We start from the raw sequence: 111,541 nt of genomic DNA on the forward strand, positions 1-111,541 counted from the left end.
GCATGTCGATCAGGGCTTCGCCGCAGCACAAAATCATAAGAGTCCTCCCGCTCGCTCCAGCAACTTTCAATCGATTAAGCGAGCTTTTGTCAAAAGGCCAGAGCAAAAAATCAAGGCGCCAGTTCGCTCACGCCGCCATTGCGGCCCGACCAGGCGAGCGGCGCGTCGAGAAACGCCTCGACTTCAGATAGCGTCTTGTCGTCAAACAGCTTGCCTTCGCGCGCGACCGCCAGGACATTACGCCACGTGGCGATGTGATGGAGCTGGACCTTGCCGTCTGCAAAACGCTGTCCGGCTTCCGGAAAGATATCATAGAAGAAAAGCGCGATGCCATGATCCACCACGCCGCCGGCGGCACGGATGGCATCAATGAACGTGAACATGCTGCCGCCTGCAGTCATCAGGTCCTCGATGACAAGCACGCGCGCGCCTTCCGGCATGTGTCCCTCGATCTGCGCGTTACGGCCGTGACCCTTGGGTTTCTTGCGGACATAGATCATCGGCAGGCCGAGACGTTCGGAGAGGAAAGCCGCGAAGGGAATGCCAGCAGTCTCGCCGCCCGCGACGCAATCGAACTTCTCGAAGCCGGCGTCGCGCATGACGGTCGCGGCAGCGAAATCCATGATCGACGAGCGGATGCGGGGATAGGAGATCAGCTTGCGGCAGTCGATATAGACGGGGCTCATCATGCCGGACGAAAGCTTGTAGGGCTTGTCGGCGCTGAAATGAACCGCCCCGATCTCCCAGAGCATCTTCGCCATCAGTTCGGCCATTACGCCCCGGTCTGGAAATGTGGTCTGGATCATGCGCCCGCTCCTGTTTGATCACCACGCGCCGCAATAGCAGCATGCGGCGGCAGGCGCCAGACGATGCCGGGAAATGATGTCAGAAATAACGTGCGATCAGGCGCTGCTGCGCGTGTCGCCCACGTCCACCGATCGCAGGTAGCCGGCAACCTCGACACGGTTGCGACCTGCGCGCTTGGCCTCATAGAGCGCGTTATCAGCCAGACCGAGCACGGTTTCGAATGGCTGACCGCCTGTCGCCCCCACGGCAACACCCGCGCTGACGGTGCAGCGGAGCACCGTTTCGCCCATCGGGATTTCGCGGGCAGCAAAGCGACGGGAAATCTCGTTGGCAATCCGTTCGGCCCGACCGGGCAGGACGTTGTGAAGGATCATCGCGAATTCCTCGCCGCCAAGACGGGCTACGGTATTCGGCGCCGGCGTACCGTTTGCCAGTTCCTCTGCAAAAATCTTCAGCATCATGTCACCCGCTGCGTGGCCATGCTGGTCGTTGATCGACTTGAAGCGGTCGATGTCGAAAACGATCACGGCGGTCGACGAATTCAGGATGCGGCTGCCGTGCTGCTCGAAAAGCGCCCGGCGGTTGAGAAGCCCGGTCAATGCGTCGGTCATTGCCTCCCGACGGTGATGGGCGGCCATGCGCCACTGGTGAAGAGCAAGCGACAGCGAACCGATGCCGGTCATACCGGCAATACAGACACCGATATTGAGATTCTCCGCCCAGTTGTCGGGTGCGCGTCCGAGCACCCATTGGCCCCCGTCGATCAAGACGACGGCACATAGGGCGAAGGATAAACCGCTCAGATTATAGAGAATCGCCATTCCGCACAGCGGTCCGGGAGCTTCCTGACGCGCCAGCCAGTATTGCCAGGCGGTGCCTATCAGCAGCATCGCCGCGCCAATATTCATCGCAATCAGCCCGAGCCCGTCAACCCCGACGGCAAAGAGCGGCAGCCCCAGTATGGCGCTTACGACAGAGAGCGTTACAGCAAGCCTCCAAGGCTTGTTGCCGATCCGGAACTGCACGGATGCGGCATAGGTGGTGCTGAAGCCTGCCATGAGGAACGTGTAGGCGACCGATACCCGCAGCAGGCCTGTTTCCATAGTGTAGGAACTATAGGAAAATATCCCCGATACGATCAGGCAGAGCGCAACGACCAGCGTGAGCAGAAAGGAATCCGTACGACGGGAAAACCATGTTCCGAACAGCGTTACCATAAGGCACGCCGCCGAGACACCCAGCGCCAGCAGAAGAGAATGGTAGTCGAGCATCATGCCAAGCTTTCTCTTCGGGGCACCCCCAGCGGGAAATCTTGGCGCCTACGCTAATTCCGGATTCTATCCAAAAGGTTACCGCATTGCACCAAATGCTACCCATCCGCGTGCATTAGGCATCACTTTTCAACCACTTGCCAGTGGAGCGGGAACATCGGATCGAAAACCGTGATCGGTCCGGCACCTGTTTCCCGCTTTGGGGGGAAATTGGCCGGTTCATCCCGCTTCTCAAGCGTGATCGTCTCCTCGTTCGGCTTCAGGCCATACCAGGCAGGGCCGTTGAGTGACGTGAAGGCCTCCAGCTTGTCGAGCGCATTCTCTTCTTCGAACACATGCGCCAGACAGCTCATCGTGTTGACCGAAGTATAAATGCCGGCACAACCGCAGGCGCATTCCTTCAACGGATCGACATGCGGGGCGGAATCCGTACCCAGGAAGAAGCGCGCATCGCCGGAGGTCGCGGCAGCGCGGAGCGCCAGCCGGTGGTTCTCACGCTTGGCGACCGGCAGGCAATAATAGTGCGGGCGGATACCGCCGACGAGGATGGCATTGCGGTTGATGATCAGGTGATGGGTGGTGATCGAGCCGGCGAGATTGCCCTTCGACGACTTGATGTAGTCGATACCATCCGCCGTCGTCACATGTTCCATGGTGATCTTCAGTTCCGGCAAGCGCTTGCGCAGCGGATCGAGTACCGTCTCGATGAAAACCGCCTCGCGATCGAAGATGTCCACCTCCGGCGTCGTCACCTCCCCATGCACGCAGAGCGGCAGGCCGATCTTCGCCATGCGCTCCAGAACTGGCATCGCGTTGTCGAGATGGCGCACGCCGCCATGGGAATTGGTCGTCGCGCCCGCAGGATAAAGCTTCACCGCGGTGATGAGGCCACTCTTCTTGCCCTCCTCCACATCGTCCGGGTCCGTATGCTCAGTCAGGTAAAGGGTCATCAGCGGCTCGAAGCGATCGCCGTTCGGAAGCGCGGCGATGATACGGTCCCGATAAGCCCTGGCATCCGTGGTCGTCACAACCGGCGGCACCAGATTGGGCATGATGATGGCGCGAGCGAAATGCCGGCTCGTATCGCCGATCACCCCTTGCAGGATCGCGCCGTCGCGCAGATGCAGGTGCCAGTCATCGGGGCGGCGAAGCGTGAGCGTTTTCATGAAAAGCTTCCGAATTGATCTATCTCAACCGCATACCACCAACGGCTCATCCAAAACAATCCGATGGGATGAGTGAAACCGTCCAGGACATCTCATCTGCCAAATATCAGGCTTCACGGAAATGTGCAGGATAAGAGGACCGATCGTGGAACGAAAGCTCAGGACAAGCGGAACCTGCGCCCGCCAACAGCGTTCGTTAACCAATCTGAGGAATCTCTGAGTCGGAGTACATACGATGAAATCCCAGGCATCCAAAGTCAACAGGGGATTTGCAATTGCCACAGGTACCGCCATCGCACTTTGCGCATTGGCGGTTTCCCCGGGTGCCGAGGAACAAGCCAGCCTGCAGCTCGCGGCGGCCGTGCAGACGGAATGCGACCGGCTCGCCGGCAGCCCTTACGACCAGCAGCGCAACAGCGAATTCGCGCCGGTCGGCATCGATGATATCGAAGGTTCTGCCGTCAATGCCTGTCGGATGGCCTATGACGCAACCGGTAATCCACGTTTTGCCTATCAGCTCGGCCGTGCGTTCAACAAAATCCAGCAGCCTGACCATGCGATGAGCGCGTATAATGCCGCCGTCCAAGCGGGCTATCCGGCCGCCAAGGTGAATTTCGGCATGCTGATGGGGCGGCTCGGCGACGAACAGGCAGAATTTCAGCTTTACCAGGAAGCCGCTCTCAGCGGCAACGTGCTTGGCGCCTACAATCTCGGCGTCGCTTATCGCGACGGTCTCGGCACCAAGCCGGATGTGAGCAAAGCGCTGCAATGGTTCGAGAAGGCTGCGGCCGAAGGCGATGATACGGCCGCCTTCAACATCGGTACTATCTACGACGAAGGCCAGCTTGTGCCGCAGGACGACCAGATGGCGATCGCCTGGTATGACCTTGCCGCCCAGCGCGGCAATACCGATGCGATGGTCAATCTCGGCCTGATGTATGAGGCCGGCGAAGGCATCGCGGCCGATGCCAAGAAGGCTGCCGAAATGTATCGCCAGGCCGGAGAAGCCGGCGACCTCTTCGGCGCCTACAAGTTCCTGCAGATGCAGGAACTTGGCATCGTTCCGGCACCGAGCGATCCGTCCATGCCGGAAGGCGTGAACTCGCTTGTCCTGAAGCCGGGCGATGTGGAAACGCCCACGACCGTGGCCAAGGAAATCTAAAGTTCAGATTTCCGACCTTAGATTTCTCCGGCCGACGGTCCCCAAACGTCGGTCATGGCAAAGCCTTCCGCGAGTGGATCGAACGGATCAAGCGCCACCTGATGCAGGCCAAACGTAAAACCACGACCGGCGATCGTCGGAATGATCGCCGGTTTTCCCGCAACCGTCGTTTCCGCCGCCAGTCCCACCTCGAATTCCGAGCCGATGATGGAGCGCGACTTGAAGACGTCGCCGACCCTCACCTTGCCACGGGCATGCAAGGCGGCCAAGTTGGCGGAATTGCCCGTTCCGCAGGGCGAGCGATCCGCCCGGCCCGGCCACATCGTGGTGCAGGTGCGTACCGTGCCATCGGCTTCAGTATCGCGGAACATCACATAAGCAACGCCGGAGATCGCCGGGATTTCCGGGTGAACGACGGGTATCTGCCTGTTGATCAGGTCCTTGAGCACCATGCCCGCCTTGACGAGCGCCGCGGCGTTGCCCTTCTCGATCGTCAAATTGATCTGACCGACATCCACCAGCGCATAAAAAATGCCGCCATAACAGAGATCGAGCCTGATCCCGCCCCATTCCGGCGTATCGAGCCGAACCTCGAGCTCGTGCACGAAGGAGGGCACCATCGTAAGCTTGACCTTTTCGCAGCGTCCGTCCCGGCAAGAGGCTGTCGCCTTGACCAAGCCGGCCGCCGTTTCCAACGTCACGACGGTTTCCGGCTCCTTCATCTCGACAATACCGGATTCCAGAAGCGCCGTCGTGACGCAGATGGAGTTCGAGCCGGAGCTCGCATGCGCCTGGTCGGGCTGCAGGATGATAAAGGCGGCGTCCGCATCCGGATGTTTTGCCGGCAGCAGCAGGTTGACGGAGCCAATCGGCGCGCCGCGCGGTTCGAGGCAGAGGAAACGGCGAAGCTCCTGCCCCTTGGGATCGGTGTTCAGCCAGTGAAGCTGGGCGGCGATCGTCTCGCCGGGTATCTTCGGCACGCCGCCGATCGCGACCTTGCCGATCTCGCCTTCGCAATGAACGTCCAGAAGCTGGATCGTGCGCTTCCATCTCATTCCGGGATGCTCCAATCAAACGTGGCGGGTAATGCCGCCATCGACGCGAATGTTCTGGCCGGTGATGTAGCCGGCGCCGTCCGACAGGAGGAAGGCAGCCGTCTTGGCGATCTCCTCCACATGGCCGATACGCTTCATCGGGACCTTATCGGCGGTCTCGGGTTTGTGGTTCAGGCTGTCGATATAGCCGGGTAGAATGCAGTTCATGCGGATGTTGTCCGCCGCATAGCGGTCTGCATAGAGTTTGGTGAAAGCTCCGGCTGCCGCACGGTAGGTACAGGAAACCGGGAAAACCAGCGAAGGCTCATAGGCAGCAAACGTGGTGATGTTGACGAAGGCGCCCTTGCCCTGCTTCAGCATCACCGGTGTCACGAGGCGGGCCATGCGCACCAGCGACAGGATCATCATGTCGGAGCCGAGCGTCCAGGCTTCATCGGTGATGTCGAGCAGATCACCCTTCGGCGGATGGCCGGTATGGTTCACGACGGCGTCGATGCGGCCGTAGGTCTTCATCGCAAGGTCGAAAATTGCCTGAATGTCTTCGGCCTTTTCCGCCACACCGCGGGATGCCACGCCTCCGAGCTCGGCTGCCAGGATCTCGCAGCTTTCCGATGGTGACATCAGAGCCAGCCTGTAACCTTGAGCATTGAGTTCCCGCGCTATCGCTTCGCCCATGCCGCGTCCGCCGCCGGTGATCAGCGCCACCTTTTCCGTCTCAGCCATCGGAACCTCCCTGAAGATTTTGCCGGCGATCAGCCAGCCTCCGCGAACAGGTATATCAGCGCGTCGGTTTTGCCTACTGTCTTCAGCGAAGCCAGAGATAACCGAGGCTCAGCTTCGTGTTGCCGTCACTATAATAATAGGGAAGCGAAAGGGATTGGGGGGGCGACGGTGTCAGCCCCAGGACGTTCACGGATGAAAGGTCGATCGGCGGCGTGCCTGTGGTCTTCCCGCCATCAATCCATATGGCCAAGACCGGTGCCCTCATAGCATCCGGTGGCGGAAAGCCCTCGATCGGCTGCTCGGAATTGATGACGGGCACGTCGGGAAACTGCAGCCGCATATTGCCGGCAAGATGCATACCGCCAGCGACGATCAATGCGGGTCGTTGTTCAGCATTCAGCACTTCCGCGACGGATGCGAAGGGATAGTTTATCCGTGAATAAGAGCCCGTCAGCCCGCTGGTCAGTGTCTTGCCCGCCAGCGGAACCAGGGTGACGGCCATGATGACAACGAAGACAGGCACGAAGCGCCCGAGGTTCGCTCCGGTATCCACACCCGACCGCTCCAGCTTCAGAAGCAGATAAAGCGGCAGGGCAAGCAAATAAGGATCGAGCCAGCGCTCGGTGATCTTGGTCGTTCCCGTGACCAGGATCACGAAGACAACGCCCAGGAGTGCGACCAGCATCATCCGTCCGAGCAGACACGTCCACCGATCCCCAGCCCTCAAGGCACGGCGAAAATCCTTCTTGAAGGCGACCGCGAAGATGACAACCGTCAGAGCTCCGAAGGCAATACAGGCGAGGACGAGGGAACTGAACGCCCTGGCAACACGGGCGGCTCCATGGGGAGCGTTGGCTTCCACCATCTTGCCGATCGTACCGTTCGTTGCGAGATCGATATTGCCGACAAGCCAGAGCGCATGCGGGAGAATGATGGCCAGGCCAACAACGGCGGTCAGAAGCACGCGCGGATCGAACAGGCGACCGCGCCACTCGCGATCACAGAATACCGCAACGACCGTCGCCGCCGGCAGCAGAACGAAATTGTATTTCGAGATCATACCGATGCCGATTGCAATTCCGAGGATCACGTAGCCAATCCAGTCCGGGTGCCTGAGCGTGCGGAAAAGACCATAGAGGAACAGCGAGGTCGCCATCAGCACCGCGACCGTATGGGTGAGATCCTGCTGCGGCATGTAGGAGACCTGCGGCAGAGTAACCAGGCTCAGCATCGCCATCGCCACGACGGCGGGACGCCGATCGAGCTCGCGCGCCGCCAGGCCGAAGAACACGTAGCATAGGAACAGCATGAGGAATTTCGGGAGCATCAGGGAAAACAGCGAAATCCCCATGACGCGAACGAAGGCATTCTGAACCCAGTTGTAGAAAGGCGGCTGCGGTCCGTAACCGGCAAGCCAGTATTGCGAAAACAGCGACTGTTCGGCCTCGTCGAGGGTCAGCGAATTCGGCAGTATCAACCGGACGGCAATGCTCAGGGCAAAATAGATGCCGAGAAACAGCGCGCTCGCCCACAGGCCCCGCGAGAGAAATCGCGTCAGGCGGCCGGGCTCTTCCAAATCTTCGCGCGCGAATATCGCGCCGCTCTCACGATCCATTTCCGTTCCTCGTGGAAGACGACATCCTTCAGCACGTGACACGGCGCACGGCACGGATCAATAACAAACTGGCGACGGCCGGACCTTGGATATAGATCACCGACTGTCGAAAAAAATGGCGCAACGGAGCTCAAGAAGGATAATTCCTGTTTCGCACTTCCCCAGACTGATGTTCGCCTATGTGCAAAATCACGTGGGGCTCGATGCTGTTCGAATACCGGCTCTTCGATCGTCCTGCGTCTTCAGCACCACCCCGATGCGGCAGAAGGCCGCGATCCCATCAGAACAGGCTTGGCATCTTGCCTCTCGACACATTGTTTGATCTACCGCAGTGAGCGGACGATGAGACGCTCCTAGAAATGGAAGCGGTTCGCGGCATGGGTATACGATGGAATCTCGCCTGACCTTCATCGAGCGATTGCTGGTGCGCATTGTCTGCGTGCTTGCACTTGTTATGGTCGGTTTCGGGCACAAGGCCCCAAGCCTGGATTCCACATGGGCCGCCGCAGAGGTTGCCCAATACACCTTGCCGGATGGCAACTTGCCCACCCTTTGCGTGACTGTCACCGATGATGAGGGCGGTGGCAGCGGCAAACACGAATCATTCAAACCCACGGGCTGCGAAGCCTGCCGCCTCTCGGCATCGGTGCTTTTGCCGACTCCGACCGACATGGTCGGGACCATCACGCGCTTCATTCCGGCGGCACGACAGCCCCAGCGCGACGAGACGTCCCCTCCCCGCCTCTTTCCACCCAATACAGGCCCGCGGGCCCCTCCTTCCATGATGAGCATCGCCTAACAGCTCCGAGCTTTTTGCTCAAAGCTGTCGGCGTGGTTCGCGTCCTGCGCTCCATCACAAGGGCCTCTGCCCGGGCGTGCCGGACTTCATCACCGTCATCTGGAAGAAACCAATGTTCAATCTCGTTCGCCGTGCCATGCGCATGGCCAAGCCCGCTGCCCTGTCCGGCATCCTTTGCCTCGGAGCCATCTCGGCAGCGCATGCAGACATCCAAATCACAGACGTGCTCGGACGGCGCGTCATGCTCGAAAAGCCCGCGCAGCATGTGATGCTCGGCTTCTATTTCGAGGACTATATCGCCATCACCGGTCCGACCGCGATCGACCGACTCAAGGCAATCTCACTCAACTACTGGAAAGGCTATCGCCCTCTGCAATACGAAGCTTATCTGAAGACTACGCCGAAAATCGCTGAGCTGATTGATGTCGGAGACGCGGACGCCGGAACCATGTCGGCAGAAAAGATCATCGCCTCGCGGCCGGACGTCGTGATCCTGTCGGCTGGACAGTACAAGTATCTCGGTGCAGCCGCTCGGACGATCGAGCAGGTGGGCATCCCGCTTGTCGTGGTCGACTACAATGCCCAGACGGTCGAGAAACATGTCGCCAGCACGCTTATCATCGGGAAGGTGATGGGGGCCGAGGAGCGCGCCGAAGAACTGGCCGAACAGTACAAGGCAAAAGTCGCCGACACCCTTGCCCGGGTGGAACGAGCATCCAAAAACGCGAAGCCGAAGGTCTATGTTGAATTGGGCCAGAAGGGCGCGGCCGAGTTCGGCAATTCCTATGGCCAAGGCATGTGGGCGGGTGTCGTGGATGCCGCCGGCGGGCGCAACATCGCTGCCGGACAGATTGCAAGCTGGGGTCCGCTGAACCCGGAATACGTTCTTTCGTCGAAGCCGGATGCAATCTTCATCACGGGTTCTGAATGGACCAGCCTTTCGAACGCGGTTTTGATGGGCTTCAACATCCCGCCGGACGTCACCCGCACGCGCGCCGAGCCATATATCGGACGCGCCGGATGGCTGGACCTTCCGGCAGTGAAGAATGGCGAGGTCTATGCCATCTATCACGGCGGCACCCGCACGCTCTATGACTATGCATTTCTGCGCTACATGGCCAAAGCGCTTTATCCGGAAGCTTTTCGGGACGTCGATCCTGCGGCAGAACTCTCTGCCTATTACCGGGCTTATCTGCCGGTGAAGCCCGACGGGACCTTCATGCTGAAGCTCGGGCAAAACAAATGACTATCGCACTGCAAAGGCAGAACCTGCGCGCTCTTTATCGAAAGAGCGTGCAGAGGCGGCTCTGCCTCCTCACCGGCTGCGTCGTCACCCTGGCCTGTCTGATAGCGGTCGATCTGGTGACGGGACCGTCTCCCCTCTCTGCCAAAGAGGCATTCGCCGCGCTGTTTGCCGGCCCCGCCGGTGACGACCGCACAGCGGCGGCCATCGTCTGGTCGATCCGACTTCCCATGACCATCATGGGAGCGCTGGTTGGAATGGGCCTTGGTATCGCAGGCCTTCAGATGCAGACGATCCTCGACAACCCGCTTGCCAGCCCCTTCACTCTCGGATTTTCGGCGGCTGCGGGATTTGGGGCCGCGCTCGCCATCATGTTCGGCGCGGCAGTGCCGATCGTCTCCTGGATCATCGCGCCGCTATCCGCCTTCGCCATGACGCTCGTTGCATGTGCGCTTGTTTACTTCATCGCGCGGCTGCGCGGAGCCAATGCCGAAATACTCGTGCTGGCCGGCATTGCCGTGATGTTCATGTTCCAGGCATGCCAGTCGCTGCTGCAATATCTCGCCGAGCCGGAAGTGCTGCAGCAGATCGTATTCTGGCTGTTCGGCAGCCTGCTCAAATCCACTTGGACAAGCGTCGCCGTCATCGTCGTCATTCTTCTCGGCAGTATTCCGTTTCTGGCGCGCGACGCCTGGCGGTTGACGGCAATGAGGCTTGGCGATGCCCATGCGACCAGCCTGGGCACCGACATCCATGCGCTACGCCGCCGGACATTCCTGGTGATCGCCATGCTGACGGCGGCCTCCGTAGCCTTCGTGGGAACGATCGGCTTTATCGGCCTCGTCGCCCCGCATGCCGCACGCGCCATGGTCGGTGAAGATCAGCGCGTGCTGCTGCCGGCCTCCGGGCTGATGGGGGCAATGCTGCTGGCCGGCGCGTCGATCGTCTCCAAAATCCTCGCGCAGGGCGCAGTAATCCCCGTCGGCATCGTCACGGCCGCGGTCGGCGTTCCAGTGCTCTTCGCATTGATCATGCGGCGCAATGCAGGAGGCTTGCGATGAGCCATGCTCTGGTTCTCGAAAATGTCCGCGTATCGCGAGGCGGTGCTGAGATCATCAAGGGTGTCTCTGCAGAGTTTCCGGCAGCGGGCATTACCGCTATCTGCGGGCCTAACGGTGCCGGCAAGTCCACCTTGATGGCTGCGGCCGCCAACCTGCTTCCGCATGATGGCAAGACTACGTTCAATGGCCGCCGACCGAATGCGACCGAACTTTCCTTCATGCCGCAGGCCCTTGGCCTTCGCGCCCAGCTTTCGGTTCTCGAAGTCGTGCTGCTGGGACGGCTCGACAAGCTGGGTTGGTCGCTTCGTCCCGCAGACATAGACGCCGCGGATGCGGCAATGGCTGCGGTCGGCATAACAGAGTTTGCGGCACGAAGGGTAGACACCCTGTCAGGCGGACAGCAGCAGCTCGTCCTCCTCGCGCAGCGGCTCATTCGACGGCCGGAAATTCTTCTTCTGGATGAACCGACCAGCGCACTCGATCTGCGCCGACAACTGCTTGTTCTGGATATTTTGAAGACCTACGCGGAGGAAAATGGAGCTGTCGTCGCGGTGGTATTGCACGATCTCTCCTTGGCCGCACGCTACAGCAGCAATCTTCTGATTCTTCATGAGGGCCGGAGCGCCTGCCTTGGCCACCCGTCGCATGTGCTGGATGAACCCCTCATCCGCTCGGTCTACGGAGTCGATGCGGAAATCCTGTTCACATCCGGCGGAACGCCGGTCATCGCCCCGCTCAGCCCGTCCGAGACCCCGAGGACGAAGAGTCTCGATAAGTTCCCATATCGACAAGAGACGAACGGGTTGCGCTCAACTTAAGATTTAAAGCGGCAACCTTGGGGATGGCCCGGCCAGTGGGCCATCTCATGTGTCATCATGTTATGGGTCATCTTCCCCGGGCCGAAGCCCTAGAAAAGCGTGACACCAGCGGTGAGCGACGCCACAATGCCGATCAGGACAAATTCCATGTCCTGTCTTCCTTTCACAATCGACCTTCGCTATCGTGAACCGATATCATGTACCGATCGCTCCGCGAATCAGGAAGGCAGATGGCATGACAGAGAGCCAGTCGAAAAACGCCTTGCCCGAGAAACGGCATTCGCTGAAAATGGAGCACCACGATCTCCTCTCCGGCCTTGTGCGCCTGCATGTGCTCCATCATGCAGCCGAGCATGAGATTTACGGCCAGTGGATGATCGATGAACTGGCGAGCCACGGCTACCGCCTGTCTGCCGGCACGCTCTATCCGCTGCTGCACAAGATGACACGCGACGGCTACCTCACCGCACGCGAAGAGCGCGCCGGACGCACCGTGCGCAAGCTCTATTCCATTACCGACAAAGGGCGCGATGGCCTTGCTGTGGCCAAGCAGCGCATCCGTGAATTTACGGGGGAGGCGATGAAAAGATGACGGATACGACGACGAGCCAAGATGAAAACCAGAGCACCCGAGGCTCGGCCGGCGAGGTTTTCGCAGCTTTCCTCAAGCTCGGCCTCACCTCCTTTGGCGGGCCAATCGCGCATCTCGGGTACTTTCGCGACGAACTGGTTCTGCGGCGCAAGTGGATCGATGACAAGGGCTATGCCGACCTCGTGGCGCTCAGCCAGTTCCTGCCCGGTCCGGCATCGAGCCAGGTCGGTTTCGCCCTGGGGCTTCTGCGCGGCGGGCCGCTCGGCGCGCTTGCCGCCTGGACGGCCTTTACCTTGCCGTCGGCCATTCTGCTCGTCCTCTTCGCCTACGGCGCAGCGGCATTCGGCGGACCGATCGGCGGTGGCATCATCACCGGCCTCAAGATCGTCGCTGTCGCCATTGTCGCCCAGGCCGTCTGGGGCATGGCGAGGAACCTCTGCCCGGACCGCGAGCGGGCCACCATCGCCCTCGGTGCGGTGCTGATCATCGTTCTCGTGGCAGGTGCGCTCGGACAGGTGGCGGCGATCGCTGCCGGTGCCGTGGCGGGCCTTGTCTTCTGCCGCAACCATCAGGCGGAGATCACCCGGCACATCGAATTCCCAGTTTCGCGATTGTTCGGGGCGATTTCGCTCTCGCTTTTCATCGCTCTGCTCGTCGGACTGCCCATCGTCACCTCCGCTACGTCTTCGCAAGGTTTCTCCGTCTTCGACTCGTTCTACCGCGCGGGCTCGCTGGTCTTCGGCGGCGGACATGTCGTATTGCCGCTTCTCGAAACGGAGGTCGTTCAACGCGGCTGGGTCAGCCACGACCAGTTTCTTGCCGGCTACGGAGCGGCGCAGGCCGTGCCTGGGCCGCTCTTTACCTTTGCTGCCTATCTGGGAACTGTTTTGGAGCAGGCCCCCAACGGTCTCGCCGGAGCGGGCATTGCGCTGATTGCCATCTTCCTGCCGGGCTTTCTGATCCTGCTTGGCGTTATTCCGTTCTGGGACAGCTTCCGCAAACGCGAAAGCGCGCAAGCCCTCATGCGCGGCGCCAATGCCGCCGTTGTAGGCATTCTCGGCGCGGCACTTTACGATCCCGTTTTCACCAGTGCGATTGTCGGTCCGCGCCAATTTGCGCTGGCGCTGACCTGCTTCGTGCTGCTGATGGCGTGGAAGGCCGCACCCTGGATCGTCGTGCTCGTCGCTGCGGCGGGTGGCGTGCTGATCGGTATGGGCTGACATCAACCCGCTGCCGGAAAGCGTTCGGAAGCCCTTCGCGCACTGCGCCGCGACGGCCTCGAACGATAGAACGCAGTACGGCCCGCAGCAGTAGGCCACGATCCCTTGGCCGGGAGGAGCCTGTCGGGTTTCGGAGGCGAAACTGTAAAAGCAGTCATACCCACATTCAGTGAACAAAACCGAATTTCAGCTTCCGAAAATACCTCTTGGAAACCTGTCGCAAAAGTCAGTCGCATAACGCCGACTTTTGCGAGAGATTCTTGCGACGGAGATTGCAGCGATTTCTCAGTCCCGTCGATTTCGTCGCGAATGTCAGGAATTACGCAACACGACAGCTATAGGCTCGCCTTGTGGAAAGCTGACAACCCGCTTTGGTAGAGGCCAGTCCGCTACAGCTTCCGGCTCGCCGTCCCCGTCACCATCGGCGTTCTTGAGCCGTGAAGCGAGTTGGTCGAACGTTGTCCGCGCCTGCTGCGACAACTCGGTTGAACCGGGGGAAAGGTCCTTTGATAGACCCCAGTAATCCCACGGTTTCAGTTCCAGCTTACGCAGGGCTGCGATTTCTCGAAGCAGGCTTCCCGCGACGAACCCCTCTCCCCCAAGGTTGAGGCTTGACACGCCAAATCGTGAGGCAATCGCAGGCTCGTCTTTGATCCTGAACCATGCCTCGCTTGCTGTTAGGAACCGCTCGCGCGGCACATCCAAGGTATCGAAAGAAAGCCCCCCGATAGCCGCAAACTCCACATCAAGCCGTTTCCAACGCCCGCCGTCATGCCATTCGCAAAGCCAATGATCTTCCCATTGGCCAGGCACCGGATAATCGGCAAACCCGACACGGAGGCGAGCCGGAATGCCGCGCTCACGAAATCGACTAACCGCCAGTATAGCGAAATCCCGGCATACGCCGCCGACCTTGTGCTGTGCGGAATCGCCTTCCAGCAAATTGCGTTTCACGGCGACAGACAGAATCTCTGTCACCGAACGAAGCTCCAGATCGGCGGCCTGTTCAGGTGTGAAGCCACGTTCTTCGGACTCAGCCCCGCGAGGATGCTGCATGAATGAGCTAATCCACCGGGCAATTGACTTAGGCTCGACGCCACCGCGCATCAATGTTTCGCGATACGGCCCAGGTTCCGAGTAGATGCTTTGGGAAGCATAGAAGGATTTGCGCATTGCTGTCTCTTTCCAGTTGAGATTGAGACACGACAAGGAGGGCAAATTTTCAAAAATTGTCAATCGGGCGCTTGTCACAAAAGTCCCGGGTTTTGAACCGGTCTTCCGCCTGGATTTTGCGATGTCGCAAAATAGGGAGGTTTGCAACTACGGAATAGGCCATTCGAAATGGAGTCGTTCGTTCGCGCTACAAAGAACGCCGCCGTTTCTACGCTTTTCTGCGCACAGGCTATGCTTCACCTGATGCAAGGCGTAAGTTCGGCAGTTATCGCGTGCTGTGGAGGGCAATCGGCGGTAGTTGGCGCACCCGAAGAGATTCGAACTCCTGACCCCCAGATTCGTAGTCTGGTGCTCTATCCAGCTGAGCTACGGGTGCGTAAGCAAGCAGTGCGTCACCGCTTGCGTGGCGATCCTCTAATGGGTGCTGCGAAGGATTGCAAGCGATTTTACCGCGGGCCACGTCATTTTACTGTCACTTCTCGCTCAAACCGTTGAGAAGCAACATTTATTTGCGTCAGGCCCGAGCCCGGTAGTCTTCCAGCGAGACCGGGCGGTCGGGAATTTCGATCCTGAACTGCGTGCCAGGACCGGGTTTTTCCACAAGCGCGATCGTGCCGCCATGCGCCAGAACCAGTTCGCGGGCGATTACCAGGCCGAGGCCGGTGCCTCCTGAACGGGCGGAGCCGCGGAAGGCCGCGAACAGATTCTCGCGCGCCTTGCGCGGCATGCCGGGGCCGGTATCGTCGATCATAATGCTGACCACGCTGCCCACCCGATGCGCCGAAACGGAGATCCGGCGGACCATGGACGCATCCTGAGGGTCAAAGGTCGTAAGCGCCTGCACGGCATTGCGGCAGAGATTGTGGATGACCCGGAAAAGCTGCTCACTGTCGCAATCCACCTCCAGGTCGGCCGCCACCTGCTCCTGGAATTCGATACCCGCATCCGGATCGATAGCCAGGATATCGCGTACTTCCTGGCAAAGATCGGCGAGCCGGATGCGCCGGCGGCGCGGCGCGGCTTCGGAAGCCTGACCGTAGGCAAGCACCTCACTCGTATAGCCCACGGCACGATCGATCGTGCGCAAAAGCTTCGGGGCGAAACTCCGCACCATCGGATCCTCGACGTCCGTCAGCCGGTCGGACATCAGTTGCGCAGACGCAAGGATGTTGCGCATGTCATGGTTGATCTTCGAAACGGCAAGGCCGAGATCGGCAAGATTCTTCTGCTGCTTCAGTGTGCGTTGCAGTTGCACCTGCATCGCGGTCAGATGCCGGCCTGCCACCGCAAGTTCGCCGCGCGAGCGGTCGGGGGCGAAGACACGGGCAGGATCCTCCGGCTGCTCGGAAAAGCGCTGCATGCTATGGGTGAGCCGCCGGATCGGCAGGATCATCATGCGGTTGATGGCGAGGAAGATCAGAACCGCTGTGAAGAGCGAGATCAGCAAGGAAATCAGAAACATCATCTTTGAATATTTCAGCATGTCCTTGCGCAGCGCGCCATCCGTCATCACCAGCTCGATGACCATGTCGCTCTCGCCGATCGGACCGTAGAAGCGCATCACGCGGCCGCCTCCGAACAGGAGCGTGTCGAGCGCGTCACGCATGGACGCAAGCATCGGCGTATCGGAGAGATCAAAGACCTCGTCCACCTGCGGCGGCATGTCGGTTGCGGCGAGCAGCCGCGAGGTGCCGTCCTTGCGAAGCGCGATCACCTTGGTGCCGGTAGCAAGCAGCGTATCGTCCTGAACGGCGCGGGGAAGCTCGGCCGACTGCAGGCCGTCGATGACGATGCCGGCGGCCGCAGCCGTATCCAGTTTGTCGCGCAGCCAGTTCATCCGCATATTGGCGACGGAGGGCACGAAGATCAGCACTTCGGCGAGCATGACGAAGATGACGGTAAGCCAGAGAAGCCGGCCGGACAGGCCGCGGAAAAGGCGCGGCATCGGCTCCAGGCCCGCGCCCTCCGGCGAGGACCCCGAGCGTCCCGAGGTGTGAACCTCGCCGTCCATGCGGGTCTCCATTTCCGAATTTCGATCCCGACCGGCACCAATATCAGCCGATTTCGGTAATTCTCTATTTTAAGCCTTCGATGCCAATTTACCAGCCCCTTCACCGCAGCGCAAAAAGAAAGCGGAGACGTTTCCGTTTCCGCTTCCTGATCTGGTTGATTTACGCAGCGTGGATCAGAATTCCTCCCAATCTCCCGCCGCCGGGGCCGCTGCGGCACTGCCGCCGAAAGCGCGTTTCAGCGCACCCGCCATTGCCTTGACAGGGGAAACGCGCGGACTGTGGGTCGAGGCAACTGCAACCGGCCGCGGCGCTCCGGCACTTGCACCGGTCCTTTCGGCACCGTCGCCGATGTTGAACTGGGACAGGAGAGCAAAGAGGCTATCGGCTTCCGAAGAGAGCTTCTGGGTCGCTGCCGAAGTCTCTTCCACCATGGCGGCGTTCTGCTGTGTTACCTGATCCATCTGGTTGACGGCGGTATTGACCTCCGCAAGGCCGGTTGCCTGCTCACCGGAAGCGACCGCGATCGAATGGATATGATCGTTGATCTGCAGCACACGCGTTTCGATTTCGGAGAGGGCGTCACCGGTCTTCTGTACCAGATCCACGCCCACCGCCACTTCGCCGCCGGATTTGCTGATCAGCGCCTTGATGTCCTTTGCCGCACTTGCCGAGCGTTGTGCAAGTTCACGAACTTCCTGGGCCACGACCGCAAAGCCCTTGCCGGCCTCGCCGGCACGGGCTGCCTCAACACCGGCATTCAGCGCCAGAAGATTGGTCTGGAACGCGATTTCATCGATGACGTTGGTGATCTGGGCGATCTCGCGGGACGCCTGCTCTATGCGGCCCATCGCCTCGACGGCGCTGCGGACAACTTCGCCGGACTGCGCCGCACTCTGTTTTGCCTCGCCCACCATGACGGTGGCCTCCTGCGCGCGTTGCGTGGACGTGCGCACCACCGCGGTAATCTGATCGAGCGCTGCGGACGTCTGTTCCAACGCAGCCGCCTGCCGCTCCGTGCGTTTGGAGAGGTCGTTGGTCGCATTGCTCAGCTCTGAAGCGCTGCCGTTCATCGAGCCGGTCGCGACGCGGACATTGCTCATGGTGACGCGCAACGTTTCCATCGTGCCGTTGACGTCGCGCTGCAGCTCTGCGAACGCACCCTTGAAGTTGCCGTTCATGCTGTCTGTGAAATCGCCGGCGGCGAGGCTCTTCACAACCCGGCACGTCTCTGAAATGCCTGTATCGACGCTCGCCAGCAAATGGTCGACAGTGCGGGCAAAATGATCGAGGCTTTCCTCGCCCCATTGCTTGTCGATGCGGTGGGTGAAGTCGCCTTCGGCGGCGGCGGCCACCACAGTCGACATGCGAGCCTGCAGATCGTCGCTCTTGGCCCGCATGGTCGCCTCCGAGGCATTCATACGCGCGACCTCGATACCGTTCTTGCGGAAGATCTCGATTGCTGCCGCCATATCGCCGATTTCGTCAGCGCGGCCCGCTCCGGAAACCTGCGCATTGAAATCGCCGGCAGCAATCTGCTTCATCGCTTTCGTCAAGTTCATGATCGGATGGCTGAGCTGACGCCGGCCAAGATAGAGTCCGAAACCCGCACCGGCCGCGACGCCGGCAACGGTAATGGCAGATACTAGGATGAAGAGCGTGCGGGTGAAATCATTGAGTTTCTGATCCACCTCGTCGAGCAGCGCCTGATCTGTCTTGACGACTTCGTCGATCTCCACCTGATAGGCCTTGCGGTTGTTGCGATTGGCCTCGTTGTTGCCCTGCTCGTTTGCCGCCGCGGGACTGACTTCGCGCCCAAGGCGCGCGGTCTCGGTCCTGAAGGCGGTGAATTCTTTCGACCGGGCAAGCAGCTTGTCGAATACGGCCCGCTCGTCCGCGGGAACGATCTTGTCCCAATCCGTAAGGAGTTGTTCCATCTCCTTGAGATAACCGAGGATGCCGTCACCGAATTTCTTGGCTTCCTTGGTATCCTTCGACATGTAGACGCCGCGGGAATCCATGACGACAGCCGTTACGAGACGGTTCAAATGCTCGCCCTTTTGCGCGCGATCAGCCGCCAGCTCATATTCGTCCATCATGGTACGATATTCCGTCATGGCAAATAGCGACATGCCGCCGATAAAGCAGGCCACGAGGCTCATGAACCCGACGAGGAGATTGATTTTCCCGCGAATTTTCATTGCTTCCCTTCCAGACCCGGGTGGATTTCCAGGGAAATGCAACTGTTCAGCAGTTCCTCCCCTATCCCGATATGCTAAAATTAGCTCTCATCAATTAAGAAATACTTGAAACTCCTCTTGAAACGAAAACAATCGCGACGGGTATAATTTTCCAAAATCACTCCTGATTGCAAAACAGCTTGCCATTCCTCGCCTTGGTCTTCTCGGCTCCTGAAATTATTGCATTTCAATTCGGAAAAGCTTGAATAACCGGAGAAATTCGGAATGGTTAACAGGAGACCCTGCAATTTCTCCTTTGAATCCGGAGCAAAAGCGGATGCCCCTCCCCAGGTCGCGATCAAAAAGCCCGCCGTGATTGACTTTTCCGGCAAAGTCCTCTTATAAGCCGCGCACGTTCAGCTCCGGCGGGCTTGCACGCATGCAGCCGGCTATGCGGATCGTTTTTTCCGAAGCGCTCTTGCTCTCTTTCACGGGGGCAAAATCCAAGAAGGGCCGCACACCGCGGTATTAAAATAAATGAAGCGTACCTACCAACCGTCCAAGCTTGTTCGCAAGCGTCGTCACGGATTCCGTGCCCGCATGGCCACCAAAGGCGGCCGCAAGGTTCTTTCCGCACGCCGCGCCCGTGGCCGCAAGCGTCTCTCGGCCTAAGGCCGAGCTGCCCGAGGCAACCGGGCGATGATGACGGAGACCAAGATCAAGAAAACTGTCGGGCGGCTGAAAAGTCGGCCGCAGTTTCTTGCTGTCCGGGAGGGCGAAAGTCGTCGTGGCCGAACCTTCCTTCTGGAAGTGCTCGATCGCCATGTGCCGGACGAGCAGCCGCGCGTCGGCTTCACCGTCACCAAGAAACAAGGCAACGCCGTCGAACGCAACCGCATGCGCCGACGCCTCAAGGAGGCGGTGAGGCAATCTGCCGGATTTGCAATGAAGAACGGACACGACTATGTGATTGTCGCGCGGAGGGAGGTGCTGGCGGTTCCCTTCGCTGATATGACGGCTCAGCTCATCGAGCGTATTGAAGGCAGGCCGAAACCGAAGCGGTCCGAGGAGACCCGTTCCAGGAAAGCATGATGGAAAAGAACCGCAATTACTTCATCGCGATCGCGCTCTCGGTGCTGATCGTCCTTGCCTGGCAGTTCCTCTACATGAATCCGAGGATGGAAGCTCAGCAGCGCGCCGAAGAGGCCCGCCGTGCGCTGCAGGGCGAAACCGCCCAGACCACCTCCCCGGAAAGCCCCGGCGCCCAAAGCGGATCGAGTGCGCCCACGGGTACCTTGCCAGGAGCCGCCCCAGGGCAGACGACCGTCACTCGCGAACAGGCGCTTGCCAAATCGCAGCGCGTCCAGATCGAGACGCCAGCCCTCACCGGTTCCATCAACCTGACCGGCGCCCGTTTCGATGATCTGAAGCTGCGCGAATACCACGAGACCGTGGACGACAAGAGCCCGATCATCACGCTGTTCTCGCCCTCCGATACGAAGGATGGCTACTTCGCCGAAGTCGGCTACGTCCCCAATGAATCGATAGGAACAGTGCCCGGTACGAGCACCCAGTGGACGCTCGCAAGCGGCGACAAGCTGACCCAGCAGACGCCTCTGACGCTCTCCTTCACCAACGACAAGGGCATCACCTTCACCCGCACGATCTCGGTCGACGACCACTACATGCTGACGGTCGTGGATAGGGTTGACAACAAGACCAGTGCGCCGGTGACATTGACGCCCTATGGACGCGTCATCCGCAACAACAAGCCGGCAACGCCTTCCGTCTGGGTCATTCACGAGGGCTTCATCGGCGTGATGGGCGAAAGCGGCTCGCTCAGCGAGCACACTTATTCCAATATCGAAGAAGAACAGTATACCAACGAGAAAGCGACCACCGGCTGGTTCGGCATCACCGACAAGTATTGGGCCGCGACCATCGCTCCCCCTCAGACGCTGCCCTACGTTACGCGCTTCTCGCATTTCACCGGCGGACAGGCGAGCTACCAGGCGGATTACAAAGGCGACGACCTGACGGTGCAACCCGGCCAGTCGACCGAGCTCAAGAACCTCGTGTTTGCCGGCGCCAAGGAAGTGCCGCTGATCTCGCGCTACGAAACGGAATACGCCGTTCCGCAGTTCAATCGCCTGATCGACTGGGGCTGGTTCTACTTCATCACCAAGCCGATGTTCCAGCTGATGGACTTTTTCTTCCGTCACGTGGGCAATTTCGGCGTCGCGATCCTGCTCACCACCATCGTCGTCAAGGCGCTGTTCTTCCCGCTCGCCAGCAAACAATACGCCTCCATGGCCAACATGAAACGCATGCAGCCGAAGATGGAGGAGCTCAAGGCCAAGTTCGGCGACGACCGCATGGGCCTGCAGCAGGCGATGATGGCCCTCTACAAGGAGGAGAAGATCAATCCGATTGCCGGCTGCTGGCCGGTGCTCCTGCAGATCCCGGTCTTCTTCGCGCTCTACAAGGTCATCTACGTAACGATCGAGATGCGTCACGCGCCCTTCTTCGGCTGGATCCAGGACCTTTCCGCGCCCGACCCGACCTCGCTCTTCAACCTGTTCGGCCTGTTGCCCTACGACGTGCCACACTTCCTGTTGATCGGCGTCTGGCCGCTCGTCATGGGGGTCACCATGTTCCTGCAGATGCGCATGAACCCGACGCCACCGGACCCGACCCAGGCGATGATCTTCACCTGGATGCCGGTCGTCTTCACCTTCATGCTGGCATCCTTCCCGGCCGGCCTCGTCATCTACTGGGCCTGGAACAACACGCTGTCAGTCACGCAGCAGGCGATCATCATGAAGCGCCACGGTGCCAAGGTCGAGCTCTTCGACAACCTGAAGGGTCTCTTCCGACGAAAACCGGCGGCTTCGAAGTAACATCAGAAAACCCCGGTTCGCCGGGGTTTTCTTTTTCGGCAATAGGCAAATATCCTCCATAGCTTGACATTGGCCGGCAAAACCCGGAAGCCGTGTCGCTTCGATCAAGACAGGACCGACAGAACCGATGCCCGCAGACAGGAACATGGACGACAAGCCGCTTTTCGGCCGCCCCTGGATCTTCATCCGCGGTGTGCCGTCGATGAAATTCCTTCCCCCGGAGGGCCCGCTGGAAGTGGCTTTCGCCGGACGCTCCAATGTCGGCAAGTCGTCGCTCATCAACGCGCTCGTAGGCCATAAAGGGCTTGCCCGCACCTCCAACACGCCGGGCCGCACCCAGGAACTCAACTATTTCGTTCCGGACGGCTATTCCGGCGAAGGCACGGACCTGCCGCCGATGGCGCTGGTCGACATGCCGGGCTACGGCTATGCGCAGGCGCCGAAGGAACAGGTCGACGCCTGGACCAAGCTCGTCTTCGATTACCTGCGCGGGCGCGCCACGCTGAAGCGCGTCTATGTGCTGATCGACAGCCGCCACGGCATCAAGAAGAACGACGAGGAAGTGCTTTCCCTGCTCGACAAGGCCGCCGTCTCCTACCAGGTCGTGCTGACGAAGACCGACAAGATCAAGGAACCGGCTGTCGCGAAACTGATCGCGGAAACGACGGAAAAGATCCGCAAGCGACCGGCAGCCTACCCGCTCGTTCTTTCGACGTCATCGGAAAAGGGCCGCGGCCTCGATGAACTGCGCCAAGCCATCACCGAAACGGTCAGCATGCCGGCCTGATGGCCTCGAAACTTCGGCCATGATTATTTCCTCTGTCAAAAACATGCGCTAAAAGGCCCCACTCACTTCATGGGGAATCCGATGACCGCTTCCGATAGCGAACTTCAGGCCAAGCTTCTGGCCCAGGCGCTGCCCTATATGCAGCGTTACGAGAACAAGACCATCGTCGTGAAATATGGCGGCCACGCCATGGGCGACCCGGAACTCGGCAAGGCGTTCGCGGCGGATATCGCGCTTCTCAAGCAGTCGGGCGTCAACCCGATCGTCGTCCATGGCGGCGGCCCGCAGATCGGCGCGATGCTGACCAAGATGGGCATCGAATCCAAGTTCGAAGGCGGCCTGCGCGTCACCGACGCCAAGACCGTCGAGATCGTCGAAATGGTGCTCGCCGGCTCGATCAACAAGGAGATCGTCGCGCTGATCAACCAGACCGGCGAATGGGCGATCGGGCTCTGCGGCAAGGACGGCAACATGGTCTTCGCCGAGAAGGCCAAGAAAACCGTCATCGACCCGGACAGCAATATCGAACGCGTTCTCGACCTCGGCTTCGTCGGCGAAGTGGTGGAAGTCGACCGCACGCTGCTCGACCTGCTCGCCAAGTCGGAGATGATCCCGGTCATCGCGCCCGTCGCTCCCGGCCGTGACGGCGCCACCTACAACATCAATGCCGATACGTTCGCTGGCGCCATCGCCGGCGCGCTGAACGCGACGCGCCTGCTCTTCCTCACCGATGTCCCGGGCGTGCTGGACAAAGACAAGAACCTCATCAAGGAACTGACCGTCGCGCAGGCACAGGCGCTGATCAAGGACGGCACGATCTCCGGCGGCATGATCCCGAAGGTCGAGACCTGCATCGAAGCGATCAAGGCAGGCGTACAGGGCGTCGTCATCCTGAATGGCAAGACCGCCCATTCCGTGCTGCTCGAAATCTTCACGGAGCGTGGCGCGGGCACGCTGATCGTGCCCTGATCCCGAGGCGCTTCAAGGCTCAGCCCGCGGCGGAAAAGACCGCCGCGGCGTCCTCCTTCAGCTTCGCCATCATCGCGCGATAGGGGCCTGGACCGTAACTGACCCGCCCGACACCGAGTTCGGCAAGCTGTCTCGGTTCCGGAACGCCCGGCATCATCATGATGTTGACAGGCACTGGCGACGCTTCGCAGAGCGTGCGGATCAGCTCTTCATCCGCCAGTCCTGGTGCGAAAAAGCCGCTGGCGCCGGCCCCGGCATAAGCTTTGGCGCGTTCGATTGCCTGATCGAGAAGGCCTGCATGCTTCGTTCGGTCGCCCTCCTGCAGGAAAAGATCGGTGCGGGCATTGATGAAGAAAGGGATATCAAGCGCGTCCGCAAATGCCCTTATGGCGCGGACGCGTTCCGCCTGCACCTCGATGGCGTAGACGCCGCTGCCGCCAACGACCTGATCCTCGAAATTGATGCCGATCGCGCCGGCATCGATGACCTTGCCGACATTCCGCGCAAGCTCGGTCGGTTCTTCCGCGTAACCGCCTTCGAAATCCACCGACAAAGGCACATCGACCGCCGCAGTGATCGATTTCACGGTCGCAAGCAATGCTTCCATCGGCAGGTTCTCGCCGTCGGCATACCCTTGGGCGGCTGCGACCGACCAGCTTCCGGTGCCGAGCGCCCTGGCGCCGGCATCTGCCACAGCCTTGGCCGTGCCGGCGTCCCAGATATTGTAGATGATGACCGGATTGCCCTTTTTGTGAAGTGCGCCGAAAGCGGCCGCCTTGTCCTTCTGAGACATCAAATGATCCTCCCGTTAAGGACACTACCCTAACCGGATTCGATCACTATTGCCGCCTGAAATCGGGCGCCGATTACGAGAAAAGCAACCCGAGGATGCCGCAGACGATCAGCAAACAGCCGATCACCTCCATACGGTTCACCCGCTCGTGGAAGAGGAAATAGGAAGCCATGAAGGTGAAGACGAGTTCGATCTGGCCGAGCGCGCGCACATAGGCCACCTGCTGCAGCGTCATCGCCGTGAACCAGCCGGCCGACCCTACGACACCTGCCAGACCTACCAGCGACGACGAGCGCCATGAGAGAAGCACCTGGACGATCTCGCGCTTGTCCTTCCACACCATCCAGACCAGCATGAAGGCCGTCTGGAAGGTCGTGACGCAGGCAAGCGTGACCGCCGCTTCCATCACCGGCCCCGGCCCGCCGAGGGAGAGCGACGCGCTACGATAGGCCACGGCCGAAATGCCGAAGACGGCGCCGGAGGCGATGCCGATCAGCGCCGTGCGGCCGGTCAGCGCGACCAGTGTATTGCGCCAGGAAAGCGGCATGCGTGCCATGGAAATCATCATCACGCCCAGGACGCCGACGATGATCGCCATGACTGCGCCGGGTGTCAGCTTCTCGCCGAGCAGGATGAAGCCGAAGATCGCTGCCTGCACCGGCTCCGTCTTGGAATAGGCCGTGCCGACGGCGAAATTCCGAAGCGAAAAGAGATGCACCAGCATGATCGTCGCGAAGATCTGCGCCAGCCCGCCGATAACGGCCCATGCCGCAAAGGTCCAGTTCGGCGCAGGAAACGGATAGTCGGCAAGATAATGCAGCGCCAGCACATAGAGGATCGCCACCGGAAACCCGTAGCCGAAGCGCACGAAACTTGCCCCGCGCGTGCCCAGCGAACCCTGCAGATGCTTCTGCAAGGCGGAACGCAGGTTCTGCAGGAAGGCGGCGGCGATGGTGATGGGGATCCAGAGTTCCATATCGTGGCGGTATCATGCCCGCTCATCTGCCGCCAAGGCCGGATTCGGCTGAAACCGGTCGTCTTTTTCGATTTTCTTTATCGGCCCGGCGGTGCATAAAACCGGCATGGACAAGAAACCCAAGACCTCTCCCGATCCCATCGATTTCGACCGCATCCGCGACTGGGTGTTCGATCTCGACAACACGCTTTATCCGCATCACGTCAATCTGTTCGCGCAGATCGACCGGAACATGACGGCCTATGTGCAGGAACTGCTGCAACTGGAACCGGAAGAGGCCAGGGCGCTGCAGAAGCGCTACTACCACGAGCACGGCACCACGCTGCAGGGTCTGATGCTGCACTACGGCATCGATCCGGACAGCTTCCTTGAACGGGCGCATGCCATCGACTATTCGGCGCTCCTGCCCAATCCGGAGCTCGGCGAGGCGATCAAGGCGCTTCCCGGCCGCAAGTTCATCTTCACCAATGGCAGCGTGCCGCATGCGGAGGCCGCCGCGCGGGCGCTCGGCATCCTCGACCATTTCGATGACATCTTCGACATCGTCGCTGCCGATTACGTGCCGAAGCCGGCAGGCGCTACCTATGACAAGTTCGCGAGCCTGCATCGCGTCGACACGAGGAACGCGGCGATGTTCGAGGACCTGCCGCGCAACCTGCAGGTGCCGAAGACCCTCGGCATGCGCACAGTCCTTCTCGTGCCGCGCAATCTCGATACGGTTCTGATGGAACGTTGGGAGAAGCTGAGCGACGAGGACGATCACATCGATTATGTGACTGACGACCTTGCCGGCTTTCTCGGCGGTCTGCGTACGAGCTAGAGTCTTATTCGCCTTACCAAAAGTTCATCCACCTTACGGATGTTTAAGTAGCTTTAACCGGGGCCGGGACCTACCTTCAAGCTATTGAAGTAACCGGAAAGGACCCTTCGATGACCGCGAAGAAAATCGTTTTGGCGACCCTTAGTGCCGTCTTGGTCGCAGGAGCCGCTATCCCGGCTCTCGCGGCACCAGGGCGCGATGGACCTGGCCGTCCCGGCGGTCCCGGCCGCGCAATGATGCAGGACGTGATGTTCGTCCGCCTGCTCAAGAACGCCGACACCGACAAGGACGGCAAGATCTCCAAGGATGAAGTGACCGCCTTTCAGGATAAGCTGTTCGCCCAGATCGACGCCAACAAGGACGGCTCGCTGACACGTGGCGAGATGCTCGACTACCGCCAGGCGAGGATGGAGGAGTTCCGCAAGAACAATCCGCCGCCGGAACAGGCCGATAATGGTGACGACCAGCCGCAGGACCGGCGGGATCGCATGGCCGAGAGGCGCGACGATCGCCGTGACGGGGACCGCCAGGCATGGAACCACCACGGCTGGGGCCATCACGACCGGGATCGCCGTGAAGCCCGCTGGGACGGGCCGCGCCATGGCGGCATGATGCGCGGCGGTTTCTTCCGCATGGTCGATGAAGACAATGACGGGAAGGTCACCAAAGCTGAAGCCACTACGGCCACCGACAAGCTGCTTGTCCGCATGGACACGAACAAGGACGGAATGATCTCCATCGACGACCTGCCGGACCGCCCCCTCTAGTTCTCCGCCCCCTTTAGAACTAGTACCGGCTGTCGTCTCAAAGGACCCGCCTCTTCCGCTAGAGAGGCGGGTTCTTTCTTTCAGTGCTCGTAAAAGTCCGCGATGATTTTCCAGGCCTGATCGGCCGTTTCCACGAAGCTGATCAAGTTCACGTCATCCGGCGCGATCGTGCCGAATTCCGCAAGCGCTTCGAAATTGATGATACCGCGCCAGAAGGATTCGCTGAAAAGGATCAGCGGAACGCGCTCCATGCGCCTGGTCTGGATGAGAGTGAGCGCCTCGAACATCTCGTCGAGCGTGCCGAAGCCGCCTGGGAAAACCACTACCGCCTTGGCGCGCATCATGAAATGCATCTTGCGGATAGCGAAATAGTGGAAGTTGAAACTGAGCTCGGGGGTCACGAACCGGTTCGGCGCCTGCTCGTGCGGCAGCATGATGTTGAGACCGATGCTGGGCGCGCCGGCTTCGGTCGCTCCGCGATTTCCGGCCTCCATCACGCCAGGGCCTCCGCCCGTCACGACCACGTATTCCTGATGGTTGTAGATGGCCGAATACTTGCCGCAGAGGGCTGCGAATTTCTGCGCCTCCTCGTAATAAACCGAAGCCGCTTCGAGGCTCTTGCGCTGGGTTTCGTTGCGAGCCGCCCAGGCGCTCTGGCCCGGAGCGGGAATGCGCGCACCACCGAAGAGCACGACGGTCGATCGGATGCCGCGTTCGGCAAGGGCCATCTCCACCTTCAGCAGTTCGAGCTGCAGGCGAACCGGACGAAGCTCTTCCCGGCACAGAAAATCTTCATCCACATAAGCGAGCCGGTAGGACGGCGATTCCGTCTGCGGCGTCTTTGGCAGGCCCGCCGCCGCCTGCCTGTCCGCCACATTGTCCTTCAGCGGATCCCAGACACCATCCTTGCGCCTTGGTCCGTCTTTCCTTGACCTTGCCATTTGCCTGATCCTTCCGGCATCAACATCGGTTGACGCCAATTCACATTGACGCTTGAGTGGCGGTCGCTTAGAGCAAATGACACTAAAAAACCACCTCTCCCACCATCACGATATCGAGCGACGTTTAAGGATTTCCCATGAGCAGCCCCGACTTCTCTTCCCTCGAAAAGACTATCGAGACCGCTTTCGACAACCGTGACAGCGTCACGGTCTCCACGAAAGGCGAGGTGCGCGATGCCGTCGAGGAGGCGCTCTCGCTGCTGGACGGCGGCAAGGCGCGCGTGGCAAGCCGCGGTGCGGATGGAACCTGGACCGTGCATCAGTGGCTCAAGAAGGCCGTGCTGCTCTCCTTCCGGCTCAGCGACATGGAAGTGGTCAAGGGCGGGCCGGGCAATTCCACTTGGTGGGACAAGGTGCCGTCGAAATTCGAAGGCTGGGGCGAGAATGCGTTTCGCGCAGCAGGGTTCCGCGCCGTGCCTAACGCGGTGGTTCGCCGTTCCGCCTATATCGCGAAGAACGTGGTGCTGATGCCCTCCTTCGTGAACCTCGGCGCCTTCGTCGATGAAGGCACGATGGTCGACACCTGGGCGACCGTCGGTTCCTGCGCGCAGATCGGCAAGAACGTACATCTCTCCGGCGGAGTCGGTATCGGCGGCGTGCTGGAACCGATGCAGGCAGGCCCCACTATCATCGAGGACAATTGCTTCATCGGCGCCCGTTCGGAAGTCGTCGAAGGCTGCATCATCCGCGAGGGTTCGGTGCTCGGCATGGGCGTTTTCATCGGCAAATCGACCAAGATTGTCGACCGCACGACCGGCGAAGTCATGTATGGGGAAGTGCCGCCCTATTCGGTGGTCGTGGCCGGCACCATGCCGGGCAAGCCGCTGCCGAACGGCGAACCGGGCCCGAGCCTCTATTGCGCCGTGATCGTCAAGCGCGTCGATGAAAAGACCCGCTCCAAGACCGGCATCAACGAACTGCTCCGCGATTGAGCGAACAATGTCCACATCCGATCCCGTCATCAATCTCCAGACTCTCATCCGCTGCCCTTCGGTGACGCCCGCCGAAGGCGGTGCGCTTTCGGCACTGGAGGCCATGCTCCTGCCGCTCGGCTTCAAGGTGGAGCGCATGGTGGCGACGGAACCGGGCATGCCGGACATCGAGAACCTCTATGCGCGACTCGGAAACAAGGGCCCGCACCTGATGTTCGCCGGCCACACGGACGTGGTGCCGCCGGGCGACGAAGCCTCCTGGAGCCATCCACCCTTCGCCGCCATGATTGCCGGCGGTGAGCTTTTCGGTCGTGGCGCGGTGGACATGAAAGGCGGCATCGCCTGCTTCGTCGCGGCAGTCGCACGCCATATCGAAAAGCATGGCATGCCAAAGGGCTCGATCTCTTTCCTGATCACCGGCGATGAGGAAGGCCCGGCCGTCAACGGTACGGAAAAGCTGCTGAAATGGGCAGCCGAGAGAGGGGAACGCTGGGACGCCTGCCTAGTCGGCGAACCGACCAATCCGGACGCCCTCGGCGACATGATCAAGATCGGCCGACGCGGCTCGGTCTCCGGCAAGGTGAGCGTTCTCGGCGTCCAGGGTCATGCGGCCTATCCGCATCTTGCCGACAATCCGCTGCGCGGGCTGTTGCCGCTTGCCTCGGCGCTGATGGATCCGCCCTTCGATACGGGAACGGATAATTTTCCGCCCTCCAACCTGGAGGTGACCTCGGTGGATGTCGGCAATCCGGCCACCAATGTCATTCCGGCCAGGGCAAGCTTTGCTTTCAACATCCGGTTCAACGACACCTGGACCGCTGATACGGTGAAAGCCGAGATCCTGCGGCGGCTCGATGCCGCCGCAGCCGGCAGCCCGCTTCGCCCGGGCCGCGATCCGGTCCGCTACGAGATCACCTGGGCCGAACGGCCAAGTCATGTGTTCCTCACCCGCAACAATGCGCTGATCGCCTCGCTTTCCGAAGCGGTCGAAACCGTGACAGGCAGGACGCCGCAGCTTTCCACCACCGGCGGCACATCGGATGCCCGTTTCATCAAGGATTACTGCCCGGTGGTGGAATTCGGCCTCGTCGGCCAGACCATGCACATGGTGGATGAACGGGTAGCCCTTGCCGATCTGGAAATACTCACCCAAATCTATGGGACTTTCATCTCCCGCTGGTTCGATAATGCCCTCCTACCATGAAGTCAGGCTCTATCTTAATGGCCTCTGGCTGTTGATCAGAGGCGACGCCCAAGGTTTCCGGCTCCTCGACATTTCCGATCGAGGCATGATGCGCTCGTTCTGGGCTTTCGTCTGGTGCCTGCCGGCAGCAGCGATTTCCTGGCTGTGGTGGCGGGCCTATCTGCTCGAAGGCATGCCGGCGGGTGCGCGGGTCGGCGGGCTTTTCTTCGTCCGCATGGCGATGCTGGAGGTCTTCAATTGGCTGGTGCCGCTGATTCTTGCCGGCATTCTCTGCGCGCTGCTCGGCATCGGGCGGAAATTCTCGGCCGTCGTCGTCAGCGTCAACTGGCTCTCGGTTCCGTTCGCCTATCTCTACGGCCTGCTCAGTCTGCGCTTCCTGTTGCCTTCCAGCCTCGACGCGTTGCTGGCGCTCGTCCACTTCGCCCTGCTCATCGCCATGGTCGTTTCCGTCTCACGGGTGATGCGGATGATCTGCGGGCCGCAGCCGCTGATGGTCACGGGCCTCGTCCTGGTGCTGATCGTTCCGGGCATGCTGCTGACCGAAGCATTGCAACGCTTCCTCGGCATCTATCCGTTCTGACTATCTTTGCGGGATCACGGATCGCCGGGATAATCGACCTTCATGAAATAAAGGCCTTCCGGCGGCGCGACCGGCCCGCAGGCCGAGCGATCCCGCGCATCCAACGCGGCGCGCACATCTTCCGGCGTCATCTTGCCCTCGCCCGCAAGCTTCAGCGTGCCGGCGAAGGAGCGGATCTGGTTGTGCAGGAAACTCTGGGCGCTTGCCCGGATTTCGATCAGGTCGCCGGTGCGGGTCACATCCAGCCGGTCGAGCGTGCGAACCGGGCTCGTCGCCTGGCAGTGGGCCGAACGGAACGTCGTGAAATCATGGTGCCCGACCAGCGTCTGCGCCGCTGCGTGCATGGCTTCGTGATCGAGATGGCGCGCCACCCACCATGCGCGCTTGGCCTCCAGCGCCAGCGGCGAGGGCCGGTTGAGGATGCGGTAGAGATAATGCCGGCGGAGCGCCGAAAAGCGCGCATCGAACGTCTCATCGACCGCCTGGACGTCGAGCACCGACACCTTTTCGCCCGCCATCATCAAATGGGCGTTCAATGCATTGCGCAGCTTATAAGGCTTCCACTCGCGCGATAGATCCGCGTGGATGACCTGACCCACGGCGTGAACGCCGGAATCCGTGCGGCCCGCGCCGCGGATCGAGACGGTTTCGCCGGTCAGCGACAGGATGCCGCCCTGGAGCGCCGCCTGCACCGAGTGGCCGTTTTCCTGCATCTGCCAGCCGACATAATTGGTGCCGTCATATTCGACGGTCATGCGGTATCGCGGCATCAGGAGAGCCTCGCCCCGGCCGGGATCGGCGTGCCGCGCAGGAAATCGGCCGCCGCAAGCGGCTTGCCGCCTGCTTTCTGAAGCTTCAGCAGCCGGACGGCACCATCACCGCAGGCGACCGTCAGCGCGTCATCCAGCACCATGCCTGGCTGACCACGCCCCTCCCTCATTTCGGATGCCAAAACCTTGATGCGCTCCGGCCTGCCGTTGATCTCGGCCTCGAACCAGGCGCCGGGAAAGGGCGACAGGCCGCGAATATGGTTATGAACATCCCGCCCCGGTTTCGAGAAATCAATGCGCGTCTCGCCCTTGTCTATCTTGGCGGCATAAAGCACGCCCTCTTGCGGCTGCGGCGTCAGCGGCAGGTCGCCGGCTTCCAGTTTCCCCATCGCCTCGACCATGGCGCGGGCGCCGACCAGCATCAGCTTGTCGTGCAGTTCTCCCGCCGTCATGTTTTCGCCGATCTCGACTTCCCTAGTAAGCGCCACCGGCCCCGTATCGAGGCCTTTCTCCATCTGCATCACCATCATGCCGGTCTTCTCGTCTCCTTCCATGATCGCCCGCTGTATGGGGGCTGCACCACGCCAGCGCGGCAGGAGCGACGCATGGCCGTTGTAACAGCCGAGCCGCGTGCCGGTGAGGACCGCTTCCGGCAGAAGCAGGCCATAGGCAACGACCACGGCCACGTCGGCGTTCAGAGCCCGGAATTTCTCGCGCTCTTCCGGATCCTTGAAGTTGGCGGGCGTGAAGACGGGAATGCCGAGAAGCTCGGCCGCCTGATGTACCGGCGACTTGACGAGATCAAGCCCGCGCCGGCCGCCCGGCCTCGGCGGCTGCGTATAGACCGCGACGATATCATGGCCCGCCTGCTTCAGGCCCTCAAGCGTCGGCACGGAAAATTCCGGCGTGCCCATGAAGATGATTCGAAGAGACATGGACGTTCCACGCTTGGAAAGCGCGCCTTCAAACTGAAGATCGCCGGTTGAAGCCCTAAACGGCCTTCGCCTTGGCGGCCTTGGTGAACTTCTTGATCACCATCTCCCGCTTCAGACGCGAGATGTAGTCGATGAAGAGCACGCCGTTCAGGTGATCGATCTCGTGCTGCAGGCAGGTGGCAAGCAGGCCATCGGCCTCCACCATATGTTCCTTGCCGTCCCGGCCGATATGCTTGACCGTGACAGCCGCGGGCCGCTCCACCTCGGCGTAATATTCCGGAATAGAAAGGCAGCCCTCCTCGTAGACGGACCGCTCGTCGGAGGATTTGACGATCTCCGGGTTGATGAAGACCTGCGGGTTCTTCTCTTCGCCCTCCCGGGCAACGTCGATGACGAGAAGCCGGCGCGGCACGCCGATCTGGATCGCCGCAAGGCCGATGCCAGGCGCCTCGTACATGGTCTCCAGCATATCGTCGGCAAGCCTCAGGAGTTCGTCATTTACCTGTTCGACGGGCTTGGAAACCTGGCGCAGGATCGGGTTCGGGAGAATAATCAGCGGTTTGATGGTCATGGCTTCCCATAACGTAACTTTTTTTCGGAAGAAACAGGGATCGCTTCGCTTTTTTATATAATGTTCACGTTTTGATCTTTTCAAGCCGCGGAATTCTGTTAGCTTCCCGCCATGGATGATCTTCTCGCACGTCTCCCCGCGCTTCTGGCCGACCAGCAGGCTGTGGCCGTTGCAGCCGCAGCGGCGGCGCTAGTTATTCTGCTCGCGGTGTTTTTTATCAACCGTCGCCAGCGGGAAATCGCCCGGCAGGCGGTCGAGGCGGAAGCGAGGCTTTCCGAACTCCTTCGTGCCCAGAGCGAGATGCAGGGCCGGCTGTCGGCCATGGCGGAGACGCTTTCGGCGCGGCAATCGGAACTCAACCAGGCTGTCAGCCAGCGTCTTGATGGCATGACGCACCGGATCGGCGCGACGATTACCGAACAGACCAAGTCGACGCATGAGAATCTCCGCCGGCTTCAGGAGAGACTCGCCGTCATCGACGCCGCGCAGAACAATATCCAGACGCTTGCCAAGGATGTCGTCGGCCTGCAGGCGATCCTGTCGAACAAGCAGACTCGCGGCGCTTTTGGCCAGGGGCGGATGGAGGCGATCGTCGCGGACGGCCTTCCGCTCGGCGCCTATTCGTTCCAGGCACTGCTTTCCAACGGCACCCGGCCCGACTGCCTCATCAAGATGCCGAACGGCGCACCGCCGCTGGCAGTGGATGCCAAGTTCCCGCTGGAGGCCTGGAATGCCTTTCGCGAGGCTGCCGCACCAGAAGCGAGGCGGGCGGCTGCGCAGCAGTTCCGCCGCGATCTGGACGTGCATATCAAAGACGTTTCCGAGAAATACCTCCTGCCGGGCGAAACCCAGGAGATGGCCTTCCTCTTCGTGCCGTCGGAATCGATCTTTGCCGAGATCCACGAGCATTTCGAGGGCGTGGTGCAGAAGGCGCAACGCGCCCGCGTGGTCTTCGTATCGCCTTCTCTCCTGATGCTGTCGATCCAGGTCATCCAGGCAGTCCTGAAAGATCAGCGGATGCGCGAACAGGCGCATCTCATCCAAGGCGAGGTGGCTCTTCTGGTGGAGGATCTGGCCCGGCTCGACGACAGGACACGCAAACTTCAGGCGCATTTCCTCGCCGCCCAGAAGGATGTGGAGCAGATCATCACGTCCACCGACAAGCTCAATCGCCGTGGCGCCAGGATCGAGGCATTGGAACTGGAAGCGCCGGCAGACGCCGAAGCATCCCGCGACGCGCCGCAGGCCAAGGTCGTCGAAAGCCGCACCGGCCTGCTCAAGCTCAGGGTGGTTGACGAGGAGTGACGCTCTCGGGCAGTGTCGCGCGACTTTACACCAGCAAGCAGGCCTGCCCATGATCACTGTCCTCGGCTCCATCAACATGGATCTCACCGCAACGACCGAACGCCTTCCGCAGCCCGGTGAAACCGTTGCAGGAACGAGCTTCGCAACGGCTGCCGGCGGCAAGGGCGCCAACCAGGCGCTCGCGGCACGGCGCGCCGGAAGCACGGTGAAGATGGTCGGAGCCGTCGGCGAAGATAACTTTGCCGGACCGGCGCTCGCCCTTCTCGATGAAGCTAAGGTCGACCTGTCCGGCGTCGCACATGTCAGCACGCCGACCGGCACGGCGCTGATCCTTGTCGGCGGCACAGGCGAGAATATGATCGCGGTCGTGCCCGGCGCCAACGGCACCGTGAGTGAGGCACAGGCCCACGCGGCAGTCGAAACCATGCAGACCGGCGACATCCTGATGTTGCAACTCGAAATTCCGGCCACCACGGTGGAAGCGGCCCTCAAGGCGGCGCGTGCAAAGGGGATTGTAACGCTGATGAATACAGCGCCGCTGACGGATGACGCTGCACGGCTTGCCCGGCTTGCCGATATCGTGGTCGCCAACGAGACGGAATTCGAGCTTCTTGCGGGGCATCCGATCCCGGATGCCGCCACGCGCAAGACCGCATTGGAAAAGCTGCATTCGAAAACCGGCCAGACCTTCGTGGTGACACTCGGCGGCGATGGCGTCGTAGCCGTCCGTGAGGGTCGGTTCTTTTCTGCTGAAGGCCTCAAGATCGAACCGGCCGATACGGTCGGGGCGGGCGACACGTTCTGCGGCTACCTGGCCGCCAGCCTGGAACAGGGACTTGAATTTGCCGAAGCACTCCGCAGGGCAGCGGTTGCCGGCTCGCTCGCCTGCCTTGTCCGCGGTGCGCAGCCGTCCATCCCGCTCGCCGATCAGGTCGATCGCCGAGTCTGAAGTAGGCGGCAACCGTGCTGTTGCGATGTAAATTCCGGCTGCGCTGATTTCAGTCAAAGTTAAGATATCGATCCTAGGGTGTCGCCAACACCTCCGCGGCAGTGGATTCGCCAGCTATCCCTTCCGCGGCAGCCCCATGACGGGGCGCCTCCAGGTGAATACTCCCCTTTGATACCCTGCTGAAGGCGCGAGCCCATGTTTCCGCTGAAGATCAAGTCCCTGTCCACGAAACTGATCCTTGTGACGAGCCTGGCAATCGCTGCAGTTCTCGTCATCTCCAACCTCTTCCTGATCTCCCAGACACGCAGCCGCGTCTCGTCGCTCACCATGGCTCAGGCCGAGGCGGAGGCTCGCTCGATCGCCAACGAAGTCGCCGTCGACATGGGACAACTCGCAGGCGCCGCCCGATCGATCGCCGGCGTGATCGGTCGCGGTCATGCGGGCGATTACCTCGATCGCAAAGGCGTGGTCGATGCCCTGAAGGCCAATCTCGAGCAGAACGCATTCGCCTATGGCAGCTGGTTCGCAGAAGCGCCCGGCACCTTCGACGGCAAGAACGCCGACCTTGTCGGAAACAAGGAGATGGGGGCGAACAAGAAGGGCGAACTTGCACCCTACTGGACCAAGAGCCGCACCGGCGATATCGCCTACAGCGTTTTCGACATCGACACCCAGGCGGAGTGGTACGCGCTGGCCGCCAACTCCAAGAAGGGCTCACTGACCCAGCCTTACGTGGAAAGCACGACCGGCGACGCAACCGCCATGAGCTCGATTGCCTATCCGGTCTTCTCGGGCTCGAAATTTCTCGGCGTTGCCGGTCTCGACGTGTCGCTCGCCACCCTCACGAATAAGCTGCAGGCGATGAAGCCCTTCGGTTCCGGCCGTGTCCTTCTCGTGTCCCAGGGTGGCAACTGGATTGTCCCGGTTGATCCGGACAAGCTGATGAAGCCGGTGGAAGGCGACAAGGCGAGCGAGCTTCTCGCCGCGCTGAAGGCAGACAAGCCCGCACAACTCGACAATCTCTCGGCCGATGCTTCGGAACCCTACGAGCGCGTCGTCTACCCATTCACGGTACCGGACCTCAACACCACCTGGGCGATCGTCGTCGACGTGCCCCACAGCGTCATCGCTGCGCCTGTCCAGGATCAGACGTGGATGATGGTTCTTGGCGGTGTCGTCATCATGGGCGCCTGCATTGCGACCCTCTATTTCGGCAGTACCGTCTTCGTGCGTCGTCCTTTGGGCGCGCTGCTCGGAAGCGTCGATCTTCTCGGCCAGGGCCGTTTCGAACAGCCGGTCGAAGGCCAGGACCGGAACGATGAGATCGGCTCGCTCTCCCAATCGCTCGAAGGCTTCCGGCATACGTTGGCCGACGGCCGCCGGTTGGAAACCGAGGCCGAAGCTCAGCGCAATGCTGCCGAAAGAGAGAGGAGCCGTTCGGAAAACGAGCGGGAAGCCAACGCTCTTGAACAGCAGCGCATCGTCGCCTCCCTTGCCAGGGGATTGGCCGAACTCTCGAACGGCAACCTCGGCTACCGGGTCCAGGAAGAGTTTCCAGGCGAATACGCAAAGCTGAAGACCGATTTCAACCGGGCGCTGGAAAGCCTTGAAGACACGATCGCGACCGTCAATTCCACCGTGCATAACATTGGCAACGGTACCCGCGAAATTGCCGCCAGCGCACAGGATCTGTCGCGCAGGACCGAGCAGCAGGCATCGAGCCTCGAAGAGACCGCCGCAGCGCTCAACGAGCTCACCGCCCAGGTGAATTCCAGCGCTGAAAATGCGGGTTCGGCTGCCTCCACTGTCAACCTCGCCTGTGACGATGCGGAAAAGTCCGGTGAGGTGGTGCAAAAGGCGGTCGCCTCGATGCAGGGCATTGCCCAGTCCTCGCAGGAGATTTCCCGCATTATCGGCGTCATCGACGAAATCGCTTTCCAGACCAACCTGCTTGCGCTCAACGCAGGCGTCGAAGCGGCCCGCGCCGGCGAGGCCGGAAAAGGGTTCGCCGTCGTTGCGCAGGAAGTGCGCGAATTGGCGCAGCGCTCTGCTAATGCCGCCAAGGAGATCAAAGCCCTCATCAACACATCTACGACCCAGGTCGGCGAGGGAGTGGACCTGGTCGGAAAGGCGGGCGATGCGCTGCAGAAGATCGCCGTCCAGGTCATGCAGATCAACGGGCTGATCCGTCAGATCTCCGCCTCCGCCAGCGAACAGGCTGTCGGTCTCAAGGAGATCAATTCCGCCGTCAACCAGATGGATCAGGTGACCCAGCAGAACGCCGCCATGGTGGAAGAAACCACCGCGGCAAGTTCCGTGCTCAGCAATGAGGCGGAAACGTTGCGGTCGCTGGTAGCCCGCTTCCGCGTCTCAACGCATGCCACCGGCCAGGTTCAGAACGCACCGCAAGCATTGCGGCAGGTCGTACAGTCCATGCGGGCGCCGCAGGCAAATCGACCTGCTCCAGCATCGCCGCGTGCAAAGCCTGCACCGAAGGCGGCCATTGCTGTGGGATCCGCCGCCGTTGCGGACGAGTGGGAAGAGTTCTGATCACCGATGCAAAAAGCCTGAATGGTGGCCGCCGGTCAGTGTCCGGCGGCCTTTCCTTTATCCGCGGGTGAGGCCGGTCAAAGCCGGCCGACACGTTCCGTAAGCAGTGCGAAGAAGCCGTCGGCATCCACATCGCGCATGACCTTGGCATTGGGCTTGCGGCCGGAAACCCGCCACCAGTCGACTACGGTCATGCCGGCCGTCAGCTCCGACCGCGTTTCGATTTCGACATTGCAATCGCGCCCCGAGAAGAGTTCGGGCTTCAGCAGATAGGCAATCACGGTCGGATCATGCAGCGGCCCGCCATCGGAGCCGTATTTTTCGATGTCGAATCGCTCGAAGAACGCAAGCCAGTCGACCAGCACCTGTGCCGGCCTGGTCCCGAGTGCCGCAATCTTTCCGACACGAGCCTTGGTCGTCAAAAGCTTGTGGGTGACGTCGAGCGGCATCATGACGATCGGGATACCGGAGGCAAAGACGGCCTTCGCCGCTTCCGGATCCACATAAATGTTGAACTCGGCAGCAGGCGTGATGTTGCCGCCCTCGAAGAAGCCACCGCCCATCATCACCAATTCCCTCACGCGCGGTGCTATGTCCGGCGCCTTTTGAAGCGCCAGCGCCACATTGGTGAGCGGCCCGAGGGTACAAAGCGTCACCGTTCCGACCGGCTCGGAGCGCAATGTCTCGACGATGAAATCCACTGCATGGGTGCTGCGCACCGGCATCATCGGCTCAGGCAGTTCGGCGCCGTCGAGACCTGTCCTGCCGTGGACGTGCTCCGCGGTCACCTGAGGACGCAGGGTTGGTTTCCGGGCTCCCTCGTAGATCGCCGCGTCCTGCCTGCCGCAGAGTTCGCAGACGATCCTGAGGTTACGGCTGGTATAGGAAAGCGGCACGTTTCCGGCGACTGCGCAGAGGCCGAGCACGTCCAGTTCCGCGGGGCTTGCAAAAGCCAGCATGATCGCAGCGGCATCATCCTGACCCGGATCGGTATCGATGATAATCTTTCTGCGTTCCATGGCATGCCCCTGATTTTGCCGGGGCTTGTTGGCCCTGCTCCTGCAGATTGTCAAGTACGGGCGGGGCTTATATGGAGGGATTGCAACCACTGACGACCGGATTCATTCTTGCGGTCTTTGCTGCAACTCCCCATATAAGTTTCCGAGTTGGCGCGCCGAATTTCGGGCGCCGATAGGGTCGCTTGTTACAAGGACTGCACGATGAGCCGAATGATGCCATTTGCGAGCCCGCTGCTTTTGGGCTTCGACTCCATGGAAAAGACCCTCGAGCGCCTCGCGAAGGCGAATGACGGCTACCCGCCCTACAATATCGAACGCATCCAGGCGGACGCGTCCGGCGCGCCGGAACGGCTTCGCATTACAGTTGCGGTCGCCGGCTTTTCCGAATCCGAGCTCGATGTGACGATCGAGGAGAACCAGCTCGTCATTCGCGGGCGCCAGGTAGAACAGGGCGACCGGAATTACCTCTACCGGGGCATTGCAGCCCGTCAGTTCCAGCGTGTGTTCGTGCTCGCCGACGGCATGCAGGTCTCCGGTGCCTCGCTCAGGAATGGCCTCCTGTCGATCGACCTCGTCCGCCCCGAGCCGGAACGCATGGTGCGAAAAATTAACATTTCCGTCTCAGAGTAGGTCAACGGCATTAATGCCGTTGCATCCTCAATATTGGAGGCTGGAATGCTCCTGAAAGAAGCGAATACGCGTTTGACGCAGTCCGAACTCGCTCATCTGGGTACTGGAGAGGTCGGATATATTCGCAAGATGCGGTCGGATGAAGTGTCCCGCTGCTTCCCCGAAGCCCCGGAAATCGATCCCAATCTCGATCTTTGGGCCCTGTTCGGCGCCGATGGCACGCCGATCCTCTTGACCGACAACCGTTCCAGTACCTTCTTCAAGGCTGCTGAGGACGACCTAAAGACCGTCAGTCTGCACTGACTTTTCAGGTCTTTCTGAAGGTCAGATAAGCCGAGGAGCGGCCTTCGCGACGGGCCTTGTTTTCGTATCGCGTTCCTGGCCAGCCGGCGAAGGGGGTCAGCCAGTCGGAAGATTGCTCCGCCAGCCATTGAAAGCCGCCATGGTCGCGGCAATGGATCAGCGTCCAGTTGACATAGGTGTCGATGTCGGATGCGAAGCAGAATAAGCCGCCCGGCTTCAGCACGCGATGGAAGCGGTCGAGATTGACCTCGGACACGAACCGCCTTTTCCAATGCTTGCGCTTCGGCCACGGATCCGGATAGAGCAGATCCACACGATCGAGCGAAGCATCCGGCAGCCAGTCCAGCACCTGGGTCGCATCGTCGTCATAGACCCTAATATTCTTCAAACCCAACTGATCGACGCGCGACAGAAGCTTCGCCATGGAATTGACGAAGGGTTCCACGCCGATGAAGCCCGTTCTCGGGCTTTCCTGCGCGCGATGGATGAGATGTTCGCCGCCGCCGAAACCGATCTCCAGCCGCAGTTCATCCACCGGGACGGGAAACAGGTCAGACAGTCTTGCCGGTGCCGGAGCTTGAAGATCAAGCTTCAAGGCCGGCAGCAGCGTGGCCATGCCCTCCGCCTGTCGCTCGCGCAGCGGTTTGCCCTTGCGACGCCCGAAAAATGCCTCGGTGGCGCGGCTCGGGTGCGGTTGTTCGGTCATGTCTGCTCTCTCACGATAAAAGCGGGCGTCTCCTTCAGGGAGACACCCGCTTTACAGTTTTCTTCAGCGATCCGTAAAGACCGATCAGGCGGCCTTCAGCATCTCTTCCTTCAGCGCATCCTTGAGCGGCTTGACGAGATCGGTCTTCTCCCAGGAGAAGGAACCATCGCGGCCCGCTTTACGGCCGAAGTGGCCGTAGGCCGAGGTCTTGGCATAGATCGGCTTGTTGAGGTCGAGGTGGCGGCGGATGCCCGACGGCGACAGGTCCATGACCTTGCGGATTGCAGCCTCGATCTGATCTTCCGTCACACCCTTGCCGGTGCCGTGCAGGTCGACGTAGATCGACAGCGGCTGGGCAATGCCGATCGCATAGGAAAGCTGGATCGTGCAGCGGTCGGCAAGGCCGGCGGCAACGACGTTCTTCGCCAGATAGCGGGCCGCATAGGCTGCCGAACGGTCGACCTTGGTCGTGTCCTTGCCGGAGAAGGCGCCGCCGCCATGCGGAGCTGCACCACCGTAGGTGTCGACGATGATCTTGCGGCCGGTGAGGCCGGCATCGCCGTCCGGGCCGCCGATGACGAACTTGCCGGTCGGGTTGATGTACCACTTGCAATCGTCGGAAATCTTCAGTTCGCCGAGCGCTTCGCGGATATAGGGTTCGACGACGGCGCGGACCTTCTTGGAATCCCAGCTCTCATCGAGGTGCTGGGTGGAAAGCACGATCGAATCGACGCAGGCCGGCTTGCCGTTTTCGTAACGGACGGTCACCTGGCTCTTGGCGTCCGGGCCGAGCTTGGCCACTTCGCCCTCGCCCTTCTTGCGGGCTTCGGCGAGAAGCCGGAGGATCTTGTGGGAATAGTATATCGGCGCCGGCATGAGATCCGGCGTTTCCGTGCAGGCATAACCGAACATGATGCCCTGGTCGCCGGCACCTTCGTCGCCCTGCTGGTCGGCGGCACTGTCGACACCTTGCGCGATATCGGCAGACTGCGAGTGCAGCAGTACGTCGATCTTCGCCGTCTTCCAGTTGAAGCCGTCCTGTTCATATCCGATGTCGCGGATCGCCTTACGGGCGGCCGACTTGAATTTCGAGGGGTTGATGACGTCCTTGCCCTGCTTGTCCTTCTTCATCAGGCTTGGCGGGAGGCGAACCTCACCGGCAATGACCACGCGGTTGGTGGTCGCGAGCGTCTCGCAGGCGATGCGCACCGTCCACGGATCGACGCCGGTCTTGACCGCTTCGCGGTACACAAGATCCACGATTTCATCGGAAATACGGTCACAAACCTTGTCCGGATGGCCTTCGGCGACGGACTCGCTGGTGAACAGGTAACTTGGGCGCATTACGGGATTCCCCTCAAAGAAACGAACGAGCCTGTGTTAGTGGCTTCCGCCGACAAAAACAAGCGTACAACGACATAAATATATCTTTATGTGTACAATCTCAACACTCAAGCAACACCTGGATGCCAGAAAATGAGCAAAAAAAAAGCGGCCCTGAGGCCGCTTGCGGAATCGTATTGAAACCGTCTTATTCCACTTCGGCATCCGCCGCCAGCGCCTTGACGAGGTCGACCACACGTCGGCGCACCTTCGGGTCGGAGATCTTCACAAAAGCCCGGTTGAGCTGCAGGCCTTCGGACGACGACAGGAAATCGACCACATAGTTGGAGCTTGATGCTTCCGCCATGCCGGCCTGACCGCCCGACTGCTCGCCCGGAGCGTCCTCGAAGAAGAAGGAAACCGGCACATTGAGGATGCTGGAGATATTCTGCAGGCGGCTTGCACCGACGCGATTGGTGCCCTTCTCATATTTCTGGATCTGCTGGAAAGTAATGCCAAGGCTTTCGCCCAGTTTTTCCTGGCTCATTCCAAGCATGGTCCGACGAAGGCGAATCCGGCTGCCGACGTGAATGTCTATCGGGTTCGGCTTCTTCTTATTTTCAATCATAACGATGTCCTGACGAAGTTAACGGTTCAATCTTCACAACCCGGTCTGCGTGTGGAGATACACTTCGCGCGATTGGTCACTACAGGCACAACGTGTGAAGCATATGGCGAGACGAAAGGCCAGGACCACTATGCAATTTTAGGGGTTTTCGGTCAATTCGTCCGAAAATTAAAACCAGCACGCGAGACCACTGCAATCAGTAACATAGATGCCAGAACCAACCAGAAGTAATTTTGACGAGCATCCTCGCCCCAATGCGGAACGGAAATGCTGCTCACAGTTGCATCTATCACACCTTTTTGATTGTAGTCCATACCCCTTATTAGTCTTCCGTAGGGGTCGACAACGGCCGAAATACCGGTATTCGCCGCACGAATCAGCGGCAGGCCGTTTTCGACGGCACGGATCCGAGCCTGCTGGAAATGCTGATAAGGGCCGGGTGTCGCTCCAAACCAGCCGTCATTGGTGACATTGAGAAGCGCGCTCGTCCGCTCCACGTCTTCGCCGATCTCCTGCGGGAAGATCGCCTCATAGCAGATCAGCGGATAGAAAACCCGGCCGCCGGGCAGCGTCAGCATCGCCCGCACGGGCGCGGCGCTGAAGCCGCCCGGCATGGCAACCGCCTCGGGGATGCCGAGCCTGCGCAACATGTCCTCGTAAGGGACGTATTCCCCGAACGGGACGAGATGCACCTTGTCGGCAGCGGATACGATCTGCCCCTCGCTGTCGATCACGTAGATCGAGTTGTAGTAGCGCGGCGCGAAACCCTGACCGGTCTCTTCCGACCGCACCACGCCGGTAATAAGGACCTGATCGTCCTGAAGCATCTCGGCGATACGGGCCAATGCGTCCGGGTTCTGGGTGAGGATGAACGGAATGGACGTCTCCGGCCAGACGATGATATCCGGCCGCTTGCCGCCATCTTCCGGAGGCAAGGCGGAGAGGGCCAGATGCTCCTCGAAGATTTCGGCGCGGTCGGAATCTTCGATCTTCCGGGCCTGGTCGATCACCGGCTGGACGATGCGGACCACCATCTGGCTTTCCGCAGGCGCGGCAAGAGCGGAATCCGCCAGATAAAGCCTGTAGGCGCCGAAGCCAAGATGGGCGCAAGAGAGCAAAGCCGCCAGCGACAGGCCGAGCCGCATGCCTTTCTTCGTGCCGATCAGAGCGGGTGCCGAGAACACGAAGACCGCGAGCACGGTGACCCCGTAGATGCCGAGCACGGCGGATTGCATCATCAAAGGTATGGGCATGGCGCCATAACCGACCGCATTCCAAGGAAAGCCGGTGGCAACGAAGCTGCGCAGCCATTCGGCAAGCCCGAAACCGAAGGCGAGCGCCGCGATCCGTCCGAAGCCGTCCGACCAGAACATCCGGGCGATTGCCGTTGCGAGACCATAAAAGAGGGCGAGACAGGCCGGCAGGCCGAGGACCGCAAGCGGCAGTGCCCAGGCGAACTCGTCGGCTTCCACCAGCAGCGCATTGCCGAGCCACCAGAGGCCAGCCACGAAATAGCCGAAACCAAAGAACCAGCCGAGCCAGAAGGCCGAGCGGAGGCGGGAGAACAGACCTCCATCCGGATTGCCGGTCGAGCCGTCCATCAGCCAGACGAGCAGCGTGAAGGAGATGAAGAGTGCTGCAAGGAACCCGAAGGGCGGCAGGGCTAAAGCGCCAACGGCGCCGGCCAGAAAAGCGACAATAGCTCGCGGGAAACCCCAGAGAAGTATGATCCTGCCCGCCAGCCGCTCCATGGACTTCCCCTTTTTCCTCGAATCAGCCGCCGCAGTCTTCCAAAAAACGGCTGACTTGTCGTGAGGTCAAAGAGGAACGCTCTGGCGGAATCGCTCAGGCCTGATGATTGGACCGGTCTGCACTCGGAGCGGATGGTGGCAGCAGCAGCATGGACGGCGTCTGATCGGTGAGCAGCGCTTCGCCGTCGCCTTTCAGGCGGCGGCGGGCACCTGCCCGCTTGCGCATGATGCGGACGCGCTTGATGCGGCGCGGATCGGCTTCGAGGATCTGGAATTCGAAGCCCGGCACCGCCTGCACGACCTCGCCGCGCACCGGAATGCGGCCAAGCGCGGAGAAGATCAGGCCGCCCAGCGTATCGACGTCCTCAAGGCGATCCCTGATGTCGAAATCCGGGCCGATCGCCTGGGCGATCTCCTCGAGTTCGATGCGGGCATCGGCCACGAAGACGTCATCGCCGGCGCGGGAGAACATGACTTCCTCGTCGTCGTGCTCGTCCTCGACATCGCCGATCACCATCTCGACGATGTCTTCGTGCGTGACGAGACCATCGGTGCCGCCATATTCGTCGATGACAAGGGCAAGCTGCGTGCGGGCCGCTTGCATGCTCTGAAGCAGGTCAGATGCGAGCATCGACGGCGGCACGAACAGGATCTTGCGGATCAGGCCGGCTTCCGAGACGGTCTGTTCGAGATCGACCCGCCCGAGGTCGAAAGCAGGCCGTGGCGTGCGTACCTGCTTTTCCGCCTTCTCCGGCTTGTCGGCGGCAAGCGGCATCGGCTGAGTCGGTGCGGCACGCGAAGGTGCCGCGCGCGCGTTTGTCCGGCGCTTGTTGCGGGCCTGCTTGGCAAGATAGGACAGGAGGTCGCGGATATGCACCATGCCGCGGGGATCGTCGAGCGTATCACTGTAGACCGGCATGCGCGAACGGCCGGTTTCCTCGAAATGGATCAGCAGCTCGCCGATGGTCATGGTCATGTCGACGGCTTCGATATCGGCGCGCGGCACCATGATGTCCTCGACCCGAACTTCCCGGAAACGCAGGATATTGTGCAGCATCGCCCGCTCTTCGGGCGAAAAGGCGTTGCTGACATTGGTATCGGTCATCAGCGCGTCGGCGAGATCCTCGCGCAGCTTCTCGCCCTGCGAGGGTCTGAGCAACCTCAAGGCGCGCGACCAGAAAGAGCTGTGATGTTGTTTGGGTTGGGTTTCGGTCTTGGCCGGACTACTGCCCTCTTCCGAGGAGCTGGAGTCACCGTCCTTGCCCTCTCGGGCCGGGTTTGTCGAAAAATCGCTCATTGTTCCAGACTATACTATCGGGTCCTGTCCCGCATAGGGGTCAGATAGGCCGAGCACGGCCAAAATGCGAGTCTCAAGCCGCTCCATTCTTTCCGCCTCAGCCGTTTCCATATGGTCGTAGCCGAATAAATGCAGGAAACCATGGATCAGCAGATGGGTCAGATGATCCTCGAAAGTCTTCTCGAGATCAACCGCTTCGCGTTCAACGGTCTCGCGGGCGATGACGATATCGCCGAGCATCGGTCCCGGCATATCACCCGGCTGGAGCGGAAAAGCAGGAAAAGACAAGACATTGGTCGGCGTGTCCTTGCCCCGCCATTCCGCATTGATTTCCCTGATCGACGCGTCATCGGTAAAGACCAGCGACAGTTCCGGAGCCCTTTCCGGGAAGGGCTGCTTTTCCTCGTCGGCGAGCAGCTCTGCCGCCGCGCCCAGTGTCCTTTCGCTCAGCAGGAGAAGGGCGGCCTCGTCGCGCCAGCCCTCGTTTTCCACGGTGATCTGTATGTCGAGCTTGGACATCGCTTCGGTCTCGACCTATCGGTCGAGGTCCTCGCTTTCCTCCTGGACGGCATATCGCGCGTCATAGGCTTGCACGATGCGGCCGACCAGCGGATGGCGGACGACGTCGGTGTCCTTGAAGCGGACGATGGAAATCCCCTCGACGCCCTTCAATATCTGCAACGCCTCGACCAGGCCGGACTTGACGCCGCGCGGCAGGTCGACCTGGCTCGGATCGCCGGTGATGATCATGCGGGCATTCTCACCGAGACGCGTCAGGAACATCTTCATCTGCATCGAGGTGGTGTTCTGCGCCTCGTCCAGGATGACCGCAGCGTTCGCCAATGTGCGGCCGCGCATGAAGGCGAGCGGTGCAATCTCGATAACGCCGGCAGTGATTGCCCGCTCCACCTTGTCGCCCGGCATCATGTCATAGAGCGCGTCATAAAGCGGCCGAAGATAGGGATCGACCTTCTCCTTCATGTCGCCTGGCAGGAAGCCGAGGCGCTCGCCGGCTTCGACAGCCGGGCGCGACAGTATGATACGATCGACCGCACCGCGTTCCAGAAGCTGGGCGGCATGCGCGACGGCGAGGTACGTCTTGCCGGTGCCGGCGGGACCGACGCCGAAGACGAGTTCCGAGCGTTCCAGCGCCCGCATATAGGCGTCCTGGGTCGGCGTACGCGCCTGGATCGTCTTCTTGCGGGTGGAAATCTGCGCCATCGACAATTTTGCTTTGCGTTCCAGGGTCGGCAGGGTCAACTGATCGTCCGTCGCCTGTGCCATGCGGATCGCGCCCTCCACATCGGAGGCTTCGACCGAACCACCCTTCTGCAGCCGTTCATAGAGAAAATCCAGCGCACGGCGCGCCTGATTGGTGGCCGTTAAATCTCCGGAAATCGCGACCGAGTTGCCACGTGGGCGTGCATCGATGCGAAGCCGCTCCTCGAGCAGCTTCAGGTTCTGGTCGAATTGTCCGAAAAGCTCGCTGGCGAACCGATTGTTCTCGAACGTCAGGACAAAGTGATTGGCGTCGGTGGCAGCGGATCGGGGTTGTCGCGCGGATGAAGAAACCAATTCACGTCCGTTCAAGCAGGCTCGCTCCTTAGTAATTTAGTAGTCTATTAAACTCTGTATCGGCTCGGAGAACAAGCTGTTCGGACCGCTTCCGATGATTCGCACCTGGATAATGTCACCGATTTGCGATGTTTTTGCATCAACATTCACAGACTGTAGCCAAGGCGAACGTCCAATCACTTGTCCCGGGTTGCGGCCGGGCTTTTCAAGCAGGATGTCGATGACCTTCCCAATACAGGATTTGGCGAAGGCAGCCTGCTGTTTCAAGAGGAGCGCCTGCAATCTTTCGAGTCGCTCGGCCTTCACCTCTTCCGGGACATGGTCAGGAAGGTCGGCACCAGGCGTGCCCGGGCGCGGCGAATATTTGAACGAGAAGGCCTGAGCATAATTCACCTCCTCGACGATACGGATCGTGTCTTCGAAATCCCGGTCCGTCTCGCCCGGGAAGCCGACAATGAAGTCGCCGGACATGGCGATATCCGGCCGGGCGGCCCGGATGCGATCGATAAGGCGCAGATATTCCTCAGCCGTATGTCGGCGGTTCATGGCTTTGAGGATGCGGTCGGAACCGGCCTGCACCGGCAGATGCAGGTAGGGCATCAGGGCGCGGAGATCGCGATGCGCCTCGATCAATTTGTCGTCCATGTCGCGCGGGTGGCTGGTCGTATAGCGCAGCCGGGCAAGCCCCGGAATTTCCGCAAGGCTGTAGAGAAGATCGCCGAGCCCCCATTCGCCGCCGTTCGGGCCTTCCGCCCGCCAGGCGTTGACGTTCTGGCCGAGCAGCGTGATCTCGCGCACGCCGCCATCGACCAGCCGCCGGGCCTCATCGAGAATCTGCCGGACCGGACGGGAAACTTCCGAGCCGCGCGTATAGGGCACGACGCAGAAGGTGCAGAACTTGTCGCAGCCTTCCTGCACGGTCAGGAAGGACGTGACACCACGGGAGCGGATCTTGGCCTGCTCCGCGACCGGCAGGTGTTCGAACTTGTCCTCGACGGCATAGTCCGTCTCGACCACCCGGTCCCCGGCACGGGCGCGCCTCAAGGCCTCCGGCAGGCGATGGTAGGTCTGCGGTCCGATGACCACGTCAACCGCGGGCGCACGACGGATGATCTCTTCACCTTCCGCCTGGGCCACGCAGCCGGCGACGCCAATCATCAGTTCCCTGCCTTCCGCAGCGCGCGCTGTCTTCATGTCGCGCAGACGGCCGAGCGCCGAATAGACCTTGTCGGCCGCCTTCTCACGGATATGGCAGGTATTGAGCAGGATCAGGTCCGCCTCGGCCATGTCTTCCGTCGTCACATAGCCGTCGCTGGCCAGTGCATCAGCCATGCGGGTCGAATCGTAGACGTTCATCTGGCAGCCATAGGTCTTGATGAAGACCTTGCGGCTGTTCGGGCGCTCGACCGTCTGTTCGGCGGGAGTAGAAAGAGTAACGTGTTCGTTCATGGGCGCTTCCATATCGCAAGAACGCCCGGAAATGAAGCGTTTCGTTATGGAGGCCGAATAGTGAAGGTCGTGCCGTGTCCGCCCCCTCTGGTCTGCCTCAGTGACTAAAGCGTCTCATAATCCCGGCCGCGCAGATGCTTCAGCAGCATGCGCCGGATACGGCTCGTCACTGCCTGACTCAGATGCTTGCGGTTGTCGCCGGTGCGGAAATCGATCGTTTCACCGAAAGCCACGTCCACGTCGAGCGCACCTTCCTTCAGGACGCCCAGCAGATGAGGACCGAGTTCTATATCGCCCGGCCAGGCGGCGATCGGCCGGTGATAACGGCCCATCGCCATGCCGTGTACGCGGGTATAGGCGATCGCTACCGGCTGAACATGGACCACGCCCTGCTTCGTAAAGGGAACCGCGGCGGCTGCCGCGCCGAATAGCGAGGATTTCACCTCCAGAAGCCGGTTGCCGTCAGAGGTCGTTCCCTCGGGAAAGAGCACGACGATCTCGTCCGCTGCCAGGCGCTCGGCGATTTCGCTCACCTGATCGCCCGTGCGACGCTTCTGTTCGCGGACCACGAAAATGCTCTTCTGCAGCTTGGCGAGCGTGCCGAAGATCGGCCATTCCGACACCTCCATCTTGGCGATGAAGACGACATCGGCAATCGCGCCGAGCACCAGGATGTCCTTCCAGGAGACGTGGTTGGAAGCAAGCATCAGCGGTCGGCGCCGATCGATCGTTCCGTGGATATGGATGCGGACGCCGAGCAGAAAGCAGGCGGCCCGATGCCAGTAGCGCGGAATATAACGGCGGATTCTGAGGTCGAACGCGAGGCCGATCAGTTGAAACGGCAACAGGATCAGCGTGACTGCGAAAAGGACGACAAAAACGATGCCAATCCGCAGCCAGGTGATCACTTATCGTCCTTGTCCAGCGGGATGCCGTAAAGCTCCAGCCGGTGGCCGACGAGACGGAAGCCGTGCTCGCGGGCAATACGTTCCTGCAGCGCCTCGATTTCCGCCGAGCGGAATTCGATGACATTGCCGGTATTGAGATCGATCATGTGGTCGTGGTGCTCTTCCGGCACGGTCTCATAGCGCGAGCGACCGTCGCGAAAATCGTGCCGCTCGATGATTCCCTCGTCTTCGAACAGTTTCACCGTTCGATACACAGTGGAGATCGAAATGCGCGGATCAGCCTTCGAGGAGCGGCGATAGAGCTCCTCCACATCCGGATGGTCGTCGGATTCCTGCAGGATACGGGCAATCACACGGCGCTGGTCCGTCATTCGCATACCCTTTTCGGCACACAGCTCCTCCAGAGTCTTGGAAAGGTCTGTCATGTCGGTGGCCTTCGAAACGTTCCAGTACAAAACAAGGGACTAGCGAAGAACGCGGCTCATGACAAGCGCCATGGAACGCGTCCCGTCGGGACCGGTATAGTAGGCCGGCCGCTCGCCAACCTTCTGAAAACCAAGCTTGCGGTAGAGCCCGACCGCGGCGTGATTCGCCGCCTCGACCTCCAGAAACATGCTTTCGGCACCACGCGCCGCCGCCTCCCTGAGCGCCGCCTGCATGAGCCGCCAGCCGAGCCCCTGGCGGCCGGACTTCTCGCTGACAGCAACCGTCAGTATCTCCGCCTCGCCCGCCGCTTCCCGCGACAACACGAAACCGCCGAGCGGTCTCGAAAAGAAAGCGTTGGTCTGGCGCGCGATGAAACCGAAGACATTGTGCTGCAGAAGCAGGTTCTGGAACTCCCCATCACTCCACTGCCGCGGAAAACGCTGGCCGTGAAGCTCTGAGACTTCCGTACAGTCGCCAATCTCCATCGGCACAACTTCGAAAAACGGCTTCCAGGTCAGGTAATCGTCGAGCATCGGTATTCACGAACGGCGCTGTAGTGCGAATCCCGTCTGCGGCTTGGCATCGGGTCCACGAAGATACAATGGTTTGGGCCGGCCTGCACCTTCCGGTTTTTCCGCGCCGACCCGCGCGACCGTCGCAATATCGAAACGGTCCCGTCCTTCAAATCCGCCCTCTCCCTTGACCGGGGAGTGCTCGGCCCACGAGCCAGTCGCGGCCGCAGCCAGCTTCTCCACGAGTTTCGAGACGTCCTCCGGCGAAAGCGCGGCAGGTTCGCTGAGCGGCAGACCATCGGCGGCAAAGGCCTGAGCGTAGACCTCGTTGCGCTTGGCATCCATGGCCGCCACAACCGGTTTGCCCGGATGATCGGCAAGGTAGCCGCGCGCCAGCGTTTCCAGGGTCGTCACGCCGACCGATTCGACGCCCAGCGCGAGTGCCAGACCGCGGGCAGCAGCAACGCCGACCCGAATTCCGGTAAATGAACCGGGGCCGATCACCACGGCAACGCGCTCCACGGCATCGAGGGACAGATTGGCGGCGGCAAGCGCTGCGTCGATCACGGCCATCAGCCGTTCTGCATGGCCTTTGCCGATCGTTTCGGTAACCGCCGACAGAATCTGCTCCGCTGCACTGTCATAGAGCGCAGCGGAGCAATCCACTCCGGCGGTATCGATAGCCAAGACGATCATGAAAGTGCCGGCGAAGCGCTCAGAGGGCTTCAACCGCCTGCACTTCGGGAACGAAATGGCGCAGCAGGTTCTGCACGCCGTGCTTCAGCGTCGCCGTCGAAGACGGGCAACCGGAGCATGCACCCTTCATGTTGAGGTAGACCGTTCCGTCGCGATAACCCTTGAAGGTGATGTCGCCACCATCCTGGGCGACCGCCGGGCGGACACGGGTTTCGAGCAATTCCTTGATGGTGGCGACGACGGTTTCGTCATCCTCGTCAAAGAATTCACCTTCCTGGTCAAGCGCCTCGGCAAGCGTCGAGGTGCCGCCCATGACCGGCTGGCCGGACATGAAATGCTCCATGATCGAACCGAGGATCGCCGGCTTCAGGTGCTGCCATTCGGCATTTTCCTTGGAGACCGTGATGAAATCGTAGCCGAAATAGACACCGGACACGCCGCTGATCCCAAAGAGGCGCGAGGCGAGGGGAGAGGCTTCCGCCTCATCGGCATTACGGAAATCAGCGGTTCCGCGCTCCATGACCACCTTGCCGGGCAGGAACTTGAGCGTCGCCGGATTCGGCGTGGCTTCCGTCTGAATGAACATCTCGTTTCTCCCGGGGGCGTGGCGCCCGCCAATTTAGAATTCTTCAAAAGAAGATAAGCCGGATCAGCTTTTCGTTCAAGTGCGCATTTGCCCTTCGAAGGTCAAGGGCGGCATCAGGCAAGCGCGTCGATTTCCTCGTCGGTCAACGTATCCGGCAGGACCGTCACGGGGATCGGGAAGGTCGCGCCGCGGCCGGCGACGGCGGAAACCAGCGGTCCCGGTCCTTCCTTGGCGGAGGCGGCGGCGAGAACCAGGATCGCAATATCCCGGTCCTCCTCGACGAGCTGGTTGATCTGTTCGGGGGCGCTTCCCTCGCGAATGACGATTTCCGGATCGATGCCGATCGTCTCGCGCACCCTCTGGGCGGCCTTGGCCATGACGGCTTCCGCCTCCTCGCGGGCTTCGGCGCGCATGATCTGTTCGACGCCAAGCCACTGCTGAAAATCCCCTTCCGGAATCACGAAGAGGAGCACGAGGCCACCATTGGAATTCTTGGCGCGGCGGCCGGCATAGTGGACGGCCTTTTCGCATTCCGGCGTCGCATCGATGACCGCCATGAATTTGCGCCTATGCCCTTCAAGTCGAGAAAGCCGTTTCGAAACCATGTCCGCCCCCTTCGCTCGCATCTACTCGACCGCCGCGGTCGTGATGCGGAACTTAAAACCTTCGACGGAAAATGAAAACCCGCCACGAAACCGTGGCGGGTATGCAATCCCGGCAGACCTCGGTTCAGCGCAGGAAACCGACGATATCGAAGACGTCAGCCATGACCTTTCCGGCACGGGCGCGGGCACGTTCGCCGCCATCCCGGAGGATCGCGTCGATATGCGACGTATCGTCCAGCAGGCGGCGCATCTCGCCCGAGATCGGCGACAGGACGTGAACGGCGAGATCAGCAAGCGCCGGCTTGAAGACCGAGAACTGCTGGCCGCCGAATTCGGCAAGCACATCCGCCTTCGTCCTGTCTGCGAGCGCGGCATAGATGCCGACGAGGTTGTCGGCTTCCGGCCGGTCCTTGAGACCTTCGATTTCGCCCGGCAGGCCTTCCGGATCGGTCTTGGCCTTGCGAATCTTCCTGGCGATGTCGTCAGCGTCGTCCATCAGGTTGATGCGCGACAGGTCCGACGGATCGGATTTCGACATCTTCTTGGTGCCGTCGCGCAGCGACATGACGCGCGGCGCCGGCCCATCGATCAGCGGCTCGACCAGCGGGAAGTAGCCGTGGATCTTCTCCTCGCCGACCACCATGTCGACGCCGGTGCCGGTCGCGCGGATCTTTTCCTGGAAGTCTATGTTGAACTTCTGGGCGATGTCGCGGGCAAGTTCCAGGTGCTGCTTCTGGTCGTCGCCGACCGGCACATGGGTGGCGCGGTAAACGAGAATGTCGGCCGCCATCAGGCTCGGATAGGCAAGCAGACCGAGCGAAGCATTCTCGCGATCCTTGCCGGCCTTGTCCTTGAACTGCGTCATGCGGTTCATCCAGCCGATGCGGGCAACGCAGTTGAAGATCCAGGCGAGTTCCGCATGCTGCGGCACGGCCGACTGGTTGAAGACGATATGTTTCTTCGGGTCGATGCCCGAAGCGATGAAGGCAGCGGCGATCGAGCGGATCTGGCCGCGCAGATCATCGTGGACGAGTTGGGCGGTGATCGCATGCAGGTCGACGACGCAGTAGATGCAGTCGTTGTTTTCCTGCAATGCGACGAACTTGCGGATCGCGCCAAGATAGTTGCCGAGATGGAGATTGCCAGTCGGCTGAACGCCGGAAAAGACAAGCGGCTTAAAGGTATTCGTATTCATATCGTCCTCGATTAGGCTTGTGGAGGGCCCCAGACCCGAAGGGTCATGTTGCTAACGGCCGGGCTTATGCACGGGCGACGAGGCGCAATCAAGGGCTTACGCGACCCTGTGCTCAATCAAATCCCAGGTGTTGCCGTAGGGATCGGCAAAAACGGCCACGGTGCCGTAGATTTCCCGCCGCGGCTCTTCCAGAAACCGGACTCCCTTTGCAATCATGGCAGCACGGTCGTGGGCAAAATCATCCGTCTTGAGGAAGAAGCCGACCCGGCCGCCCGTCTGGTTGCCGATCGCCGATTTCTGTTTTTCCGTCGCGGCCTGAGCGAGCAGCAGGGCCGCGCCCTCCCCTCCCTTCGGCCTCACCACGACCCAGCGCTTGCCGTCCGGCTGCGGCGTGTCTTCCAGGCATTCGAAACCGAGCGAACTGCAATAGAAATCCCTGGCGCGGTCGTAATCATCGACGACGAGGGTGACGAGGAAGAGGGATTGGCTGGGCATGGCGGCTTCCTGTGAAGTGGACAAAGGCGACGATAGATACACTACGCCCTTGGCGACAGTCGGAATTTCAAGTTCGGCCGGGACACGTCGGGTGCCTCGATTTAAGTTTTTATAAGTGACACACGACGTGTCCCGTTCAGTGTTCTTGTGCTGCGCAACTCCGGTTCCTCTGCGGCGATATGGTCTTACGTCCTTGCAGATGCCATACCGGGTTGTGTGCGACACACGCACGCCCCGCCTTGAGGCGAGAGGGGAACCATTTTCTGCGCAGCCCCTGACGACCCGCCTGCATCAACGGCAGACCGAAAGGGCACCGGTCCCATCTCGCCGGCGATGCTTGAACCGGTGTAGCCGAAACGGGACGCGAAGATTGTAGGCATGGGTTGAAAGGGCGGGGATGAACGGGAGTGATTTTTCCTGTCGATTTCTCGCAAGGTTTCGATTTGCCTCACCATCCCCACCTCTGCCCTGCCGGGCATCTCCCCCACAGGTGGGGAGATCGAATGGACGCACCGGCTTCCCCAAACAATTGCGGAGCAGCTCTGCGAGCCATTGCTTTGGTAGAAAGGTCAGGCCGCTTGTGATCCCCCCTTGTGGGGGAGATGCCCGCCCTTCGACAGGCTCACGAGGCAGACGGGGCGGCCTGGTTGATGCGGGAAGCCTTTTATCTGGATCTCCGATCAAGCCTGAAAGTGGGCGAAAATACACCAATCCCTGCGGGAGCCTGCTACCGCTTTCGACATAGCTTCGACACTCAAATAGCAAAATTCTACTCCTCCCTCCTCAGAAAAGATTAATGGATGTTAGCTATTTAGGCAGGCATTTTCCCAATTTTGAGCAAAAGCCTCCTTATTCACGCCTCTTTTAGAAAAGAAATACCCGCCGAACATCACGGTTAACCGGTCATGAAGACCGGTCTTTTCGGGGGATGACCCATGCGCATGATTTTTCGCGTCGCGCTTGCCTGCCTTCTGGCATTCGGCCTCAATGCCAATGCCCAAGCAGAAGCCGGCCAAAGCCAGAAACGCCGTGGCTCATCTTTCAAACACGACTACTCGGCCTTCTACACGGTCCAGCGGGTCAGCGTCCGGACAGGCTGCTTTCCCGAAAAGCTCGGAGCCATCCTCGCCCACATCGCCAAGCAGACCGGCCGAAAGCCAATGGTAACATCCGGCCACCGGCCGCATTCCGGCAGATCACAGCACAGCCGCTGCTATGCCGCCGATATCCGCGTTCCGGGCGTTTCGGAGAAGAGGATCCTTGCCGCGGCCGCCACCGCGCCGGGCATCGGCGGCATCGGCCGCTACTGCAACGGCATCGTGCATGTGGATATCGGCCCGAAGCGGACCTGGGCACATTGCAGCAGGGGAAAGGGCCTTGCGAGCCTCAAACGCCGCAGCCGTTCCTGATATGAGCCAGACGAGCGCTACTCGCTCGGCTTCGGCCTGCGCTTCAGATTGCGCCTGATCATGCCCATGTCGGCGCCGCCGATCAGGAAAGCGCAAGCAAAATACACGACCATTGCCAGCCCCAGAAGGCAGCCGAGTGCCGCGACCTGCTGAAGAAGAGAGACCTCCGGCTGCAGCCATGGACCCGCATAGCGCAGCGCATAGACGAGCGCCGCCGACATGATGCCGGCCGAAACGAGAAGCAGGCCGACGCGTTTCGCAAGCCCCCATTCCCATACGAGATCGCCGCGCCACAAAAGCGTCGAGAAGAGCAGGACCGTGTTGGTCCAGCCGGCGGCCGCCTCGGCGGTGGCGATGCCACGTTCCGCAATCAGCGGAAAGAGCGAGATCGCCAGTCCCGAATTGATGACAACCGAAATCATGGTGAAGCGCATCGGCGTTTTCGTATCCTCGCGGGCATAGAAGCCCGGCTGCAACGCCTTGATCAGCACGAAGCCCGGCAGGCCGATGCCGTAAATGGCGAGGATCGCGGCGACGACCGAGGTGTTTTCCGCCGAGAACGCGCCGCGCTCGTAAAGCACGCGGATGATCGCATCGGACAGGATCCAGAGGCCGGCGGCGGCCGGCAGCGTCAGGAACAGCACGAATTCGATCGAACGGTTCTGGATATTGGCGGCCTCGCGCATGTGGCCGCCCTTCAGCGCCCTTGAAAGTTCCGGCAAAAGCACGACGCCGACCGCGACACCGACGACGCCGAGCGGAAGCTGGTAGATCCGATCGGCATATTGAAGGGCTGCAATCGCACCTTCCTTTCCGGACGCGATCGCCTGGCCGATGATCTGGTTGATCTGAGTGATGCCGCCGGTGACGGCGGCTGGCACCGCCAGCACCAGCAGGCGCTTGACGTTCGGCGTCATCCTCGGGCGGCGGAGACCGATATTGATGCCCGCATGCCGCACCCCGACATAAACGACGGCAAGCTGCAACAGACCGGCCGCAAGCACGCTCCAGGAAAGATACCAGGCGATCGTCAAAGGATCGGAACCGACCCACAGCCCGTAGAAAAGCGCGCCGATCATCACCACGTTCAGGAAAACCGGCGCGATGGCGGCCGCGAAGAAATGGTGCAGCGAGTTCAGCATGCCGCTCATCATCGCCGTCAGCGACATGCACATCAGATAGGGGAACATCACTGCCGCCATGCGGATGGTGATGGAGGTCTTTTCCGCATCATCGGCGAAGCCCGGTGCGATGATCCATTGCACCAGCCAGGGCATCAAAAGCTCCATGACGATGGTGATCAGCATCAGCGCGGAGAAGAGGACGCCGAAGACTTCCTCGGAAAAGCGTTTGGCGCCCTCGACGCCGTTCGCCTCGATCTCCTTGGAAAACAGCGGCACGAAGGCGGCGTTGAACGCGCCTTCGGCGAACAGCCGGCGGAAGAGGTTCGGGAAACGGAAGGCGGCATAAAACACATCCGCCATTGGCCCGGTGCCGAGGGCCGCCGCCATCAGCGTCTCGCGGGCGAAGCCGAAGATGCGGCTGCCGAGCGTCGCGCCGCCGACGGTCGCGAATTTCTTGACGAGGCTCATGGGGCTAAACCCATATTTGTACGCAAAGCAGAAAAAAATGCGGCTTTTACACCCCCCTCTGCCCTGCCGGGCATCTCCCCCACAAGGAGGGAGATCGGCTGGGTGCACCGACTTCCCCAAACAAGCGACGCTGCTATTTGCAAGATGGTCAGCGAGATAGGAAGGTCGGCCCGCTTGTGATCTCCCCCCTTGTGGGGGAGATGCCCGGCAGGGCAGAGGGGGGTACAATTGTCCGCCGAGGAGATCACGCGCTGGCCTTGGCCTTGCGGGCCTGCGGCTGTGGTGCCGGCACGGAAGCCTGTTCAGGGTTCGGCGCGGGCGCGATGATGCCGGCCGGCATGCCGCTTCGAAGCTCGTCCTCCTGTTCGGCCATGACCGCCTTCAGCCTTGCGGAAATATTGCCCTGGCGGTTCTCATTCACGACCTTCTGGCCGACCAGGTCGGTGACGTAGAAGGTATCGATGACCTTCTCGCCGAAAGTGGTGATGCGTGCCGAATGAATGTCGAGCGAGAGATCCGCCAGAACCGCCGTGATATCGGCCAGCAGGCCGGTACGGTCCAGGCATTCCACCTCTATGACCGTGAACTTGTTCGACAAGCCGTTCGAGATGATGACCGAGGGCGGAATCACGAAGGTCTTGTTGCGCTTGCGGGACTTGGCGCGCGTCGCAATGACTTCCGGCAGGCGTTTCTTTCCCGACAGTACGTCCTCGATCATCCGGCTGATCGTACCGGCGCGGCGCAACTCGTCCTCGTCGACGGCAAACTCGCGGTTGACGAGGATGGTGTCCAGGGCCCGGCCATCCGTCGTGGTGAAGATCTGCGCATCGGCGATATTGGCGCCGGCCGCAGCGCAGGCCCCGGCAATGATCGACAGGAGGCGCGGATGGTCGGGAGCAAGCACCGTGATCTCGGTGATGGCGTGGAAACTGTCCGTGCGCACCATGGTGGCGAGAGCCTGATCGGCCTTATCCGCATCGCGGATGAATTTCGCGTGTCGGACCTGGTCTTCCAGCGAGACCGACAGCAGGTAGGGCTGGTAGTGTAGCTTCGAATAGGTGCGGCGATCCTTCTGGCTCCAGTCGGAAAGCGCCTTGAAGAGCTCTTCCTCGGCAAGCTTGGCGCGCTCCTTGCGGGAGACTTCCGAAAAGCCGCCCGAAAGCAGGAGTTCCGTCTCATAGTAAAGCGTGCGCAGCAACTGGCCCTTCCAGCCGTTCCACACACCCGGGCCGACGGCGCGGATATCGCAGATCGTCAGGATCAGGAGCAGCTTCAGCCGGTCCATCGACTGCACCTTCTCGGCGAAGTCCGTGATCGTCTTGCGGTCGTGCAGGTCGCGGGTCTGGGCGGTCATGGACATCAAGAGATGTTCCTCGATCAGCCAGACGACCAGCTCGGTCTGCTTCGGATTGAGACCGAGACGCGGGCAGAGCTTGCGCGCGATGCGGGCTCCGGCGATCGAATGATCCTCCTGGCGGCCCTTGGCGATATCGTGCAGCAGCACCGCCACATAAAGCACCGTGCGGTCCTCGATACCCGGCATCAGCTTGTTCGACAGCGGATGGATGTCCGCCGTCTTGCCCTGATCGACCTCCGAAAGCGCCTCGACGGACCGGATCAGGTGCTCATCGACCGTATAGTGATGATACATGTTGAACTGCATCATCGCGACGACCTTGCCGAATTCCGGGATGAAGCGGCCAAGTACCCCAGCCTCGTTCATGCGGCGCAGCATCAGCGCCGGATCGCGGCGCGAGGTCAGTATGGAAAGAAAGAGCCGGTTCGCCTCCTCGTTCTCGCGCACGTCGTTATCGATCAGCGAGAGCGAACGGGTCATGTGTTTGAGCGCATCGGGATGCAGCTCGAGTCCGTTGATGTCCGCGACGTGGAAGAAGCGTATGATATTGACGGGGTCGCGCCTGAAGACGTCCGGGGCAGCAAGCGTGATGCGGCCGCGATCCTCTACGAAATCCAGCGTGCCGGGGATCTTGCGGAGCCGCTTGGTGAAGCGGGAAATGACGCGCTGGGTAAGCCCCGGCGCGGCCTTGGCCTGCTCATCCTCGAGTGCGGCGCAGAGGATGCGCGTCAGGTCGCCGACGTTCTTGGCGACCAGGAAGTAGTGCTTCATGAAGCGCTCGACGGCGGAAAGGCCGGGGCGCGTGTGGTACCCCAGGCTTTCTGCAATCTCCCGCTGGATATCGAAGGAAAGCCGTTCCTCCGCCTTTCCGGTCAGAAAATGCATCTGGCAGCGCACGGCCCAGAGGAAGTCATCCGCCTTTTCGAACAGCCGCCATTCCTCGCGGGACAGCACGCCGAGCTTGACGAGATCGGCCGTGTCACGCACCCGGTAGTAATATTTGGCGATCCAGAAGAGCGTGTGGAGGTCGCGCAAGCCCCCCTTGCCCTCCTTGACGTTCGGCTCGACGAGATAGCGGGTGTCGCCCGCCTTCTGGTGGCGCTGGTCGCGTTCGGCAAGCTTGGCGGCGATGAATTCAGGCCCGGTGTCGGCGACGATTTCCCGGTCGAAACGGGTCTGCAGCTCCTCCACCAGCGCCTGTCTGCCGCAGATGCGGCGGGTTTCGAGGATCGCCGTGCGGATCGTCATGTCCGTCCTGGACAGGCGGATGCATTCCTCGACGGTGCGGGTCGCATGGCCGACCTTGAAGCCCATGTCCCACAGGATGTAGAGCAGGAACTCGACCGCCTTGCGCATGTTGTCGGTATTCTTTTCCGGCAGCAGGAAGAGAAGATCGATGTCCGAGCCGGGCGCCAGCGTGCCGCGGCCATAACCGCCGACGGCCGCCACGGCGATATCGTGGCTCTCCGGATAAAGGCCCTCCGCAATCGTCTCATGCAGGATGCAGATGAGTTCGTCCTGGAGCCAGGAAATGCGGCGGGCGCAATTCAGGCCGCTGCCGTCGCTCGCCAGCAATTCGCGCGCCTTCTGGCGGCCCTCAACGCTCGCCCGGCGCAGGACCGCCAGGAGGGCCGTGCGCAATTCGAGCTGCGGGCGCTCCTTGTCCTTGACGATCGCACAGCATTCGGCCCGAAGACGGGCCACATCGAGAAGTTCGGAAAAATCGATATCGTGTCTGGCCATGTTATCCTGCCGGTGCCGGCCTGCGGTGGCAGGCTATAGCGATTTTAAGGCACCTTGACCAACGATTATCATCGCCAGCCGTTTCAAAGTTGTTTCTTCGGGCGACGAAGTTCAAGTCTCCGCCTTCGCTACATTGTCTCCCTGCCCCCTTGCCCGGTATTGCGCCGGGCTCATGCCGGTGACGCGGCGGAATTCGCGATTAAAGTTCGATTTCGTCGAAAAGCCGGCATCGAGCATGATCCGTGTCACGGTACCTTCGGTTTCCCGCAAAAGGCGGCAGGCTTCGGCAATCCGCCGGTTGTTGACGAATTGCGAGACGTTGAGGCCCGTCGCACGGTTGACGGCGGCGGAGACATCACGGGCGGGAAGGCCGGCCCGGCGGGCGAGCTTGGCAAGGCTCAGGTCCTCGTTCCTGTAAAGCCCCCGCTCGTCGAGGGCGGCCTCCACGCGGGCGAGAACGGCGCGGTCCTCCTCCGTCGGCTGCGAGGCGACGGGGCGACTCGTCGCGGAAAAATCCGGCGCGAAATAGTAGACAAGCACTGCGGCGATCGCGGCGATATTCATCAGGCCGACCACCAACGGTACGTTCCCGGGACCATAAACGTCGGTGTAAAAGGCAAGGGCTGCATCGCTGACCGCAAAGAAGAGCATGAGACCGGCCGTCAGGCGCGCCGCACGCAGCGCCGGGCGCATGCGCTGGAGCGAGGCTTCCGCCATCACCTCCTCATCGCCGTCTGACACCGTCAGACGCCACAACGCCGCGCCATAAGCCAGGAAAACCGCAAGCAGCAGCAGATCAACGAGATCGCGGAAGAACGCCACCGAGACGGCGACCGCCAGAGGCGGCAGGCTGTGAAGCCAGGCCCTCGAAAGGGGCTTCGAGGTCAGGCCGCGGAAAGCCAGAAAGGCCAGCGGCGCCATGATGGACGCCGAAACCGGCAGAAAGGGTGCCAACCATTCGACGCCGTAACCGAAGCGGAGGCCGATGCCGACGCCCTGCAAGGCATAGAGGACGAGGAAAGCGTAGAAGTAGCGCCGGGTTCCGGGGACCTCGACGCCCTTCAGGCTGCGGTAAAGCGTCAGCGCAAAGACGAGGCCGGCAAGGAAGGGCAAGGGAATGGAAGGCAAGCGGATACCCGACGAGAGCGGCCTCAATCACAATTTTCGAAGGCCCATAGCATGTTCAGGGCCGAAAGGCATGAGGATTGAGATATTGATCTGACTCTCCGAAAGGCACTGCCGCACAGACAGAGATCGCCATATGTTAAAAGGAGGTCCTGCCAAGACGCGCCTCAGCCTCCCGCCCGAGACCGGCGATAAAATCCTCCAGTCCGTCGCCCCTCACATCGACAAACCTGCCTTCATCCAGATCGGTAAAGCCTTTTCGAGCTGCCTCCCGCAATTGAATCAGGCGCAACTCTTCGCACAGAACTTCGCTGGCATTCTGATATTGGTCGGACTTCACCAGTCGTCAGTGTCTTCTTTTTTCATGTTTGGTCGGTACGATGCTACGTATGGACATGGATTCTGTACGCTCAACAAGTACACTTGAAACATAACGCCGACGGCATGAATGGCCAACTGCTATCGACGCTCGATCACCGATATCAGATCGCCAATCCCAACCAAGTGCGCGATTTTCCCGTTCATATAGCTCAAAGAGATACGGCCGTGTTCATCGTCGTAGGTGCTTATGCACTCTTCTGCAAGAAAGACACGGAAATCCCTTTGATAAGCGTCTATCGCGGCCGTCCGGATACAAGCGTGCGTGTTGATACCGCAAAGAACGAGATCAGTAGCGCCCAGCTCTGCCAGAAGTTCGTCCAGATTGGTGCCGAAGAACGCACTGTATCGTTTCTTGATGACGGTTATGTCGGACGCACTCCATAAAAGATCCGGATGTAATTGAGCGCCTTGCGTACCCTGAATAGCAAGCCGAACATTCTTCTCGCGCATCTCCGGAAACGCATCGCTCAGGTCGGGACGGAATTCGTTTCGGACCCAAATAACCGGAAGCTGCCTTCGCTTGAAGTTTTCAACGAGTTTGTTGGTGTTCCCGACGAGCTCTTTCAAAGCCTCGGGCTCCCAAGAACCGAGATAGTCCCTGATCATATCGATCACGATGAGGCATGGCTTGTTCATGCACCAGCCGTACCGCCTTCCGACTTCACTTTTGTGACATGCCAGCGCAATCCGACATGCCTTGCCGGAGTCTAGAGCTGCTTCTTCAGCGCGTAGAGCGCGTCGAGCGCCTCGCGCGGGGTCATGTCGTCGGGGCTGAGCGCCTTCAGCGCCTCCTCGACCTTGGACGGGCCGGCCCGTTTTGTTTCCTCGCGGCGCACCGCGACCTGGAAGAGCGGCAGGTCGTCGATCAACTGGCTCGCCGGGTTCTTGCGGTCGGAATCTTCCAGCTTGGTCAGCACGTCGCGGGCTCGGGCGACGACCGAATCTGGAAGGCCGGCAAGCCGCGCGACCTGGATGCCGTAGGAGCGGTCGGCAGCACCCGGCCCGACCTCGTGCAGGAAGATCACCTCGCCGTCCCATTCCTTGACCCGCATCGTTGCGTTGGAAAGCCGGTTGAGCTTTTCCGACAGCACGGTCAGTTCGTGGAAATGGGTAGCGAAAAGGCCCCGGCAGCGGTTGCCCTCATGCAGGTGTTCGACCGCCGCCCAAGCGATCGACAGGCCGTCGAAGGTCGCCGTGCCGCGGCCGATCTCGTCCAAAATGACCAGCGAACGATCCGTCGCCTGATTCAAAATCGCCGCCGTCTCAACCATTTCGACCATGAAGGTGGAGCGGCCGCGCGCCAGATCGTCGGAGGCGCCGACGCGGGAGAACAGCCGGTCGACGATGCCGATATGAGCAGACGTGGCCGGCACGAAGGAACCCATCTGCGCCAAAATGGCGATCAGCGCGTTCTGGCGCAGGAAGGTCGATTTACCGCCCATGTTCGGGCCGGTCAGAAGCCAGAGCGCGCCGAATTCGCCATCCCCATGCGGGGAAAGATCGCAGTCGTTGGCGATGAACGGGCCCGAAGACTGGCGGCGCAGCGCCTGCTCGACGACCGGATGGCGGCCGCCCTCGATCGCAAACATGCGGGAGCCATCCACCACCGGGCGGCGGTAATTCCATTCTTCCGCCAGCATGGCGAGGCCCGCCGCGACATCGATGACGGCGAGCGCCCGGGCGCCGGCCTTGATCGCCTCGGCCTCGGAAATCACGGCCTCGACCATCCGGTCGAAGGCTTCGAGCTCGATCGTCAACGCCCGGTCGGCGGCGTTGGCAATGCGGCTTTCGAGATCGGCAAGCTCGGTGGTGGTGAAGCGCATGGCATTCGCCATGGTCTGGCGATGGATGAAGCGCGCCTTGCCCTCGACCGTGTCGGTCATCGTGCCGGAATTGCCGGCGGTCACCTCGATGAAATAGCCGAGCACATTGTTGTGCTTGATCTTCAGCGACTTGATGCCGGTCTCTTCCGCATATTGAAGCTGCAACCCGGCAATGACCTTGCGGGACTGGTCGCGCAAGGCACGCACCTCGTCCAATTCGGAAACGGCACCTTCCGCCAGGAACCCGCCGTCACGCTTCAGGAGCGGCAATTCCCCGGCGAGCATGTTGCCCAGCATGGATTCCAGATGCAGCGGCAGGGCTTTCAGGTCCGCCAGCGCCTCACCAAGCTCCTGCGGCAGCATGGCGCGATCGAGGAACGTCGTGACGCCGCGCGCCGCTTCGAGGCCCTGCAGGATCGAACCGAGGTCACGCGGACCGCCGCGATCCAGCGCCAGGCGAGAGAGCGCGCGCGGCATGTCCGGCACGTGCTTCAAAGCCGACCGCAACTCGCTGCAGAGGCCCGGCTCCTCCAGCAGGAAGGAAACCGAGTCGAGACGGCGATTGATTCGATCAGGATCGGTCAGCGGCGACATCAGCCGCTCGGCGAGCAGGCGGGCGCCGCCTCCGGTGACCGTCCGGTCGATCGCCTTCAGAAGCGTGCCGTCGCGCTCGCCGGAGAGCGTCTTCGTGAGTTCCAGATTGCCGCGCGTTGCCGGATCGATGAAGAGGGTCGAGGCGCCGCTTTCCCGCTCCGGCCGGCCGAGCGGCGGGCGTTCGGCGATCTGGGTTTTCTCGACATAGGCAACGGCAGCCGCGGCGGCAGCCAGTTCCGCACGGGAAAAGGTGCCGAACCCATCGAGCGTGCCAACGCCGAAATAACGGGCTATGCGGCCTTCGGCGCTGGCGCTGTCAAAGAGCACCGACGGCTGCGGCACGGCCACCTTGCCGAGGACGTCGAAAACGGGCTTCAGCTCCGGATCGTGGAAAGTCGTGTCGGCCAAAATCAGCTCACGCGGATCGATGCGCAGGATGTCCGCCAGCAACCGTGAGGCGTCGGTCTCCGCCAGCCGGAAGACACCCGTGGAGATGTCGATCCAGGCGAGCGCCATCTGCGCTTCGGAAGAGCCGCGGATGCGGGCGAGCGCCATGAGATAGTTCGATTCCGAGGCGACGAGCAGCTTTTCTTCGGTGATCGTGCCCGGTGTGACGAGACGCACGACATCGCGCTTCACCACCGATTTCGAACCGCGCTTCTTGGCCTCCGCCGGGTCTTCCACCTGCTCGCAGACCGCGACGCGGAAGCCGAGCGCGATGAGCTTCTGGAGATAGTCGTCCGCCGCGTGTACCGGCACGCCGCACATGGGGATATCCTGCCCCATATGCTGGCCGCGCTTCGTGAGCGTTATGCCGAGCGCTCGGGAGGCTTCCACCGCATCCTCGAAAAAGAGCTCGTAGAAATCGCCCATGCGATAAAAGAGCAGCGAACCGGGATTGTTCGCCTTGATCTCGATATACTGCTCCATCATCGGCGTCGCCGATGCACGGCTTTCTTCCGAGGCGAGCTCGGCGGCGTTCAGGGCTTCGATGGAGAATCTTTCAAACTGGGTCACGGAACCGAATTTTTGTTGCGCAAGGGAGTTGACGACACTATCGATGTTGGCCCCTGAAAGACAACATCTGCCGCGGCCTTAAAGACGGCTGCCCACAAAAAGCTGGAGGAGACATGCCTGCCAACGACAAGGCCGCCCGGACGCGCGCATCGGTGACCGAACAGGAAGCGCTCGATTTCCATTCGGAAGGCCGGCCCGGAAAGCTGGAAATCAACCCCACGAAGCCGATGGCGACGCAGCGGGATCTTTCGCTCGCCTATTCGCCGGGCGTTGCGGTGCCGGTAAAGGCAATCGCCGCAGACCCCGCAACGGCCTACGACTACACGACCCGTGGCAACATGGTGGCCGTCATTTCCAACGGCACCGCGATCCTCGGCCTCGGCAATCTCGGCGCTCTCGCCTCCAAGCCGGTCATGGAAGGCAAGTCGGTTCTCTTCAAGCGCTTTGCCGACGTCGATTCGATCGACCTCGAAGTCGATACCGAGAATGTCGATGAGTTTATCAACTGCGTGCGCTTTCTCGGCCCTTCCTTCGGCGGTATCAACCTGGAGGACATCAAGGCGCCGGAGTGCTTCATCATCGAAAGCCGGCTCCGGGAACTGATGGACATCCCGGTCTTCCACGACGACCAGCATGGGACCGCGATCATCGCTGCCGCGGGCCTGATCAATGCGCTGGAACTCACCGGACGGGATCTCAAAACCACAAAGCTCGTCTGCAACGGCGCGGGCGCTGCGGCAATCGCCTGCGTCGAACTGATCAAGGCGATGGGCTTCAATCAGGACAACATCATCCTCTGCGACACCAAGGGCGTGATCTACCAGGGACGTACCGAGGGGATGAACCAGTGGAAATCGGCGCACGCGGTCAAGACGACCAAGCGGACGCTGGAAGAAGCCATGAAGGGCGCCGACGTGGTGTTTGGCCTTTCCCAGAAAGGTGCGTTCACCGAAGAAATGATCCGCTCCATGGCGGACAAGCCGATCATCTTCGCCATGGCGAACCCCGACCCGGAAATCACTCCGGAAGAAGTCGCCCGTATCCGCGACGACGCGATCATGGCGACCGGGCGTTCCGATTATCCGAACCAGGTCAACAACGTGCTCGGCTTTCCCTATATCTTCCGTGGTGCGCTCGACGTGCGTGCTTCGCAGATCAATGACGCGATGAAGATCGCCGCCGTCCACGCACTCGCCAATCTCGCCCGCGAGGACGTGCCGGACGACGTCGCCGCCGCCTATCAGGGCAACCGGCCGCGCTTCGGTGCGCAGTACATCATCCCGGTTCCTTTCGATCCGCGCCTCATCTCGGCGATCCCGGTCGCCGTCGCTGAGGCGGCGATGGAAAGCGGCGTGGCGCGCAAAAACATCACCAACCTTGCCGCCTATGCCGCCGAGCTTTCCGCCCGCCGCGATCCGATCGCCGCCACGACGCAAGGCATCTACGAGCGGGTACGGCGCTTCCCGAAACGGGTCGTCTTCGCCGAGGCCGAGGAAGAGCAGGTCATGCGCGCGGCGATCTCCTTCTGCCATCAGGGGCTTGGAACCGCCATCCTGCTCGGCCGCGACGACGTGATCCGCGCAACGGCGGAGAAGGCCGGCATCGATCTCGACCGGCCGGGCATCGAGATCGTCAATGCCCGCCTCTCGAACCGCGTCGAAGCCTATATCGACCACCTCTATGCCCGCCTGCAGCGCCAGGGCTTCCTCTACCGCGACGTGCAGCGCCTCATCCATAACGACCGCAACCATTTCGCCGCGACTATGGTGGCGGTGGGCGACGCGGACGCGATGGTGACAGGCACGACCCGCAATTATGCCACAGCGCTTGCCGACGTCAGCCGCTGCATCGACGCCAAGCCGGGCCACAAGGTAATCGGGGTTTCGATCGTGATCGCCCGCGGCCGCACGATCTTCGTGGCGGACACCGCCGTGCACGACATGCCGAATGCCGAAGACCTTGCCGATATCGCGGTCGAGGCCGCACGGGTCGCAAAGCGCATGGGCTACGAGCCCCGCATCGCCATGCTTGCCTATTCGACCTTCGGCCAGCCGATCGGCGAACGTTCGGAGCGGGTGCGCGAGGCAGTGAAAATCCTCGACCACCGGCGCGTCGATTTCGAATATGACGGCGAAATGGCGGCCGACGTGGCGCTCAACCCGCACCGGATGGAGCAGTATCCGTTCTGCCGGCTTTCCGGCACGGCCAACGTGCTCGTCATGCCGGCGATCCATTCCGCCTCGATCTCGACGCGCATGCTGCAGGAACTCGGCGCCTCCACCGTGATCGGTCCGCTGCTCGTTGGCCTCGACAAATCGGTGCAGATCACCTCGATGGGCGCCAAGGACAGCGATATCGTCAACATGGCGGCGATCGCGGCCTATAACGCGGGGACGTGAGAGGCGGTATCCAGCAAAAGGCCGGGACGGTTATACCGCTCCGGCCTTTTTGAACATCGGATATGAATTCATGCGCAACTCTGTTGGCGGAAACGGTTGGATCCGTCAGCTCGCGAAGCGGCCGGCGTCGGCGCCATAATAATTGATGTAGCGGTCCGAGATCGCGGCGATCGGCAGCACGACCAGCACATCGGTCGTGTTGAAGGCCCGGTCGACGACCGCGCCGTCGCCGATCATCGCGCCGAGGCGCAGATAACCCTTGATCAGCGGCGGCAGCGCCGATAGCGCCTTGCGGGTGTTGATCCCTTCCAGCGGCATCAGATTCATCTCTTGATGGAGTTCCGGCCGAGCGGAAACAGCCCATTCGCCCTTGGTCAGGACCGTATGATACAGGAAGGAAAGAGCCAGCGCATGTTCTTCCGGCACCACGCCCGGGAAGGAGGCGCAACCGAACATGGCGTTCATGCCGTGCTTCAGCGAATAGGCCCAGTTGCCCTGCCAGAGCAGTTCCACCGTTCGCTTGGTACGGTAGTCCGGCAGCACGCAGGAGCGGCCGAGCTCCATGAACTGCTTGTCCGGGTGACGGGCAAGCAGCGGTTCGATATCGAACTCGGAGGCTGAATAGAAACCACCATTGGCGAGCGCCACTTCCTGCCTGAGCAGGCGGTAGGTGCCGACGATCTGATCTTCGATATCGCCCTCGATCGCATTGTCGATGACCAGAAGATGATCACAGATCGCGTCATAGGCATCGACATCGCGGTGGAGGCGCATGGCATCCGGATTGAGCGTCGCGTTCATCTCTTCGACAAAGACGCGATAGCGGACGGCCTGCGCGGCATCGATCTCGCGCTCGCTACGGGCGAGCCGAGTTTCGAGCGTGCCTATTCGGCCGAACACATCGCCGTTATCCGGAGTAGGGGCCGGTGCCTGGTTTGTTTCAGGGGTCACTTCACGGTTCAGGAGTTCAATTGCCATGGTGATTCGTCCCGTACCGGTTGGATCACCACCATAAATCACGTCTCCACGACAGGAACGTGACAACTTCTGTCACAATATGGTCCGCCGATGATCGCGTCAACGGACCTGTTGACGTTCGGAGCCAAGAATGCCCAGAGCCCCGATTTCCTCCACAAGCTTCACGGGGTCAATCGGCTTGCCGAGCACGCGGCTCGCGCCGCTGAGAAGCACCTCCCGATGGGCAGTCTCGCGGCTCTCGCCAGTCAGCACGATCACCGGAACGGAAGGACCTGCTTCCGGGCGATCGTCGGCGCGCAGGGCCGACAGGAGATCGAAGACACTGCCGCCCGGCATATGCATGTCGGAAATGACGAGGTCCGGCCGGGCGTCTTTCTTCAGAGCGGCCTTCACCAATGAGGGGAAATCCTCCGCGAGGCGGACGCGATGTCCCGCTTTTCCCAGAATCGCGCGGATAAGCAGCGCACTGACAGGATCGTCTTCGCCGAGCAGCACATCGAGCCCTGCCGCGTGTATCTCGACAACCGGCGCAGGCGTCGGTTGGCTGTCGCTGAGGACGTCGCGTGTGCGAAAGCCTCTCAAGCGGCCGCTCAGCACGTCGATCAGCGATTTTTCCCGCAGCGGCCGGATAAGCCAGGCATCGAAGAAATCCTGCGGCTGGGACGCCCGCTCCTCCGGATTGACGAGCAGGATGCGATGAAGGGTCGCATGCGCCTTCTCATTGGCGTAATCCGACGCAAGCCGGTGATCGACGATCAGGTCCGTATAAGGCATTGAGCCGGTGGCCTCGCGGTCAATCAGCATCGGCACATCAGCGGGACTGGACACATGCCGGCAGCGGCCGCCAAGCGTCTGAATGGTCGATACGGTCGCCGTCGCGGCCGGACCGTCGGGGGCCAGAAGCAGGACGCGAGAACGGGCGAGCAATTGGCTTCTCTCGACGGGCCCGGACTGGGCCGCTTCCGCAAGATGCAGAGGAAAGCGGATCGTAAACGTCGTGCCGGTTCCCTTCCGGCTGGCGACCGAAAGCGAGCCACCGAATTCGGTCAGGATGCGGGAGGCGATGGCAAGTCCGAGACCGGTGCCGCCGCTGCGCGCCTCGGCGGTGCCGACCTGTTCGAATTCCCCGAAAATCCGCGCCTGTTCCTCCTCCGTCATGCCGGGGCCGCTGTCTATGACCGCGATCGTCACATTGTTGTTCTCGGGGCCGTTCCCGACGAACGCCCGCACCAGCACGCCGCCTTCAGCGGTAAACTTCACCGCATTGCCTACGACATTAAAGAGCACCTGACGGATGCGTGCAGGGTCGAAATCGAGAAGATCGGGAAGATCGGCCGCGACGGTCGCGGCAATCTCTATGCGCTTTTCGTGCGCGCGGGGCGCCAGCATCTCGACGACGCTCTCAATCAGATGGCGCAGGTTCTCCGCCCGGTTGTTGAGCCGGAAGCGGCCGGCTTCCAGCGTCGAATAATCCAGGAGATCCTCGACAAGCTGCGCCAGCGCGTAACCCGACTGGCGGATGCCGCTCAGATAATTCTGCTGTTCAGCCGTCAGTTTCGTCTGGCCGAGCAGATGGGTCATGCCCAGGATGCCATTGAGCGGCGTGCGGATTTCGTGGACCACGGTGGCGATCTGCCGGGATTTTGCAGCGCTTGCCGCCTCCGCTTCCATCCAGGCGTGATGGAGCCGGGTGACGGTGCGCTGGCGGAACCATGCGGAAACCCGGGAAAAGGTCGCGGCGAAGGGGCTGGACGGCAGACGCGTTTCTTCCGAAGCGCGCAGCCCTAATGCAGGCACGATCCGTTCGCCCGCCGATTCGGGCGAATCGGCGGATGCAGGGGACGCGAACGCTTTGGCAATACGTTCATGTATTTCGGCAATATCGCGCATGGGGGGAAAGATTACCGACGTTTCCTTTCCCAATCCCTAGAGCAATTGGGTAAAATTTTATTGATCGCTCTTTTTCGGCCCTAAAAGCTCATCAAGGATTACAAATCCGGCGCCGATGGTGATGAAACTGTCCGCCAGATTGAAGACCGCGAACGACCAGCTCGCCGTGTGGAACAGGATGTAGTCGATCACGTGGCCATAGACGAAGCCGTCGATCAGGTTGCCGGTCGCACCGGCGATGATCAGCGAAAAGCCTACATGGGCAAACGGCCGATCCTTCGGCGTGCGCCGCCAGAGCCAGAGCACGAAGGCAACGATGACGACCCGCATGCCGATGATGAATTCGCGCTCCATGCCGGACAGAAGCGAGAAGGCGACGCCAAGATTGTAAGTCCGATAGAGCGCCAGGACCGGCAGCAGAGGTACCGCCTCCTGCATGGGAAGATAGTTTTCCACCGCGATCTTCACCGCCTGGTCGAGGATGACCGCGATGATGATGACAATCAGGGCCGTCAGCGGTCTTGAGAGGAAGGCAACGCGTCCGTTCATTTTTTCTCGTCCAGGGTCAGCAGATGACGGCGCGCCTCGAAAAGCATCACGGCAGTGGCGACGGCAAGGTTGAGCGAATCGGCCCTTCCCTGCTGCGGGATACGAACCGTGCGGTCCGCGGCCCTGGCAAGATTGTCCGGCAGGCCTGACTGCTCGTTGCCCATCAACAGAACGACCGGCTTCTTTGCATAGTCGACCGTTCTGTAGTCAACCGCACCGGCCAGATGGGTCGCGACGACCTGGGTGCCGGAGCGCTTCTGCCAGGCGAGCAACTCCTCCGCCGAACATTTGACGACCGGCATCGCGAAGACCGAGCCCATGGTGGCCCGTACGGTTTCCAGCGAAAAGGGATCGGTGCATTCGCCGACCAGGATCACGGCGGAGGCCCCGGCCGCATCGGCCGTCCGGATGATCGTACCGAGATTGCCGGGGTCGCGCACCCGATCGAGCGCCACGAAAGTCTCCTCCCTGGCAGGCCTCAGATCGTCCAGCCGCTTCCAGCGCTGTTCGAAAATGCCGACCACCATCTGCGGATTGTCGCGCCGGGTGATCGACGAAAGCACCTTTTCGCTGACTTCCAGCACCAATCCACCCCGGGCAACGGTCTTCGCCGCCACCTGTTCCACCAGCGGCTTGCCCTTCGCCGCCTTGGCGTAGACGAGCGTGCGGATGGCCCAGCCGAGTTCCAGCGCGTCGATGACGAGCTTCAAGCCCTCGGCCATGAAGGTGCCGCTTTCCTCGCGATCCTTCTTGTTGCTGAGCGCCTTGATATCCTTGATGATCGGGTTGGCAAGCGAGGTGACTTCCTTCACCTGTCCTACCCGTCTTGGTCCTGATTTCTGAAATTCATCTGTCATGCCGGCACCCAGCGGCTGAAAAGCGAAGTGGAAAGCGCGCGGCCGTGGCCTTTGCCGTCGAGCCCGGCCTCGCGGATGACAAGTTCGCCCGATTCCACCAAGCCGCCCGCACCGCGCATCGTCTCGCGCATCAGTTCGTGGATGGAATAGAAGCTTGCCCGGATGGAATAGGCGGTCAGCACAAGGCCGATCGCCTTCGGTGAGAGCAGTTCGCGGCAGATATCGAGCATCAGCGGCAGGTGATCGAAGAGCTGCCAGACCTCGCCGTTAGGCCCGCGGCCGAACTTTGGCGGGTCGGTGAGGATGATGTCGTAACGGTTGCCGCGGCGTTCCTCGCGCAGGATGAACTTCATGGCATCCTCGCAAATCCAGCGGATCGGCGCCCTTTCGAGTCGCGCAAGCGCCTGGTTCTCGCGCGCCCAGCCGATCGCCTTCTTCGAAGCGTCCACATGGGTGACCTCCGCACCAGCGGCGGCCGCCACCAGCGAAGCGACGCCCGTATAGCCGAAAAGGTTCAGCACCTTGACGGGCCGTTTTGCCTCTTCGATGCGGGTTTTCATCCAGCTCCAGTGGGCGATCTGTTCGGGGAAGACCCCGACATGGCGGAAGGCGGTGAAGCGGCCGAGGAAGTCAATGCCGAGAAGGGAAAGCGGCCAGGTCTCGCCGAGCGCCTCCTTGGGAAAACGCCAACGGCCCATGCCGTCCTCATCCGTGTCACCGGTGAAAACCGCATCCGCCCTCTCCCATACATGGGCGGCAAGCGACGGCTGCCAGAGCGCCTGCGCTTCCGGGCGAACGATGCGATAGGGGCCGTATTGCTCGAGCTTGAGGCCCTTGCCGCTGTCGATCAGGTGGAAATCTCCGGCACCCGACGATTGCAGGATCACCGGAATGCGTTCGGCAGGCGGCTCGCCCGCGCGCACGATCAGCGGCCGGCTTTCTGCCGGCGCAGACGTTGCGGGTCCTGCGGATTTCTCCTGCGACCGTGGCACCGGCCTGGCCGGGGCGGCATTCCCGCGCGCAGGCCGGTGGCCTGCCTCTGACCGGGCCTTTCGTTCCGGCCGCCTTTCCTTGTTCTTCAATGCGTTCATCCGCCTGGGTTATTCTTCGCAAGGCAGCAGATAACATCCGCCGCGCATTCTTCAAAGCCATGCGCCGGCAGAGGCCAGGTTTTCTTCTCGACCGGCCTGTCCGCCCAATGTCCCCCTTGGCAAAGGTATCGGCGCTTGCAATATGACAATCAGCAAAATCCAAGGAGGAGCATCACATGGATATGGGCGGCGAAGAACGGATTGCAGCACCCCGCGAAGTGGTCTGGGAGGCACTGAACGACCCGGATATCCTCCGCCAGTGCATTCCGGGCTGCCAAAGCCTCGAGCAGAAGTCGCCAACGGAACTCGCCGCCACCGTGAAGCTGAAGGTCGGCCCGGTTTCGGCAACCTTCTCCGGCGAAGTGACCCTTTCCGACATCAACCCGCCGGAAAGCTACATGATCTCCGGCGAAGGCAAGGGCGGCATTGCCGGCTTCGCCAAGGGTTCAGCAACCGTGACCCTCCTGGAAGACGGCGCCGATACGTTGCTGCGCTATGCGACCAAGGCGCAGGTCGGCGGCAAGATCGCCCAGCTCGGCTCGCGCCTGATCGATTCGACCTCGCAGAAGCTCGCGGCGCAGTTCTTCGCGGATTTCAACAAAGCCGTCGTCGCCAGGGTCAGCCGGGCCTGATCCTTATTTTGCCGGAAGCTGCGACGATCCAGGCCGCCCTGCAAGGACTGCCTTGTGCTCCTTCTGCCATTTGACGGCTTCGCGCGCCTCGGCGCGGGCCTGCTTGCGATACTTGCCCTGGCTCCACCAGGTCGCAGCCGAGCCGATCACCATGCCGATGAGGACGGCAAGAAAAAGGAACACGAAGAAAGGAGCGCTCACCGAAAGGACACTGTCCGCCGGCCGGAAGGGATTGAGCGCGAGGATGGCCATCTGGCGGTTCGCCACCGCAAGAACGATCAGCACGATGCCGAGCGGCACCAGGATCAGAAGGCTGATGATCTTTTTGAGCTTATCCATCGGACATCTCCCGGCAGCAACGATTGCCGTTTGGTCGGCAGCTGTTGCAGAATAGGCGCAGTTTATGGGCTTTCAAAGGCGACGGAAGGCCGCGGCCGGAGATGTCAATCGTCTTCGTCCGCAAGGCCCGGATTCAGTCGTTCGCGCAGTTCCTTGCCGGTCTTGAAGAAGGGAACCCACTTCTCCTCGACAAAGACGCTTTCGCCGGTGCGCGGGTTGCGACCGGAGCGAGAAGGACGATTCTTGACCGAAAAGGCACCGAAACCGCGCAGTTCGACGCGGTTTCCCGCTGCAAGGGCATCTGTGATCTCGTCGAGCACGGCATTCACGATGTTCTCGACGTCGCGATGGTAGAGATGCGGATTGCGCGCTGCGACGATCTGAACCAATTCAGACTTGATCACGGTTGCCCCCTGAAAAGGCTAGATTTTCAACCGTGCCAACCTGCCAAACCGAGACCAGACCGTCAAGGAACAACTTGTCGGCACCGAGCGCGCGAAGCGTCTCCGGCGTCACCACCTGAGCAAGGCCGGTCTGCTTCACAAACTCCGCAAGCGCCCCCGCCAACCAGAAGGACGAGGCGGAGCTGCGCTCCTTCCAGTCCACGACCGGCAGGTTCTTCGCGACGCCGCGCGTTTCCAGATAGGCGCGGATATCGTCCTCGCCGCCGAGCTTGTCGACGAGCTTGACATTGAGCGCCTGGCGACCGGTGAAGATCGTGCCGTCGGCGAGCTTCAGCACGTCCTCGCGCGGCAGTTTGCGGCGGTCGGCGACGAGATCGACGAACCAGCCGTAACTGTCCATCACCATGCTGCGGATCATGGCCTTGGCTTCCTCGCTCGCCGGATGGAAGGGCGAGGGCTCGGCCTTCAGCGGCGCCGACTTGATCTCCTCCAGCGAGACGCCAACCTTCTTCATGACCTCGCCAAGCTGCGGATACTGGAAGATCACCCCGATCGAGCCCGTGATCGAGCTCTCGCCCGCAACGATCTGATCGCCCGCGGTGGCGATCATGTAACCGGCGGACGCCGCGAGCGTACGGATGTCGGAGACGACGGGCTTCTTTTCCGCAATGTGGCGAATCGCCTTGAAGATGCGTTCTCCCCCATAGGTCGTTCCGCCCGGCGAGGAGATCGAGACGATGAGCGCCTTGGCCTGATTGCTGTCGGCAATCCGATCGAGCCGCTCCAGGAGTTCCTTGTTATCGGCGATCAAACCGGAAATCTCGACACGCGCGACATGCGGTACGGCCGCACCGGCACGATCGCCGAGCGCAACCCGGTAGAGTGCAAATCCGATACCGACCAGCATGATCAGAGCGACGACGCGCCAGAAGCTCAGCTTGCGGCGCAGAGAACGCCGATCGGCAATTGCCATTCGATCCATAAAAACACCCTCAAATCTGCCCAGCAGCAGCTAAATAGGCTCTGTAGCGCGTTTTACACGAGGGCACATCACGTTTTTATGTTGTCCGTTATTGTTTGTTGATGAATAAAAACCATATTGGCGGACAGAGTAGGCCTGTGCGTGCCGGCCCCGGCCATGAGATGGCTTCGGGGCAGGCCGCAGAAGGGCAAAAAGGAAAAGATCCAGCATCCATGCTGCAGCATATTCGAAAGACGGCAGGCCTGGTGGCGGCGTTGGAGCCGCACGCGGACGCCTATCAAGAGGCGCTTGCCCATTCCGCGCTTGTGCGGAAGCTGAAAATCCTGCTGCCTGTCGCCGCCGGCTTGATCTCGATTGTCTTTATCGGTGTTTCGATCATCCGCGCCTATCTGCCGGAAGACCTCTCCATCGAAAGCGCCCGCATCGAAAACGGCAAGATCGTCATGGAACGTCCGGCGATTTCCGGCCGCAACAACGAAGGCATCAGCTACTCGATGATCGCCAACCGTGCGTTGCAGGACATCCAGAACCCGAACATGATCACGCTCGAAGACGTGAAAGCGGCCGTGCCGATCAATGACGACGTGATCGCGCGGGTAACGGCAACCGGCGCCAACTTCGACCGCGGCACCGACATGCTCGATCTCACTGCTCCGTTCGACGTGAACCTCAGCAACGGCATCACGGCCCGGTTCAAATCCGCCCATCTTGACGTCAATGCCGGTTTCATGGACACACGCGATCCCGTCGATATATCGATGAAAGAAGGGTCGATTGTTGCAGACTCCTTAAAGATAACGGATAAGGGGCGCATTATCACTTTCATAGGCCAGGTTCGCGTCCATCTCGACCCTGCCACCATCCGCAACCAAGGCAAATAGAGCCCGGCCGCCATGACCTATCGCCGCCTTTTTACACGGAATTCCGCAGTTCTGGTTGCGGCGGGGCTATTATCCTGCCTTGCCGCCACCGCTCAGGCCCAATCGACCACCAGCCAGATGGAAAGCCTCAAGCTTTCCAATGATCAGCCGATCCAGATCCAGAGCGACCAACTCGAGATCAAGGAGCAGGAAAAGAAGGCTTTCTTCACCGGCAATGTGCAGGTCGTGCAGGGCTCGACCACGGTGAAGGCCGGCAAGATGACGGTGCTCTATACCGGCGAGGGCGCATCCGTGACCTCGGGTAACGCCAATATTGACAAGATATTCCTCGATGAAACGGTTTTCCTGAGCTCCGGTACGCAGCAGGCCACCGCCGAGAAAGGCGAGTTCGACATGGCCACGCAGACCTTCGTGCTTTCGGGCAAGCAGGTCGTGCTCTCCGAAGGCCCCAATGTCTTCAAGGGCTGCAAGCTGACCGTGCTGATGGAAACCGGCCAAGCCAAGCTCGACGCCTGCGGCGGGCGCGTCGAAATCCTGCTCGATCCGAAATCGCGGCAGCAGCAGCAACCGAAACAATAATAGACATCGCACGTGAAAATACCGCTGCTCTCCAGTCTGTCGGCAAGGAAGCCGTCCGCGCCCGAACCCTTCGTTGTACGCGACAAAGCGCGCTATGAGGGCACGCTGGTCGCGCACGGCCTTTCCAAGAGCTATGACGCGCGCCGCGTCGTCAACGGCGTGTCGCTGGTGGTGCGCCGCGGCGAGGCCGTCGGGCTGCTCGGACCGAACGGCGCCGGCAAGACGACCTGTTTCTACATGATCACCGGCCTCGTGCCAGTGGATGAGGGCATGATCGCCATTAACGGCAACGAGGTCACCCGCATGCCGATGTACCGGCGCGCCCGCCTCGGTGTTGGCTATCTGCCGCAGGAAGCCTCGATCTTCCGCGGCCTGACGGTGGAAGAGAACATCCGCGCGGTGCTCGAAGTGCATCAGCCGGACAAAGACAAGCGGGAACAAAAGCTCGATGAACTCCTGCAGGAGTTCCATATCAGCCAGCTGCGCAAATCCGCTGCCGTGGCGCTTTCCGGCGGCGAGCGGCGCCGCCTCGAAATCGCCCGCGCATTGGCGACGGATCCCGCCTTCATGCTGCTCGACGAGCCGTTCGCCGGCGTCGATCCGATTTCCGTCTCCGATATCCAGAACCTCGTTCGCCACTTGACGGCGCGCGGGATCGGCGTTCTGATAACCGACCATAACGTCCGCGAGACTTTGGGCCTCATCGACCGCGCCTACATCATCCATGCGGGTGAAGTGCTTACGCATGGCCGGGCGGGCGACATCGTCAATAACCCGGATGTCCGCCGGCTTTACCTTGGCGACAAGTTCAGCCTCTAGTGCGACAAAGAAGTTTGCTTTGCCCGCACCGCGGCGCTTGACCAAATCTCCTAAAAAAGCAATTCTCGTGCCAGATGCAAATTCGGCCATCAAGAGGCTTGGCCGAAGGCGCGTATTGCCGCCTCATGATGGGGTACCGCAAGGGGATTGCAGGGGAGTTTCGCGTCCGCCATGGGTTTATCCACCAGCCTTTTCCTACGCCAAACCCAATCGCTGGTGATGACGCCGCAGCTGATGCAATCGATTCAGCTGCTGCAGATGACGCATTTCGAACTCAACCAGTTCATTGCCCAGGAAGTCGAGAAGAACCCACTGCTCGAAATTGCATCAGAGGATGCCGAAAACGGCGCGGAAACGGGCTTTGAAAGCGGCGGTATCTTTGCCGAACCGGAGCTCGGAAGCGAAGGCGCCGGGGCCCCGGACGAGAGCGAGTGGTATGAGGGGGGCTCTTCCGCCACAGCGGAACAGCTCGGCGAAGGGCTCGATACAGGCTTTGAGAACGTCTTTCCCGACGACGGACCGGAACGGCGCGCCGACGCCCCGGAACTCCTCAGCCAGTGGAAATCCATGCCGGGCGGGGATTCCGGCGAAGACTACGATCTAGACGATTTCGTCGCCGGCCAGGTGACGCTACGCGACCATCTCAACCAGCAGATCCCTTTCCTTCTGGGCAGTATGACGGATCGTTTGGTGGCCCAGCATCTGGTCGATCACCTCGATGAGGCGGGTTACCTGCAGGGTGATGTTCAGGAAATCGCCGCTCGGCTCGGCAAGCGCGCCGAAGACGTGGAGGCCATCCTGCACAGGCTGCAGACGCTGGAGCCGCCGGGCGTCTTTGCCCGCTCGCTCAGCGAGTGCCTGTCGATCCAGCTCCGGCAGAAGGATCGGCTTGACCCGGCGATGGACGCGCTCGTGAAGCATCTCGACCTGCTCGCCAAGCGCGACTTCGTCTCGCTCCGGAAGATCTGCGGGGTCGATGACGAAGATCTGCTCGATATGCTAGCGGAAATCCGCGGGCTCAACCCGAAACCCGGCGCCGGTTTCGAAAGCGCCGTCTCGGAGACGATTTCGCCGGATATCGTCGTCCGCCCCGCGCCGGACGGAAGCTGGCTGGTCGAGCTCAATCCGGACACACTGCCGCGGGTTCTGGTGAACCAGGCCTATTTCCAGAGCGTTTCAAAGAATTGCCCGAAAAATGGAGAGGATCATAATTTCCTGTCCGAATGCCTGCAGAACGCCAACTGGCTGACGCGCAGCCTCGACCAGCGAGCCAAGACAATCATGAAGGTGGCGGCCGAGATCGTCCGCCAGCAGGACGCCTTCCTGCTGCGCGGCGTCGATCACCTGAGACCGCTCAACCTGAAGACCGTCGCCGAAGCGATCAAGATGCACGAATCGACGGTGAGTCGCGTCACCTCCAACAAATACATGCTGACGCCGCGCGGCCTGTTCGAGCTCAAATATTTCTTCACCGTCTCGATCGGTTCGGCGGAAGAGGGCGGCGACAGCCACTCGGCCGAAGCCGTGCGCCACCGCATCCGCCAGATGATCGCCCAGGAAACGCCGGACGCGGTGCTTTCCGACGACGACATCGTCATCAGCCTGAAGCGCGGCGGCGTCGAACTGGCTCGCCGCACGGTGGCAAAATACCGCGAGGCGATGAACATCCCCTCCTCCGTCCAGCGCCGTCGGGAGAAGCGTGCGCTTGCCAAGGTGGCGGCATTCTGACGAACGGATTTCCACAGACCTAAGTAGTTTTCCCAAGGCCTGCGGCCGTTGACATTCCGGGCCTCGGGGGTTAGAAGCCCGCCGCAACTGCACGGGACATGGCCAAAAAGCATGCCCCGCCGTCCGATAGGCATAGATAGCAGCAATTTGGCTTTGCCGCATTCGAACGGCTTGGATGAGGGGGCGGCTTGGCGTAGACTGAAACACGCAAGTCACGACAAGAAGGAAAAATTCCATGAGTGTGCGTGTATCCGGTAAGCATATGGAAATTGGTGAATCGTTCCGTCAGCGGATCGAGGGCCAGATCGGTGAAGCGGTTGCGAAATACTTCGACGGGGGGTATTCCAGCCAGGTCATTGTGGAAAAATCCGGCTCGCGCTTTTCAGCTGATTGCAAGGTCCATCTCGATACCGGGATCGTCCTGCATGCGGCAGGAGAGGCGAATGATCCCCAGGGGTGCTTCGATGCTGCGGCAGAGCGGATCGAAAAGCGCCTTCGCCGCTACAAGCGGCGCCTGAAGGACCATCACGCGGGCAACCACATGAATGGCTATGCCGAAGTCGCTTACACGGTGATGGATGCCGTACCGGATGAATCGGACGAAGTGCCTGAGGATTTCGCGCCGACCATCGTTGCGGAAAGCTCAAAGCCATTGAAGACGATGACTGTAGCTAGCGCAGTGATGGCGCTCGACATGACTGATGAGCCGGTTCTCCTGTTCCGCAGCCCCGGCAAGGAAGAGTTGAACATTGTTTATCGCCGCAACGACGGCAATATTGGCTGGATCGATTCTACCAATATCAAAAACTGAACAACCTTGGGGAGAGCGTCGGAAACGGCGCTCCCCTTCGCATGGAGCAAAGCCTCTTGCGGCACAAAGGATGACGAGAATGGCATTGGCAGATTTGCTGCAGCAAGATGCGATTATTCCTGCCCTCAAAGTGAATTCCAAAAAGCAGCTCTTGCAGGAACTGGCGGCCAAGGCCTCCAGGCTCACCGGCGTCGCCGAACGGGAAATCTTCGACATTATCCTGCAGCGGGAAAGGCTCGGCTCCACCGGCGTCGGCCATGGCATCGCCATCCCGCATGGCAAGCTCAGCAGCATCTCCTCCATCAAGGGGATTTTCGCGCGGCTCGAAACGCCGGTCGATTTCGAAGCACTTGACGATGAGCCGGTAGACCTCGTTTTCCTGCTGCTTGCGCCGGAAGGCGCCGGAGCTGACCACCTGAAGGCGTTATCGCGGATTGCCCGCGTGCTGCGCGATCAGGATCTGGTGGCGAAGCTGCGCAAGACCGATTCCGCATCGGCAATCTACGCCTTTCTGAACGAGGAACAGGCTAACCACGCCGCATGACGGCACAGATTTTTCGTGGGGACGAAGCGAAACCGCCCGGCTGCTGGAGAAGCGCCGGGCGGTTTTGTTCTGGGGATTTTCAGACCTGCCCGTCGATCACTGATCGAGGTCCGATTTCAGCCGATCCAGCAATCGGACGGCATGCGCGGCGTATTCCCCGATCCAGCGATCACTGATCGCCTTGATCGGCACCGAATTCAGATAGTTCCAGCGTTCACGCCCTTCCCGCTTCACAATCACCAGATCCGCGTCCTCCAGAACCCTCAGATGCTGCATGACCGTGCAGCGATCCATATCAAAGAAGGTTTCGCAGAGTGCGCCCGTCGTTTGCGGCTTGTCCTTCAACTGATCCAGGATTTGCCGCCGCCGGGGATGGGCGAGCGCCTTGAAAACGGCATCGATCTGCGATTCGCTTGACATGTTATATTTTTATAACATATTTTGGATACCGGCAAGAAATCGCGGGGAAGAGCTGCGACATTTCCAAAAGGGAGGAGAATTTGTCATGACCGGACACATCTACGGCGGCATCGACATCGCCATGAAAGTCCCGCCGCATCAGTATCAGGAGACGCTCGCTTTCTACCGAGACGTCGTCAGGCTCAAGGAGATTACCGACAAGGCGCCGGCCATAGGCTTCGAACTCGGTCCAAACAAATTATGGATCGACGAGGCGCCGATGCTGAGCCAGGCAGAGATCTGGCTGGAGCTTTTCACCGACGATTTCGGTGCCGCAGCGGCTCACCTGGAGAAATCGGGTGTCGTTCGTTGCGATGCGATCGAGCCCCTGCCGGGCGGCTTCAAGGGCGGCTGGGTGACGAATCCTGCCAACATCGTGCACATGGTGCGAGAACCCGCCGCCTGGTGAGACGACAGAAGACCGCACCATGGCAAAAGCGGGCGAGACCGCCCGCCTCCAGAATTGTCAGGCTTTGTTCTCGCCAGCCGGCTCGGCCGCCGAGGCTTCCGGTTTGGGGCCGCCTTTTGCAACGCCGACCATGGCCGGACGCAGGACGCGTTCGCCGATCGTAAAGCCTGCCTGCACCACCTGCACGACCGTGTTGTTCGGTACGGTGGTGTCCGGTATTTCGAACATGGCCTGATGGAAGTGCGGATCGAACTTCTGGCCTTCCGCCTCGATCCTCTTCACGCCATGGCGTTCCAGCGCCGACAACATGGAGCGCTCGGTCATTTCAACGCCTTCCAGAAGCGTCGTCAGCGTGGCATCGGCCCCAGCGCGCATTTCGGTCGGCACGGCATCCAGCGCACGGCGGAGGTTATCCGAAACGGCTAGCATATCGCGGGCGAAGCCCGCGACCGAATAGGACTTGGCGTCCTTCACGTCGCGCTCGGTGCGGCGGCGCAGGTTATCCATCTCGGCGGCAAGCCGCAGGAAGCGGTCACGCAGTTCGGCATTCTCCGCCTTCAGCACGCCCAGGGGATCGGTCGTCTGGCCTGCATCCGGGGCCGGCGCTTCGGCGGCGTTCTGATTGGCCGCGTCCTCAAGAGCAGACGCCACGGCTTCCGTCGTATTTTCGGCGGCAGTTGTGTCAGGTCCGTTCTTCTTGGTTTCGTCGGTCATGACGGTCTCCAGTTATTCTTTGCTTAGATTTCCGGGCTTCGATTTGTGCCCGATATCGAGGTTTAAGATGGAAAAATCAAGGCTTGGCGGAAACTCGGACGCCGGAAGCTTGCCTCTTCAGCGCGACAGCCTTGCGAGAAGCTGGGCGGTGTAGTCCACCATCGGCACAATACGAGAGTAATTGAGCCGCGTCGGACCAATGACGCCGACAGCGCCTATGATATGATCCTCGCCGTCGCGATAGGGCGCCACAATGAGCGAGGAACCGGAAAGCGAAAAGAGCTTGTTCTCCGAGCCGATGAAGATACGCACACCCGGCCCTCTCTCGGCGAGTTCAAGAATTTCGATCAGACTGTCCTTCTTTTCGAGATCGTCGAAAAGAAGGCGCAAACGATCCAGATCGGCTGAATCGTCGAGGCCCTGAAGAAGGTTGGCGCGGCCGCGAACAATAAGCTGGCTCGGCTTGCCCTCCTCATTGTCCCCCGACCAGACGGCCAGCCCTCGCTCGACGAGCTCCTGCGAGAGAGTATAAAGCTCTCCCTGCACCTGGTCTTTCAGCCTCGTAAGCTCGTTGCGCAGCTCCGGCAGCGTCTGACCGGTCAGATGCGCATTCAGGAAATTCGCCGCTTCCGTGAGCTGTGACGAAGTCACGCCGGCGGGCAGCTCGATGATGCGGTTCTCCACCTGATTGTGATCGCCGACCAGCACGGCAAGCGCCTTGGTGGGCTCCAGCCGGATGAATTCCACATGCTTGAGGACAGGGTCGCTCTTCGTGGTGATGACGAGACCGGCGCCGCGCGACATGCCGGACAGCATGAGGCTTGCTTCCGCCATCAGGCTCTCCATCGGCTGGTCGCGGTCACCCGGCCGGATCTGCCGTTCGATCGTGGCGCGTTCCTCATCAGAAAGATTGCCGACCTGCATGAAGGCATCGACGAAGAACCGAAGGCCCGATTGGGTCGGCAGCCGGCCGGCGCTGACATGCGGCGAATAGATCAGGCCGAGTTCTTCGAGGTCGCTCATCACGTTGCGCACGGATGCCGGCGACAGCGACATCGGCAGGAGCCGCGACAGATTGCGGGAACCAAGCGGCTCACCGGTTTCGAGATAGCTTTCGACAACGCGACGGAAGATTTCCCGCGAGCGATCGTCGAGCACAGAGCCGCTGTCCCTACCCGTCGGTCTCGAAAACCCCATTTATTCCTTCACCGTGCCGTTGATCTGCTATGAAAATATAGTCATTCCTCCGGCTATCGCAAAAGGGAAAATCGGATGACCCATTTCCCTCGCATGACAGACGACAAACGCCCTTTTCCTGCAGGATCGCCGCCCGAATATCAAGATTCGCAATTCCAGACGGAAAACCGCTTCGCACTTTTCCTGGAATTGGCTGGAATTTTCAGATTTCGCAATTCCGGACGGAAAACCGCTTCGCACTTTTCCTGGAATTGCTTTAGAAGGCTGAAACCGAAATCCAGGGAGTGGCGAATGCGGCCTTCAGGCAGACAGATAAACCAGATGCGCAAGGTTTCGTTCGAGCGCAATTTCTCCAAGCATGCGGAAGGCTCCTGCCTCGTCAAATTTGGCGACACACATGTGCTCTGCACTGCGAGCCTTGAAGAAAAGACGCCGCCATGGCTGCGCAATTCCGGCAAGGGCTGGGTGACCGCCGAATACGGCATGCTGCCGCGCGCCACGGGCGAGCGCATGAAGCGCGAGGCCGCCGCCGGCAAACAGGGCGGGCGCACCCAGGAAATCCAGCGTCTCATCGGCCGGTCGCTCCGCGCCGTCATCAACCTCGAGGCGCTCGGCGAGAAGCAGGTCACGATCGACTGCGACGTCATCCAGGCGGACGGCGGCACGCGCACCGCCTCGATCACCGGCGGCTGGGTGGCGCTTTACGACTGCCTCAAATGGATGGAAACCCGTTCGATGATCAAGGTCGACAAGGTGCTGAAGGACCATGTCGCGGCGATCTCCTGCGGCATCTTTGCCAGCCAGCCCGTGATCGATCTCGATTATCTCGAAGATTCCGCAGCCGAAACCGACGCCAATTTCGTCATGACCGGCGCAGGCGGCATCGTCGAAGTCCAGGGGACGGCTGAAGGCGCTCCTTTCAGCCAGGAAGAATTCCTGCAACTTCTGGCCCTCGCCCAGGCGGGCACGCAGGAACTGGTGGCGCTGCAGAAGCAGGCGATCGCTTGACCGGAAGGAGAGCGCGGTGATCGAAGGAATTCTCGAAACTGCGCTCTATGCCGACGATCTCGATGCCGCAGAAGCCTTCTATGGCGGCGTGCTCGGCCTTGAGAAGATCTTGCGCGCCGGAAACCGGCATGTCTTCTTCCGCTGCGGACCGGGCATTCTGCTGATCTTCAATCCGAAGGAAACGGTGAAGCCACCAACAGCGGACGCCTTGCCTGTTCCGCCGCATGGCACCATCGGCCCCGGGCATGTCTGCTTCCGGGTAAGCGGCGAGGCCATAGACAGGATCAAGGAAACGCTGAACCGGGCAGGTATTGCCATCGAAAGCGATTTCCGCTGGCCGAACGGCGCCCGCTCGATCTATTTTCGCGACCCGGCCGGCAACAGCCTGGAATGCGCGGAGCTAAGGCTCTGGGATATCAAATAGGAATTTGCATGCGCAAGCTCGATACAAAAACCATCATCGTCGCCAGCCACAATGCCGGAAAAATCCGCGAGATCGCCGAACTGATCGGCCCGCTCGGCTTTTCGGCGAAATCCGCCGCCGAACTCAAATTCGAGGAGCCGGAGGAAACCGGCACGACCTTTGAGGAGAATGCCGCGATCAAGGCGCTCGCTTCGGCCCGGGCCTCCGGCCTGCCGTCCCTCTCGGACGATTCCGGCCTGGTGATCGACGCGCTGGACGGCGCGCCTGGCGTCTATACCGCCAATTGGGCGGAACGCGAGGATGGCAGCCGTGATTTCCAGATGGCGATGGAAAAGGTCGAGAAGGCGCTTGCTGACAAGGGCGCGATCAAACCGGAAGAACGCAGCTGTCGCTTCGTCAGCGTTCTCTGCCTCGCCTGGCCGGACGGCCACACGGAAATGTTCAGGGGCGAGGTGGAAGGCACCGTGGTGTGGCCGCCGCGCGGCACCCAGGGTTTTGGTTACGACCCCGTCTTCCAACCGCAGGGCTATGATATTACCTTCGGTGAAATGAGCAGTGATCAGAAACATGGTTGGAGGCCGGGCGATGCGGAAGCCCTCTCCCACCGTGCCCGCGCCTTCAAGCGCTTCGTCGAAACCTGCCTGGAGGCATGAGGGTGGAGAACTTTCCTCCCCTCGCGTCCGGTTTTCTGCCCGATGCACTTCTGCCCGATACCGGCGAGCCGGGATTCGGGGTCTATGTGCATTGGCCGTTCTGCGCGGCCAAATGTCCCTATTGTGACTTCAACAGCCATGTCCGCCACCAGCCGGTGGACCAGCCCCGCTTCACCGCCGCCTTCCTGAAGGAGATGGAGGCGATGCGACGCATGAGCGGCCCGAAGACCGTCACCAGCATCTTTCTCGGCGGCGGCACGCCCTCCCTCATGGACCCGACAACCGTTGCGGCGATCCTTGATGGTATCGCCCGGCACTGGCATGTGCCCGATGGCATCGAGATCACCATGGAGGCCAATCCCTCAAGCGTCGAGGCAACCCGTTTTCGTGGCTACAGGCAAGCCGGCGTCAACCGCGTCTCGCTCGGTGTCCAGGCCCTCAATGATGCCGATCTGCGCTTCCTCGGGCGGCTGCATGACGTCGCCGATGCGCTGAAGGCGATCCGCTTGGCGCGCGAGATCTTTCCGCGCATGAGCTTCGACCTGATCTACGCCCGGCCTAACCAGACGGTCGAAGCCTGGGAGACGGAGTTGAACGAGGCCATCTCCTATGCGGTCGACCACCTGTCGCTCTACCAACTCACCATCGAGGAGGGCACGCCCTTCTATGGACTGCAGAAGGCCGGCAAGCTGGTGGTGCCGGACGGAGAACAGTCGGCAATCCTTTATGAGGCGACGCAGGAAATTACCGCCCGGCATGGCCTGCCGGCCTACGAGGTTTCCAATCATGCCCGGCCGGGTGCCGAAAGCCGCCACAACCTCACCTATTGGCGCTATGGAGACTATGCCGGCATTGGCCCAGGCGCGCATGGCCGGCTGACGCGCGGACGCAACAAGATCGCAACGTCGACCGAACGGCGGCCGGAAACCTGGCTCGAACAGGTGGAACGAACGGGCCACGGCATGGTGGAAGAGGAGGTTCTCGGCTTCGAGGAACAGGCCGACGAACTGCTGCTGATGGGGCTTCGACTGCGGGAAGGTGTGGATCTCGCCCGCTGGCAGCAACTTTCCGGCCGCGATCCGGATCCCGTGCGCGAAGAGCGGCTGCTCGAGCACGGCTTCATCGAGCGTCTTGGCAATTCGCGCCTGCGCTGCACGTCATCGGGCATGCTGATCCTGGATGCCGTGGTGGCCGATCTTGCGTGCTGATCAGCCCTTTACCGCAGTGACATGCAGCCAGTCGGTCGGCCTGTCGTCGTAGGCGCCGCCATGCGTCTCGTCGATATCGATCGATGTCCAGTGCCGGGTTTCATAGACCGCGTTCAGCCACTCCCGCGAGGGATAATTGTAGTAGCGGCCGAGATCGTCGAAACCTTCCGCCGCGCCGGCCTTGAAGCTTGCATAGAAAATGCCGCCTGATCTGAGAGCCAAGTGAATGCTGGCCAGAATACCGCCAAGGTCAGACCGCGGGACGTGCAGCAGGCAGGCATTGGCCCAGACGCCATCAAAGGCATCGACGGCGTCGATATCCTCAAACCGCAGCACGCGCACCGGCACGCCCAGACGCTTTTCGGCTTCACCCGCCATTTCCGGCGTGCCGTCGGTCGGCGTCACGCGAAAACCACGCTCGATCATCGAGGCGCTGTCGCGGCCATTGCCGCAACCGAGCTCGAGGATTTCCGCACCGGGTTTCAGTTTCAGGAGGAAGTGATCGAGCCGGACCAGGCTCGATGCGGAAGTCCTTGCCGCATAGATCGCTGCATTTTCGGCATAGAAGCGGAATGTCGGATCATCTTCCATGCCTTCCATTTCCTACCGCGACGAGAACGAAAGCTTAGGCCTAGGCGTAAGGCACGCCACGGCCCAGATCGCTGCAACAGACAGGGGGAACATCGCCTTAAGCGTTGTTCTCGTTGATCAGCCGCTTCAAAAGTTCGACTTCATGGCTGAGCTTGGTATCACCGGAAATCAGTTCCTCGATCTTGCGGACCGCGTGGAGCACGGTCGTATGATCGCGCCCGCCGAACCGGCGCCCGATTTCCGGGAAAGAACGCGGCGTCATGGTCTTTGAGAGGTACATGGCAACCTGCCGCGGCTTGACGATGACGCGCGTACGGCGGTTCGAGACCAGTTCCTGACGTGAAACATTATAGTGACGCGCCACAATGCGCTGGATGTCCTCGATACGGACACGCCTGGCCTCGCCGGCACCGACCAGATGGGCGAGCAGTTCGTCGACGCGCTCAATCGATAGCGACGGTTCGAAGGAGCGGCGGAACAGGAGCTGGTTGAACGCGCCCTCCAGCTCGCGGCCGCTGGCCGTCACGTTCCGCGCCACGTGGCTGAGGATTTCCGCGGGAATATCGAGCGAAGGATCGTCCTGCCGGGCGGTCGCGAGACGGCCCTTCAGCATTTCGAGGCGCATCTCGTAATCCGGAGCCTCGACCTCGATCGCCACACCGCCCTGCAGGCGCGAACGGACGCGCGGATCGAGCGATTCCAGTTCCCAGGGCGCACGGTCTGCAGCAACCACCACCTGCTTTGCGCTGTCGAGCAGCATGTTCAGCAGATGGCAGAACTCGTTCTGGATCATCTTGCCCTGCAGAAACTGCATATCGTCGATGATCAGGAGGTCGATATTGCGCAGCGAATCCTTGAGCGTCAGCGCATCGTTATCGCGGATCGCGGTCGCAAATCGCCACATGAAATATTCCGCCGTCAGATAGACGACCCGCGGCATGCGCTCACTGCCGACGGCGGCATTCGCAATCGCCTGCAGGAGATGCGTCTTGCCGAGGCCCACGCCGGAATGAATGAAGAGCGGATTGAAGCGCACGGCGCCTGCACCGGCTTCGGCGATCGTCTTGGCAGCGGCAAGCGCTACCCGGTTCGACGGGCCTTCCACAAAGGTTTCGAACGTGAAGCGGCTGTCGAGCGGCGAACCGAACAACGGGCCGGGCGTCTGAGTCGCACGGGCGGCTGCAGCAGTCGGCGCGGGAAAAGAGGCAATCTTGCCGATTTCGCGCGGCATCTGCGGGCGCTGGTGTGATTGAGCCGGCACCGGTTCAGGGGAAAGAGCACGCTCTTCGCATGCAGCCGGGAGGCGAGGATGGCGGCTTGCGCTGCGCACCAGGATTTCCACCTTCAGAATCTCCGAGTCTTCCGCCTGGAAGATCGACGTAATGAGATCAAGGTAGCGGTTATTGATCCAGGATTTGAGGAAAGTCGTCGGCACCGTGAGGCGAACCAAACTCTTTGAGACCGAATGCAGCTTCAAACGCCCGAACCAGCTTGCATAAACATCCTGACCGACTTGCGCTTTCAAACGTGTGCTGAATCGCTCAAAAAGAGCATCATGCTTCATTTCCGATGTTTCTCCTGCCGCCTGGGAGCAACCTGAATCAAGTGCCTGCCGTGCGCGGTCTCCATTACCTGCACGGGCCGATACGATGTTCATCTGCATTATTCGCCGCCTTCCAAATCTTGCCGCCCGGCGATTCTCGTTTACCCGCCAGGACAAATCTCGTTTCAAGGCGTCGCAGACCATCCCCACTCATTGAGAATCGCCGCCGCCCGTCCCCTTTTCCAGCTCCTTCTTCCGCCTTGCGGCTGAATGAAGGCCTCACCTAGCCCACCTCGTACACGGGCTTGAACTCGTGGAAGCCACCCCACGTAACCGAACACCTCATCTTCCGCATGAGTTGTCCGAAACCTCTCGCACCTCCGTTATCCGGCTCCCGCCGGATCCGCGTTGACAAAAATCGACCGTTTCCGGAAAACGCCAATTTTCCGGCGCACAATCGATGGTTACCTGAAGAACGGGAAGAGCTCTCCCGTAGCAAGGGGCAGAAAGCCTGTCCGCCGCCTTTAACAGACGGTCCCGGCAGCCCTCTTAACTAATCCCCGCGGCCCTTGCTGGAGGCCATTTAGGCAGGATCAAATGCCAAGATCAATGATGAATTTTACGCAAAATTAAGAGGCGGGCGTTGACTCGGCGGGCGTGATTTGAATGTCACAGACGCAGTCATGGAGAATCGCAGTTGAATCAATGGGATTCAAAAATGACATACATTCCGATTGATTGTTCACAGAAAAAATAAAAATCTTCTTGACTCGGTCACCGGGCATTTTGGCGCGTGGAAAGTCTCCCATCGACTCGCGCACCTCCCATAAGTATTTGATTTAAAACGATATTTTATGTCACGCCCTTGACACGAAATTGTTAATGAGCCGGATAATTATAAGGATGACTGAGAGAATCACAAAAAGCCCGGTCAACCGACCAGGCTTCATTGCAATACAATTTTAACAAATGTCGTTAAGCGGAAAGCGCCTTCACACGGGCCGCAAGACGGGACACCTTGCGGGATGCCGTGTTGCTGTGAAGCACGCCCTTGGATGCGGCGCGCTGGATTTCCGGCTGGGCAACCTTGAGTGCTTCGGCAGCAACGGCGATATCACCCGATGCGATGGCTTCCTCGACCTTGCGGATGAAGCCGCGGACGCGCGAACGGCGAGCCTTGTTGACTGCGGTACGGCGAGCGATCTTGCGGGTCGCCTTTTTCGCCGAAGTTGTATTGGCCATTTCATGCCTCTCTACGAATTCGAACCAAACTCCACCGTTGCCGCCGGTCCTGCGACCCTTTATCCAGCAATTCGGGAGCAATAGAGGAAGCCGTGATCAGGCTTTCTCAACTGTGGGCGGGCATATAACCGGAATACCCGCCCCCGTCAACGCAGATTCTGGTGACGCGCATATTGATCGATGGCGATCCCGTTTCATCGGTTCGAAAATTGCGGTTTACGCTTTTCCATGAAAGCCGCCATGCCTTCCTTCTGGTCGGCAGTGGCAAACAGCGAATGGAAGAGCCGCCGCTCGAAACGCAGGCCTTCGCCGAGCGTCGTTTCAAAAGAGCGGTTGACCGCCTCCTTGGCCATCAGCACCGCTGCGCGGGGGAACGACGCGATCTTTGCAGCCGTCTCGACAGCCTCGTCGATCAGCCGCTCGGGCGGTACGATGCGGGCCACCAGCCCTACCCTTTCGGCCTCCGCCACATCCATCACGCGGCCGGTCAATACGAGGTCCATCGCCTTGGCCTTTCCTACAGCCCTCGTGAGGCGCTGCGAGCCGCCCATGCCCGGGATGACGCCGAGCGTGATCTCCGGCTGGCCGAACTTCGCCGTCTCCGACGCGATGATGAAATCGCACATCATGGCAAGCTCGCAGCCGCCGCCAAGCGCGAAGCCCGAGACTGCTGCGATCATCGGCTTGCGGGTCGCGGCCACGGCCTCCCAGCCGGAGATGAAGTCACCGATATAGGCGTCGACGAAATCGATCCCCTGCATCTCCTTGATGTCGGCGCCGGCAGCAAAGGCCTTTTCGGAACCGGTCAGCACGATCGCGCCGATGCCTTCTTCCTTGCCGAAGGCGGCCAGCGCGTCAGCAAGCTCGGACATCACAGTCGAGTTCAGGGCGTTCAGCGCCTTCGGCCGGTTGAGCGTGACGAGCGCCACCGGTCCGCGGGTTTCGGTCAGCAGGGTTTCATAGCTCATCCGGCGTCTCCTCTCCTATTTCTGGCAGACGGGACAATAAAAGGTGGAGCGGCCCGCCTGAGTGATGCGGGCGACCGTACCGCCGCAACCCGGCGTGCAGCAAGCCCAGCCTTCACGGTCGTAGACGGAGAAGGAATGCTGGAAATAGCCGAGCGAGCCGTCGGTCTGGATATGATCCTTCAGCGACGAGCCGCCAGCGGCGATCGCATCGGCAATAACATTGCGGATCGCCCCGGTCAGCAGCCCAAGCTCCTTCTTCGGCCTGCCGGTCTTCGTGACGATGCTGCCGGCCGCCCGCTTCGGCGACAGATGCGCGCGCCACAGCGCCTCGCATACATAGATATTGCCGAGACCGGCGATCACCGTCTGATCGAGAAGAGCACCCTTGAGCGGCTGGCTTTTCCCCGAGAAACGTGCCGCCAGGTAATCGGCGTCGAGCGCGTTGCCGGTGGGCTCCGGCCCGAGTTCGGCGAAAGCGGGATAGAGATCGAGCTCGCTGCGCTTCCAGAGCTGCATGAAACCGAACCGGCGCGGGTCGTTATATATGACCTTCAGAGGCCCCTTCCCGTTCCGAAGGTGGAAAACGACATGATCGTGCTTCTGGTCCTTGGAGCGCGGATGATGGAATTCCCCGAGCGTCTCGTCCTCGATCCGGAAGGAACCGGACATACCGAGATGGCTGATGACAGTGAGATCATCCTCAAGGTCGATCAGCAGGTATTTGGCGCGGCGGCCGAGTGAGACAATACGCCGCTCCCGGACCGTCTCGGCGAAATTCTCGGGCAGCGGAAAACGCAGGTCGGGACGATTCAGCTCGAGCCTTGCGATAACGGCACCTTCCATTGCCGGGGCGAGGCCGCGCCGGACGGTTTCAACCTCTGGCAATTCGGGCATCTGTACCTAACTTCCTGTTCCAACCATGAAGATCCTGCTCTATAGAGCGGACCGGATGCCGCATCATCTATAATGGGGAACCACTGATAGCGAGGTCAAACCGATTTCGCTATGGTCGCCCTCCAATAGAGCCGTAAGGAGTTCGCCGATGACCGAAGCCCGTACCAGCGCCGATGGTGGCATGGAGACGTCCTATGGCTTCCGACAGGTGACGGATGGCGAAAAGCAAGGCCTCGTCAACGACGTCTTCCATAAGGTCGCCAAGCGCTACGATATCATGAACGACGTCATGTCGGCCGGTATGCATCGCGTCTGGAAGGATGCGATGGTAGCGGCACTCAATCCGCGCAAGGACGCCGGCTACAAAACCCTGGATGTAGCGGGCGGCACCGGCGACATCGCCTTCCGGATCGTCGAAGCCTCCGATCGCAAGGCGCATGTGACAGTGCTCGACATCAACGGCTCGATGCTGGCGGTCGGCGCCGAGCGTGCGGCGAAAAGGAAGCTCTCCGAAAACCTGGATTTTGTTGAGGCGAACGCCGAATCCCTGCCCTTCGAGGCGAATTCCTTCGACGCCTATACGATCGCCTTCGGCATCCGCAACGTGCCGCATATCGACGTAGCACTCAAGGAAGCCTATCGCGTGCTGAAGCGCGGCGGGCGGCTGCTGGTGCTGGAATTTTCCGAGGTGGAAATGCCGCTGCTCGAACGCTTCTACGACGAATGGTCTTTCAAGGCGATCCCGCGGTTCGGCAAGATGATCACCGGCGAAGCCGAACCTTATCAGTACCTGGTGGAATCGATCCGAAAATTCCCCAACCAGGAGAATTTCGCGGCGATGATCCGCAATGCCGGTTTTTCGCGCGTGACCTATACCAATTATACCGGCGGCATCGCGGCGCTGCATTCCGGCTGGAAACTCTAGCGGAATGAGTACGCTTGGAGCCTATTTCCGGCTTGCCCGGGTGGGATGGGTGCTGGTGCGCGAAGGGGTGGTCTCCGCCCTGCCCAGCCAGGGCCTGCCGCCGTCCGTCGGCCTCGTGAAATCGCTGATCGAGCCGCTTGCACGCAAGCGCTCTCTCAAGCAGGCCCGGAGCGAACGGCTCACGCGCGCCGTCGACCGGCTGGGTCCCTCCTACGTCAAGATCGGGCAGTTCCTTGCCACCCGTCCGGATGTCGTGGGCGTCGACTGGGCAGTCGACCTGGCACTCCTCCAGGACAGGATGGCCTATTTTCCAACCGAAGCCGCCAAGGCCGCCGTCGAAGGTTCGCTCGGCCGGACGATCGACGATCTCTATTCCTCGTTCGGCGAACCGATCGCCGCCGCCTCGATCGCCCAGGTACATCCCTGTGTGGTCGGTGACAGGAAGGTCGCGGTGAAGGTGGTGCGGCCAGGCGTGCGCCATCGCTTCGCCCACGACATCGAGAGCATGTATCTCCTGTCGCGCATGCAGGAGCGCCTGGTGCCCTCCAGCCGGCGTCTCAAGCCCGTCGAAGTGACGCGGACGCTCGAGCAGACCACCAAGGTCGAGATGGACCTCAGGCTCGAGGCCGCAGCCCTGTCCGAGATCGCCGAGAACACCAAGGGCGATACCGGCTTCCGCGTGCCGCAGGTGGACTGGGAACGAACGGGCCGCGACGTCCTTACCATGGAATGGATCGACGGCATCAAGATGTCCGACGTGGCAGCCTTACGTGCCGCCGGGCACGATCTGGAAAAGCTCGCCGAGGTGCTGATCCAGTCCTTTCTGCGCCATACCTTGCGTGACGGCTTCTTCCATGCCGACATGCACCCCGGCAACCTTTTCGTCGACCCCACAGGCACGATCGTCGCGGTCGACATGGGCATCGTCGGGCGACTCGGGAAGAAAGAGCGCCGGTTCCTCGCGGAAATCCTCTTCGGATTCATCACCCGCGACTACAGGCGCGTCGCCGAAGTGCATTTCGAGGCTGGTTACGTGCCCGCCCATCACGACGTGTCGAGCTTCGCGCAGGCGATCCGGGCGATCGGGGAGCCGATCCACGGCCAGCCGGCCGAGACGATCTCGATGGCACGGCTGCTCGCCCTGCTCTTCGAGGTGACCGACCTCTTCGACATGCAGACGCGACCGGAGCTCATCCTTCTGCAGAAGACCATGGTCGTCGTCGAGGGCGTGTCGCGCATGCTGAACCCGCGCTTCAACATGTGGAAAGCTTCCGAACCCGTGGTCGGCGCCTGGATCCGCGACAATCTCGGACCGAAACGTGTTGTGTCCGATCTGAAAGACGGCTTGAAGTCGGTGGTAAAGCTTGCCGAAGCCGTGCCGGAAATCGCCGCCAGAACGGAAAAATTCCACGAGGAACTCCTTCATATGAGCGAGCATGGCCTGCGCTTCGATCCGGAAACGACGGAAGCGATCGGCAGGGCGGAGGCGCGGCACAATCGCTCCGGCCGCGTGGCGCTCTGGATCATCGCACTTACGCTCATCTATTTCGCCTTCACGCTTTGACGAATCGATAGCGGCCCACCGGTTGCGACATCGGATGTCTGCATTTTGGGATATTCCCTAACCTGTTTCTTCCGATAGGTTGAGAAGAAAGAGGATTTCATGCCTGACCCCAAACCGCTTATCGAACTGACAGGTCAGCCGATCGGATTTACCGAACTGCTGTTGATCGGCGAGAACAAAGTTCGGTTGACGGCCGCACCGGAGGGATTGGCCCGGGTACAGGCGGCAAGAGCCGTGGTCGAACAGGCGATGGCGGAGGGCAAACCCGTTTATGGCGCCACGACCGGTGTCGGCGCCATGAAAGACGTCGCCTGGTCGAGCGAGGAACTGGACGCCTTCAACCTCGGGCTCGTACGCGCACACCATTTCGGTACCGGCGAGCCCTTTCCCATCTCCGTCGTGCGCAATGCCATGGCGCTGCGCGTCAATACCGCGCTGACCGGTTATGTCGGATGCTCGACCGATCTCGTGAATAACTATCTGGAACTGCTTTCCGCCGACGTGATCCCGGTCGTGCGCCGTACCGGCTCGATCGGCTGCGCCGACATCGGGCTAATGGGCCAGATCGGCGCGGTCCTGACCGGCGTCGGCGAAGCCGTTTATGAAGGCAAGCGCCTGCCGGCGGCGGAAGCCTTCAAACGCGCAGGGCTGAGACCTAGACGCATGGCGCCGCGCGACGGCCTCGCCTCGCTCAGCGTCAATGCGGTCAGCTTCGCTGCGGCCGCCGAAACAACGCGCGCCGCCGCAGGCGCATTGCGCACGCTGCTCGCCGTGGGTCTCGCCGCTTCGGGTGCGATGGGCGCTTCCCGGGACCCATGGATCGCGGTCACCCATGTGGGCACGCCGCGCGAGGCGATGATCGGCAAATGGCTGTGCAATGCTTCCGAGGGCTGGGATTGGCCGAGCGGCACGCATGTGCAGGATCCCTTGAGCCTGCGCATGATCGCGCAGGTCTTCGGTGCCGTGTTCGAAAGCGTGCTGACCGCCGGCCACAAGATCCTCGCCGCCACCGGCCGCACCGACGACAACCCGGTGATTGCCGAGGGCCGGGTGCTCACCTCCGGCGGATCGCTGCCGCTCGATGTGACGCTTCTCCTAGAATCGGCGATCCTGTGCATGGCGCATGCGGCACGCAACTCCTTCAACCGTTGCGTCCTGCTCGGCAACGGGCAGCGGCGCGACCTGCCAGTGAACCTCGTGCCGGAAGGAGCAATCGCCACCGGGTTCGGACCGATCATCAAACTCGCGGGCGAGATTTTTTCCCGCGTTCTTTCCATGACCAATCCGGTTTCCGCGCAGTCGCTCGTCGTGGCGGGCGGCATGGAGGACGAGGCGGCTTTCCTGCCGCTCGTCATCGAGCGTTTCGACCGGCAGATGCAGGCACTGAAACGGCTTGCTGCGCTGGAAGCCCTGCTCGCCGCCCAAGCCATGGATATCCATGGCGACAAGCCGAGCGGCGCGGTGAAGCTCGTCTACGATGTCGTGCGCCGGCATGCGGCATTCTATACGGTCGACCGGCCGCTTTCGACGGAAGTGGAGGCGATCGAGGACGAACTGGCCTCGGAGGAATTCCTGACCAGCCTCATTGCGATTTCCCCGATCCATGCGATCGACGGTTTCTTCGCGCTTGGCGGTTTCGGGATGGATTCGTTTCAGCCTCGTCCGACCGCTATCGGTTTGAAGTATCCCTGATACAACGCCCTAGAGCAGGTTTTGCCACGTCGCGGCGTTCGAGCGGCCTTTATTCCGCCCGTTTCTTCATTCTCTGTTAAGGAATACATTCCTTTTCGACAATCGTCTTCCGGAGACAGCCATGGCGCTCGGTGCATCCCAACGCTTGCATGACGGGGTTCTCGCCGTCGAAACCATGACGCGCTTCGCACTTGCCGTACTGGCGCTTGCATCCGGAGTCTATACCTATCTCGGCGTGCGCAGCCTCCTCGACGGCTCGCCGACCGCCGTATTCTTCGCGGCGATCATCTACTCGGCTTCAGTCTCGGTCGCCATCTATGCCTTCTGGTCCTATATGGCGCGCTTCTATCCGCACGTGACCACCTATACGGGCCGCACCGCCATGCTCGGTGTCATGGCGCTCGGCGCTGCCATGATCATCGCCATGTCGAGCTGGCTGAACGCCGCAGCACTCGCCGGTTCGGCTGCGCTTGAACAGCATCTTGCCGAAACGGTGGAGGATTATACCGCCGACCTCGACCAGGCGCATCAGAACGCGCTTGCCGCGCAAAGCCTGCTGCCGGACATCCAGCGCGCCTCGGAACGGTTCGCCCAGCTCGCCGCTTCCGAACGCCAGTCCGGAGCGCTGACCGGCACGACGGGATCGGGCAGTGTCGTGCAACTGCTCTCACAGATGTCCGGGCAGATGAAGGAGCTGGAGAGCGGCATCAATGCCTCGCGCGAACAGGTGACCAACCTCTTCAACGAAGGCCAGAAGCGGCTGGAGACCATGCGCACGCTGGTCTCCGCTCCGGGTGCCGTCGCACCGCGCGCCGACCAGTTCTCGTCTGAAGTCGTGGCGCTGACCGGCGTCATCGCCTCACTCGGCCAGACTTCGATCGCGCCCTCCATCCGCCGCGCGGCGGACGACCTGTCGCTTGGCTTCATTGCGCCCGTGGCCGATGGCGGTAACGCCGACCTCGTCAACCGGCAGGACCAGGTGATGGAGACGGTGCGGGCATCCGTCGCGGCGCAATCCAAGGTCCTGTCGCAAGCGGCCGACGAAATCCTCACCCGGCCCCCCGTGCCGGAACGACGCTTCGTGCCGCTCTCTTCGGCCGAAGCGGTGCTGCGCTATGCCTCCGATTTCATTCCTGCATGGGCCGGCGCGATCTCGATCGATCTCCTGCCGGGCGTGCTGGTCTTCATCCTCGCGGTCGTGCATGGCGCGATCCGGAAGCAGGAGGAGAAGCTGCCGTTTGCCGAGCGGATCACCGCCGCCGAACTTCTCCAGGCCCTGGAGGTGCAGAGGGCAGTCACGGCAAGCGGCGTGAACCTGGAAAATGCGGTCGCCGGGGCCGAAACCGAAAGCGAAGCGCTGGAACCGAACAACATCACCAGCATCGACCTGAAATCACGGACACGGGACCGGTCGCATGAGGATCGATGAGCCTATCAAGGCCCTGCTGAAGCTCGACGACGGTGTGCTGATGCGCGGCGCCTTCTACATACTGCTGTCGGCGGCGGCCGTGTTTCTCCTCATCGACGTGCGCGATATCACGGCGATGAATGCGGCCCTCCCCGGCTATGATCCGATGCACGGGGACCAGCCGGTACTGCCGCCGGCGTTGACGGATGGTGTGCCGAACGCCCCGCCGGTACAGCCTGCAAGTCCAAAAGAAACGCTGCGCCAACCGATCAGGTTCGAGCTTACCTCCGGTGGCGTGCTTCTCGCTGAAGGCTCGATCGACCCGGGCGCCGCCGACCGTTTTGCCAAGGAGATCGAGGCACGCGGCGAATATGTGAAGACCGTTTCGCTCAATTCCCCCGGCGGCTCGGTGGACGATGCGCTCGCCATGTCGGAGTTGATCCGCGAGAAGAAGCTCGACACGAAAGTGGCGTCCAAGGCGCTCTGTGCCTCCTCATGCCCGATCGTCTTTGCCGGCGGCGTCGGACGCATGGCGGAGAAGGAGGCAGTAATCGGCGTGCATCAGGTCTTCAATGGCGGCAAGGACCGGCCGACGGCGGAACAGGCCATGGCCAGCGCCCAGGCCACGACCGCACGGGTTGCTCGGCATCTCGACACCATGGGCATCGGTGCGGGACTGTGGATCAACGCGCTGGAGACGCCGCCGGACCGGCTTTACTACCTCACGCCCAAGGAAATGGCGGATTTCAAGCTGACGACCGAGCCGGTCGCGACCGCGAAGAAGAAGGGTTAGCCCCGCATCGTAATCCTTCTCGCTTGTAGAGAAGCGAGGAGCGAGAGAAGCAGCATGACGCCGGTGAAGGCCGCAACCGCCCACCAGCCATCGGCGCTCCAGAAATGCCCGCCAAGCGAGCCAGCCACGCTGGAGCCGAGATAATAACCGAGTAGATAGAGCGACGAGGCGTGCCCCTTCGTCCCCCGTGCCAGCTTGCCGACCAGCGCGCTTGCGACTGAGTGGGCCATGAAGAAACCGGAGGTCAGGAGCACGATGCCGAAGATGATCAGAGACAGCGGCGAAAAGAGCGTGATGGCGATACCGACAAGCGCAACCAAAGCGCCGACCGGCATGACCAGGAAATGGCCGAAACGGTCGCCCAGCAGCCCGGCCGCCCAGGAGGCGGCAATCCCGAACAGATAGACCGTGAAGATCAGGCCAAGTTCGGTCTGGTTGAGGTTGTAAGGGGCCGCGACCAGCCGGAAGCCGGCATAATTATAGATCGTCACGAAGGCGCCCATCATCAGGAAACCGATGGCGAACAGCAATGCCAGAGCCGGATTCTTCAAGTGCCCGAACCAGGCATCAACGTGATAGCGGACGGTCGATTTGCGGGGGATGAAATTGCGCGACGGCGGCAAAAGGACGAGGAAGCCGATTGCGGCGACGATGCCCATCAGCCCGATCCCTGCCAGCGCCAGCCGCCATGAGAAATATTCGGCCAGCATGCCGGTGAAAACGCGGCCCGCCATGCCGCCGAAGGCATTGCCGGCAATGTAGAGCCCCATGGAGGCGCCAAGGCCCCTCGGGTCGATCTCTTCCGACAGATAGGCCATGGCGACCGCCGGGACGCCGCCGAGCAGAAAACCTTCGAGCGCACGGATGACGAGCAGCGCATTCCAATCCGGCACGACAGCGCAGGCGATCGTGCAGAGCGAAGCGCCGAGCAGCGAGACGAACATCAGGCTGCGGCGGCCGAAGCGCTCCGAAACCGCAGCCGCAAGAAAGATCGCGACAGCCAGGAGGCCGGTGGAGAGCGAAAGCGACAGGGAGCTCGCCGCCGGGCTGACCCCGAAATCCGCAGAAAAGATCGGCATCAGCGGCTGCACGCAGTAAAGCAGCGCGAAGGTCGAGAAACCGGACATGAAGAAGGCCAGGCTGGCGCGACGATAGGGCGGCGTGCCGCGTACCAGAAACTGCTTCTCGCCGTCGTTCGCCGCAGGTTTCGGCGAATGCAGATCGGCTTCAGGAGATGCTTTCACCTGACGTTGGGCAGCGCTGGACATGATCAGAAAAACCTTTCGACGCGGAAAAAGGTAGCGAGCAGCACATTATTTGTCCAATATATGAAGCAGGCGATCTCGATAGGTTCTAGATATGGAGCTCCGGCATATCCGATATTTCCTTGCGGTGGCTGAAGAGGGCAATTTCACCCGCGCCGCAGCGAAACTCGGCATCGGCCAGCCGCCGCTCAGCCAGCAGATCCGTATTCTGGAAATGGAGATCGGCGCTCCCCTGTTCCATCGCGTCCCGCACGGCGCGGAACTGACCGCGGCAGGCGCCGCCTTCCTGACCGAAGCCAGAGCTTCGCTGGCTGCAGCTGACAATGCCGTCCTTGCAGCCCAGCGCGCCGCCCGTGGCGAGACCGGCAGGCTGGCGCTCGGCTTTACCGCGTCGGCCGCCTTCAATCCGGTGGTTACCGGCGCGATCCGGCGTTTTCGCAGCCAGTGGCCGGATGTGGCGCTGGCGCTCAGCGAGATGAACAGCAACTGGCTGATGGAGAAACTCACGCGCGGCGAGATCGACGCCGCCTTCATCCGTCCGGGCCTCGAGGACCCGAAGGAGGTGCGGCTGAAACGGCTGCCGGACGAACCGATGCTGGTCGCGCTTCCCGCGCATCACCCGCTTGCCGAACACAGACAGGTTCCGCTTGCAGCACTTGCCGGCGAACCCTTCATCCTCTTCCCGCGCACGGTAGGCCTCAGCCTCTACGACGATATCGTGCGCGGCTGCCGCGAGGCCGGTTTCGAATTGCAGGTGACGCAGGAAGCACCGCAGATCCCTTCCGTCGTCAATCTCGTGGCGGCCGATCTCGGCGTCTCGATCGTGCCCGCCTCGATCGCGAAATTCGCAATCGAAGGCGTCGTCTACAAGCCTATCGAGGGACCGCCGCTGATCGCGCGGCTGGGGCTTGCGGTGCTCAAGGCACAGCGCTCCCCGATCGCGCTTAACCTCATGGGCCTCGTCTGATCAGGTTTCCGGCTTGATCTCCCGCTCGCAGAAGCTGATGCGGTTGCTGAACGGATCGGTGACCGTCACCTCCAGCCCCCAGGGCTGCTGCTCCACACCCGGCTTCATGTAACGGTAATCCTTTGCGATCAGCTCTGCATGGAAGGCGCGGATGCCCTGCATCGGCACGAAAACACGGGCGCCGGGCGAAGCATCGCCCGCATGTTCGGAAAGGTGCATCAGCATGCCGCTGCGGGAAACCTGGCAATAAAGCGGGAAATTCTCGCCGAAGCGATGTTCCCAATCGAGTTCGAAACCCAGAAAGCCGCAATAGAATTCCATCGCCTTGTCGACGGAGAATATCCGGAAGATCGGGATCGCCGGCTGGATCGAGATACCACCAGACTTCCTTTGCTGCCGCTCTGCCGCCTCGATCTTTGCAGCGAGGATATTCCAGTCGTGATAGCCGAACTGGCCTGCCACCAGTTCCAGCGCCTGACTATGCGTAAGCTCTAAGTTACGTTCTGCCAGCGCCTCGCGCAGGCTTTTCGCCATCAGTTTCACATCGCGGAAATCGCGCATCTCATCATCCTTTCAATGGACGAACGGCAAGATCAGGGCCCGCATTGCTGATCCGTTCGTCATCATTGGCCTGGATGGCAAAGGATGAGAGTCGGTTAGGATGCATTCACCGTTGGTTTCAAAACCTGCGGGCGGCTGGCCGCATCCGGCCGCAAACAGGAGTAACGCAGTCGGGAATACAGCGCAAGCGGGACAGCGTATCAGCGATGACGATTGCAAGTCGGCGGCCGAGGGCTTAGCTTCCCCGCCACATCTGACATCGGATACGGGCATGGAACTTCAAGGCAAGCGCATCCTTCTGATCATCTCCGGCGGCATCGCGGCCTACAAAAGCCTCGACCTCATCCGCAGGCTCCGCGAACGCGGCGCAACCGTGCGGCCGGTCATGACAAAGGCGGCACAGGAGTTCGTTACGCCACTTGCGGTCGGCGCGCTTTCGGCAAGCCATGTCTATGGCGACCTGTTCTCCCGCGAGGACGAGCAGGATGTCGGCCACATTCGCCTTGCACGCGACACCGATCTGGTGGTGGTGGCGCCGGCCAGCGCCGACCTGATGGCGAAGATGGCCCACGGGCTGGCGGACGATCTGGCAAGTACCGTGCTGCTCGCCACCGACCGGCCGGTGCTGGTGGCGCCGGCGATGAACCCGAAGATGTGGGCCGCACCCGCGACCAGGCGCAATGTCGAAACGCTGAAAGCCGACGGCATCCGCTTTATCGGGCCGATGACCGGCGAGATGGCGGAAAGCAGCGAGGCGGGCGTCGGCCGCATGGCCGAGCCGCTGGAGATCGTCGCCGCAATCGTCGAACTGCTCGACGGCGGACCGAGGCCGCTCGCCGGCAGGACCGCGATCGTCACATCCGGTCCGACGCATGAGCCGATCGATCCTGTGCGTTACATCGCCAACCGCTCCTCGGGCCGGCAGGGACATGCGATCGCCGCGGCGCTCGCCAAACTCGGCGCGGATGTGACGCTCGTTTCCGGCCCCGTGACGATCCCCGATCCGGGCGGGGTCAAGACCGTACATGTGGAACGAGCCGACGAGATGCTGGAAGCGGTCGTCTCCCGCCTGCCCGCCGACATCGCGGTCATGGTGGCGGCGGTTGCCGACTGGCGCGTGGCGACCTCAGCCGGCCAGAAGATCAAGAAGAAATCGGGGGAGCCCCCCCCGCCGCTCGTGCTTGCCGAAAACCCGGACATCCTGAAGACGGTCGGGCATCACGACAAACGGCCGAAACTGGTGGTCGGTTTTGCCGCCGAAACCCAGGACGTGGAGAAGAACGGCCGGGACAAGCTTCTACGCAAGGGCGCGGACCTGATCGTCGCCAACGACGTTTCGCCGGAGACCGGCATCATGGGCGGCACCCGCAACCGCGTGAAAATCATCAGCGCCAAGGGCGTCGAGGAATGGCCGGACCTCGGCAAGGACGAAGTGGCGGCAAGGCTTGCCAACCTTATTGCCGGGCGACTGGCGGGTGCGTGAGATGAGCCTTTTCGATCGCAAGGATTTCGATGCGTTCGTCACTAACCTGCCGGGCACGTCTTTCGTCGATCAATGGGACGGGCATGTCGCGAAGGTGGGCGGCAAGGTCTTCACTGTGCTTTGGGGCGAAGGCGAACGGGCGAGACTGGTCGCGAAATGCCCGGAAGAGAGTTTTGAGATCCTGACCGCGCTTGAGGGGATCAGGCAGGCCCCCTATTTCGCCAAACGGAAATGGGTGGAGATCGGCCGCAATTCGCCGCTTTCGGACGAGGAGCTCGTCCACTATCTTACACGATCCTATGAACTGGTGGCCGCCGGCCTGACGAAGAAACTCCGGCAGGAACTGGGAATCAGGCTGTCTTCCTGACGTCTTCGGACACCCCCTCTCCCTGGGGAGCGAAGACCGACACTTTGATACCCTCGGCACAGACCTTCACGGCGCTGCCATCCGGGATTTCCACCCACGCATCAACCTCGTCGTTGAGCGGTTCCGACACGAGGCAATAGCCGGTCCTGCTGCCCGTCGGCGCGGCGTAAAGGGTCGGCGGCCTGTGGTCCGTCGCATAACGCACCGCATAAAGCTCCTTGCCATCGGAGAAAGCGGCGGTGAAGCGCACCAGCGCCTCGCCGGATTTTTCCATCGACAGGTCCTCGACGGCGGCAATCGCCCTTTCCATGGCGCCGAGCGGATCGGCATCAAGGCCCAGTTGCAGCGCCAGCAGGAAGAGCAGTTCCGAATCCGTCGTCCCGGAGCGTGCATGGAACAATTCGTCGGAGAGCATGCCTTCCATCTGCCTCCGGATGCGGTCGAAGCCGGAAATCTGGCCGTTGTGCATGAACGACCAGTGGCTATGCACGAAAGGGTGGCAGTTGTCGCGGCGCGTCGCGCCGGTCGTCGCGGCCCGCACGTGGGCGAGGAACAACGGTGAACGGATCTGCCTCGCGAGGCTTCTGAGATTGCAATCGGACCAGGCCGGCAGGATATCGCGGTAGCGGCCCGGATCCGGCCGCTCACCATACCACGCGATGCCGAAACCATCGCCGTTCGTAGCGGTCTTGGCGCGGGTGGCGCAGTGGGATTGTTCGATCAGGGAATGGGCGGGCGAGGATACGAGTTCTTCGAGATAAAGAGGTTCGCCGCGATAGGCTGCCCAACGGCACATGGGTCTTGATGCTCCGACGAGGCCGCCCGCGTGCGGCCGAAAAATGTTGAAATCAGCGTCTCGACAAATGCTTAACGAATTATGAATGGAAACCCTTGACGACCGGTTTTTGACAGAGGGCCAATCACTTTTTACGACCCTTTGTTGTCTTTTGAGGTTGCCTGAGCGGATTTGCGGCCTAAATTTGGCAGCATGTCATATCAGGAAAATCCCAGGCAGGACGATCAGGCCTCTGTTTCATCCGGCGAGGAAGCCCTTTTTAAACTGGCATTCCAACCCGACCAATGGGCACTGTTTCTCGATATCGATGGAACACTGATCGACCTTGCAGATACGCCGGATGGGATCGTCGTTCCCCCGGATTTGCCGGAAAACCTCCATCACCTTTCCACGAAGCTCAATGGTGCGCTGGCGCTGGTAACCGGACGCGCGCTTGCCTATGCCGACCGGCTTTTCGTGCCATACACATTTCCGATCGCCGGACTGCATGGGTCCGAGCGGCGCAGTCCATCGGGCGAGATCAGCCGATTCACGCCAAGTGCCGCATTCGAAGAACTGAAAGCCGCCCTGGCGTGGGAGGCGAAACAATGGCCGGGCGTCCTGGTGGAGGACAAGGGGGCGGCCATCGCTGCACATTACCGGCAAGCGCCGGATCAGCGAGAGACCGTAGAAGCAGCCATGCCCCGTTATCTCGACATGGCCGGCCCGGACTTCACGCTGCAGCGTGGCAAGATGGTCGCCGAAATCCGCCCGGCGCAAGCCAGCAAGGGGCATGCGCTCAAGGCCTTCCTCGACGAGACGCCCTTCAACGGGCGTAAACCGATCGCGATCGGCGACGACGTGACCGACGAAGCGATGTTCCGGACGGCAAACCGGCTTGGCGGGCATTCGATCCGCATCGCCGAAACGCCGGCTGAAACGGAAGCGATATCCACTCTCCCTTCGACCGATGCCCTGCGGGCGATCCTCGCCACGCTGGCCGGCGCCGGCACATCCAATATCGCTTGAATCGAAAGGGAAGAGCTTGAGCCGTCTTGTGGTCGTTTCCAACCGCGTCACCCTCCCGCAAAAAAGCGGCGACGCTCCCGCCGGGGGGCTAGCCGTCGCCCTGCAGGCAGCCCTGGAAGAGCGCGGCGGCATCTGGATGGGCTGGTCGGGCAAGTCCAGCGGCGCGAAGGAGCCCGCGCCGCTTGCCATGCAGACGCATGGCAATATCACCTATGCGCTCACCGACCTCACGAAGACGGATGTCGAAGAATATTACCACGGCTTCGCCAACCGGGTGCTCTGGCCGATCTGCCACTACCGGCTGGATCTCGCCGAATACGGCCGCAAGGAGATGGCCGGCTATTTCCGCGTCAACCGCTTCTTTGCCCACCGGCTAGCGCCACTGCTGCGGGAAGACGACATCATCTGGGTGCATGATTACCACCTGATCCCGCTCGCCGCCGAACTGCGCCAGATGGGCCTCAAGAACCGTATCGGTTTCTTCCTGCACATTCCGTGGCCACCGGCGGACGTGCTCTTCACGATGCCCGTCCACGAGGAGATCATGAAGGGCCTTTCGCACTATGACCTGGTCGGCTTCCAGACCGACCACGACCTCGCCAATTTTGCCGGCGGACTCGTGCGCGAAGGCATCGGCGAGGCGCTGGAAGGCGGCAAGCTGACCTCCTACGGGCGGACATTCAAGGGCGGGTTCTACCCGATCGGCATCGAGACCGCCGCATTCGCGGACTATGCGAAAAAGGCTGCCACCAACCTGATCGTACGCAAGGCCAAGCAGAGTGTCGAAGGCCGCGATCTCATCATCGGGGTCGACCGGCTCGATTATTCGAAGGGGATCACCCAACGGCTCGATGCTTTCGAACATTTCGTCAAATCCAATCCGGGTCACCATAACCGGGTGACCTATCTGCAGATCACACCGAAATCCCGCTCGGAAGTGCCGGAATACGAGCAGATGCAGCGGACGGTTGCCGAGCAGGCCGGCCGCGTGAACGGCGCGATCGGCACGGTGGACTGGGTGCCGATCCGCTACATCAACCGTTCGATCGGTCGCCCGGTACTCGCGGGCCTCTACCGGCTGGCGCGGATCGGGCTCGTGACGCCGCTGCGTGACGGGATGAACCTTGTCGCCAAGGAATATGTCGCCGCCCAGGACCCGGAGAACCCCGGCGTGCTGGTGCTGTCACGCTTCGCGGGCGCCGCCCGGGAATTACGGGGGGCGCTGCTGGTAAACCCCTACGACATAGAGGGTACCGCCAACGCGATCGCCCGCGGCATCAACATGCCGCTCGAAGAGCGCCAGGAACGCTGGGGCCGCATGATGGAGCACCTTCTGGAACACGACGTAACCCGTTGGTGCAATGATTTCCTCAGAGATCTCACCGCGGCGTGATTGTCACGCCTGCGACCATCAACGGGCGGCGGACCGGATTCCTCACGCCTTCTGGCAATAGTGCACTTTCGGCGTGTCGTCGCCGGTCTGGAAATCTCCGGGCTGCGGCGGCGCAATCGGCTTGAAGAGGGTGCGGTCCGGTTTCAGGTCTAGAAGCGGCGTGCCGTCGAGGCAATCGAGCCCTCGAACGAGAAGTACATTGCCTTCCACCGCTTCCAGCACGACGATCGAGGTGCCGATCGGATTCGGGCGCACCGGCGTGCGCAGCGAAAACGTACCATGGACCTTGCCGTTGCTTGCCGGGCTCTGCAACACCAGATCACGTCGCGAACGGTCCAGCCAATAGAGGACTTCCAGGCGCTCGAAAGCCTCGATGCCCTTGAGCGCCGCAACCCAGGGCTCGAAGATCTCGATGCGGCAGACAGGCCCGTCATGCCTGCCCTGGCGCGGCGTCTCCATGCGCGAAGTCCAGGGGGTCGAGATGCGGCCGATGAAGGTCAGTCCTGCATCGGTTGGCGCAGGTGGCGTGACCGCCACTTCGTTTTCGCGGATTTCGTTTTCGCGTACCATCATGGACCTCCTGCCGGACTTGGGGCGGGACTGCCGTTGCGACAGTGCCACAGCAGGCCCTCGCCGAAGCCAGAGCCCACTATGGCATACCGAAATATTTATGGAAACATCTCGATACGGATCAAGCCGCCTGCCTGATCTCGCCCAGCGCCTCTTCGAGGCTTACGTGACCAAGGAACCGGCCGGCCGTTCTGGCCTCCTCCTGATGCTCGATAGCCCAGGCAAAACTTACCGCGGGGTCCTCCTGCAGGCGCTCGTAAAGTGCATTGAGCGCCGGAAATTTCTTCCGGTCTACGACCTGATGGAAATCGTTCCAGCGGGCGATGCCGGCGAAATAGGCATCCGCAAAGCTCTTCTCATCGCCAAGCAGCCATTTCCGGCCAGCGAGCAGGCGTTCGAGATGAGCATGGGCTTTTTCGACCTTGGCGATGCCATAGGCCGTAAGCGCCTCCTTCGCCTGTGGCTCCAACTCATGTTCCAACGCATGCCAGAGAGGGCTGAAAGCATTGAAGAAGCCGGTGTTGAGGAAAGCCAGCGTCTGATTGAGCCGGTCGAACTTTTCCGACTTCGGATCGAAGCCCCAGCCCTTGTCCATCGTGCGGGCGGCAATATGATTGAGGATGGCCATGCTCTCACTCATCAAGCGACCATCCGGCAACATCAGCGAGGGCGTCTCGCCGACCGGATTGACCGGCCTGTAGGCCTCGCTCGAGACCACTCCGGGCATTTGCACCCGGCAGAGGCGATAGGGCGCGCCCGTCCATTCAAGCGCCACGATCGAGCCGAACGAGCATCCCTCCGGCACGCCATAAAACAGGATCGGTGTCATATCTTCACTCCTTGGGAATTGAACCTTTCGAATGAAGACAATATGATTTCGTGGACGCTGGTGCGGTAGACGGCTTTATTACGCTTCAAAGTCTACATATATGGAAGATGACATGACTGCGTCGCTCAATCTCAACGATCTCCATTTCTTCGTTCAGGCGGTGGAACACGGTGGATTTTCCGCCGCCGGGCGTCGGCTTGGGGTGCCGAAATCCACGATCAGCAAGCGGGTCGCGGAGCTGGAGGATCGGCTGGGCGTCAGGCTGATCCATCGCACTTCGCGCAGCTTTTCATTGACCGACCTCGGCCGGGATTTCTTCCAGCACGCGCAAGCCTCGATCATCGAAGCGGAAATGGCCGAAACGATCGTGCGCACCCATCTTGGCGAACCGAGCGGGATTGTGCGGATGACCGCCGCTGTGCCGACCGCGCAATTCCTGCTCGCCGAACACCTGCCGGAGCTTTCCGCCCGTTACCCGAAACTCAAGCTTTCGCTGCATGTCAGCGATCGGTTCGTCGATATCGTCCAGGAAGGGTTCGACATCGCGCTGCGGAGCCACCAGGCGCCCCTGCCCGATTCGACACTGCTGCAGAGGAAGCTTGCCACGCACCCTTTCTTCGTCGTCGCCTCGCCGGATTATCTGCATGCACATGGCGAGCCCAGGAGCCCGGAGGAGCTTGCCGGGCATAAAGCGGTGGCGGCCTATTTCGACGACGATCCCTGGCGGCTGACCTCATGCGAAAATAAAGAGGTTCTGGTGAGGCCCCTGCCGGTGATTGCCGCCGACGAGCCGATGGTGATGATGAAGGCGGCACTGGCCGGGCTTGGCCTCGCCTGCCTGCCGACCTCCGTCTGCCGCGACGCGCTCGCCGAAGGTCGGCTCGTGCGCCTGCTTCCGGACTGGACGGCAGGCAGCATCACCACGACCATCCTGATGCCGCATCGGCGCGGTCAATTGCCGGCCGTGCGTGCCGTCGTCGATTTCCTCAGCGAAAAGCTGGCCCAGGCCTGAACGGGTCTACAAGCTTGCGAACAGGCCCTGCTTCAGTCCCGCTACCCGTTCCTCGTTGCGACGGTAGAAAATCCATTGCTTGATGCGCTTGCCGTGGACCAGTTCCGCCTGCACGAGAATGCGCATATGCTCGCTGAGCGTGGCAGGGGTTATGCCGAGCTTCTCCGCGATCAGCACCGCGCAGACGCCGTCTTCCACCAGGTCGCCATCCACCTGCGGCGGAAAATGCTCGCGCGGCTGCTTCAGCCATTCGAGAATCATCAGACGCCGATCGTTGGCGAAGGCTTTCAGGATATCGACGTCTTGCATTTTGGTATTTTGCCAAGTAACGAACTAAAGTCAATCCTGTATGAGGCCCACATGTCCGTCGATCCTGTCAAGCCAGAACGCATAGCCGAAACAGAGAAGCTCATCCGTCCGCATATCCGCCACACACCGGTGATGCGGGTCGACATGCGGGATTTCGGAGCCGGGGCACTGCCAGTCGATCTGAAACTCGAACTTTTGCAGCATTCCGGCTCGTTCAAGGCGCGCGGCGCCTTCTCCAGCCTGCTGACCCGTGACGTTCCGCCGGCCGGCGTCGTCGCGGCATCCGGCGGCAATCATGGTGCTGCGGTGGCCTATGCGGCGATGCGGCTCGGCGTGCCCGCCACGATCTTCGTGCCGAGCGTCACCTCGCCCGCCAAGGCGGAGCGCATCCGCTCCTATGGCGCGGAACTCGTGATCGGCGGCGACCGATATGCGGATGCGCTGGCGGCCAGCGAGACCTATGTCGCCGAGAGCGGGGCTCTGGCGGTGCACGCCTATGACCAGGTGGAAACCTTGCTGGGCCAGGGAACGCTCGGAAAGGAGATCGAGGACGACCTGCCGGAAATGACGACGCTGCTCGTCGCCGTCGGCGGCGGCGGGCTGATCGGCGGCGTCGCCTCGTGGTTCCGCGGCCGGGTGAAGATCGTTGCGGTGGAATCCGACGGTGCGCCGACGCTTCACGAGGCCTTCAAGGCCGGCAGGCCGGTGGATGCCCCGGCCGGCGGCATCGCAGCCGACTCGCTCGCCCCGAGGCAGGTCGGCCAATTGATGTTTCCGATCGCACAGAAATATGTCGAACCGCCGGTTCTGGTTTCGGACGACGCGATTCTGGCCGCCCAGAAGGCGCTGTGGGCCGGCGCGCGCGTCGTGGCCGAGCCCGGCGGAGCGGCCGCCTTCGCCGCCCTTCTTTCCGGTAAATACGTTCCGGGCCTGGACGAACGCGTCTGCGTCCTCGTCTGCGGGTCGAACACGACTGCCGTCAGGTTCGATTGAGGTCCGAAAATATCACGCCGCCTTGGCGACGTGATATTCCTTGATCGCGGCCATCCTGATCGCCGGATAACGCTCGCTCTCATAGCGCAGCGAAAAGCCGTCCTGCGCCAGATAGACCGGATCGCCATCAAGATCGCGGGCGATATCGCCGCGATGGGTCGAGAGGAATTTTTCCAGCTCGGCCGGCTGGTCCGCCGCGATCCAGCGGCAGACAGAGAAACGCGACATTTCGAAGGAGACCGGCAGGCCGTATTCAGCCGCAAGCCGCTCCTTCAGCACATCGAGCTGCAGCGCGCCGACGACGCCGACGATCGCCGGCGAGCCGTCTTCCGGCGAAAAGAGCTGCACGACGCCTTCTTCCGCCATCTGCTGCAGGGCTTCCTTCAGCTTCTTCGCCTTCATGGCATCCTCCAGCCGCACGCGGCGGAGAATTTCCGGCGAGAAATTCGGCACGCCCTGGAAGACCAGCGGCTCGCCTTCCGTCAGCGTATCGCCGATCCTGAGTGTCCCGTGGTTCGGAATGCCGACCACATCGCCGGCATAGGCAGTATCCGCCAGCTGCCGCTGCGAGGCGAAGAAGAATTGCGGCGCCGTCAACCCGAGCTGCTTGCCGGTGCGCGACAGGCGCGCCTTCATGCCGCGCTCCAGCTTGCCGGAGCAGACGCGGGCGAAGGCGATGCGGTCGCGATGGTTCGGGTCCATGTTCGCCTGGATCTTGAAGACGAAGGCCGTCATCCGGTCCTCCGCCGCGTGCACCTTGCGGATATCGGCCACCTGGTCGCGGGGTGGCGGCGCAAATTCGCCGAGTGCCTCGATCAGATCGCGGACGCCGTAGTTGCGGAGCGCCGAGCCAAAGAAAACCGGCGTCATATGACCTTCGAGGAAAGCCTGGCGATCGAAGGGCCTGCAAGCCTCGATCGCCAGTTCCGTCTCTTCGATGAACGCCGCACGCTCGTTTTCCGGCAGACGGTCGGCCACACTCTGCGGGCCGTTGACCGGCGTCACAGTTACCTCGGTGTCGGAACCGCGCACCGTATTATCGGCGAGATGGTAAGAGCCGCAGAAGGTCTTGGACCGGCCGATCGGCCAGGTGATCGGCGCGGTATCGAGTGCCAGCTTCTCCTCCACCTCGTCCAGTATCTCGAAGGGGTCGCGGCTTTCGCGGTCCATCTTGTTGACGAAGGTGATGATCGGGATGTCGCGCATGCGGCAGACTTCGAAAAGTTTCAGCGTGCGCGGTTCGATGCCTTTTGCGGCGTCGATGACCATGACCGCAGCATCCACCGCCGTTAGCGTGCGATAGGTGTCGTCGGCAAAATCCTCGTGGCCGGGCGTATCGAGGATGTTGAAGACATTGCCGCCATATTCGAAGGTCATGACCGAGGTGACGACCGAGATGCCGCGCTCGCGCTCGATCTTCATCCAGTCGGACCGCGTCTGGATGCGGTCCTTCTTCGCCTTCACCTCGCCGGCAAGCTGGATCGCGCCGCCGAAGAGCAGCAGTTTTTCGGTGAGAGTCGTCTTGCCCGCGTCCGGATGGGCAATAATCGCGAATGTGCGACGGCGGGCGACCGCCTCGGCAATGGTTTCGGGCATCGTGCAAATCCTGTGAATTGCCGGCGTATCTAGCGACTAAAGCCCGCCATTGCAATTGACCTCCCGGCGGAGGAGGCAAAGTAATGCGTCATGAACATGCACGCCCCCTCCCCGCCGAAACTCAATCTGATCCGTCTGCCGCATGGCGACGGCCTCGACCTGCCGTCCTATGAGACCGCCGGCGCGGCCGGCATGGACCTTCGCGCCGCCGTCGGGGAAGGTTCGCCGCTGGCGATCGCGCCGAGCAGGCGCGCGCTGGTGCCGACCGGCTTCATCTTCGAAATACCGGATGGTTTCGAGGCGCAGGTGCGGCCGCGCTCCGGCCTTGCCTTCAAACACGGCATAACCTGCCTCAATACGCCCGGCACC

Annotated in this window: 111 protein-coding genes and 1 tRNA gene (2 of these 112 only partly in view); 49 read left to right on the forward strand and 63 right to left on the reverse strand. The window is 61.3% G+C overall.

Annotated elements, in window-relative coordinates; genetic code table 11:
* The 4 genes from ABK249_RS03070 to pyrC all read right to left on the reverse strand — a co-directional run.
* Positions 1-37: the 5' portion of a carbohydrate kinase family protein gene (locus tag ABK249_RS03070; protein WP_348862197.1), read on the reverse strand. The gene continues 890 nt to the left of window position 1, outside the view; only the first 37 of its 927 coding nucleotides appear in the window; it begins with the start codon at positions 35-37; its stop codon lies beyond the left edge, outside the window.
* 73 nt (positions 38-110) lie between these two features.
* A complete protein-coding gene (locus tag ABK249_RS03075) occupies positions 111-806 on the reverse strand; it encodes an orotate phosphoribosyltransferase (RefSeq protein WP_037159064.1) in 696 nt (231 codons plus the stop codon).
* Positions 807-902: 96 nt separating this feature from the next.
* Positions 903-2,081, reverse strand: a complete 1,179-nt coding sequence (locus tag ABK249_RS03080) for a GGDEF domain-containing protein (protein ID WP_037159065.1) — start codon at positions 2,079-2,081, stop codon at positions 903-905.
* A gap of 119 nt (positions 2,082-2,200) precedes the next feature.
* Entirely contained in the window at positions 2,201-3,244 is a 1,044-nt protein-coding gene (pyrC, locus tag ABK249_RS03085; RefSeq protein ID WP_037159068.1) for a dihydroorotase, read from the reverse strand.
* A 235-nt stretch (positions 3,245-3,479) separates the two neighbouring features.
* On the opposite strand from pyrC, the gene ABK249_RS03090 reads away from it, so the two are divergent.
* The gene (locus tag ABK249_RS03090) at positions 3,480-4,406 is read left to right on the forward strand and encodes a tetratricopeptide repeat protein (RefSeq protein WP_348862198.1); all 927 of its coding nucleotides are present in this window, start codon (positions 3,480-3,482) and stop codon (positions 4,404-4,406) included.
* Positions 4,407-4,423: 17 nt separating this feature from the next.
* Here the strand turns inward: ABK249_RS03090 and ABK249_RS03095 are convergent, their stop codons facing one another.
* The 3 genes from ABK249_RS03095 to ABK249_RS03105 all read right to left on the reverse strand — a co-directional run bounded on the left by ABK249_RS03095 (position 4,424) and on the right by ABK249_RS03105 (position 7,799).
* Positions 4,424-5,461, reverse strand: coding sequence for a 4-hydroxyproline epimerase (locus ABK249_RS03095; RefSeq protein ID WP_348862199.1), 1,038 nt, complete (start codon positions 5,459-5,461; stop codon positions 4,424-4,426).
* A 15-nt stretch (positions 5,462-5,476) separates the two neighbouring features.
* The gene (locus tag ABK249_RS03100) at positions 5,477-6,184 is read right to left on the reverse strand and encodes an SDR family oxidoreductase (protein WP_037159073.1); all 708 of its coding nucleotides are present in this window, start codon (positions 6,182-6,184) and stop codon (positions 5,477-5,479) included.
* 82 nt (positions 6,185-6,266) lie between these two features.
* On the reverse strand, positions 6,267-7,799 hold the full coding sequence (locus tag ABK249_RS03105) for a glycosyltransferase family 39 protein (protein ID WP_348862200.1): 1,533 nt from the start codon (positions 7,797-7,799) through the stop codon (positions 6,267-6,269).
* Positions 7,800-8,187: 388 nt separating this feature from the next.
* On the opposite strand from ABK249_RS03105, the gene ABK249_RS03110 reads away from it, so the two are divergent.
* The 6 genes from ABK249_RS03110 to chrA all read left to right on the forward strand — a co-directional run bounded on the left by ABK249_RS03110 (position 8,188) and on the right by chrA (position 13,532).
* Positions 8,188-8,598, forward strand: coding sequence for a hypothetical protein (locus ABK249_RS03110; protein WP_348862201.1), 411 nt, complete (start codon positions 8,188-8,190; stop codon positions 8,596-8,598).
* A 112-nt stretch (positions 8,599-8,710) separates the two neighbouring features.
* Positions 8,711-9,844: an ABC transporter substrate-binding protein gene (locus tag ABK249_RS03115; RefSeq protein ID WP_348862202.1), complete on the forward strand. Its 1,134-nt coding sequence runs from the start codon at positions 8,711-8,713 to the stop codon at positions 9,842-9,844.
* Positions 9,841-10,902, forward strand: a complete 1,062-nt coding sequence (locus tag ABK249_RS03120; RefSeq protein WP_348862203.1) for a FecCD family ABC transporter permease — start codon at positions 9,841-9,843, stop codon at positions 10,900-10,902. The genes ABK249_RS03115 and ABK249_RS03120 overlap by 4 nt, the downstream gene beginning before the upstream one ends.
* A complete protein-coding gene (locus ABK249_RS03125) occupies positions 10,899-11,720 on the forward strand; it encodes an ABC transporter ATP-binding protein (protein WP_052183173.1) in 822 nt (273 codons plus the stop codon). The genes ABK249_RS03120 and ABK249_RS03125 overlap by 4 nt, the downstream gene beginning before the upstream one ends.
* A 235-nt stretch (positions 11,721-11,955) precedes the next feature.
* On the forward strand, positions 11,956-12,312 hold the full coding sequence (locus ABK249_RS03130; protein ID WP_463139865.1) for a PadR family transcriptional regulator: 357 nt from the start codon (positions 11,956-11,958) through the stop codon (positions 12,310-12,312).
* A complete protein-coding gene (gene chrA / locus ABK249_RS03135) occupies positions 12,309-13,532 on the forward strand; it encodes a chromate efflux transporter (protein WP_348862204.1) in 1,224 nt (407 codons plus the stop codon). Before ABK249_RS03130 ends, chrA begins: the two co-directional genes overlap by 4 nt.
* 312 nt (positions 13,533-13,844) lie before the next feature.
* Here chrA and ABK249_RS03140 read toward each other — a convergent pair whose 3' ends face one another.
* From ABK249_RS03140 to ABK249_RS03155, 4 genes are all read right to left on the reverse strand, one after another.
* Positions 13,845-14,768 carry a transglutaminase-like domain-containing protein gene (locus tag ABK249_RS03140; RefSeq protein ID WP_348862205.1) on the reverse strand — a complete coding sequence of 308 codons (924 nt, stop codon included), beginning with the start codon at positions 14,766-14,768 and terminating at the stop codon, positions 13,845-13,847.
* 236 nt (positions 14,769-15,004) lie between these two features.
* Positions 15,005-15,081: transfer RNA gene (locus ABK249_RS03145), tRNA-Arg, on the reverse strand.
* 138 nt (positions 15,082-15,219) lie between these two features.
* Positions 15,220-16,650, reverse strand: a complete 1,431-nt coding sequence (locus ABK249_RS03150) for a HAMP domain-containing sensor histidine kinase (protein ID WP_348862320.1) — start codon at positions 16,648-16,650, stop codon at positions 15,220-15,222.
* Positions 16,651-16,890: 240 nt separating this feature from the next.
* The gene (locus ABK249_RS03155) at positions 16,891-18,915 is read right to left on the reverse strand and encodes a HAMP domain-containing methyl-accepting chemotaxis protein (RefSeq protein ID WP_037159087.1); all 2,025 of its coding nucleotides are present in this window, start codon (positions 18,913-18,915) and stop codon (positions 16,891-16,893) included.
* A 516-nt stretch (positions 18,916-19,431) separates the two neighbouring features.
* On the opposite strand from ABK249_RS03155, the gene rpmH reads away from it, so the two are divergent.
* From rpmH to argB, 5 genes are all read left to right on the forward strand, one after another.
* Entirely contained in the window at positions 19,432-19,566 is a 135-nt protein-coding gene (gene rpmH / locus ABK249_RS03160) for a 50S ribosomal protein L34 (RefSeq protein ID WP_081953029.1), read from the forward strand.
* A gap of 30 nt (positions 19,567-19,596) precedes the next feature.
* On the forward strand, positions 19,597-19,986 hold the full coding sequence (rnpA, locus tag ABK249_RS03165; RefSeq protein ID WP_037160030.1) for a ribonuclease P protein component: 390 nt from the start codon (positions 19,597-19,599) through the stop codon (positions 19,984-19,986).
* Positions 19,986-21,794 carry a membrane protein insertase YidC gene (gene yidC / locus ABK249_RS03170; RefSeq protein WP_037159090.1) on the forward strand — a complete coding sequence of 603 codons (1,809 nt, stop codon included), beginning with the start codon at positions 19,986-19,988 and terminating at the stop codon, positions 21,792-21,794. The genes rnpA and yidC overlap by 1 nt, the downstream gene beginning before the upstream one ends.
* 127 nt (positions 21,795-21,921) lie before the next feature.
* Positions 21,922-22,581 carry a ribosome biogenesis GTP-binding protein YihA/YsxC gene (gene yihA / locus ABK249_RS03175; RefSeq protein ID WP_227701765.1) on the forward strand — a complete coding sequence of 220 codons (660 nt, stop codon included), beginning with the start codon at positions 21,922-21,924 and terminating at the stop codon, positions 22,579-22,581.
* Between the two features lie 81 nt (positions 22,582-22,662).
* On the forward strand, positions 22,663-23,550 hold the full coding sequence (gene argB, locus ABK249_RS03180; protein WP_037159095.1) for an acetylglutamate kinase: 888 nt from the start codon (positions 22,663-22,665) through the stop codon (positions 23,548-23,550).
* 19 nt (positions 23,551-23,569) lie between these two features.
* Here argB and ABK249_RS03185 read toward each other — a convergent pair whose 3' ends face one another.
* Both ABK249_RS03185 and ABK249_RS03190 read right to left on the reverse strand, forming a co-directional pair.
* The gene (locus ABK249_RS03185; RefSeq protein ID WP_227701764.1) at positions 23,570-24,343 is read right to left on the reverse strand and encodes an isocitrate lyase/PEP mutase family protein; all 774 of its coding nucleotides are present in this window, start codon (positions 24,341-24,343) and stop codon (positions 23,570-23,572) included.
* 73 nt (positions 24,344-24,416) lie between these two features.
* Positions 24,417-25,319: a DMT family transporter gene (locus ABK249_RS03190; RefSeq protein WP_348862206.1), complete on the reverse strand. Its 903-nt coding sequence runs from the start codon at positions 25,317-25,319 to the stop codon at positions 24,417-24,419.
* Positions 25,320-25,425: 106 nt separating this feature from the next.
* Between ABK249_RS03190 and ABK249_RS03195 the strand changes: the two genes are divergently transcribed.
* Together ABK249_RS03195 and ABK249_RS03200 are read left to right on the forward strand one after the other, a co-directional pair.
* Positions 25,426-26,139 carry a pyrimidine 5'-nucleotidase gene (locus tag ABK249_RS03195; RefSeq protein WP_348862207.1) on the forward strand — a complete coding sequence of 238 codons (714 nt, stop codon included), beginning with the start codon at positions 25,426-25,428 and terminating at the stop codon, positions 26,137-26,139.
* A 110-nt stretch (positions 26,140-26,249) separates the two neighbouring features.
* Entirely contained in the window at positions 26,250-26,906 is a 657-nt protein-coding gene (locus ABK249_RS03200) for a hypothetical protein (RefSeq protein WP_348862208.1), read from the forward strand.
* Between the two features lie 80 nt (positions 26,907-26,986).
* Here the strand turns inward: ABK249_RS03200 and ABK249_RS03205 are convergent, their stop codons facing one another.
* Positions 26,987-27,847: an LOG family protein gene (locus ABK249_RS03205; protein ID WP_348862209.1), complete on the reverse strand. Its 861-nt coding sequence runs from the start codon at positions 27,845-27,847 to the stop codon at positions 26,987-26,989.
* 137 nt (positions 27,848-27,984) lie between these two features.
* Here ABK249_RS03205 and dapD point away from each other — a divergent pair, with 137 nt between their 5' ends.
* Genes dapD through ABK249_RS03220 form a run of 3 tightly spaced genes read left to right on the forward strand, consistent with a single transcriptional unit; the run spans position 27,985 to position 30,623 of the window.
* Positions 27,985-28,839, forward strand: a complete 855-nt coding sequence (dapD, locus tag ABK249_RS03210) for a 2,3,4,5-tetrahydropyridine-2,6-dicarboxylate N-succinyltransferase (RefSeq protein ID WP_348862210.1) — start codon at positions 27,985-27,987, stop codon at positions 28,837-28,839.
* 7 nt (positions 28,840-28,846) lie between these two features.
* Entirely contained in the window at positions 28,847-30,043 is a 1,197-nt protein-coding gene (dapE, locus tag ABK249_RS03215; RefSeq protein WP_348862211.1) for a succinyl-diaminopimelate desuccinylase, read from the forward strand.
* A complete protein-coding gene (locus ABK249_RS03220) occupies positions 30,027-30,623 on the forward strand; it encodes a hypothetical protein (protein WP_037159117.1) in 597 nt (198 codons plus the stop codon). Before dapE ends, ABK249_RS03220 begins: the two co-directional genes overlap by 17 nt.
* A gap of 14 nt (positions 30,624-30,637) precedes the next feature.
* Here ABK249_RS03220 and truA read toward each other — a convergent pair whose 3' ends face one another.
* The 3 genes from truA to def are packed head-to-tail and all read right to left on the reverse strand — an operon-like array spanning position 30,638 to position 32,899.
* Positions 30,638-31,393: a tRNA pseudouridine(38-40) synthase TruA gene (gene truA, locus ABK249_RS03225; protein WP_037159120.1), complete on the reverse strand. Its 756-nt coding sequence runs from the start codon at positions 31,391-31,393 to the stop codon at positions 30,638-30,640.
* A complete protein-coding gene (gene fmt / locus ABK249_RS03230) occupies positions 31,393-32,328 on the reverse strand; it encodes a methionyl-tRNA formyltransferase (RefSeq protein ID WP_037159123.1) in 936 nt (311 codons plus the stop codon). Before fmt ends, truA begins: the two co-directional genes overlap by 1 nt.
* A 55-nt stretch (positions 32,329-32,383) precedes the next feature.
* Positions 32,384-32,899, reverse strand: coding sequence for a peptide deformylase (def, locus tag ABK249_RS03235; protein ID WP_037159126.1), 516 nt, complete (start codon positions 32,897-32,899; stop codon positions 32,384-32,386).
* Positions 32,900-33,010: 111 nt separating this feature from the next.
* Here def and ABK249_RS03240 point away from each other — a divergent pair, with 111 nt between their 5' ends.
* The 3 genes from ABK249_RS03240 to ABK249_RS03250 all read left to right on the forward strand — a co-directional run bounded on the left by ABK249_RS03240 (position 33,011) and on the right by ABK249_RS03250 (position 37,703).
* Entirely contained in the window at positions 33,011-34,204 is a 1,194-nt protein-coding gene (locus ABK249_RS03240) for a DNA recombination protein RmuC (RefSeq protein ID WP_227701756.1), read from the forward strand.
* Positions 34,205-34,253: 49 nt separating this feature from the next.
* The gene (locus tag ABK249_RS03245) at positions 34,254-35,153 is read left to right on the forward strand and encodes a ribokinase (protein WP_348862212.1); all 900 of its coding nucleotides are present in this window, start codon (positions 34,254-34,256) and stop codon (positions 35,151-35,153) included.
* Between the two features lie 195 nt (positions 35,154-35,348).
* Entirely contained in the window at positions 35,349-37,703 is a 2,355-nt protein-coding gene (locus ABK249_RS03250; protein ID WP_348862213.1) for a methyl-accepting chemotaxis protein, read from the forward strand.
* A gap of 77 nt (positions 37,704-37,780) precedes the next feature.
* Here the strand turns inward: ABK249_RS03250 and ABK249_RS03255 are convergent, their stop codons facing one another.
* Positions 37,781-38,722 carry a nucleoside hydrolase gene (locus tag ABK249_RS03255; RefSeq protein WP_348862214.1) on the reverse strand — a complete coding sequence of 314 codons (942 nt, stop codon included), beginning with the start codon at positions 38,720-38,722 and terminating at the stop codon, positions 37,781-37,783.
* 201 nt (positions 38,723-38,923) lie between these two features.
* On the opposite strand from ABK249_RS03255, the gene ABK249_RS03260 reads away from it, so the two are divergent.
* Entirely contained in the window at positions 38,924-39,352 is a 429-nt protein-coding gene (locus ABK249_RS03260) for an Hsp20 family protein (RefSeq protein ID WP_348862215.1), read from the forward strand.
* 45 nt (positions 39,353-39,397) lie between these two features.
* Positions 39,398-39,655: a BQ00720 family protein gene (locus ABK249_RS03265; RefSeq protein WP_037159144.1), complete on the forward strand. Its 258-nt coding sequence runs from the start codon at positions 39,398-39,400 to the stop codon at positions 39,653-39,655.
* A 4-nt stretch (positions 39,656-39,659) separates the two neighbouring features.
* Here ABK249_RS03265 and trmB read toward each other — a convergent pair whose 3' ends face one another.
* The 16 genes from trmB to ABK249_RS03345 all read right to left on the reverse strand — a co-directional run bounded on the left by trmB (position 39,660) and on the right by ABK249_RS03345 (position 53,807).
* Positions 39,660-40,361 carry a tRNA (guanosine(46)-N7)-methyltransferase TrmB gene (trmB, locus tag ABK249_RS03270; RefSeq protein WP_348862216.1) on the reverse strand — a complete coding sequence of 234 codons (702 nt, stop codon included), beginning with the start codon at positions 40,359-40,361 and terminating at the stop codon, positions 39,660-39,662.
* Between the two features lie 84 nt (positions 40,362-40,445).
* Entirely contained in the window at positions 40,446-41,705 is a 1,260-nt protein-coding gene (metK, locus tag ABK249_RS03275; RefSeq protein ID WP_348862217.1) for a methionine adenosyltransferase, read from the reverse strand.
* 187 nt (positions 41,706-41,892) lie between these two features.
* The gene (locus tag ABK249_RS03280) at positions 41,893-42,312 is read right to left on the reverse strand and encodes a helix-turn-helix domain-containing protein (RefSeq protein WP_037159150.1); all 420 of its coding nucleotides are present in this window, start codon (positions 42,310-42,312) and stop codon (positions 41,893-41,895) included.
* Positions 42,313-42,464: 152 nt separating this feature from the next.
* Positions 42,465-44,063, reverse strand: coding sequence for an apolipoprotein N-acyltransferase (lnt, locus tag ABK249_RS03285; RefSeq protein WP_348862218.1), 1,599 nt, complete (start codon positions 44,061-44,063; stop codon positions 42,465-42,467).
* Positions 44,064-44,157: 94 nt separating this feature from the next.
* Positions 44,158-45,360, reverse strand: a complete 1,203-nt coding sequence (locus ABK249_RS03290; RefSeq protein ID WP_037159156.1) for a hemolysin family protein — start codon at positions 45,358-45,360, stop codon at positions 44,158-44,160.
* Between the two features lie 9 nt (positions 45,361-45,369).
* Entirely contained in the window at positions 45,370-45,879 is a 510-nt protein-coding gene (gene ybeY / locus ABK249_RS03295) for an rRNA maturation RNase YbeY (protein ID WP_348862219.1), read from the reverse strand.
* Positions 45,880-45,894: 15 nt separating this feature from the next.
* On the reverse strand, positions 45,895-46,950 hold the full coding sequence (locus tag ABK249_RS03300) for a PhoH family protein (RefSeq protein ID WP_348862220.1): 1,056 nt from the start codon (positions 46,948-46,950) through the stop codon (positions 45,895-45,897).
* Positions 46,951-46,971: 21 nt separating this feature from the next.
* Positions 46,972-48,384, reverse strand: a complete 1,413-nt coding sequence (gene miaB, locus ABK249_RS03305; protein WP_348862221.1) for a tRNA (N6-isopentenyl adenosine(37)-C2)-methylthiotransferase MiaB — start codon at positions 48,382-48,384, stop codon at positions 46,972-46,974.
* A 104-nt stretch (positions 48,385-48,488) separates the two neighbouring features.
* Positions 48,489-49,292 (reverse strand): lyso-ornithine lipid O-acyltransferase, encoded by an 804-nt coding sequence (gene olsA, locus ABK249_RS03310; protein WP_037159168.1) that lies wholly within the window; start codon positions 49,290-49,292, stop codon positions 48,489-48,491.
* Positions 49,289-49,717, reverse strand: a complete 429-nt coding sequence (locus tag ABK249_RS03315) for a Fur family transcriptional regulator (RefSeq protein ID WP_037159173.1) — start codon at positions 49,715-49,717, stop codon at positions 49,289-49,291. Before ABK249_RS03315 ends, olsA begins: the two co-directional genes overlap by 4 nt.
* 39 nt (positions 49,718-49,756) lie before the next feature.
* Positions 49,757-50,251, reverse strand: a complete 495-nt coding sequence (locus ABK249_RS03320) for a GNAT family N-acetyltransferase (RefSeq protein ID WP_037159177.1) — start codon at positions 50,249-50,251, stop codon at positions 49,757-49,759.
* Between the two features lie 6 nt (positions 50,252-50,257).
* On the reverse strand, positions 50,258-50,926 hold the full coding sequence (tsaB, locus tag ABK249_RS03325) for a tRNA (adenosine(37)-N6)-threonylcarbamoyltransferase complex dimerization subunit type 1 TsaB (protein WP_037160033.1): 669 nt from the start codon (positions 50,924-50,926) through the stop codon (positions 50,258-50,260).
* 19 nt (positions 50,927-50,945) lie between these two features.
* Positions 50,946-51,512, reverse strand: coding sequence for a NifU family protein (locus ABK249_RS03330; RefSeq protein ID WP_037159180.1), 567 nt, complete (start codon positions 51,510-51,512; stop codon positions 50,946-50,948).
* A gap of 113 nt (positions 51,513-51,625) precedes the next feature.
* Positions 51,626-52,117 carry a universal stress protein gene (locus ABK249_RS03335; protein WP_037159183.1) on the reverse strand — a complete coding sequence of 164 codons (492 nt, stop codon included), beginning with the start codon at positions 52,115-52,117 and terminating at the stop codon, positions 51,626-51,628.
* A gap of 124 nt (positions 52,118-52,241) precedes the next feature.
* On the reverse strand, positions 52,242-53,312 hold the full coding sequence (trpS, locus tag ABK249_RS03340; protein ID WP_037159186.1) for a tryptophan--tRNA ligase: 1,071 nt from the start codon (positions 53,310-53,312) through the stop codon (positions 52,242-52,244).
* A gap of 96 nt (positions 53,313-53,408) precedes the next feature.
* On the reverse strand, positions 53,409-53,807 hold the full coding sequence (locus ABK249_RS03345) for a VOC family protein (RefSeq protein WP_037159189.1): 399 nt from the start codon (positions 53,805-53,807) through the stop codon (positions 53,409-53,411).
* 935 nt (positions 53,808-54,742) lie between these two features.
* Between ABK249_RS03345 and ABK249_RS03350 the strand changes: the two genes are divergently transcribed.
* A complete protein-coding gene (locus tag ABK249_RS03350) occupies positions 54,743-55,216 on the forward strand; it encodes a YcbK family protein (RefSeq protein ID WP_227701746.1) in 474 nt (157 codons plus the stop codon).
* 17 nt (positions 55,217-55,233) lie between these two features.
* Here ABK249_RS03350 and murJ read toward each other — a convergent pair whose 3' ends face one another.
* From murJ to mutS, 6 genes are all read right to left on the reverse strand, one after another.
* On the reverse strand, positions 55,234-56,808 hold the full coding sequence (gene murJ, locus ABK249_RS03355) for a murein biosynthesis integral membrane protein MurJ (protein WP_227701745.1): 1,575 nt from the start codon (positions 56,806-56,808) through the stop codon (positions 55,234-55,236).
* A gap of 244 nt (positions 56,809-57,052) precedes the next feature.
* Complete coding sequence (locus ABK249_RS03360; protein WP_037159199.1) at positions 57,053-59,908, reverse strand: [protein-PII] uridylyltransferase; 2,856 nt, start codon at positions 59,906-59,908, stop codon at positions 57,053-57,055.
* A 111-nt stretch (positions 59,909-60,019) separates the two neighbouring features.
* Positions 60,020-61,036 carry a helix-turn-helix domain-containing protein gene (locus ABK249_RS03365; RefSeq protein ID WP_152601303.1) on the reverse strand — a complete coding sequence of 339 codons (1,017 nt, stop codon included), beginning with the start codon at positions 61,034-61,036 and terminating at the stop codon, positions 60,020-60,022.
* Positions 61,037-61,172: 136 nt separating this feature from the next.
* Entirely contained in the window at positions 61,173-61,373 is a 201-nt protein-coding gene (locus ABK249_RS03370; RefSeq protein WP_348862222.1) for a hypothetical protein, read from the reverse strand.
* A 119-nt stretch (positions 61,374-61,492) separates the two neighbouring features.
* Positions 61,493-62,050: a cysteine hydrolase family protein gene (locus ABK249_RS03375; protein ID WP_037159206.1), complete on the reverse strand. Its 558-nt coding sequence runs from the start codon at positions 62,048-62,050 to the stop codon at positions 61,493-61,495.
* Positions 62,051-62,121: 71 nt separating this feature from the next.
* Positions 62,122-64,764, reverse strand: coding sequence for a DNA mismatch repair protein MutS (mutS, locus tag ABK249_RS03380; protein ID WP_244446990.1), 2,643 nt, complete (start codon positions 64,762-64,764; stop codon positions 62,122-62,124).
* A 197-nt stretch (positions 64,765-64,961) separates the two neighbouring features.
* On the opposite strand from mutS, the gene ABK249_RS03385 reads away from it, so the two are divergent.
* Positions 64,962-67,247: an NADP-dependent malic enzyme gene (locus ABK249_RS03385; RefSeq protein WP_037159213.1), complete on the forward strand. Its 2,286-nt coding sequence runs from the start codon at positions 64,962-64,964 to the stop codon at positions 67,245-67,247.
* A gap of 105 nt (positions 67,248-67,352) precedes the next feature.
* Here ABK249_RS03385 and olsB read toward each other — a convergent pair whose 3' ends face one another.
* The 5 genes from olsB to ABK249_RS03410 all read right to left on the reverse strand — a co-directional run bounded on the left by olsB (position 67,353) and on the right by ABK249_RS03410 (position 72,603).
* Positions 67,353-68,225, reverse strand: coding sequence for a l-ornithine N(alpha)-acyltransferase (gene olsB / locus ABK249_RS03390; protein ID WP_037159216.1), 873 nt, complete (start codon positions 68,223-68,225; stop codon positions 67,353-67,355).
* A gap of 99 nt (positions 68,226-68,324) precedes the next feature.
* A complete protein-coding gene (locus ABK249_RS03395) occupies positions 68,325-70,115 on the reverse strand; it encodes a hybrid sensor histidine kinase/response regulator (protein ID WP_348862223.1) in 1,791 nt (596 codons plus the stop codon).
* Between the two features lie 57 nt (positions 70,116-70,172).
* Positions 70,173-70,664, reverse strand: a complete 492-nt coding sequence (gene lspA / locus ABK249_RS03400) for a signal peptidase II (protein ID WP_037159219.1) — start codon at positions 70,662-70,664, stop codon at positions 70,173-70,175.
* Positions 70,661-71,521, reverse strand: a complete 861-nt coding sequence (locus ABK249_RS03405; protein WP_348862224.1) for a TrmH family RNA methyltransferase — start codon at positions 71,519-71,521, stop codon at positions 70,661-70,663. The genes lspA and ABK249_RS03405 overlap by 4 nt, the downstream gene beginning before the upstream one ends.
* Complete coding sequence (locus tag ABK249_RS03410) at positions 71,518-72,603, reverse strand: class I SAM-dependent methyltransferase (RefSeq protein ID WP_415926423.1); 1,086 nt, start codon at positions 72,601-72,603, stop codon at positions 71,518-71,520. The genes ABK249_RS03405 and ABK249_RS03410 overlap by 4 nt, the downstream gene beginning before the upstream one ends.
* A 185-nt stretch (positions 72,604-72,788) precedes the next feature.
* Between ABK249_RS03410 and ABK249_RS03415 the strand changes: the two genes are divergently transcribed.
* Positions 72,789-73,244 (forward strand): SRPBCC family protein, encoded by a 456-nt coding sequence (locus ABK249_RS03415; protein WP_037159224.1) that lies wholly within the window; start codon positions 72,789-72,791, stop codon positions 73,242-73,244.
* Positions 73,245-73,247: 3 nt separating this feature from the next.
* Here ABK249_RS03415 and ABK249_RS03420 read toward each other — a convergent pair whose 3' ends face one another.
* The 3 genes from ABK249_RS03420 to sppA form a co-directional block, all read right to left on the reverse strand.
* On the reverse strand, positions 73,248-73,583 hold the full coding sequence (locus ABK249_RS03420; protein WP_037159227.1) for a LapA family protein: 336 nt from the start codon (positions 73,581-73,583) through the stop codon (positions 73,248-73,250).
* A gap of 104 nt (positions 73,584-73,687) precedes the next feature.
* Positions 73,688-73,987 (reverse strand): integration host factor subunit beta, encoded by a 300-nt coding sequence (locus tag ABK249_RS03425; protein WP_037159231.1) that lies wholly within the window; start codon positions 73,985-73,987, stop codon positions 73,688-73,690.
* Positions 73,974-74,969, reverse strand: a complete 996-nt coding sequence (gene sppA / locus ABK249_RS03430; RefSeq protein ID WP_348862226.1) for a signal peptide peptidase SppA — start codon at positions 74,967-74,969, stop codon at positions 73,974-73,976. The genes ABK249_RS03425 and sppA overlap by 14 nt, the downstream gene beginning before the upstream one ends.
* 212 nt (positions 74,970-75,181) lie before the next feature.
* Here sppA and lptC point away from each other — a divergent pair, with 212 nt between their 5' ends.
* From lptC to ptsN, 6 genes are all read left to right on the forward strand, one after another.
* A complete protein-coding gene (lptC, locus tag ABK249_RS03435; protein WP_052183177.1) occupies positions 75,182-75,850 on the forward strand; it encodes an LPS export ABC transporter periplasmic protein LptC in 669 nt (222 codons plus the stop codon).
* A 12-nt stretch (positions 75,851-75,862) separates the two neighbouring features.
* Positions 75,863-76,429, forward strand: a complete 567-nt coding sequence (locus tag ABK249_RS03440; RefSeq protein ID WP_037159233.1) for an LptA/OstA family protein — start codon at positions 75,863-75,865, stop codon at positions 76,427-76,429.
* Positions 76,430-76,465: 36 nt separating this feature from the next.
* Entirely contained in the window at positions 76,466-77,248 is a 783-nt protein-coding gene (lptB, locus tag ABK249_RS03445) for an LPS export ABC transporter ATP-binding protein (protein ID WP_081953047.1), read from the forward strand.
* Between the two features lie 171 nt (positions 77,249-77,419).
* Positions 77,420-78,976 (forward strand): RNA polymerase factor sigma-54, encoded by a 1,557-nt coding sequence (rpoN, locus tag ABK249_RS03450; protein WP_348862227.1) that lies wholly within the window; start codon positions 77,420-77,422, stop codon positions 78,974-78,976.
* Positions 78,977-79,211: 235 nt separating this feature from the next.
* Positions 79,212-79,787, forward strand: coding sequence for a ribosome hibernation-promoting factor, HPF/YfiA family (gene hpf / locus ABK249_RS03455; protein WP_227701737.1), 576 nt, complete (start codon positions 79,212-79,214; stop codon positions 79,785-79,787).
* Positions 79,788-79,866: 79 nt separating this feature from the next.
* Positions 79,867-80,331, forward strand: coding sequence for a PTS IIA-like nitrogen regulatory protein PtsN (gene ptsN, locus ABK249_RS03460; protein WP_037159243.1), 465 nt, complete (start codon positions 79,867-79,869; stop codon positions 80,329-80,331).
* Positions 80,332-80,427: 96 nt separating this feature from the next.
* Here ptsN and ABK249_RS03465 read toward each other — a convergent pair whose 3' ends face one another.
* On the reverse strand, positions 80,428-80,751 hold the full coding sequence (locus tag ABK249_RS03465) for an ArsR/SmtB family transcription factor (protein WP_037159246.1): 324 nt from the start codon (positions 80,749-80,751) through the stop codon (positions 80,428-80,430).
* Positions 80,752-80,836: 85 nt separating this feature from the next.
* Here ABK249_RS03465 and ABK249_RS03470 point away from each other — a divergent pair, with 85 nt between their 5' ends.
* A complete protein-coding gene (locus tag ABK249_RS03470) occupies positions 80,837-81,199 on the forward strand; it encodes a VOC family protein (protein ID WP_037159248.1) in 363 nt (120 codons plus the stop codon).
* A 57-nt stretch (positions 81,200-81,256) separates the two neighbouring features.
* On the opposite strand, the gene grpE is transcribed toward ABK249_RS03470, so the two are convergent.
* Positions 81,257-81,913 carry a nucleotide exchange factor GrpE gene (gene grpE, locus ABK249_RS03475; protein ID WP_037159251.1) on the reverse strand — a complete coding sequence of 219 codons (657 nt, stop codon included), beginning with the start codon at positions 81,911-81,913 and terminating at the stop codon, positions 81,257-81,259.
* Positions 81,914-82,030: 117 nt separating this feature from the next.
* A complete protein-coding gene (gene hrcA / locus ABK249_RS03480; RefSeq protein WP_037159254.1) occupies positions 82,031-83,110 on the reverse strand; it encodes a heat-inducible transcriptional repressor HrcA in 1,080 nt (359 codons plus the stop codon).
* Between the two features lie 291 nt (positions 83,111-83,401).
* On the opposite strand from hrcA, the gene rph reads away from it, so the two are divergent.
* From rph to hemW, 4 genes are read left to right on the forward strand one after another with little or no spacing between them, the layout of a single operon-like run.
* Entirely contained in the window at positions 83,402-84,118 is a 717-nt protein-coding gene (rph, locus tag ABK249_RS03485) for a ribonuclease PH (RefSeq protein WP_348862228.1), read from the forward strand.
* A 16-nt stretch (positions 84,119-84,134) separates the two neighbouring features.
* Positions 84,135-84,542, forward strand: a complete 408-nt coding sequence (locus ABK249_RS03490; RefSeq protein ID WP_348862229.1) for a VOC family protein — start codon at positions 84,135-84,137, stop codon at positions 84,540-84,542.
* 8 nt (positions 84,543-84,550) lie between these two features.
* Positions 84,551-85,195, forward strand: coding sequence for an RdgB/HAM1 family non-canonical purine NTP pyrophosphatase (gene rdgB, locus ABK249_RS03495; RefSeq protein ID WP_348862230.1), 645 nt, complete (start codon positions 84,551-84,553; stop codon positions 85,193-85,195).
* Between the two features lie 2 nt (positions 85,196-85,197).
* A complete protein-coding gene (gene hemW, locus ABK249_RS03500; protein ID WP_348862231.1) occupies positions 85,198-86,403 on the forward strand; it encodes a radical SAM family heme chaperone HemW in 1,206 nt (401 codons plus the stop codon).
* Here the strand turns inward: hemW and ABK249_RS03505 are convergent, their stop codons facing one another.
* From ABK249_RS03505 to mutM, 5 genes are all read right to left on the reverse strand, one after another.
* Entirely contained in the window at positions 86,404-87,003 is a 600-nt protein-coding gene (locus ABK249_RS03505; RefSeq protein ID WP_348862232.1) for a class I SAM-dependent methyltransferase, read from the reverse strand. It lies immediately after the preceding gene.
* 88 nt (positions 87,004-87,091) lie between these two features.
* Entirely contained in the window at positions 87,092-88,657 is a 1,566-nt protein-coding gene (gene dnaA, locus ABK249_RS03510) for a chromosomal replication initiator protein DnaA (protein ID WP_037159266.1), read from the reverse strand.
* A gap of 855 nt (positions 88,658-89,512) precedes the next feature.
* Entirely contained in the window at positions 89,513-89,779 is a 267-nt protein-coding gene (gene rpsT, locus ABK249_RS03515) for a 30S ribosomal protein S20 (RefSeq protein ID WP_037159269.1), read from the reverse strand.
* A gap of 194 nt (positions 89,780-89,973) precedes the next feature.
* On the reverse strand, positions 89,974-90,747 hold the full coding sequence (locus ABK249_RS03520) for an enoyl-CoA hydratase (protein ID WP_348862233.1): 774 nt from the start codon (positions 90,745-90,747) through the stop codon (positions 89,974-89,976).
* Between the two features lie 15 nt (positions 90,748-90,762).
* The gene (gene mutM, locus ABK249_RS03525) at positions 90,763-91,641 is read right to left on the reverse strand and encodes a bifunctional DNA-formamidopyrimidine glycosylase/DNA-(apurinic or apyrimidinic site) lyase (protein ID WP_348862234.1); all 879 of its coding nucleotides are present in this window, start codon (positions 91,639-91,641) and stop codon (positions 90,763-90,765) included.
* 148 nt (positions 91,642-91,789) lie between these two features.
* Between mutM and ubiE the strand changes: the two genes are divergently transcribed.
* From ubiE to ABK249_RS03550, 5 genes are all read left to right on the forward strand, one after another.
* A complete protein-coding gene (gene ubiE / locus ABK249_RS03530; RefSeq protein ID WP_037159280.1) occupies positions 91,790-92,566 on the forward strand; it encodes a bifunctional demethylmenaquinone methyltransferase/2-methoxy-6-polyprenyl-1,4-benzoquinol methylase UbiE in 777 nt (258 codons plus the stop codon).
* Between the two features lie 4 nt (positions 92,567-92,570).
* Positions 92,571-94,130, forward strand: a complete 1,560-nt coding sequence (ubiB, locus tag ABK249_RS03535; RefSeq protein WP_037159283.1) for a 2-polyprenylphenol 6-hydroxylase — start codon at positions 92,571-92,573, stop codon at positions 94,128-94,130.
* A 99-nt stretch (positions 94,131-94,229) separates the two neighbouring features.
* A complete protein-coding gene (locus tag ABK249_RS03540; protein WP_348862235.1) occupies positions 94,230-95,822 on the forward strand; it encodes an aromatic amino acid ammonia-lyase in 1,593 nt (530 codons plus the stop codon).
* A gap of 121 nt (positions 95,823-95,943) precedes the next feature.
* Positions 95,944-97,251, forward strand: a complete 1,308-nt coding sequence (locus ABK249_RS03545; protein WP_037159289.1) for a hypothetical protein — start codon at positions 95,944-95,946, stop codon at positions 97,249-97,251.
* The gene (locus ABK249_RS03550; RefSeq protein ID WP_037159292.1) at positions 97,238-98,023 is read left to right on the forward strand and encodes a COG3904 family protein; all 786 of its coding nucleotides are present in this window, start codon (positions 97,238-97,240) and stop codon (positions 98,021-98,023) included. The genes ABK249_RS03545 and ABK249_RS03550 overlap by 14 nt, the downstream gene beginning before the upstream one ends.
* Here ABK249_RS03550 and ABK249_RS03555 read toward each other — a convergent pair.
* Positions 98,020-99,291 (reverse strand): MFS transporter, encoded by a 1,272-nt coding sequence (locus tag ABK249_RS03555; RefSeq protein ID WP_348862236.1) that lies wholly within the window; start codon positions 99,289-99,291, stop codon positions 98,020-98,022. The two genes, ABK249_RS03550 and ABK249_RS03555, sit on opposite strands and share 4 nt — an antisense overlap.
* Positions 99,292-99,382: 91 nt before the next feature.
* Between ABK249_RS03555 and ABK249_RS03560 the strand changes: the two genes are divergently transcribed.
* Positions 99,383-100,255 carry a LysR family transcriptional regulator gene (locus tag ABK249_RS03560; protein ID WP_348862237.1) on the forward strand — a complete coding sequence of 291 codons (873 nt, stop codon included), beginning with the start codon at positions 99,383-99,385 and terminating at the stop codon, positions 100,253-100,255.
* On the opposite strand, the gene ABK249_RS03565 is transcribed toward ABK249_RS03560, so the two are convergent.
* Positions 100,256-100,816 (reverse strand): glyoxalase superfamily protein, encoded by a 561-nt coding sequence (locus tag ABK249_RS03565; RefSeq protein ID WP_348862238.1) that lies wholly within the window; start codon positions 100,814-100,816, stop codon positions 100,256-100,258.
* 271 nt (positions 100,817-101,087) lie between these two features.
* Here ABK249_RS03565 and coaBC point away from each other — a divergent pair, with 271 nt between their 5' ends.
* Together coaBC and ABK249_RS03575 are read left to right on the forward strand one after the other, a co-directional pair.
* Positions 101,088-102,299: a bifunctional phosphopantothenoylcysteine decarboxylase/phosphopantothenate--cysteine ligase CoaBC gene (gene coaBC, locus ABK249_RS03570; protein ID WP_348862239.1), complete on the forward strand. Its 1,212-nt coding sequence runs from the start codon at positions 101,088-101,090 to the stop codon at positions 102,297-102,299.
* A gap of 1 nt (position 102,300) precedes the next feature.
* Complete coding sequence (locus ABK249_RS03575; protein WP_348862240.1) at positions 102,301-102,666, forward strand: MmcQ/YjbR family DNA-binding protein; 366 nt, start codon at positions 102,301-102,303, stop codon at positions 102,664-102,666.
* On the opposite strand, the gene ABK249_RS03580 is transcribed toward ABK249_RS03575, so the two are convergent.
* Positions 102,650-103,462, reverse strand: coding sequence for a class II glutamine amidotransferase (locus ABK249_RS03580; protein WP_348862242.1), 813 nt, complete (start codon positions 103,460-103,462; stop codon positions 102,650-102,652). The genes ABK249_RS03575 and ABK249_RS03580 overlap by 17 nt on opposite strands.
* Before the next feature lie 192 nt (positions 103,463-103,654).
* On the opposite strand from ABK249_RS03580, the gene otsB reads away from it, so the two are divergent.
* Both otsB and otsA read left to right on the forward strand, forming a co-directional pair.
* Positions 103,655-104,470 carry a trehalose-phosphatase gene (gene otsB, locus ABK249_RS03585; RefSeq protein ID WP_348862243.1) on the forward strand — a complete coding sequence of 272 codons (816 nt, stop codon included), beginning with the start codon at positions 103,655-103,657 and terminating at the stop codon, positions 104,468-104,470.
* 16 nt (positions 104,471-104,486) lie between these two features.
* Positions 104,487-105,863, forward strand: a complete 1,377-nt coding sequence (otsA, locus tag ABK249_RS03590) for an alpha,alpha-trehalose-phosphate synthase (UDP-forming) (protein WP_037159317.1) — start codon at positions 104,487-104,489, stop codon at positions 105,861-105,863.
* A gap of 42 nt (positions 105,864-105,905) precedes the next feature.
* Here the strand turns inward: otsA and tsaA are convergent, their stop codons facing one another.
* Entirely contained in the window at positions 105,906-106,433 is a 528-nt protein-coding gene (gene tsaA, locus ABK249_RS03595) for a tRNA (N6-threonylcarbamoyladenosine(37)-N6)-methyltransferase TrmO (RefSeq protein ID WP_037159320.1), read from the reverse strand.
* 121 nt (positions 106,434-106,554) lie between these two features.
* A complete protein-coding gene (locus tag ABK249_RS03600) occupies positions 106,555-107,262 on the reverse strand; it encodes a glutathione S-transferase family protein (RefSeq protein ID WP_348862244.1) in 708 nt (235 codons plus the stop codon).
* A gap of 112 nt (positions 107,263-107,374) precedes the next feature.
* On the opposite strand from ABK249_RS03600, the gene ABK249_RS03605 reads away from it, so the two are divergent.
* Complete coding sequence (locus tag ABK249_RS03605) at positions 107,375-108,274, forward strand: LysR substrate-binding domain-containing protein (protein ID WP_037159325.1); 900 nt, start codon at positions 107,375-107,377, stop codon at positions 108,272-108,274.
* 6 nt (positions 108,275-108,280) lie between these two features.
* Here ABK249_RS03605 and ABK249_RS03610 read toward each other — a convergent pair whose 3' ends face one another.
* Positions 108,281-108,583 (reverse strand): ArsR/SmtB family transcription factor, encoded by a 303-nt coding sequence (locus tag ABK249_RS03610; protein ID WP_037159327.1) that lies wholly within the window; start codon positions 108,581-108,583, stop codon positions 108,281-108,283.
* 51 nt (positions 108,584-108,634) lie between these two features.
* Here ABK249_RS03610 and ABK249_RS03615 point away from each other — a divergent pair, with 51 nt between their 5' ends.
* The gene (locus tag ABK249_RS03615; RefSeq protein WP_052183179.1) at positions 108,635-109,576 is read left to right on the forward strand and encodes a threonine/serine dehydratase; all 942 of its coding nucleotides are present in this window, start codon (positions 108,635-108,637) and stop codon (positions 109,574-109,576) included.
* A 12-nt stretch (positions 109,577-109,588) separates the two neighbouring features.
* Here ABK249_RS03615 and ABK249_RS03620 read toward each other — a convergent pair whose 3' ends face one another.
* Positions 109,589-111,172, reverse strand: coding sequence for a peptide chain release factor 3 (locus ABK249_RS03620; protein ID WP_227705043.1), 1,584 nt, complete (start codon positions 111,170-111,172; stop codon positions 109,589-109,591).
* A 90-nt stretch (positions 111,173-111,262) separates the two neighbouring features.
* Here ABK249_RS03620 and dut point away from each other — a divergent pair, with 90 nt between their 5' ends.
* Positions 111,263-111,541, forward strand: partial view of a dUTP diphosphatase gene (gene dut / locus ABK249_RS03625; protein WP_348862245.1) — the 5' portion only. The gene runs 192 nt beyond the window's last position; only the first 279 of its 471 coding nucleotides appear in the window; its start codon is at positions 111,263-111,265; its stop codon lies off the right edge, out of view.

This window comes from Neorhizobium phenanthreniclasticum (genome assembly GCF_040066075.1).
Taxonomy (GTDB): Bacteria; Pseudomonadota; Alphaproteobacteria; order Rhizobiales; family Rhizobiaceae; genus Neorhizobium; species Neorhizobium petrolearium.

What these genes read in the sequence shown, in the direction of transcription:
- hrcA (WP_037159254.1), bottom strand. Translation starts at nt 83,110, where the DNA reads ATGGGGTTTTCGAGACCGACGGGTAGGGACAGCGGCTCTGTGCTCGAC.
- ABK249_RS03130 (WP_463139865.1), top strand. Translation starts at nt 11,956, where the DNA reads ATGACAGAGAGCCAGTCGAAAAACGCCTTGCCCGAGAAACGGCATTCG.
- ABK249_RS03580 (WP_348862242.1), bottom strand. Translation starts at nt 103,462, where the DNA reads ATGTGCCGTTGGGCAGCCTATCGCGGCGAACCTCTTTATCTCGAAGAA.
- hpf (WP_227701737.1), top strand. Translation starts at nt 79,212, where the DNA reads ATGAGTGTGCGTGTATCCGGTAAGCATATGGAAATTGGTGAATCGTTC.
- ABK249_RS03265 (WP_037159144.1), top strand. Translation starts at nt 39,398, where the DNA reads ATGCTCCTGAAAGAAGCGAATACGCGTTTGACGCAGTCCGAACTCGCT.
- truA (WP_037159120.1), bottom strand. Translation starts at nt 31,393, where the DNA reads ATGCCGCGATACCGCATGACCGTCGAATATGACGGCACCAATTATGTC.
- ABK249_RS03120 (WP_348862203.1), top strand. Translation starts at nt 9,841, where the DNA reads ATGACTATCGCACTGCAAAGGCAGAACCTGCGCGCTCTTTATCGAAAG.
- ABK249_RS03075 (WP_037159064.1), bottom strand. Translation starts at nt 806, where the DNA reads ATGATCCAGACCACATTTCCAGACCGGGGCGTAATGGCCGAACTGATG.
- lnt (WP_348862218.1), bottom strand. Translation starts at nt 44,063, where the DNA reads ATGGAGCGGCTGGCGGGCAGGATCATACTTCTCTGGGGTTTCCCGCGA.
- ABK249_RS03115 (WP_348862202.1), top strand. Translation starts at nt 8,711, where the DNA reads ATGTTCAATCTCGTTCGCCGTGCCATGCGCATGGCCAAGCCCGCTGCC.
- pyrC (WP_037159068.1), bottom strand. Translation starts at nt 3,244, where the DNA reads ATGAAAACGCTCACGCTTCGCCGCCCCGATGACTGGCACCTGCATCTG.
- ybeY (WP_348862219.1), bottom strand. Translation starts at nt 45,879, where the DNA reads ATGTCCAAGCTCGACATACAGATCACCGTGGAAAACGAGGGCTGGCGC.
- argB (WP_037159095.1), top strand. Translation starts at nt 22,663, where the DNA reads ATGACCGCTTCCGATAGCGAACTTCAGGCCAAGCTTCTGGCCCAGGCG.
- lspA (WP_037159219.1), bottom strand. Translation starts at nt 70,664, where the DNA reads ATGAACGGACGCGTTGCCTTCCTCTCAAGACCGCTGACGGCCCTGATT.
- tsaA (WP_037159320.1), bottom strand. Translation starts at nt 106,433, where the DNA reads ATGGTACGCGAAAACGAAATCCGCGAAAACGAAGTGGCGGTCACGCCA.
- sppA (WP_348862226.1), bottom strand. Translation starts at nt 74,969, where the DNA reads ATGGATCGAATGGCAATTGCCGATCGGCGTTCTCTGCGCCGCAAGCTG.
- ABK249_RS03290 (WP_037159156.1), bottom strand. Translation starts at nt 45,360, where the DNA reads ATGAGCGATTTTTCGACAAACCCGGCCCGAGAGGGCAAGGACGGTGAC.
- ABK249_RS03200 (WP_348862208.1), top strand. Translation starts at nt 26,250, where the DNA reads ATGACCGCGAAGAAAATCGTTTTGGCGACCCTTAGTGCCGTCTTGGTC.
- ABK249_RS03255 (WP_348862214.1), bottom strand. Translation starts at nt 38,722, where the DNA reads ATGGAACGCAGAAAGATTATCATCGATACCGATCCGGGTCAGGATGAT.
- rdgB (WP_348862230.1), top strand. Translation starts at nt 84,551, where the DNA reads ATGCGCAAGCTCGATACAAAAACCATCATCGTCGCCAGCCACAATGCC.
- ABK249_RS03205 (WP_348862209.1), bottom strand. Translation starts at nt 27,847, where the DNA reads ATGGCAAGGTCAAGGAAAGACGGACCAAGGCGCAAGGATGGTGTCTGG.
- tsaB (WP_037160033.1), bottom strand. Translation starts at nt 50,926, where the DNA reads ATGATCGTCTTGGCTATCGATACCGCCGGAGTGGATTGCTCCGCTGCG.
- coaBC (WP_348862239.1), top strand. Translation starts at nt 101,088, where the DNA reads ATGGAACTTCAAGGCAAGCGCATCCTTCTGATCATCTCCGGCGGCATC.
- lptC (WP_052183177.1), top strand. Translation starts at nt 75,182, where the DNA reads ATGCTGCAGCATATTCGAAAGACGGCAGGCCTGGTGGCGGCGTTGGAG.
- ABK249_RS03335 (WP_037159183.1), bottom strand. Translation starts at nt 52,117, where the DNA reads ATGGTTTCGAAACGGCTTTCTCGACTTGAAGGGCATAGGCGCAAATTC.
- ABK249_RS03100 (WP_037159073.1), bottom strand. Translation starts at nt 6,184, where the DNA reads ATGGCTGAGACGGAAAAGGTGGCGCTGATCACCGGCGGCGGACGCGGC.
- rpoN (WP_348862227.1), top strand. Translation starts at nt 77,420, where the DNA reads ATGGGTTTATCCACCAGCCTTTTCCTACGCCAAACCCAATCGCTGGTG.
- ABK249_RS03575 (WP_348862240.1), top strand. Translation starts at nt 102,301, where the DNA reads ATGAGCCTTTTCGATCGCAAGGATTTCGATGCGTTCGTCACTAACCTG.
- ABK249_RS03550 (WP_037159292.1), top strand. Translation starts at nt 97,238, where the DNA reads ATGAGGATCGATGAGCCTATCAAGGCCCTGCTGAAGCTCGACGACGGT.
- ABK249_RS03560 (WP_348862237.1), top strand. Translation starts at nt 99,383, where the DNA reads ATGGAGCTCCGGCATATCCGATATTTCCTTGCGGTGGCTGAAGAGGGC.
- ABK249_RS03245 (WP_348862212.1), top strand. Translation starts at nt 34,254, where the DNA reads ATGATCACTGTCCTCGGCTCCATCAACATGGATCTCACCGCAACGACC.
- ABK249_RS03565 (WP_348862238.1), bottom strand. Translation starts at nt 100,816, where the DNA reads ATGCGCGATTTCCGCGATGTGAAACTGATGGCGAAAAGCCTGCGCGAG.
- ABK249_RS03250 (WP_348862213.1), top strand. Translation starts at nt 35,349, where the DNA reads ATGTTTCCGCTGAAGATCAAGTCCCTGTCCACGAAACTGATCCTTGTG.
- ABK249_RS03385 (WP_037159213.1), top strand. Translation starts at nt 64,962, where the DNA reads ATGCCTGCCAACGACAAGGCCGCCCGGACGCGCGCATCGGTGACCGAA.
- mutM (WP_348862234.1), bottom strand. Translation starts at nt 91,641, where the DNA reads ATGCCCGAATTGCCAGAGGTTGAAACCGTCCGGCGCGGCCTCGCCCCG.
- ABK249_RS03415 (WP_037159224.1), top strand. Translation starts at nt 72,789, where the DNA reads ATGGATATGGGCGGCGAAGAACGGATTGCAGCACCCCGCGAAGTGGTC.
- ABK249_RS03395 (WP_348862223.1), bottom strand. Translation starts at nt 70,115, where the DNA reads ATGCGCGATATTGCCGAAATACATGAACGTATTGCCAAAGCGTTCGCG.
- ubiE (WP_037159280.1), top strand. Translation starts at nt 91,790, where the DNA reads ATGACCGAAGCCCGTACCAGCGCCGATGGTGGCATGGAGACGTCCTAT.
- ABK249_RS03190 (WP_348862206.1), bottom strand. Translation starts at nt 25,319, where the DNA reads ATGGAACTCTGGATCCCCATCACCATCGCCGCCGCCTTCCTGCAGAAC.
- rpmH (WP_081953029.1), top strand. Translation starts at nt 19,432, where the DNA reads ATGAAGCGTACCTACCAACCGTCCAAGCTTGTTCGCAAGCGTCGTCAC.
- ABK249_RS03610 (WP_037159327.1), bottom strand. Translation starts at nt 108,583, where the DNA reads ATGCAAGACGTCGATATCCTGAAAGCCTTCGCCAACGATCGGCGTCTG.
- murJ (WP_227701745.1), bottom strand. Translation starts at nt 56,808, where the DNA reads ATGAGCCTCGTCAAGAAATTCGCGACCGTCGGCGGCGCGACGCTCGGC.
- ABK249_RS03465 (WP_037159246.1), bottom strand. Translation starts at nt 80,751, where the DNA reads ATGTCAAGCGAATCGCAGATCGATGCCGTTTTCAAGGCGCTCGCCCAT.
- ABK249_RS03615 (WP_052183179.1), top strand. Translation starts at nt 108,635, where the DNA reads ATGTCCGTCGATCCTGTCAAGCCAGAACGCATAGCCGAAACAGAGAAG.
- ubiB (WP_037159283.1), top strand. Translation starts at nt 92,571, where the DNA reads ATGAGTACGCTTGGAGCCTATTTCCGGCTTGCCCGGGTGGGATGGGTG.
- def (WP_037159126.1), bottom strand. Translation starts at nt 32,899, where the DNA reads ATGACCATCAAACCGCTGATTATTCTCCCGAACCCGATCCTGCGCCAG.
- ABK249_RS03520 (WP_348862233.1), bottom strand. Translation starts at nt 90,747, where the DNA reads ATGAGCTATGAAACCCTGCTGACCGAAACCCGCGGACCGGTGGCGCTC.
- ABK249_RS03620 (WP_227705043.1), bottom strand. Translation starts at nt 111,172, where the DNA reads ATGCCCGAAACCATTGCCGAGGCGGTCGCCCGCCGTCGCACATTCGCG.
- chrA (WP_348862204.1), top strand. Translation starts at nt 12,309, where the DNA reads ATGACGGATACGACGACGAGCCAAGATGAAAACCAGAGCACCCGAGGC.
- metK (WP_348862217.1), bottom strand. Translation starts at nt 41,705, where the DNA reads ATGCGCCCAAGTTACCTGTTCACCAGCGAGTCCGTCGCCGAAGGCCAT.
- ABK249_RS03315 (WP_037159173.1), bottom strand. Translation starts at nt 49,717, where the DNA reads ATGACAGACCTTTCCAAGACTCTGGAGGAGCTGTGTGCCGAAAAGGGT.
- ABK249_RS03540 (WP_348862235.1), top strand. Translation starts at nt 94,230, where the DNA reads ATGCCTGACCCCAAACCGCTTATCGAACTGACAGGTCAGCCGATCGGA.
- ABK249_RS03470 (WP_037159248.1), top strand. Translation starts at nt 80,837, where the DNA reads ATGACCGGACACATCTACGGCGGCATCGACATCGCCATGAAAGTCCCG.
- mutS (WP_244446990.1), bottom strand. Translation starts at nt 64,764, where the DNA reads ATGATGGAGCAGTATATCGAGATCAAGGCGAACAATCCCGGTTCGCTG.
- ABK249_RS03345 (WP_037159189.1), bottom strand. Translation starts at nt 53,807, where the DNA reads ATGCCCAGCCAATCCCTCTTCCTCGTCACCCTCGTCGTCGATGATTAC.
- ABK249_RS03150 (WP_348862320.1), bottom strand. Translation starts at nt 16,650, where the DNA reads ATGCCGCGCCTTTTCCGCGGCCTGTCCGGCCGGCTTCTCTGGCTTACC.
- ABK249_RS03280 (WP_037159150.1), bottom strand. Translation starts at nt 42,312, where the DNA reads ATGATTGAAAATAAGAAGAAGCCGAACCCGATAGACATTCACGTCGGC.
- ABK249_RS03440 (WP_037159233.1), top strand. Translation starts at nt 75,863, where the DNA reads ATGACCTATCGCCGCCTTTTTACACGGAATTCCGCAGTTCTGGTTGCG.
- ABK249_RS03185 (WP_227701764.1), bottom strand. Translation starts at nt 24,343, where the DNA reads ATGTCTCAGAAGGACAAGGCGGCCGCTTTCGGCGCACTTCACAAAAAG.
- ABK249_RS03080 (WP_037159065.1), bottom strand. Translation starts at nt 2,081, where the DNA reads ATGATGCTCGACTACCATTCTCTTCTGCTGGCGCTGGGTGTCTCGGCG.
- ABK249_RS03360 (WP_037159199.1), bottom strand. Translation starts at nt 59,908, where the DNA reads ATGGCCAGACACGATATCGATTTTTCCGAACTTCTCGATGTGGCCCGT.
- ABK249_RS03095 (WP_348862199.1), bottom strand. Translation starts at nt 5,461, where the DNA reads ATGAGATGGAAGCGCACGATCCAGCTTCTGGACGTTCATTGCGAAGGC.
- ABK249_RS03320 (WP_037159177.1), bottom strand. Translation starts at nt 50,251, where the DNA reads ATGCTCGACGATTACCTGACCTGGAAGCCGTTTTTCGAAGTTGTGCCG.
- dapE (WP_348862211.1), top strand. Translation starts at nt 28,847, where the DNA reads ATGTCCACATCCGATCCCGTCATCAATCTCCAGACTCTCATCCGCTGC.
- dnaA (WP_037159266.1), bottom strand. Translation starts at nt 88,657, where the DNA reads ATGCAGATGAACATCGTATCGGCCCGTGCAGGTAATGGAGACCGCGCA.
- olsB (WP_037159216.1), bottom strand. Translation starts at nt 68,225, where the DNA reads ATGGCAATTGAACTCCTGAACCGTGAAGTGACCCCTGAAACAAACCAG.
- ABK249_RS03545 (WP_037159289.1), top strand. Translation starts at nt 95,944, where the DNA reads ATGGCGCTCGGTGCATCCCAACGCTTGCATGACGGGGTTCTCGCCGTC.
- grpE (WP_037159251.1), bottom strand. Translation starts at nt 81,913, where the DNA reads ATGACCGACGAAACCAAGAAGAACGGACCTGACACAACTGCCGCCGAA.
- ABK249_RS03555 (WP_348862236.1), bottom strand. Translation starts at nt 99,291, where the DNA reads ATGTCCAGCGCTGCCCAACGTCAGGTGAAAGCATCTCCTGAAGCCGAT.
- ABK249_RS03110 (WP_348862201.1), top strand. Translation starts at nt 8,188, where the DNA reads ATGGAATCTCGCCTGACCTTCATCGAGCGATTGCTGGTGCGCATTGTC.
- otsB (WP_348862243.1), top strand. Translation starts at nt 103,655, where the DNA reads ATGTCATATCAGGAAAATCCCAGGCAGGACGATCAGGCCTCTGTTTCA.
- rpsT (WP_037159269.1), bottom strand. Translation starts at nt 89,779, where the DNA reads ATGGCCAATACAACTTCGGCGAAAAAGGCGACCCGCAAGATCGCTCGC.
- miaB (WP_348862221.1), bottom strand. Translation starts at nt 48,384, where the DNA reads ATGAACGAACACGTTACTCTTTCTACTCCCGCCGAACAGACGGTCGAG.
- trmB (WP_348862216.1), bottom strand. Translation starts at nt 40,361, where the DNA reads ATGACCGAACAACCGCACCCGAGCCGCGCCACCGAGGCATTTTTCGGG.
- ABK249_RS03105 (WP_348862200.1), bottom strand. Translation starts at nt 7,799, where the DNA reads ATGGATCGTGAGAGCGGCGCGATATTCGCGCGCGAAGATTTGGAAGAG.
- ABK249_RS03155 (WP_037159087.1), bottom strand. Translation starts at nt 18,915, where the DNA reads ATGAAAATTCGCGGGAAAATCAATCTCCTCGTCGGGTTCATGAGCCTC.
- ABK249_RS03240 (WP_227701756.1), top strand. Translation starts at nt 33,011, where the DNA reads ATGGATGATCTTCTCGCACGTCTCCCCGCGCTTCTGGCCGACCAGCAG.
- ABK249_RS03220 (WP_037159117.1), top strand. Translation starts at nt 30,027, where the DNA reads ATGCCCTCCTACCATGAAGTCAGGCTCTATCTTAATGGCCTCTGGCTG.
- ABK249_RS03375 (WP_037159206.1), bottom strand. Translation starts at nt 62,050, where the DNA reads ATGAACAAGCCATGCCTCATCGTGATCGATATGATCAGGGACTATCTC.
- rph (WP_348862228.1), top strand. Translation starts at nt 83,402, where the DNA reads ATGCGGCCTTCAGGCAGACAGATAAACCAGATGCGCAAGGTTTCGTTC.
- dapD (WP_348862210.1), top strand. Translation starts at nt 27,985, where the DNA reads ATGAGCAGCCCCGACTTCTCTTCCCTCGAAAAGACTATCGAGACCGCT.
- rnpA (WP_037160030.1), top strand. Translation starts at nt 19,597, where the DNA reads ATGACGGAGACCAAGATCAAGAAAACTGTCGGGCGGCTGAAAAGTCGG.
- ABK249_RS03090 (WP_348862198.1), top strand. Translation starts at nt 3,480, where the DNA reads ATGAAATCCCAGGCATCCAAAGTCAACAGGGGATTTGCAATTGCCACA.
- ABK249_RS03125 (WP_052183173.1), top strand. Translation starts at nt 10,899, where the DNA reads ATGAGCCATGCTCTGGTTCTCGAAAATGTCCGCGTATCGCGAGGCGGT.
- ABK249_RS03350 (WP_227701746.1), top strand. Translation starts at nt 54,743, where the DNA reads ATGCGCATGATTTTTCGCGTCGCGCTTGCCTGCCTTCTGGCATTCGGC.
- ABK249_RS03195 (WP_348862207.1), top strand. Translation starts at nt 25,426, where the DNA reads ATGGACAAGAAACCCAAGACCTCTCCCGATCCCATCGATTTCGACCGC.
- ABK249_RS03420 (WP_037159227.1), bottom strand. Translation starts at nt 73,583, where the DNA reads ATGGATAAGCTCAAAAAGATCATCAGCCTTCTGATCCTGGTGCCGCTC.
- ABK249_RS03260 (WP_348862215.1), top strand. Translation starts at nt 38,924, where the DNA reads ATGAGCCGAATGATGCCATTTGCGAGCCCGCTGCTTTTGGGCTTCGAC.
- trpS (WP_037159186.1), bottom strand. Translation starts at nt 53,312, where the DNA reads ATGAATACGAATACCTTTAAGCCGCTTGTCTTTTCCGGCGTTCAGCCG.
- fmt (WP_037159123.1), bottom strand. Translation starts at nt 32,328, where the DNA reads ATGTCTCTTCGAATCATCTTCATGGGCACGCCGGAATTTTCCGTGCCG.
- ABK249_RS03405 (WP_348862224.1), bottom strand. Translation starts at nt 71,521, where the DNA reads ATGACAGATGAATTTCAGAAATCAGGACCAAGACGGGTAGGACAGGTG.
- ABK249_RS03330 (WP_037159180.1), bottom strand. Translation starts at nt 51,512, where the DNA reads ATGTTCATTCAGACGGAAGCCACGCCGAATCCGGCGACGCTCAAGTTC.
- ABK249_RS03505 (WP_348862232.1), bottom strand. Translation starts at nt 87,003, where the DNA reads ATGGAAGGCATGGAAGATGATCCGACATTCCGCTTCTATGCCGAAAAT.
- ABK249_RS03600 (WP_348862244.1), bottom strand. Translation starts at nt 107,262, where the DNA reads ATGACACCGATCCTGTTTTATGGCGTGCCGGAGGGATGCTCGTTCGGC.
- ABK249_RS03605 (WP_037159325.1), top strand. Translation starts at nt 107,375, where the DNA reads ATGACTGCGTCGCTCAATCTCAACGATCTCCATTTCTTCGTTCAGGCG.
- ptsN (WP_037159243.1), top strand. Translation starts at nt 79,867, where the DNA reads ATGGCATTGGCAGATTTGCTGCAGCAAGATGCGATTATTCCTGCCCTC.
- yidC (WP_037159090.1), top strand. Translation starts at nt 19,986, where the DNA reads ATGGAAAAGAACCGCAATTACTTCATCGCGATCGCGCTCTCGGTGCTG.
- yihA (WP_227701765.1), top strand. Translation starts at nt 21,922, where the DNA reads ATGCCCGCAGACAGGAACATGGACGACAAGCCGCTTTTCGGCCGCCCC.